Annotated in this window: 89 protein-coding genes and 4 tRNA genes (2 of these 93 only partly in view); 38 read left to right on the top strand and 55 right to left on the bottom strand. The window is 73.3% G+C overall.

The features are described 5' to 3' along the window. Positions 1-5,261 carry the 5' portion of a hypothetical protein gene (locus ACFYW1_RS13410; protein WP_388991058.1) on the bottom strand. Its footprint begins 817 nt before the window's first position, so only the first 5,261 of its 6,078 coding nucleotides appear in the window; it begins with the start codon at positions 5,259-5,261; its stop codon lies beyond the left edge, outside the window. Between the two features lie 158 nt (positions 5,262-5,419). Here ACFYW1_RS13410 and ACFYW1_RS13405 point away from each other — a divergent pair, with 158 nt between their 5' ends. Beyond that, complete coding sequence (locus tag ACFYW1_RS13405; RefSeq protein ID WP_388991056.1) at positions 5,420-7,015, top strand: hypothetical protein; 1,596 nt, start codon at positions 5,420-5,422, stop codon at positions 7,013-7,015. Positions 7,016-7,224: 209 nt separating this feature from the next. After that, a complete protein-coding gene (locus ACFYW1_RS13400; RefSeq protein ID WP_388991054.1) occupies positions 7,225-8,115 on the top strand; it encodes an SCO0930 family lipoprotein in 891 nt (296 codons plus the stop codon). A 169-nt stretch (positions 8,116-8,284) separates the two neighbouring features. Here the strand turns inward: ACFYW1_RS13400 and ACFYW1_RS13395 are convergent, their stop codons facing one another. The 7 genes from ACFYW1_RS13395 to ACFYW1_RS13365 form a co-directional block, all read right to left on the bottom strand. After that, positions 8,285-8,596 carry an SHOCT domain-containing protein gene (locus ACFYW1_RS13395; protein ID WP_388991052.1) on the bottom strand — a complete coding sequence of 104 codons (312 nt, stop codon included), beginning with the start codon at positions 8,594-8,596 and terminating at the stop codon, positions 8,285-8,287. Positions 8,597-8,655: 59 nt separating this feature from the next. After that, positions 8,656-9,117, bottom strand: coding sequence for a DUF6325 family protein (locus ACFYW1_RS13390; protein ID WP_388991050.1), 462 nt, complete (start codon positions 9,115-9,117; stop codon positions 8,656-8,658). Between the two features lie 96 nt (positions 9,118-9,213). After that, complete coding sequence (locus tag ACFYW1_RS13385) at positions 9,214-9,582, bottom strand: amphi-Trp domain-containing protein (protein ID WP_388991048.1); 369 nt, start codon at positions 9,580-9,582, stop codon at positions 9,214-9,216. Positions 9,583-9,623: 41 nt separating this feature from the next. Continuing rightward, the gene (locus ACFYW1_RS13380) at positions 9,624-10,040 is read right to left on the bottom strand and encodes an SHOCT domain-containing protein (protein ID WP_388991046.1); all 417 of its coding nucleotides are present in this window, start codon (positions 10,038-10,040) and stop codon (positions 9,624-9,626) included. A gap of 122 nt (positions 10,041-10,162) precedes the next feature. Beyond that, entirely contained in the window at positions 10,163-10,360 is a 198-nt protein-coding gene (locus tag ACFYW1_RS13375) for a hypothetical protein (RefSeq protein WP_388991044.1), read from the bottom strand. A gap of 74 nt (positions 10,361-10,434) precedes the next feature. Further along, the gene (locus ACFYW1_RS13370; RefSeq protein ID WP_388991425.1) at positions 10,435-12,141 is read right to left on the bottom strand and encodes an MFS transporter; all 1,707 of its coding nucleotides are present in this window, start codon (positions 12,139-12,141) and stop codon (positions 10,435-10,437) included. A gap of 214 nt (positions 12,142-12,355) precedes the next feature. After that, a complete protein-coding gene (locus tag ACFYW1_RS13365; RefSeq protein ID WP_388991042.1) occupies positions 12,356-15,022 on the bottom strand; it encodes a LuxR C-terminal-related transcriptional regulator in 2,667 nt (888 codons plus the stop codon). A gap of 302 nt (positions 15,023-15,324) precedes the next feature. Between ACFYW1_RS13365 and ACFYW1_RS13360 the strand changes: the two genes are divergently transcribed. Genes ACFYW1_RS13360 through ACFYW1_RS13340 form a run of 5 tightly spaced genes read left to right on the top strand, consistent with a single transcriptional unit; the run spans position 15,325 to position 20,423 of the window. After that, positions 15,325-16,209, top strand: a complete 885-nt coding sequence (locus ACFYW1_RS13360; RefSeq protein ID WP_388991040.1) for an ABC transporter substrate-binding protein — start codon at positions 15,325-15,327, stop codon at positions 16,207-16,209. 8 nt (positions 16,210-16,217) lie between these two features. Beyond that, entirely contained in the window at positions 16,218-17,192 is a 975-nt protein-coding gene (locus ACFYW1_RS13355; protein ID WP_388991037.1) for an amino acid ABC transporter permease, read from the top strand. Then, on the top strand, positions 17,189-17,962 hold the full coding sequence (locus ACFYW1_RS13350) for an amino acid ABC transporter ATP-binding protein (RefSeq protein WP_388991035.1): 774 nt from the start codon (positions 17,189-17,191) through the stop codon (positions 17,960-17,962). Before ACFYW1_RS13355 ends, ACFYW1_RS13350 begins: the two co-directional genes overlap by 4 nt. Then, complete coding sequence (locus ACFYW1_RS13345) at positions 17,962-19,581, top strand: amidohydrolase family protein (protein WP_388991032.1); 1,620 nt, start codon at positions 17,962-17,964, stop codon at positions 19,579-19,581. Before ACFYW1_RS13350 ends, ACFYW1_RS13345 begins: the two co-directional genes overlap by 1 nt. Continuing rightward, the gene (locus ACFYW1_RS13340; protein ID WP_388991030.1) at positions 19,578-20,423 is read left to right on the top strand and encodes a serine hydrolase; all 846 of its coding nucleotides are present in this window, start codon (positions 19,578-19,580) and stop codon (positions 20,421-20,423) included. Before ACFYW1_RS13345 ends, ACFYW1_RS13340 begins: the two co-directional genes overlap by 4 nt. 40 nt (positions 20,424-20,463) lie before the next feature. Here the strand turns inward: ACFYW1_RS13340 and ACFYW1_RS13335 are convergent, their stop codons facing one another. Together ACFYW1_RS13335 and lysA are read right to left on the bottom strand one after the other, a co-directional pair. Next, positions 20,464-21,387: a LysR family transcriptional regulator gene (locus ACFYW1_RS13335; RefSeq protein WP_388991028.1), complete on the bottom strand. Its 924-nt coding sequence runs from the start codon at positions 21,385-21,387 to the stop codon at positions 20,464-20,466. A gap of 9 nt (positions 21,388-21,396) precedes the next feature. Further along, the gene (gene lysA / locus ACFYW1_RS13330) at positions 21,397-22,749 is read right to left on the bottom strand and encodes a diaminopimelate decarboxylase (RefSeq protein WP_388991025.1); all 1,353 of its coding nucleotides are present in this window, start codon (positions 22,747-22,749) and stop codon (positions 21,397-21,399) included. Between the two features lie 261 nt (positions 22,750-23,010). On the opposite strand from lysA, the gene ACFYW1_RS13325 reads away from it, so the two are divergent. Then, positions 23,011-23,526 carry a DUF6630 family protein gene (locus tag ACFYW1_RS13325; protein ID WP_388991023.1) on the top strand — a complete coding sequence of 172 codons (516 nt, stop codon included), beginning with the start codon at positions 23,011-23,013 and terminating at the stop codon, positions 23,524-23,526. Positions 23,527-23,584: 58 nt separating this feature from the next. Here the strand turns inward: ACFYW1_RS13325 and ACFYW1_RS13320 are convergent, their stop codons facing one another. After that, a complete protein-coding gene (locus ACFYW1_RS13320) occupies positions 23,585-24,508 on the bottom strand; it encodes a carbohydrate kinase family protein (RefSeq protein WP_388991021.1) in 924 nt (307 codons plus the stop codon). 463 nt (positions 24,509-24,971) lie between these two features. Here ACFYW1_RS13320 and ACFYW1_RS13315 point away from each other — a divergent pair, with 463 nt between their 5' ends. Together ACFYW1_RS13315 and ACFYW1_RS13310 are read left to right on the top strand one after the other, a co-directional pair. Then, positions 24,972-27,242, top strand: a complete 2,271-nt coding sequence (locus tag ACFYW1_RS13315) for a hypothetical protein (RefSeq protein ID WP_388991019.1) — start codon at positions 24,972-24,974, stop codon at positions 27,240-27,242. Further along, positions 27,232-28,563, top strand: coding sequence for a hypothetical protein (locus ACFYW1_RS13310; RefSeq protein WP_388991017.1), 1,332 nt, complete (start codon positions 27,232-27,234; stop codon positions 28,561-28,563). The genes ACFYW1_RS13315 and ACFYW1_RS13310 overlap by 11 nt, the downstream gene beginning before the upstream one ends. Positions 28,564-28,669: 106 nt before the next feature. Here ACFYW1_RS13310 and ACFYW1_RS13305 read toward each other — a convergent pair whose 3' ends face one another. The 8 genes from ACFYW1_RS13305 to ACFYW1_RS13270 form a co-directional block, all read right to left on the bottom strand. Next, positions 28,670-29,494, bottom strand: coding sequence for an urease accessory protein UreD (locus tag ACFYW1_RS13305; RefSeq protein ID WP_388991015.1), 825 nt, complete (start codon positions 29,492-29,494; stop codon positions 28,670-28,672). 74 nt (positions 29,495-29,568) lie between these two features. Then, positions 29,569-30,282 carry an urease accessory protein UreG gene (gene ureG, locus ACFYW1_RS13300; protein ID WP_388991013.1) on the bottom strand — a complete coding sequence of 238 codons (714 nt, stop codon included), beginning with the start codon at positions 30,280-30,282 and terminating at the stop codon, positions 29,569-29,571. Between the two features lie 43 nt (positions 30,283-30,325). Further along, the gene (locus tag ACFYW1_RS13295) at positions 30,326-31,000 is read right to left on the bottom strand and encodes an urease accessory protein UreF (RefSeq protein WP_388991011.1); all 675 of its coding nucleotides are present in this window, start codon (positions 30,998-31,000) and stop codon (positions 30,326-30,328) included. A gap of 81 nt (positions 31,001-31,081) precedes the next feature. Beyond that, entirely contained in the window at positions 31,082-33,091 is a 2,010-nt protein-coding gene (gene ureC, locus ACFYW1_RS13290) for an urease subunit alpha (protein ID WP_388991009.1), read from the bottom strand. After that, a complete protein-coding gene (locus ACFYW1_RS13285; RefSeq protein ID WP_388991007.1) occupies positions 33,084-33,761 on the bottom strand; it encodes an urease subunit gamma in 678 nt (225 codons plus the stop codon). Before ACFYW1_RS13285 ends, ureC begins: the two co-directional genes overlap by 8 nt. Before the next feature lie 460 nt (positions 33,762-34,221). Continuing rightward, positions 34,222-38,130: an AAA family ATPase gene (locus ACFYW1_RS13280; RefSeq protein WP_388991005.1), complete on the bottom strand. Its 3,909-nt coding sequence runs from the start codon at positions 38,128-38,130 to the stop codon at positions 34,222-34,224. Positions 38,131-38,157: 27 nt separating this feature from the next. After that, positions 38,158-38,727, bottom strand: a complete 570-nt coding sequence (locus ACFYW1_RS13275; RefSeq protein WP_388991003.1) for a hypothetical protein — start codon at positions 38,725-38,727, stop codon at positions 38,158-38,160. Positions 38,728-38,871: 144 nt separating this feature from the next. Continuing rightward, positions 38,872-39,507, bottom strand: coding sequence for a GNAT family N-acetyltransferase (locus ACFYW1_RS13270; protein ID WP_388991001.1), 636 nt, complete (start codon positions 39,505-39,507; stop codon positions 38,872-38,874). A gap of 243 nt (positions 39,508-39,750) precedes the next feature. Between ACFYW1_RS13270 and ACFYW1_RS13265 the strand changes: the two genes are divergently transcribed. After that, positions 39,751-40,647 carry an RNA polymerase sigma-70 factor gene (locus ACFYW1_RS13265; protein ID WP_388990999.1) on the top strand — a complete coding sequence of 299 codons (897 nt, stop codon included), beginning with the start codon at positions 39,751-39,753 and terminating at the stop codon, positions 40,645-40,647. Positions 40,648-40,795: 148 nt separating this feature from the next. Further along, positions 40,796-41,542 carry an SDR family oxidoreductase gene (locus ACFYW1_RS13260; protein WP_388990997.1) on the top strand — a complete coding sequence of 249 codons (747 nt, stop codon included), beginning with the start codon at positions 40,796-40,798 and terminating at the stop codon, positions 41,540-41,542. A gap of 240 nt (positions 41,543-41,782) precedes the next feature. Here the strand turns inward: ACFYW1_RS13260 and ACFYW1_RS13255 are convergent, their stop codons facing one another. Together ACFYW1_RS13255 and ACFYW1_RS13250 are read right to left on the bottom strand one after the other, a co-directional pair. Continuing rightward, positions 41,783-42,334: a MarR family winged helix-turn-helix transcriptional regulator gene (locus tag ACFYW1_RS13255; RefSeq protein WP_388990995.1), complete on the bottom strand. Its 552-nt coding sequence runs from the start codon at positions 42,332-42,334 to the stop codon at positions 41,783-41,785. Beyond that, the gene (locus ACFYW1_RS13250; RefSeq protein WP_388991423.1) at positions 42,331-43,422 is read right to left on the bottom strand and encodes a PP2C family protein-serine/threonine phosphatase; all 1,092 of its coding nucleotides are present in this window, start codon (positions 43,420-43,422) and stop codon (positions 42,331-42,333) included. The genes ACFYW1_RS13255 and ACFYW1_RS13250 overlap by 4 nt, the downstream gene beginning before the upstream one ends. 226 nt (positions 43,423-43,648) lie before the next feature. On the opposite strand from ACFYW1_RS13250, the gene ACFYW1_RS13245 reads away from it, so the two are divergent. Further along, the gene (locus tag ACFYW1_RS13245) at positions 43,649-44,149 is read left to right on the top strand and encodes a nitroreductase family deazaflavin-dependent oxidoreductase (protein WP_388990993.1); all 501 of its coding nucleotides are present in this window, start codon (positions 43,649-43,651) and stop codon (positions 44,147-44,149) included. A 33-nt stretch (positions 44,150-44,182) separates the two neighbouring features. On the opposite strand, the gene ACFYW1_RS13240 is transcribed toward ACFYW1_RS13245, so the two are convergent. After that, positions 44,183-44,779, bottom strand: coding sequence for a dienelactone hydrolase family protein (locus tag ACFYW1_RS13240; RefSeq protein ID WP_388990991.1), 597 nt, complete (start codon positions 44,777-44,779; stop codon positions 44,183-44,185). Between the two features lie 378 nt (positions 44,780-45,157). Between ACFYW1_RS13240 and ACFYW1_RS13235 the strand changes: the two genes are divergently transcribed. Together ACFYW1_RS13235 and ACFYW1_RS13230 are read left to right on the top strand one after the other, a co-directional pair. After that, a complete protein-coding gene (locus ACFYW1_RS13235; RefSeq protein ID WP_388990989.1) occupies positions 45,158-46,072 on the top strand; it encodes a diiron oxygenase in 915 nt (304 codons plus the stop codon). A gap of 43 nt (positions 46,073-46,115) precedes the next feature. Beyond that, entirely contained in the window at positions 46,116-47,759 is a 1,644-nt protein-coding gene (locus ACFYW1_RS13230; protein ID WP_388990987.1) for an FAD-dependent oxidoreductase, read from the top strand. Positions 47,760-48,038: 279 nt separating this feature from the next. On the opposite strand, the gene ACFYW1_RS13225 is transcribed toward ACFYW1_RS13230, so the two are convergent. Continuing rightward, positions 48,039-48,566: a DoxX family protein gene (locus ACFYW1_RS13225; RefSeq protein ID WP_388990985.1), complete on the bottom strand. Its 528-nt coding sequence runs from the start codon at positions 48,564-48,566 to the stop codon at positions 48,039-48,041. Between the two features lie 232 nt (positions 48,567-48,798). Between ACFYW1_RS13225 and ACFYW1_RS13220 the strand changes: the two genes are divergently transcribed. Together ACFYW1_RS13220 and ACFYW1_RS13215 are read left to right on the top strand one after the other, a co-directional pair. Continuing rightward, the gene (locus tag ACFYW1_RS13220) at positions 48,799-50,814 is read left to right on the top strand and encodes an FAD-dependent oxidoreductase (RefSeq protein WP_388990983.1); all 2,016 of its coding nucleotides are present in this window, start codon (positions 48,799-48,801) and stop codon (positions 50,812-50,814) included. 97 nt (positions 50,815-50,911) lie between these two features. Then, positions 50,912-51,520 (top strand): PadR family transcriptional regulator, encoded by a 609-nt coding sequence (locus ACFYW1_RS13215; RefSeq protein ID WP_388990981.1) that lies wholly within the window; start codon positions 50,912-50,914, stop codon positions 51,518-51,520. A 72-nt stretch (positions 51,521-51,592) separates the two neighbouring features. Here the strand turns inward: ACFYW1_RS13215 and ACFYW1_RS13210 are convergent, their stop codons facing one another. Beyond that, entirely contained in the window at positions 51,593-52,567 is a 975-nt protein-coding gene (locus ACFYW1_RS13210) for a DMT family transporter (protein WP_388990979.1), read from the bottom strand. 155 nt (positions 52,568-52,722) lie between these two features. Here ACFYW1_RS13210 and ACFYW1_RS13205 point away from each other — a divergent pair, with 155 nt between their 5' ends. After that, positions 52,723-53,055, top strand: a complete 333-nt coding sequence (locus tag ACFYW1_RS13205) for an ArsR/SmtB family transcription factor (RefSeq protein ID WP_388990977.1) — start codon at positions 52,723-52,725, stop codon at positions 53,053-53,055. Positions 53,056-53,262: 207 nt separating this feature from the next. Here ACFYW1_RS13205 and ACFYW1_RS13200 read toward each other — a convergent pair whose 3' ends face one another. After that, on the bottom strand, positions 53,263-54,267 hold the full coding sequence (locus ACFYW1_RS13200) for a hypothetical protein (RefSeq protein WP_388990975.1): 1,005 nt from the start codon (positions 54,265-54,267) through the stop codon (positions 53,263-53,265). After that, entirely contained in the window at positions 54,264-55,253 is a 990-nt protein-coding gene (locus ACFYW1_RS13195; RefSeq protein ID WP_388990973.1) for a phosphatase PAP2 family protein, read from the bottom strand. Before ACFYW1_RS13195 ends, ACFYW1_RS13200 begins: the two co-directional genes overlap by 4 nt. A 162-nt stretch (positions 55,254-55,415) precedes the next feature. On the opposite strand from ACFYW1_RS13195, the gene ACFYW1_RS13190 reads away from it, so the two are divergent. The 5 genes from ACFYW1_RS13190 to ACFYW1_RS13170 all read left to right on the top strand — a co-directional run bounded on the left by ACFYW1_RS13190 (position 55,416) and on the right by ACFYW1_RS13170 (position 59,787). Beyond that, the gene (locus ACFYW1_RS13190; RefSeq protein WP_388990971.1) at positions 55,416-56,051 is read left to right on the top strand and encodes a TetR/AcrR family transcriptional regulator; all 636 of its coding nucleotides are present in this window, start codon (positions 55,416-55,418) and stop codon (positions 56,049-56,051) included. Positions 56,052-56,396: 345 nt separating this feature from the next. Continuing rightward, on the top strand, positions 56,397-57,224 hold the full coding sequence (locus ACFYW1_RS13185; RefSeq protein WP_388990969.1) for an SDR family oxidoreductase: 828 nt from the start codon (positions 56,397-56,399) through the stop codon (positions 57,222-57,224). Positions 57,225-57,278: 54 nt separating this feature from the next. Continuing rightward, positions 57,279-58,292 carry an SPFH domain-containing protein gene (locus ACFYW1_RS13180; RefSeq protein WP_356936391.1) on the top strand — a complete coding sequence of 338 codons (1,014 nt, stop codon included), beginning with the start codon at positions 57,279-57,281 and terminating at the stop codon, positions 58,290-58,292. Continuing rightward, entirely contained in the window at positions 58,289-59,188 is a 900-nt protein-coding gene (locus ACFYW1_RS13175; protein ID WP_388990967.1) for a hypothetical protein, read from the top strand. Before ACFYW1_RS13180 ends, ACFYW1_RS13175 begins: the two co-directional genes overlap by 4 nt. Before the next feature lie 104 nt (positions 59,189-59,292). Then, positions 59,293-59,787 (top strand): FBP domain-containing protein, encoded by a 495-nt coding sequence (locus tag ACFYW1_RS13170; RefSeq protein WP_388990965.1) that lies wholly within the window; start codon positions 59,293-59,295, stop codon positions 59,785-59,787. Between the two features lie 52 nt (positions 59,788-59,839). Here the strand turns inward: ACFYW1_RS13170 and ACFYW1_RS13165 are convergent, their stop codons facing one another. Further along, positions 59,840-61,093 carry a cytochrome P450 gene (locus ACFYW1_RS13165; protein ID WP_388990963.1) on the bottom strand — a complete coding sequence of 418 codons (1,254 nt, stop codon included), beginning with the start codon at positions 61,091-61,093 and terminating at the stop codon, positions 59,840-59,842. Between the two features lie 177 nt (positions 61,094-61,270). Between ACFYW1_RS13165 and ACFYW1_RS13160 the strand changes: the two genes are divergently transcribed. The 4 genes from ACFYW1_RS13160 to ACFYW1_RS13145 all read left to right on the top strand — a co-directional run bounded on the left by ACFYW1_RS13160 (position 61,271) and on the right by ACFYW1_RS13145 (position 64,007). Beyond that, positions 61,271-61,344, top strand: a tRNA-Gly gene (locus ACFYW1_RS13160). A gap of 6 nt (positions 61,345-61,350) precedes the next feature. Beyond that, positions 61,351-61,423 (top strand) — tRNA-Ala (locus tag ACFYW1_RS13155). A gap of 35 nt (positions 61,424-61,458) precedes the next feature. Further along, entirely contained in the window at positions 61,459-62,814 is a 1,356-nt protein-coding gene (locus ACFYW1_RS13150) for an SDR family NAD(P)-dependent oxidoreductase (RefSeq protein WP_388990961.1), read from the top strand. Further along, a complete protein-coding gene (locus ACFYW1_RS13145; RefSeq protein WP_388990959.1) occupies positions 62,808-64,007 on the top strand; it encodes a ribonuclease inhibitor in 1,200 nt (399 codons plus the stop codon). The genes ACFYW1_RS13150 and ACFYW1_RS13145 overlap by 7 nt, the downstream gene beginning before the upstream one ends. Before the next feature lie 18 nt (positions 64,008-64,025). Here ACFYW1_RS13145 and ACFYW1_RS13140 read toward each other — a convergent pair whose 3' ends face one another. Both ACFYW1_RS13140 and ACFYW1_RS13135 read right to left on the bottom strand, forming a co-directional pair. After that, positions 64,026-65,906: an AAA family ATPase gene (locus ACFYW1_RS13140; RefSeq protein WP_388990957.1), complete on the bottom strand. Its 1,881-nt coding sequence runs from the start codon at positions 65,904-65,906 to the stop codon at positions 64,026-64,028. Beyond that, complete coding sequence (locus ACFYW1_RS13135) at positions 65,903-67,309, bottom strand: hypothetical protein (protein WP_388990955.1); 1,407 nt, start codon at positions 67,307-67,309, stop codon at positions 65,903-65,905. The genes ACFYW1_RS13140 and ACFYW1_RS13135 overlap by 4 nt, the downstream gene beginning before the upstream one ends. Positions 67,310-67,412: 103 nt before the next feature. On the opposite strand from ACFYW1_RS13135, the gene ACFYW1_RS13130 reads away from it, so the two are divergent. Then, positions 67,413-67,488, top strand: a tRNA-Trp gene (locus tag ACFYW1_RS13130). Between the two features lie 25 nt (positions 67,489-67,513). Here the strand turns inward: ACFYW1_RS13130 and ACFYW1_RS13125 are convergent. The 5 genes from ACFYW1_RS13125 to ACFYW1_RS13105 all read right to left on the bottom strand — a co-directional run bounded on the left by ACFYW1_RS13125 (position 67,514) and on the right by ACFYW1_RS13105 (position 73,734). After that, positions 67,514-68,359 (bottom strand): hypothetical protein, encoded by an 846-nt coding sequence (locus ACFYW1_RS13125; RefSeq protein ID WP_388990953.1) that lies wholly within the window; start codon positions 68,357-68,359, stop codon positions 67,514-67,516. 127 nt (positions 68,360-68,486) lie between these two features. After that, positions 68,487-69,623 carry a hypothetical protein gene (locus ACFYW1_RS13120; RefSeq protein ID WP_388990951.1) on the bottom strand — a complete coding sequence of 379 codons (1,137 nt, stop codon included), beginning with the start codon at positions 69,621-69,623 and terminating at the stop codon, positions 68,487-68,489. Between the two features lie 125 nt (positions 69,624-69,748). Continuing rightward, entirely contained in the window at positions 69,749-70,756 is a 1,008-nt protein-coding gene (locus ACFYW1_RS13115; protein ID WP_388990949.1) for a hypothetical protein, read from the bottom strand. Between the two features lie 221 nt (positions 70,757-70,977). Continuing rightward, positions 70,978-71,051, bottom strand: a tRNA-Pro gene (locus ACFYW1_RS13110). Between the two features lie 49 nt (positions 71,052-71,100). After that, positions 71,101-73,734 carry an ATP-binding protein gene (locus ACFYW1_RS13105; RefSeq protein WP_388990947.1) on the bottom strand — a complete coding sequence of 878 codons (2,634 nt, stop codon included), beginning with the start codon at positions 73,732-73,734 and terminating at the stop codon, positions 71,101-71,103. A 109-nt stretch (positions 73,735-73,843) separates the two neighbouring features. On the opposite strand from ACFYW1_RS13105, the gene ACFYW1_RS13100 reads away from it, so the two are divergent. Beyond that, positions 73,844-74,347: a DUF309 domain-containing protein gene (locus ACFYW1_RS13100; protein WP_388990945.1), complete on the top strand. Its 504-nt coding sequence runs from the start codon at positions 73,844-73,846 to the stop codon at positions 74,345-74,347. A 139-nt stretch (positions 74,348-74,486) separates the two neighbouring features. Then, positions 74,487-75,125, top strand: coding sequence for a hypothetical protein (locus ACFYW1_RS13095; protein WP_388990943.1), 639 nt, complete (start codon positions 74,487-74,489; stop codon positions 75,123-75,125). Between the two features lie 48 nt (positions 75,126-75,173). Here the strand turns inward: ACFYW1_RS13095 and ACFYW1_RS13090 are convergent, their stop codons facing one another. The 3 genes from ACFYW1_RS13090 to ACFYW1_RS13080 are packed head-to-tail and all read right to left on the bottom strand — an operon-like array spanning position 75,174 to position 79,274. Continuing rightward, positions 75,174-76,412 (bottom strand): FAD-dependent oxidoreductase, encoded by a 1,239-nt coding sequence (locus tag ACFYW1_RS13090; protein WP_388990941.1) that lies wholly within the window; start codon positions 76,410-76,412, stop codon positions 75,174-75,176. Next, positions 76,409-77,821, bottom strand: coding sequence for an NAD(P)/FAD-dependent oxidoreductase (locus ACFYW1_RS13085; RefSeq protein WP_388991420.1), 1,413 nt, complete (start codon positions 77,819-77,821; stop codon positions 76,409-76,411). The genes ACFYW1_RS13090 and ACFYW1_RS13085 overlap by 4 nt, the downstream gene beginning before the upstream one ends. 19 nt (positions 77,822-77,840) lie before the next feature. After that, complete coding sequence (locus ACFYW1_RS13080; protein WP_388990939.1) at positions 77,841-79,274, bottom strand: FGGY family carbohydrate kinase; 1,434 nt, start codon at positions 79,272-79,274, stop codon at positions 77,841-77,843. Positions 79,275-79,715: 441 nt separating this feature from the next. Between ACFYW1_RS13080 and ACFYW1_RS13075 the strand changes: the two genes are divergently transcribed. Together ACFYW1_RS13075 and ACFYW1_RS13070 are read left to right on the top strand one after the other, a co-directional pair. After that, positions 79,716-80,723, top strand: a complete 1,008-nt coding sequence (locus tag ACFYW1_RS13075; protein WP_388990937.1) for a hypothetical protein — start codon at positions 79,716-79,718, stop codon at positions 80,721-80,723. Positions 80,724-80,802: 79 nt separating this feature from the next. Then, entirely contained in the window at positions 80,803-82,332 is a 1,530-nt protein-coding gene (locus ACFYW1_RS13070) for an amino acid permease (protein ID WP_388990935.1), read from the top strand. Positions 82,333-82,440: 108 nt separating this feature from the next. On the opposite strand, the gene ACFYW1_RS13065 is transcribed toward ACFYW1_RS13070, so the two are convergent. From ACFYW1_RS13065 to ACFYW1_RS13050, 4 genes are all read right to left on the bottom strand, one after another. Beyond that, positions 82,441-83,688 (bottom strand): MFS transporter, encoded by a 1,248-nt coding sequence (locus ACFYW1_RS13065; RefSeq protein WP_388990933.1) that lies wholly within the window; start codon positions 83,686-83,688, stop codon positions 82,441-82,443. Positions 83,689-83,692: 4 nt separating this feature from the next. Next, the gene (locus ACFYW1_RS13060; protein WP_388990931.1) at positions 83,693-84,298 is read right to left on the bottom strand and encodes a DUF5825 family protein; all 606 of its coding nucleotides are present in this window, start codon (positions 84,296-84,298) and stop codon (positions 83,693-83,695) included. Beyond that, complete coding sequence (locus tag ACFYW1_RS13055) at positions 84,295-86,199, bottom strand: RiPP maturation radical SAM C-methyltransferase (protein ID WP_388990929.1); 1,905 nt, start codon at positions 86,197-86,199, stop codon at positions 84,295-84,297. The genes ACFYW1_RS13060 and ACFYW1_RS13055 overlap by 4 nt, the downstream gene beginning before the upstream one ends. A gap of 134 nt (positions 86,200-86,333) precedes the next feature. Then, positions 86,334-86,483, bottom strand: coding sequence for a hypothetical protein (locus ACFYW1_RS13050; protein ID WP_187438668.1), 150 nt, complete (start codon positions 86,481-86,483; stop codon positions 86,334-86,336). A gap of 290 nt (positions 86,484-86,773) precedes the next feature. Here ACFYW1_RS13050 and ACFYW1_RS13045 point away from each other — a divergent pair, with 290 nt between their 5' ends. Continuing rightward, on the top strand, positions 86,774-88,675 hold the full coding sequence (locus tag ACFYW1_RS13045; protein WP_388990926.1) for a DUF2264 domain-containing protein: 1,902 nt from the start codon (positions 86,774-86,776) through the stop codon (positions 88,673-88,675). Between the two features lie 40 nt (positions 88,676-88,715). On the opposite strand, the gene ACFYW1_RS13040 is transcribed toward ACFYW1_RS13045, so the two are convergent. The 6 genes from ACFYW1_RS13040 to ACFYW1_RS13015 form a co-directional block, all read right to left on the bottom strand. After that, positions 88,716-89,348, bottom strand: coding sequence for a lactate utilization protein C (locus ACFYW1_RS13040; RefSeq protein ID WP_388990924.1), 633 nt, complete (start codon positions 89,346-89,348; stop codon positions 88,716-88,718). Beyond that, positions 89,345-90,895 (bottom strand): lactate utilization protein B, encoded by a 1,551-nt coding sequence (locus ACFYW1_RS13035; protein ID WP_388990922.1) that lies wholly within the window; start codon positions 90,893-90,895, stop codon positions 89,345-89,347. Before ACFYW1_RS13035 ends, ACFYW1_RS13040 begins: the two co-directional genes overlap by 4 nt. After that, the gene (locus tag ACFYW1_RS13030) at positions 90,892-91,659 is read right to left on the bottom strand and encodes a (Fe-S)-binding protein (RefSeq protein WP_388990920.1); all 768 of its coding nucleotides are present in this window, start codon (positions 91,657-91,659) and stop codon (positions 90,892-90,894) included. The genes ACFYW1_RS13035 and ACFYW1_RS13030 overlap by 4 nt, the downstream gene beginning before the upstream one ends. Positions 91,660-91,835: 176 nt before the next feature. Next, a complete protein-coding gene (locus ACFYW1_RS13025) occupies positions 91,836-92,570 on the bottom strand; it encodes a FadR/GntR family transcriptional regulator (protein WP_388990918.1) in 735 nt (244 codons plus the stop codon). 126 nt (positions 92,571-92,696) lie between these two features. Next, on the bottom strand, positions 92,697-93,743 hold the full coding sequence (locus ACFYW1_RS13020; protein ID WP_388990916.1) for a S66 peptidase family protein: 1,047 nt from the start codon (positions 93,741-93,743) through the stop codon (positions 92,697-92,699). 103 nt (positions 93,744-93,846) lie between these two features. Then, positions 93,847-94,626, bottom strand: a complete 780-nt coding sequence (locus tag ACFYW1_RS13015) for a crotonase/enoyl-CoA hydratase family protein (protein ID WP_388990914.1) — start codon at positions 94,624-94,626, stop codon at positions 93,847-93,849. 113 nt (positions 94,627-94,739) lie between these two features. On the opposite strand from ACFYW1_RS13015, the gene ACFYW1_RS13010 reads away from it, so the two are divergent. Together ACFYW1_RS13010 and ACFYW1_RS13005 are read left to right on the top strand one after the other, a co-directional pair. Next, positions 94,740-95,618, top strand: a complete 879-nt coding sequence (locus ACFYW1_RS13010; protein ID WP_388991418.1) for a DUF2510 domain-containing protein — start codon at positions 94,740-94,742, stop codon at positions 95,616-95,618. A 113-nt stretch (positions 95,619-95,731) separates the two neighbouring features. After that, entirely contained in the window at positions 95,732-96,064 is a 333-nt protein-coding gene (locus tag ACFYW1_RS13005; RefSeq protein ID WP_388990912.1) for a hypothetical protein, read from the top strand. 55 nt (positions 96,065-96,119) lie between these two features. Here ACFYW1_RS13005 and ACFYW1_RS13000 read toward each other — a convergent pair whose 3' ends face one another. Beyond that, positions 96,120-96,752 carry a class I SAM-dependent methyltransferase gene (locus ACFYW1_RS13000; protein WP_388990910.1) on the bottom strand — a complete coding sequence of 211 codons (633 nt, stop codon included), beginning with the start codon at positions 96,750-96,752 and terminating at the stop codon, positions 96,120-96,122. Positions 96,753-97,227: 475 nt separating this feature from the next. Here ACFYW1_RS13000 and fusA point away from each other — a divergent pair, with 475 nt between their 5' ends. Continuing rightward, complete coding sequence (fusA, locus tag ACFYW1_RS12995) at positions 97,228-99,321, top strand: elongation factor G (protein ID WP_388990908.1); 2,094 nt, start codon at positions 97,228-97,230, stop codon at positions 99,319-99,321. A 75-nt stretch (positions 99,322-99,396) separates the two neighbouring features. Here fusA and ACFYW1_RS12990 read toward each other — a convergent pair whose 3' ends face one another. Continuing rightward, positions 99,397-102,099 (bottom strand): ABC transporter substrate-binding protein, encoded by a 2,703-nt coding sequence (locus ACFYW1_RS12990; protein WP_388990906.1) that lies wholly within the window; start codon positions 102,097-102,099, stop codon positions 99,397-99,399. Positions 102,100-102,259: 160 nt separating this feature from the next. Further along, positions 102,260-102,745, bottom strand: coding sequence for a DUF1269 domain-containing protein (locus ACFYW1_RS12985; protein WP_388990904.1), 486 nt, complete (start codon positions 102,743-102,745; stop codon positions 102,260-102,262). A 151-nt stretch (positions 102,746-102,896) separates the two neighbouring features. Between ACFYW1_RS12985 and ACFYW1_RS12980 the strand changes: the two genes are divergently transcribed. Continuing rightward, positions 102,897-104,150, top strand: a complete 1,254-nt coding sequence (locus ACFYW1_RS12980) for a DUF2254 family protein (RefSeq protein WP_388990902.1) — start codon at positions 102,897-102,899, stop codon at positions 104,148-104,150. A 16-nt stretch (positions 104,151-104,166) separates the two neighbouring features. Here ACFYW1_RS12980 and ACFYW1_RS12975 read toward each other — a convergent pair whose 3' ends face one another. From ACFYW1_RS12975 to ACFYW1_RS12965, 3 genes are all read right to left on the bottom strand, one after another. Then, entirely contained in the window at positions 104,167-105,480 is a 1,314-nt protein-coding gene (locus ACFYW1_RS12975; protein WP_388990900.1) for a hypothetical protein, read from the bottom strand. Between the two features lie 136 nt (positions 105,481-105,616). Next, positions 105,617-107,518 carry an alkyl/aryl-sulfatase gene (locus ACFYW1_RS12970; protein ID WP_388990898.1) on the bottom strand — a complete coding sequence of 634 codons (1,902 nt, stop codon included), beginning with the start codon at positions 107,516-107,518 and terminating at the stop codon, positions 105,617-105,619. Positions 107,519-107,883: 365 nt separating this feature from the next. After that, positions 107,884-109,737 (bottom strand): hypothetical protein, encoded by a 1,854-nt coding sequence (locus tag ACFYW1_RS12965; protein WP_388990896.1) that lies wholly within the window; start codon positions 109,735-109,737, stop codon positions 107,884-107,886. Between the two features lie 189 nt (positions 109,738-109,926). Here ACFYW1_RS12965 and ACFYW1_RS12960 point away from each other — a divergent pair, with 189 nt between their 5' ends. Beyond that, positions 109,927-110,940, top strand: a complete 1,014-nt coding sequence (locus ACFYW1_RS12960) for a LuxR family transcriptional regulator (protein ID WP_388990894.1) — start codon at positions 109,927-109,929, stop codon at positions 110,938-110,940. A gap of 62 nt (positions 110,941-111,002) precedes the next feature. On the opposite strand, the gene ACFYW1_RS12955 is transcribed toward ACFYW1_RS12960, so the two are convergent. Next, complete coding sequence (locus ACFYW1_RS12955; RefSeq protein WP_388990892.1) at positions 111,003-112,472, bottom strand: phytoene desaturase family protein; 1,470 nt, start codon at positions 112,470-112,472, stop codon at positions 111,003-111,005. Beyond that, positions 112,469-113,710 carry the 3' portion of an ABC transporter ATP-binding protein gene (locus ACFYW1_RS12950; RefSeq protein ID WP_388990890.1) on the bottom strand. Its footprint extends 660 nt past the window's final position, so the window shows 1,242 of its 1,902 coding nt (coding positions 661-1,902); the start codon falls outside the window, past its right edge; it ends in the stop codon at positions 112,469-112,471. Before ACFYW1_RS12950 ends, ACFYW1_RS12955 begins: the two co-directional genes overlap by 4 nt.

The raw sequence follows: 113,710 nt of genomic DNA, 5'->3' as shown, positions 1-113,710 counted from the left end.
CCGACGGTGACCTTGTCGCCGGGCTGGTTGCTGCCGGGCACGGACACGTCGAAGGTGCCGTCGCCGTTGGCCTTCACGTCGAACGGGCCGCCGTGGACGGTGGAGTCGCCCTTGCCACCGACCGGGATGTCCGCGGAGGGCCCGCCCGTGTTGCCGCCGACCGTGAAGGTCTCGGGGCCCGGTTCCGGGCCGCGGTCGTAGGGGTTGTGCGGGCCGTCCAGGATGTCGGACTTCTGGCCCGGCGTGCCGGCGTTCTCCACGTCGCCGGGGCTCTTGCCGAAGGTGGTGTTGTTGGTGTCGACTCCGGTGCTGCCGCCGTAGAAGCCGTCGTGGTGGACGACGGGGCCGCCGCCGGGGGTGGGCACGGTGATGCCGCTGTTGCCGTCGCCGGTGACCGTGCCGATGGTGGTGTCGCCGGGGTTGTTGCCGATGGGGTTGCCCGCCGTGTCGATCGGGAGGTTGGTGACCGGGTCGACGTGGGTGCCGGAGGGGCCGAGGCCGGTGACGCCGCCGGGGGCGAAGGTGCCGGTGGCCGGTCCGTACGTGACGGAGAACTCGCCGTCGGGCCCGCCCGCGTTCGGGCCGTGCACGACGGTGCTGCCGGGCTCGTGGACGGGGTCGGCACCGTGGGTGGTGATCGTGGGTCCGTTCGGGCCGTTGGACAGGGTGTTCTGGCCGCCGGTCATCTCCGGTGAGCCGAACAGGCCCCAGCCCTCCTGCTGCGGGGTGTTCACCGTCACCTGGGTGTTGGTTCCGGTGATGTCCGCGCCGCTCGGCGAGTTGTTGACCGTGGCCTGGCCGTTGTTGTCGACGGTGTGGCTGACTCCGGAGTCGTGGTGGACGGTGGTGGTGGCCGGGCCGTTTCCGTCGTTGCCGATGGTGGTCGTGAACCCGTCGTTGGTGAATGTGGTGGTCTGTCCGTCCGTCGAGAGGGTGGCACCGTTGGCGCTGGTGATCGTGTTGGGGGCCGGGTTGCCGCCCGCGGGGTTCGGGGGCGGCGGCACCTTCGCCTCGGCCCCGTCGGGGGTCTGTGCGGTGATCGTGCCGTCGGGGCCCGAGTTGACGGTCGTGGCCGGACCGCCGGGGGCCTGGTGGTGGGTGACGGTGACACCGCCGCCGGGGTCGATCGTGGTGCTCACGCCCTGGGTACTGACGCCGTTGGTGCCGACGTCGGCCTGCGCGCCGTCGGCTGAGGTGTCGGTGAAGGTGGCCACGGGGTTGTTGCCGGCGTCGGTGTTGGCGGTGATGGTGACCGGGCCGTCGGTGACGGTGCCGGTGTTGTCAACGCTGAAGTTGCCGTTGTTGTCGGCGGCAGTGGTGCCGTCCGCCCCGGTGGCAACCGTACTGTTGGGGCCTGCCGGGGCGTTGTTGGTGATGGTGCCGTCGTCGTTGATCGTGCTGTTCGCGGTGTTGGTGCCGTTGACGTCCGTCTGGGCACCGTTCCCCGTCAGGGTGGTGGTGCTGCCGCCGGCGGTGGTGACCTGCGTCGGGTTGGCTCCGTCGGCCGGGTTGACGGTGACCGAGGCGGGCCCGCCCTGCGGTCCGACCGTCGTCGGGCCGTCTCCGCCCGTACCCACCGACGTACCGTTCTGACTGACGGTCGTGACGCCGTCCGGACTCTGGCTGACCTGGACCGGGTTGATGGTGCCCACGCTGCCGCCGGTGCCGTTCGGGCCATGACTCGCCTGGATCGGACCGTTGCTGACGCTCGTGGTGCCGTTGTTGTCGACCGTGACCGTGGTGTTGTCCGGGCCGCCCGTGCTGACCGTCTGGGTGCCGGGCCCGCCGGGCGCGGACTTGGTGACGGTGCCGTCCTCGTGGACGCTGGTGGTGCTGCCGTCGGCGGTGGTGACCTGGGCGGGGTTGCCGCCCGAGGGCGGGGCGACGGTGACCGAGGCGGGCCCGCCCTGCGGTCCGACCGTCGTCGGGCCCTTTCCGCCCGTACCCACCGACGTACCGTTCTGACTGACGGTCGTGACACCGTTCGGGCCCTGGCTGACCTGGACCGGGTTGGCGGTGCCCACGCTGCCGCTGATGCCGTTCGGGCCGTGACTCACCAGGATCGGGCCATTGCTGACGCTCGTGGTGCCGTTGTTGTCGACGGTCACCGCGGCACCGTTCGGACCGTGGACGGTGACCGAGTGGCCGCCGCCGCTGTCCACGGAGATGGTGGCGTTGCCCGCGTTCACCGGATTTCCGGGGGTCGCCTGCGGAACGGCCGGCGGGACCGGCTTGCCCTGCGCGTCGTTGGCCGTGATGGTGCCGTCGGGAGCGACGTTGATCTCCTGATCGCCGTGGGCGATGCTCGCCGAGCCGTCGTTGCCGACCGTGGTCGATCCGCTGATGGTGACGCCGTCCGCGCCGTGGCTGATCCCGTCGACGTGGAACTTGCCGTTGGGGTTGATCGTGAACGTCGTACCGTCCGGGGAGCTGAACTTGATGTCGAACGGGGAGAATTCGACCGTGCCGCCGGGGCCCGTGGCCGTGCCGCTGCCGTTGCCGTCCGTGGTGATCCCGTTGACGGAGACGCCGCCGTCCGGGCCGACCGAGACCTGCGGCTGACCGCCGGACGGCGTCACGTCGAGGCCGCCGCCCGGCTTGGTGGTGACGGCGGTCCCGTCGGGGCCGTTGAAGGTGACCGGGGCCGCGCCGGACGGGCCCACGACGATGCTCCCGTTCGGGTCGACCGTGATCGGCGGCTGGGCGCCGGAGGGGCTCAGGTCGAACTGCCCCTGCGGGTCGACAGTGATCGTTCCGCTGTCGGGCGTGCTGAACTTGATGGCGACGGGCGAGAACTCCACCGTGCCCCCACCGCCGGTGGCCGTGCCTCCGCCACCCCCGTCGGTGGTGATGTTGCCGGCGGTGATGCCGCCGTCCGGGCCGACCGAGACCTGCGGCAGGCCGCCGGGCGGGGTCACGTCGAGCGAGTTGCCCGGCCCGTTGAACTGCACCGTGTCGGGGGTGGGGCCGCCGGTGGTGACCGTGAACCCCGTGTTGTCGAGCGTGGTGGTGGGGCCGCCCGGCGTGGTGATGGTGGCGCCGCCGCCCGGCGGGATGCTGGTGTTGACGTTGGTGTCGGTGAAGGTGACCGGGCCGCCCGCATTGGCCGGGGGCAGGTTGACGCTCTGGCCGCCGCCGTCGCCGTTGACGACGCTCACGGCGCCGTTGTTGCCGACGTTGGCCTGTGTGCCGTCCGGCAGGGCGAATCCGCCTCCGGGGTTCCCCGTGTTGCCGTTGAGCGTGGTGTTGCCGAAATTGATGTCGACGTTTCCGTCGGCAGGGTTGTGGGTCACCACCGGCTGGCCCGCCGGGCCTCCGTTGAAGACCGAGTTGACACCGTTCTGGTTGCCCGTGCTGAGCCCACCGCCGTTCACGGTCGTGGAGCCGCCGTTGTCGGTCAGGGTGAGGCCGGTCGGAGTGGAGACCGTGTTGTTTTTGATGGTGAATTCCGGTGTGGTACCGCCGCCGTCGCCGCCGGGCGAGCTGAACGTCGTGGTGCCGTCGGGCCCCTTGGAGACCTCGCCGAACGGTCCCGAGGTCGTGAAGCCGCCGTTCGGGCCGAGCTCCGTGGAGAGCGTGGGTTTCTCGGAGTGCGCGGGCGCGAAGTCGCCGCCGAGCCCGTCGAAGATCTTCTCCTTGGTGGTCGGGCCCTGGATCGGGGTGTCGATCGTCGTCGTGGTGCCGTTCGAGGTGATGACGTCCCCGTCCGGGCTCTTGATGGTGTTCGTACCGTCCGCGGTCGTCGAGGTGAACCCGTCGGGTGTCGTGGTGGTCGTCGACGTCTGGGGTGCCGGAACTCCGAAGGGCAGGCCGTCGGGGGCCTCGACCTGGTCGGCCTTGGGACCGGGCGGGGTGATCTTCGTCTCGGTCTTCGCGCCGTCCGGGGTCGTGACCTTCGTCTTGACCTCGCCCGTGGTGGGGTCCGACTTGGTCGTGCCGTTGATGCCGTGGAAGCCGGTCTTCTGCGCACCCTTGGTGTCGACGAACAGGAGGTCGCCGGGTTTGAACTTGCCATCGGTGAAACCGAAGGTGTTCGCGGAGAAAGCCTTGTCGATGTTGCTCTTGAACTTGCCCTTGGTGGTGAAGGCGTCCTTGATGCTGGTGGCGAACTTCGTCCCGCCGAACAGCGTGAGGGCCCCGGCCGTGGCGGCGCCGAGCGCGGCGCCCGTGGCGGCCGAGGCCGCGTCGAACTTCTTCCTGTCGATCACCGCCGTGATCCCGCTCGCCAGGAAGCCGAGGGAGAACTCGGTGGTCACATCGATCGCGAACTTGGCCCCGAGGGCCAGACCGGGGGACGCCTTGAGACCCACGAGCCCCTTGGCCAGCGGGTCGATCGTCTTGCGGACGAACGTCGAGTTCTTCAGGGCCGCCGAAACCGCTCCGGAAGCCGTCCCGACGCCCTTGCCCACCTTGGCCAGGAACGGCGCGAACTTCGCCAGCTTGCCCGCCGCCCCGACGATCTTCCCGAGCCCGCTGAGCAGAACACCACCGGGGACGAGGGTCAGCAGGCCGATGATGATCTCACCGGCGTCGATCTTGCCCTGCGACACCATCCGGATCACCGAAACCGCGAACAGGATCGCGCCCAGGATGAGACCCACGACCGGAAAGAACACGGCGACGATGCCGATGATGACACCGGCGATGATCTCCACCAGCGGGTTGTCCGCCAGGAAGTCACCGAACGCCTTCACGAAGTCCCGTGCGGGGATGGCCTGTTCGGCGGCGTCATCAAGGACGACCGTGGCCCTGTCGGACCCGTCCTCACGCATCCGCTGCGCCGCGCGTCCGAGTTCCTCGGCAGCGGACAGCGCCTCCTTCGCGGCGCTCACCTCCCCCTGCTGCGTCCGGTGGCTCTCGGCCTGCTCCGGGGTGGCGTCCGCCGCGAGGGCCGGGACCTCCGTCTTCGCGGTGGCGGCGACCTCCTGGCCCTGGTCGATGGCCCGGTCCAGCAGGTCCTGGGCACTGGTCAGGGTGTTGGCGTACTCGTCATAGGCGCCCGCGGCGGTACGGAAGGAGTCCCTGGTCTTCTCCAGGAGCCCCGGCAGGTCCTTGGTGATCCGTGTCTTCAGGGCGTCCATCGCCTGGCCCTTGCCGCGGCGCAGCGCTCCGTCGGCGCGCAGCAGGTCGACCGCCTCGCCCGCTCCGTCGCCCAGCTCCTGATAGGTCCTGGCCAGTGTTCTGATCGCCTCCGGGTTCCCGGGGGTCGGGTCCTCCGCGAACCCGAGCACCTCCCAGCCCGTGGTGTGCCGACGCGCCATTTCCAACTCCTCCCGGCTGTAAGCCCGTTCGGCACCCCCTAACGGGGCGTCCCACGTTTTGGTTCAGCTCGTTGAACCGTCCCGGGGTTCCGCGCGTGTGACGGCCGACGCACCAGTGGTGCGCGTCACCGGGCCCCATACGGAGGAGGACGAGAAAGATGCGCGACGCCCCGAGGACGACGAACGACGAACGGCGGACCACGCCGTGGCACACGGCGGCAAAGGTGACGGCGGTGTGCGGCCTGGCGGCCGTCACCTGGCTGGCGCTGCCCGCACCGGCGCATGCGCTGGGGTCCGTACGGGCTCCGGATTCCGTACGGGCGCTGGACTCCGCACCGGCCCCGGCCGCCGTGCGGATGGGGCCTTCCCGGGCGCTCCGGGCCGACGAGGTGACGAAGTACTACGTGGTCAAGTCCGCACAGGAGAACGGCGGCGAGCAGGAGACGCTGTTCGGGATCGCGGAGCGCACCCTTGGCGACGGCGACCGGTTCGAGGAGATCCTGGTCCTCAACAGCGGGCGCCAACTCCCGGACGGTTCGGCCTTCGTGAGTCCCGACCAGCTGACCCCGGGCTTCCCGCTGATCCTGCCGGAGGACGCGGACGGCCCCGGCGTGGAGTTCGGTGTCCTGCCCGAGGAGAACGCCACCCCGGCGAAACGTCCCCCGCAGAGCGTCTCCCCCACGACGCGCGCCGCGGCCGGCCGGAGCGCCGGACCGTTCGCCGGGCTCGGCGACCGGCTCGGGTCGCCCTGGCTGATCGGGGGTGTCACCGGCGCCACCGTACTGACCGTGGTGATCGTCGCGCGGCGTCCGATCGGCCGGGCTCTGCGCGCCACCGGTTCCGGGGCCGCACGGGCCGCCCGGGTGCTGCGGCCCCGGCTGCCGCACCGCCTGGCGCTCGCGCTTCGGCGGCGTCGGCGAGGCGCGCTCGCGCGGCGGCTCGCGGCGGACACCCGTACGCCGGTGGTGGTGCGGCAGGCCCTGCGCGAACTGATCTCCGCCGAGGAGGCGAAGGCCGAGCGTCCGGTCCGGGTCTACAGCGTTCTCGCCGAACCCACGAAGCTGCTCGCGTCGGTTTCGGGGGCGCACACGGCGCCTGCGCCGTGGACCGCGCTCGAACCGAATCGCTGGGAGCGCACCGGGCTGTCCTCCGTCGTCGAGGGTGATCCGGCGGCCGACGTGGCGCTCGCGCTGCCGTACCTCGCCCGGATCGGAGTGAGCGAGCGGGGCGCGCAGGTCATGGTGGATCTCGGGCAGATCAACGGCGCGCTCAGCATCAGCGGTGACCTCGTCGTCGCCCAGGACACCGTGGCGGCGCTGGTGCGCGGCCTGCTCGAACTGCCGCGGCAGAGCACGGTGGTGGTCTCGGTGGACCCGGGCGCGAGCGCCCTGCCCGGCCTCAACGGGCTGGTCCGGGTCCGCTCCGTGTCGGAGGTGAAGGGCAAGGCCCCCGAGGAGATCCTCAACTCCGCCGAGGAACTGGGTGTCGGCCTGGTGCGTGGCGCCGCCCGTACGGGCGAGGTCACCGGGTTCATCGTCCTCCAGGACGCGCCGACCCCCGAGGAGGCGCGGGCGCTCGCGGACCTCACGGAGTCCGAGGGCGGTGGCTGGATCGTGCTGGCGGTCGGCGACGTGCCGGGGGCGCACTGGAGGTGGTACGCAGAGAACGACGGCAGCGTCGACCTGGGCGTGCTCGGTCTGCGGGTGGTCGTTCCCACGCAGACGTTGGCGGGGGCGGGCACGGGGCGGGTCTGAAGGTCCGCGACCCGCAAAATAATTCCCCGGGAATTGAACCTCCCCACCACAACAGCCGTTTTCACAGTGACAGTGACCGACCGGAAAGAATTCCGGGACCAAAAACTCCGCCCCGGCAGTCGGCCGACTCCTCCCCTGCTGCCGGGGCGGTCCATTACTTCAGCGATACGGCGAAAACACTTCCCCAGCTTCCCGAAAGAGGGATACCCATGCGTAAATTCACCTACGTCCCGGCCGCGTTCACGGTCGCCGCGGTCATGCTGACGGCGGCCTGCGGAAGCTCCGGTGGCACGGCGGCGACCACCACCGCCCCCGCCGGGCGCGCCGCCTCGACGAGCAACGGTACGCAGCCCTCGCAGGCGGGCCGGCTCAGCGTCTGGAAGAGCGAGAAGCTGGGCCCGGTCGTGACGGACGGCGCGGGCTTCACCCTGTACCGCTTCGACAAGGACACGGCGAAGCCACCCGCCTCCAACTGCGCGGGGGACTGCGCCGCGGCCTGGCCGCCGGTGCCCGCCGATGGCGCGAAGGCGGGCCGCGGCCTGGCTCCCGGACTGCTCGGCTCGGTGAAGCGAGCCGACGGCACGAAGCAGCTGACCCTGGCCGGATGGCCGCTGTACCGCTACGCGCAGGAAACGGCGCCCCGGCAGACCCTCGGTCAGGGCGTCGGCGGCACCTGGTTCGCGGCAGCGCCGGACGGCACGAGGGCGAAGACGCAGACCCAGGAGGCCCAGGACGAGCCGAAGGATCTGCCCGCCCTGTCCACGGTCGACGACGAGGAACACGGCACGATCGTCCGCGACGGCAAGGGACGCACGCTCTACCGCTTCACCAAGGACACCGCCTGGCCGATGAAGTCCAACTGCGAGGGCGCCTGCCTGAAGGAATGGAAGCCCGCCGAACTCGTCGACAAGAAGGACATCAAGGGCATCGACCCGAAGCTGATCATCCCGTACACCCGCCCCGACGGCACGAAGCAGCTCACCATCGACTGCTGGCCGCTCTACTGGTACACCGGCGACAAGAAGCCCGGTGACACCAACGGCCAGGGCGTGAACGGCACGTGGTTCACCGTGCGGCCCGACGGCAAGCCGGTCAAGTAGCCGCATTCGTCCCTGGGAGGGAACCGTCCCGCGCCCCGGTCGAGGACGCCGACTTCCAGGGCTCACGCAGGCCATTCGTGCCCGCGCCGTGAGCCGCCCTGCCCGGCTGAAGACGTGGGACCCCGGGTCCGGCCCGGCCGGACCCGTGACGGTTTCCGGGAACGGGTGGTCAGGAGCCGAGGATCCTGCTCTTCTGGGCCGCGAACTCGTCGTCGGTCAGGACGCCCTGTTCCTTCAGCTGTGCGAGTTCCTTGAGTTGGGCGATCCTGCTGTCCATGGCGTCGCCGGAGGCGGCGGGCTCCGGCGACGGCGGCGATGCGGGTGTGTTCTGTTGTGTCGATGTGTTCTGTTGTGTCGGTGTGTTCGCCATGTCCTGCGCGGCCCACCGGCCCGCCTGGCGGCGCGAGACCCTGTTGGAGACCGCTGTCGCCGTGCCGGAGATGACCGCGGTCCGGGCGACTCCTCGAAGAAGTCCTGGCATGACCGTCCTCCTTGACTGCTTTCGAACGGATCGGCTTCCCGGCGCTCCGGCCGGTGGTGTCAGGGAGCGGCCTCGCCGACGGTCTGCGCCTCCGCGGCGTCGAGCGAGGCCAGCAGGGCCTGTACGGGAACGCGTCCGTCGGCCACGAGTTGTGCGCCACCGCGGCGCAGGGCCCGCGCGAGAGGGGCGGCCCAGAGGTTCTCGTAGACCAGGATGCCGGCCGAACTGCCCCGTTCGAGAACCGCCCCCGCCTCGTCGAGGTCGTCCTGCCCGAGGAGTCCGGACGACGAGCCCTCGAACACCGACAGGTCGAACCCGCCGTGGACGTCCAGTTCCCTCAGGTCCAGGGCGACGATGCTCCCGTCGATGTCCTTCCGGACGAACAGCAGGTCGAGAACGCGGATGATTCCTCTGTCGACCAGGTCGAGGAGCAGTGGGAAGCCCTCGCCCGTCATGCGGTTGCCCGGGAACTCGATGACCAGATAGTCGACCGGGCCCATGTCCTCGATATCGTGGTTCATGTCCGCTCCATGTCGCTGGAGGATGACCGTGCCCGCCCCGGCGCGCCCCCACGGACACGACCGGACGCGGATTCGTGTTTCATTGCGGCAGCCGGGTCACGACCGCCTGGTGGCCGAGCGCTTCGGTTTGGCGGACGGCGTGGACTTCCGGCTCCGGGTGGCGGGCGCGGGCTGCTCGGCCGGAGCACCTTCGGGCTGCTCGGCGCGATCGGCCTTCCGTGCGGGCGCGCCGGACGCTCCGTCCGTCCGCCATTTCAGCTCGATCTCCAGCTCGATCTCGCCGTCGCCGACCTCGAACTCCACCTCGCTGCGGAACTCGTCGGGAACCCGCATGCTCAACACACCGGTGCCGAAGTCCAGTTCGGCCTCTCCGCCCTTCCGGAACGCCTCGGCGATTCCCGCCAGTCGCTCTGCGGCCTCACTGCGGGACAGGGAACCCTTCTGCTCGAACTTCAGGTGCTTCACGGCTGCCTCCAGCGGGCTGGTCGGGGATCACGGGACGGCTCTCAGCGGCTGCCGCTCAGGACGAGTTCCTTGGCCCGGCGGAACTCCTCGTCGGTGATGTCGCCGTGCGCACGGAGTTCGGAGAGCTTGGAGAGTTCGTCGGCCCGGCCGGTGCCGCCGCTGCCCGCGGCCTCCCGGATGTACGTGTCGAACTCCGCCTGCTGCTTGCGGGCGTGTGTGATCTCCCGGCGGCCCATGGCCTTGCCGCGTGCGATGAGGTAGACGAACACGCCGAGGAAGGGCAGCAGGACGACGAACGCCAGCCAGCCCGCCTTGCCCCAGCCGCTCAGTGTGTCGTCGCGGATGACATCGCCGATGATCCGGAAGAGCAGGATGAACCACAGGACCCACAGGAAGAACCACAACATGGTCCAGAAAGCGCTCAGCAGCGGATAGTCGTAGGCGAGAGTGGTGTTCATCTCCGTGCTCCGTTCCGGTCGGGTTCCGCGGTGCCGCCCCGGTCCGTTCTCCAGCGTGCGCGGTCCCGTGCGGGGGTGCCTCACCCGGCACGGGTGAGTGCGTCCACCGGCTTCGGGCCCGGTCAGGCCAGGAGCCGCCGCAGTTCCACCACGCGGAGACCGAGCGACTGGAAGCGGGCCAGCAGTCCGTAGAGGTGCGCCTCGTCCACGACGGGGCCGTAGAGCACCGTCTGGTCGGAGATCGTCACGTGCTCCAGTTCGGGGAAGGCGCCGATCAGCGTCTCCGACATGTGTCCATCGACGCGGATCTCGTACTGCATGCTGCGATGGTCCGTCCCGGGCGCCCCGGTCGGCCTCACCCCGTGCGGGTGACCTGCGCGCCCGGTTGCGGACATCATGTCCTCCCCGGCCGTCTCGGCCTCCGCACGCGCCGCGTGCGCTGCTTCGGCGGAGCGGAGGACCGGCTCGGGTTCACCGGTTCTTCCGGTCCTGCGGGGCCTGTCGGCGGGGTCGGCCCGCCCGCTCCGGGGGTTGAACTCGCGGTGGGCAGGGCCCGTGTCACCAGGAAGCTCGCCAGTGTGATGCCCCCTGTCGCGAGGACGGCCGCCTTCAGGCCGTTGAGCTGGGCCGCGGCGTAGGAGTCCGTGAGGGCGTCCACCTCGTGCGGGGGGAGGCCGGCCCGTACGGCCGCCGAGCGGACCTGGTCGGTGGGGACGAAGCCGACTCCGGATTCCAGGGCGACGCTCGTCTCCTGCCGGGCCTTCTCGGAAAGGCGCGGGTCCCGCTCGACCTGTGTGGTGAACGCCTGGACCAGGGCGCCGATCAGGATCGACCCGATCAGGGCCGTACCCAGCGCGGATCCCAGGTTCTGGGCGGTGAACTGCAGGCCGCCGACCTCGCTGCGCTCCTGCTCCTGCGCACTGGACTGGACGACGTTGCCGAGTTGCGAGGCGAGCATCCCCATGCCCAGCCCGAGGAGCGCCATGGCCCCGAAGAACTGGCCGTTGTCGAGGACCGGTTCGATGGTGGCGAGCAGCCAGACGATCGCCGCCACGAGCAGCACCAGGGCCACCCGTACGACCCGGCGCGGTCCCGCCCTGCGCCCGAGCCGGGCCCCGCCCAGGGAGGCCACGAGCATGGTGACGGAGACCGGCAGCAGCCGCAGCCCCGTCTGGAAGGCGTCGAGCCCCTGCACCACCTGCAGGTAGAGCGGGATGGTGAAGAACAGCCCCAGGAGGATCAGGTTCTGGCTCAGCAGGGTCAGCAGTCCCGAGCGCAGCACGGGTCTGCCGAGCAGGGCCAGGTGGACCAGCGGGTCGTCGCCGCGCTCCTCCCGGCGCCGCTCCCAGGTCCGGAAGAGGCAGAGGAGTGCGATTCCCGCCGCGACCACGAACAGGGTGGGGGCGAAGCCGAACACCGTGAAGGGCGGATCGCGCGGCTTCACCCATCCCCAGATGGTGCTCTGCAGCACCCCGAGAACGCCGAGGCCCAGTCCGGCCGCCGACAGCACGGCGCCGACGACGTCCAGCCCGGGGGTCCGGCCCGCCGCGGGCCGCTGCGGGATCGCCCGCCGGAAGAGCAGTACGCCCAGCACCACCACGACCTCGCCGGCGAAGACCAGGCGCCAGGTGAGGTACGTCGTCACCCAGCCGCCCAGCAGCGGCCCCACCGCGATGCCGGCCCCGGCCAGGCCGCCGATGACGCCGTAGGCGACGGCGCGCTCCCGGCCCCGGTAGGACTCGGCGACCAGGGCCGCCATGGAGGGCAGTACGAGGGCGGCGCCCAGCCCTTCGACGACCGACCAGCCCAGCGCCAGGACCCACAGGGTGGGCGAGACAGCGGTCAGGGCCGATCCCACGCCGTAGACGGCCATGCCGGTCAGGAAGACGCGACGGCGCCCCAGGATGTCCCCGATCCGGCCACCGATGATCATGAACGCGGCCATGACCAGGGCGTACAGGGTGATGACGGCCTGGATCGCGGTGACCTCGGTGTCGAAGTCATCGACCAGTCGGCTGATGGAGACGTTCATGACGGCGGTGTCCAGCACCATCAGGAACTGGGCCGCCCCCAAAACGATCAGTGCCCGCCACCGGCTCACCCTGTTCACCCCGCCTCGTCGGGTCGGGCGGCCCGGGGACCGGTCGGCCGCCCGGCGGAGCGCGCCGCCGCTGCGACGGCCTCGCCCCGCCGCTGCCATCGCACCCGAAATGCCCGCAGACCGCCTCACCCGTCACGGGTGGGCGGGTGCCCGCCCTCGCCGGCGTCCCCGACGGCTCGGCGCCCCGGCGTCCGGACGCCTCCGCGCCGGAGGATCACAGCAGGCCGAGGTCACGGGCCCGACGCACCGCGTCGTTGCGCCGGTGCACCGACAGCTTGCGGTAGGCGCTCTTGAGGTGGGTCTTCACCGTGTTGACCGACACGTACAGGTCGGCGGCGATGTCCTCGGTCGACATCGTCCGGGCGAGCCGCCGCAGCACGTCGCGTTCCCGTTCGCTCAACGGTTCCACCGGCGGCCCGGCCCCGGTGCCCGGACCGGTCGCGTCGCCGTCCCGTACGGCTGCGGACCCGGGCCGGTCGGCGGTACGGGTCCACGGGGGCACCGTCGCCAGGAAGGGGGCCAGCCAGGGCCCGGCTTCCAGGAAGGGGCGTCGCAGCTCCTCGGGCTCGGCCTGCCGGAGCGCCCGGTCGAGCAGCCGGTGCACGGCGGGGAGGTCGCCCGCCAGCCTCGCGGCCTGGGCCCGCACCAGGGCGGCGCGTACGGTCACCGCCGGCCCGGTGCGTCCGGGTCCGGGAAGGCCGTCGAGCAGGCGGAGGGCCGTGGCGCGGTCACCGGCCGCGAGATGGGCGCGGGCCGCGCCCACCAGGCACGTCGGCTGGTCCTCGGACACCGCCCGAAGGACCTCGACCGCCGCGTCCGGGCGGCCTTCGGCCAGGCGGACGGCCGAGGCGACCAGGGCGGCGTGGGCCCGGACCCAGGGGGATTCCTCATCGGCGGGAACGGTGCGTTCCGCGACGTCCAGCGCGGCACGGGGGCGGCCCTGTGCCAGGAGCAGGCGGGCTCGGGCGATGTGGCGGCCCGCGGCCGCCACCGGGTCCGGGGCCGCCGGGTCGGGCGCCCGGTCGAGCAGGTCCTGGGCCCGGTCCGTCTCGTCCCGCTCGACCGCGACCGCGGCGAGGACCGCCTGCCCGATCCCGGACCCGGCCGACCGGGGGAGACCGAAGCGCTCGGCCTCGGCCGCCGCCGCCCGGATCCGGTGTTCGGCCCGGCCCGGCCATCCGTCGAGGTAGTCGATGAGCGCCAGGTGTTCCGAGGACTCCCTCCGGGGCAGGGCCGTGGCGGCGGCTTCGGGGCTCCGGGACACCACCTCGTCGAGGGCGGCCCGTGCCTCGTCGAGACGCCCGGCCCACAGCCGGGAGGAGCCCAGCTGGGTCTGCAGCAGGGCCCAGAGCTCGGGGTGCTGGTCGAGCAGTGCGGCGGGCACCGACCGGAGCAGCGCCGAGGCGGCCCGGGCGGCCTTCTCGGCCTGGTGCGCGGAGCCGGTCAGCCGGCCCGCCGTCGCTTCGAGCAGGGCGCAGCCGAGCCGGGCCGCCGCCCCGTCGGAACCGTCGCGGGCCCCGGAGGCCAGCTGCTCCTCGGCGTGCCGGAGGTGGTCCAGACCCCGGTCGAGGTCGTGGCGGGACAGCTCGCACGCGGCGCGGACCAGGTCCGTGGCCGGGCCCGTCCGCTCGGCCTCCGGGCCCGTGAACAGCTTGGTCAGCCCGTCCGGGCGCGGGCCGGTGAGCAGCCGGCCGATCGCCAGGTCGTGCACCAGGGCCTCGGCGACGAACGTCCTGTCCCCCGCGACTGCGCCGTGGGCCAGTGCCTCCGGCAGCGTCCCGGAGCGGCGCAGCCAGTGCGCCGCCCGTCGGTGCAGCTGCCGTTCCAGGCCGGGAGAGCGCCGGCGCAGATGGGCCAGGAGGATCTCCCGGAACAGGGGGTGGAGCCGGTACCCCGTGGGTCCGAAGTCCTCGACGAAAGCGTTGTCCCGGACCAGTGCGGCCAGGATCGGTGCCGCGTCGCACCGTCCGGTCAGCGCGTCCGCGAGGCCGGGCCGGAACCAGTCCAGGACGCTGACCCGGAGCAGCAGGTCCTGGGTCCGGGGCGGCTGCCGCTCCAGCACCTCGGCGAGCAGGAAATCGGCGATCGTGCTGCGGCCCGCCTCGAACTCCTTCAGGTAGACCTCCGGGTCGTCGGGGCTCAGCAGCGCGGCCAGGGCGCACAGCCGGACGCCCGCCGCCCATCCCCGGGTGCGCTCCACCAGCGCGCCGACCGCGCGGACGGGCAGGTCGAGCCCGTGCAGCCGGAGCAGTGCGGCCGCCTCCTCCACGGTGAGGGCCAGTTCGGCGTCCCGGATCTCGGTCATCTCCCCGGCCACCCGGTAGCGGTGCAGCGGGAGGAGCGGTTCGGTACGGGTGATCAGGACCAGGTGGAGTCCCGGGCCGCCGTGGCGCAGGACGAAGGCGAGCTGCCGCGCGATCTCCGGGGTGTTCGCCCGGTCGAACTCGTCGACGACCACGGTCACGGGCCGGTCGTGGCCGTCGAGCCCTGCGGCGAGCCGGGAGAGCAGTGCGTGGGCGGGCGGGCCGGTCGCGGAGGGCACCGGTACGCCTCCGGCGCGCAGTGCCCGGAGGAAGTGCGCCCAGAACAGGTCGGGCGTCCGGATCGCCGGGTCGAGGGTGAGCCAGGCGGCCGGCGGGTCGAGGCACCCGGCCCAGTCGGCCACCAGCAGGGTCTTGCCCGCGCCGGCACAGCCCTCGACCACCGTCAGCGGGGTCCGCGGCACCGGTCCGAGGCGCGCGGTCAGCCGCTCCCGCCGCAGGAACGTGGCGGGCCTGGCCGGCGCGGCGAACCGGGTCCGCAGGAAAGGGTTCCCGACGGGATCGACGTCGGTGCCGTCGGCTCCCTGCGCGAAGTCTTCACGGGGTGCGTCCACGCTCACCACCCTCCGAGGTGTTCAGGGGCAGGTCTCCCAGGAACCAGTCTCTTCCCCTCCCGGGCATCCGGCCCGGGAAGCGGCTGGGCCCTTCCGGACGGCCGCGGATCCCCGACCCGCTCCGCCGCCGGGCCCGGCCCCGTACCCGGCCATGGCCCGGCCCGTACCCGGGTCCGCGGCCGGGCCCGTGCCCGGATCCGTACCCGTACAGATTTCGATGGTCAGGCATGAATGGCTTCATCATCTTCCGTTCACCGGGGCACGGCTGCCAGCATCGGCGCACCGCCACCCCGTGAGGGAGAAATCCGATGAATCGTCCCCGTTCTTTGCGCTGTCTGGCCGCCCTGGCCGTGGTGGCCCTCGCCGCCACCGCATGTGGGCGCTCCGGTCAGGGCGACGCCCCGGCCGGAGCCGAGTCCCGGGCCGCCGCCGGCCGGACCGCCGCCGAGCTGCTGCCCGCCCAGGACCGGCAGAAGGGGGTGCTCCGGGTGGCCACCGCGGTCGGCTACCCGCCGATGGAGATGTACGCGCCCGGCACCACCCGGCTCACCGGTGTCGACCCCGATCTGGCCGGGGCCATCGCCGAGCGGCTCGGGCTGAAGCTGGAACTCACCAACGCCGCCTTCGACGGACTGATCCCCGGCCTGGAGTCCGGACGGTTCGACCTCGTCATGTCGTCCATGACCGACAACGCGCAGCGGCGGCAGGCGGTCGACTTCGTCGACTACTTCCGCACCGGCGGCGTCATCATGACGAAGCGGGGCAACCCGCAGGGCATCAAGTCCCTCGCGGACCTCTGCGGGAAGACCGTCGTCCTCGCCAAGGGCAGCTCCAACCTCCACATCGGCGAGGAGCAGAACGCCAAGTGCGGGGAGAAGATGCGGATCTCGCAGAGCGAGGACGCGCCGACCGGGCTGCTCCAGCTGGACAGCGGACGCGCGGTCGCGACCATCGTCGACTACCCCGTCGCCAAGACGTTCACCAAGAAGAGCAGCGCGTACGAGGTCCTGCCGGAGCAGTACGGCACCGCACCCTGGGGCATCGCGTCCGCGAAGAGCCGGAGCGGGCTGCGCGACGCCGTCCGCAAGGCACTGCAGGAACTCATCGACAACGGCGACTACAAGAAGATCCTCGACACCTGGGGCGTCGGCGGCAGCGCCGTGCCCGAGGCCACCGTCAACGACGGGCAGTGAGAACAGTCATGAAACACCAGAAGACGCCCGGCGCGGCCCTCGGCACGGCGCCGGATGCCGCCCCCTCCGACCCGACGCGGCCGGAGGACGACCTCTCCCTCCAGGTGACCGGACGCCCGCGTCCCGGCCGCTGGCTCGCGGTCCTGGCCGCCGTGCTGTTCGTGGTGTGGCTGGCCTACACCATCATCGTCAACCCCAATCTGCACTGGGACATCGTCGCCAAGTACCAGTTCGACGGGGTGATCCTCAAGGGCCTCTGGGTGACCGTTCAGCTCACCCTCGTCTCGATGGCCCTCGGCATCGCCATCGGCATGGTCGTCGCGGTGATGCAGCTGTCCGACAGCCCTGTCCTGCGGCTCACCGCCGGTGCCTACACCTGGTTCTTCCGGGGCACCCCGCTGCTGGTCCAGCTCATCTTCTGGTTCAACCTGGCCCTGCTGTTCCCCGTGATCAGCATCGGGATCCCGTTCGACGGCCCCAAACTCGTCAGCTGGCAGTCCAACCAGGTGATCACCGGGTTCGTGGCCGCGCTGCTCGGTCTCTCGATCAACGAGGGCGCCTACATGGCCGAGATCGTGCGGGCCGGCATCCAGAGCGTGGATCCCGGCCAGCGCGAGGCGGGAGCCTCCATCGGGATGTCGAACCGTCAGATCCTGTCCCGGATCATCCTCCCGCAGGCGATGCGGGTCATCATTCCGCCGTTCGGCAACCAGTTCATCTCCATGCTGAAGACGACCTCGCTGGTCTCGGTCATCGCCGGCGCCGATCTGATGACCGTCTCCCAGCACCTCTACCTCGCCAACTTCGAGGTGGTCGCGCTGCTCATGGTGGCCTCGATCTGGTACCTCGTGCTCACCACGGTCGCCAGCATCGGCCAGCACGCCGTCGAGCGGCGCTACAGCCCCGGTACCGCTCCCGTGCTGCGGAGCAGGATCCTGGCCAATCTCCGGCCCGGACGCGCCAAGAAGGGAGCGACGGCATGAACGACGTGATCCTCAGGGCCCGCGGGGTCCGCAAACGGTTCGGTGACACCGAGGTGCTGAAAGGCATCGACCTCGACGTCCGCAGCGGTGAGGTGCTCTGCGTCATCGGCCCCTCCGGCTCCGGGAAGTCCACCCTGCTGCGCTGCTTCAACCACCTCGAACGGATCGACGCGGGGCGGGTGTGGATGGACGGCGAACTGGTCGGCTACGAGCAGCACGGCCCGTCCGGCCGGATGCTGCGCGAGCGGCGCCCCCGGGACGTGCGGCGCCAGCGCGAACGGATCGGCATGGTGTTCCAGCGGTTCCACCTGTTCCCGCACCGCACGGCGGTGCAGAACGTGATGGAGGGTCCGGTCGCCGTCAAGGGACGGTCCCGTGCGCAGGCCGAGGAGCAGGCCCGCGGGCTGCTGGCCGACGTCGGTCTCGCGGACCGGGCGGACCACTACCCGGGGCAGCTGTCCGGCGGGCAGCAGCAGCGCGTGGCGATCGCCCGCGCGCTGGCCATGGAACCCGCCGTCATGCTCTTCGACGAGCCCACCTCCGCACTCGACCCCGAACTCGTCGGCGAGGTGCTGGGCGTCATGCGCGACCTGGCCCGCAGCGGCATGACGATGGTCGTGGTCACCCACGAGATGGGCTTCGCCCGCGAGGTCGCCGACCGGGTCCTGTTCATGGACCGGGGTGCCGTCGTCGAGGCCGGGAGCCCCGACCTGCTGTTCACCGACCCGCGGCACGAGCGCACGCGGGCCTTCCTGTCGACGGTGCTGTGATGGGCCGCTCTCCCGATCTGCTGCTGCGCGGCGGCACGCTCGTGGACGGAACCGGCGCACCCGCCCGGGAGGCGGACGTCGCGGTGGTGGACGGGCGGATCGCCGTGCTCCCCGCCGGTGCCGGCGTCACGGCCGCCGAGACCCTGGACGTGACCGGGCGGGTCGTCGCGCCCGGCTTCATCGACGTGCACACGCACTCCGACGCCCTCGCGGCGCCGCACGGGACCGGCGGGGCCGCGGAGCCGCTCGACGACCTCCGCCTCGCCCCGCTGCTCCAGGGCGTCACCACGGAGATCTGCGGCAACTGCGGGACCAGCCTGTTCCCGTCGCTCCCCGAGCGGCTGCCGGAACTCGCCGAGCACCTCCGGGTGACGTTCGGGCTCGGACCGGTCCGGCCCGCCGTGGACTTCGACGCGTTCGCCGCCGGTCAGGACCCCGCCCTGCGCCACACCCACATCGCCTCGCTGGTCGGCCACGGCACGCTGCGCGCCGGAGTGATGGGCTTCGCGGCGCGGCCTCCCCGGCCCGCCGAGCTGGACGCCATGTGCGCACTGCTGGACCGGGCGCTGGCCCAGGGGGCGGCCGGTCTGTCCACCGGGCTCATCTACCCTCCCGGCACCTATGCCGACACCGAGGAGATCGTCGCGCTGGCCGGGGTCGCCGCCCGGCACGGCAAGCCCTACGTCACCCATCTGCGCGACGAGATGTCGCAGGTGGAGTCCGCCCTGGAGGAGGCCCTGGAGATCGCGGTGCGCTCCGGCGCCCCCTTGCAGGTCTCGCACCACAAGACCGCGGGCCGGCACGCCTGGGGCGCCACGCTGCGCACCCTGCCCCGGCTGGAACGGGCCCGTGCCGAGGGCGTGGACGTGCTGTGCGACGTCTATCCGTACACGGCGGGGAGCACCGTCCTGCACGCCATGTTGCCGCCCTGGGCGAGCGAGGGCGGCATCGGTGCCCTGCTGGAACGGCTGCGCGGGCCCGGGACCCGCGACCGGATCAGGGCGGACATCGCCCGGGGCGTCGAGGGGTGGGAGAACACCGTGGGAAACGGCGGCTGGGACCTCATCTCGGTGGCCGCCGCGCCGACCTCTACCTGGGCCGAGGGGCGCACCGTCGCCGACCTCGCGGCCGAGCGCGGCGTCGATCCGGTGGACCAGGCGTGCGACCTCCTGCTGGCCGAGCGGGGCGAGGTGACCATCATCAGCCATTCGATGCGCGAGGACGACGTCCGCCGGGTGCTCGCCAGCCCGCTGTCGATGATCGGCTCGGACGGCGTCCCCAAACCGGGCCGGCCGCATCCGCGCTGGGCGGGAAGTTTCGCCCGGGTGCTCGGCCACTACGCCCGCGACGAGCGGCTGTTCCCGCTGGAGGCCGCGGTGCACAAGATGACCGGGCTGCCCGCCGGGCGGTTCGGCCTCACCGGCCGCGGCACGGTCCGCGACGGCGCCGTCGCGGACCTGGTCGTGCTCGACCCGGCGTCGGTGCGCGACACCGCCGGCTTCGACCGCCCCCTGCTGATACCCGAAGGCATCGATACCGTCGTGGTGTCGGGGCGGATCGCGGCACGGGACGGCCGCCCGACCTCGGCACGGGCGGGAGAAGTGGTGAGAGTCCGATGAGTCTGGCCCAAGTGGCCGCGGCGGCGCGGCGTTCGGCCGCGCTGCCGCTCACCCTGGCCGTCGCCGCCGTGGACATCGACGGCGGCGGCGCGGTGGGGGTGGACGAGCGCACCGTACTGCCGGTGGCGTCCGCCTCGAAGCTGCTGCTGCTCGCCGAGGTCGCGCACCGGCTGGACGGCGGGGAGCTGGCCGCCGACCGGGTGGTGGAGGTCCTCGACGAGGACGTGGTGGCGGGCACCGGTCTGCTGCGCCGGCTGAGCGGGCGCGGCTGGACCGTGGAGGACCTGGCCTGGCTGACGGCCTCGGTGAGCGACAACACCGCGACCAACGCGCTGTTGCGCCTGGTGGGGCGCGAGTCCACGGCCCGGCGCGCGCGGGAGCTCGGGCTCGACCACCTCGCGCTGCACGACAAGGTCCGTGACGTCCGGGGCCCGGACGTGCCGCCGGTCTTCGCCACCGGCACCGCACGGGACCTGGCCCGGCTGGTGGCGCACGCGGTGCGCGGCACCATGAGCGGCCCGGCGGCCTCCGCCCGACTGCTGCGCTGGATGCGCGCCAACACCGACCACGGCCTGGTCCCCGCGCTGATCGACCACGATCCGTACGCCCCGGGCTTCCCCGAGCGGCCGGGCGACGGGCTCCTGGTGGCCAACAAGACCGGCACGGACACCGGTGTCCGTGCCGATGCCGGTGTCATCGTCGGCAGGCGCCGGCTGGCCTACGCGGTGGTGGCGCACTGGGACACCGCGCTGGGCCCGAGCACCGAGCGGGCCGCGGTGCATGCCATCCGGGACGTGGGGCGGACCCTCGCGGCCTGTGCCGGGCGCCCGACCACCGTCTGAGAGGCCCCACGGAGCGCGGTGGGCGTGACCGGCGGCCCGGTCACGCCCACTGCACCTCCAGCAGCGACCGGATCTCCTCGGCGGCCGACCGCAGGTCGTCGAGGAAGATCCGCAGCAGCGGGTTGCGGTTGGTGGGCCGGGTGGCGACGCCGATGCGCCGGTGCAGCCGGGGGTGGTCCAGCCGGCAGACGTGCACCCCGGTGGTGTCGCCGATCCCGAGCGCCGGGACGAGGGCGATGCCCATGCCCGCACGGGCCAGGTTGATCGTGACCTGGTAGTGGTCGCTGCGGCAGCGGACCCGGGGGCGGAAGCCCTCCGCCGCGCACGCGCGTTCCAGCACCGGTTCACCGGTGTGGCCGCCGTGCGTGCCGATCCAGCTCTCCCCCTCCAGGGCGGCGAGCCGGACCTCGGCGTGCCGGCCGAGGCGGTGTCGCAGCGGGAGGACCACCAGCTGCGGTTCGTCGAAGAACATCTCCACGTCCACGGTCGCCTGCCGGCACCAGGGGTCGAGCGGATGCTCGAAGACGACCGCGGCGTCGAGCCGGCCCGCCTCCAGGTCGGGCACCAGCTCGTGCGGCTGGCCGAGGATCAGTTCCAGCTCGACCTGGGGCCGGTTCGCCGCGAACGCCGACAGGGCCCGGGGCAGCAGCTCCAGGCCCGAGGAGGCGAAGAAACCCAGCCGCAGGACCCCGGCCTCGCCCTCGGAGTGCGCCCGCAGGTCGTCCTGGGCCACGGCCATCAGGTCGGCGACCGCCTGCGCGTGCTCGGCCAGGCGCACCCCGGCCTCGGTCAGCCGCAGGCTCTGCGGCTGACGCTCCACCAACGCCACCCCCAGCTCCTGCTCCAGCCGGGCGAGCTGGTGCGAGATCGCGGAGGGGCTCAGATGCAGCGCCCGGGCCGCGGCCACGATGGTGCCGGTACGGGCGATCTCCAGCAGGACGAGCAGGCGGGCACTGTTCAGCATCGGGTCAGGTTAGGACGTACCGACGCATTGCGCCGCTCCGGCACCGGATCGTCGTGCCAGGGCCGGCCCCGGGAGCCCGGCGGGCTCGTCCACGTCCAGGCGCAGCAGGTCCTCCTCGGTCTCCCGGCGCACCACGAGGCGGGCGCGGCCGTCGCGCACGAAGACGACGGCGGGGCGCGGCAGCTTGTTGTAGTTGGAGGCCATGGCGTACCCGTAGGCGCCGGTGACCGGTGTGGCCAGGAGGTCGCCCACCGCGACGTCGGCGGGCAGGGCCGCGTCGTCGACGATCACGTCACCGCTCTCGCAGTGCTTCCCGACCAGCCGGGCCCGCATGGGCCGGGAGGCGCGCGGGCTGCGCGGCAGGAACACCTCGTAGCGACTGCCGTACAGGGCGGGGCGCAGGTTGTCGCTCATCCCGCCGTCCACGCCGACATACGTCCGCACGCCCTCGATCCGCTTGATCGTGCCCACCCGGTAGAGGGTCAGTCCGGCGCGGGCGGCGATGGACCGGCCCGGCTCCACCGTCACCGAGGAGTTCCAGCCCGCGTCGCGCACCGCGGTCCGCACCCGGGCCGCCCATTCGGCGAAGGACGGCGCGGCCTGTCCCGCCTCGTACGCGACGCCGAGGCCGCCGCCGACCGTGAGCCGGTGCATACGGGTGTCGGCGGCGAACCGGGCGATGGCCGCGGCGCCGGCCGCGAGTTCCGCCGTGTCCAGCACCTGCGAGCCCACGTGCGCGTGGACGCCCTCCAGGACCATCGCCGGGGAACCGGCGGCCCGGCGCACGGCGGCCGCCGCGGTCCCGCCGGCGAGGCCGAAGCCGAACTTCGAGTCGTTGCCACCGGTCCGGATCGCCTCGTGCGCGCCGGCGGCCACTCCGGGCGCCACCCGCAGCTGGATCCGGGCGGGTGGCAGGTGTTCCTCGGCGTGCAGCCGTTCGATGCGGTCCATCTCGTCGAAGCTGTCGACCACCAGGTGCCGCACCCGGGCGGACATGGCCGTGCGCAGCTCCGCCTCGTCCTTGTTGTTGCCGTGCAGGACGATCCGGTCGGCGGGCACCCCGGCGTGCAGCGCGACCCGCAGCTCGCCCCCGGAGGCGACGTCGAGCAACAACCCCTCCTCGTGGGCCAGTCGGGCCATGGCCGTGCACAGGAACGCCTTGGAGGCGTAGGCGACGTTGTCCCGGCCGAAGGCGGCGACCGCCTCCCGGCAGCGCCGGCGCAGATGCTCCTCGTCGTAGACGAAGAGGGGCGTTCCGAAACGGTGTGCCAGTTCGGTGAGCGGGACGCCGCCGACGGCCAGCCCTTCCGGACGGATTTCGGATGTGCCGGGCAGCAGGCCCGATTCGATGGCTGACGTCACGCGTTCCTCCCCAAAAGCCGGATCGCAGCCATCCTGCGGCCTGTACGGGAGGCGTAAAAGCGCATTCTTCTATGGCTGAGCCTCACGCTTTTCGATGCTCGTGCCGTACCTGCGGGTCCGGCCCGCGTCCGTTGTCACACCCCTGTGCCAGGCTTCTTCGTGAACGCCCGGGAAGGCACCGCTCCTCGGTGACGACTCCGGCCGCACGGCCCCACGGCCGCCCGACCATCCGACTGCCCGACCGTCCAAGGAGCTCACGTCATGTCCGACCCCGACACGGTCCGTACCTCGCTGGAAGCCATGGCGGCGCTTCTCGCGCCGGCCCATCCGGACGTCGTCGAGCAGGTGTTGCACGCCCACGACGATCCCGAGGGCTATGTGCGGGCGCATGCGGACCGGCTGGACGAGCGCGGCATCGACGAGCCCGTCGCGGACCTCGCGTGGATAGCGCTCGTGGACGCGCTCGACGCCCACCGGCTGCTCGTGGAATTCGACTGGAAGGAGGACCCGGAGGAGATCCTGGCCCAGTTGGGGATGCTCGCCTCCCGGCCGTCGGTGGATCCCTGGGTGCTCTTCGAGGCCGGCGAGACGTCCCTGCCGACCCACGAGTTCCTGACCGCCTGCGGTCGGCACTATCGCGAGGTCGGCGCGGCGCTCGCCGTCCTCGACATCGAGTCGGACTGCTACCCGGTGGTGTGCCTGCGTGCGGCGCGGGCCGAGGAGTTGACGGCGCTCGCCGCCCGGGCGGGGTTCACCGCCCGGGCCCTGGGGAGCTGAGGACGCCGCCCCGGTCCGCGGCGTGCGGAGGACCGGCGTCCCGGATCGGCACGGACCGTCAGCTCCCGTTCCGGACAGGGTCCGAGGCCAGCAGGACGTCCTGCGGGACGAGGGCGGTGGAACCCGGGGCGGTACAGGCGTACGCCCCCGCCACGGCGCCCAGGCGGGCGCATTCCAGCGGGTCCCGGCCGGCGAGCCTCCCGTACAGGAAGCCGCAGACGTACGCGTCCCCCGCACCGTTGGAGTCCACCACCGGCGCGGGCGGGACGGTCGCCGGGATGTGGTGCGGGGTGGATCCGCCGTCCCGGGTGAGTACGTGGGAGCCGTCCGCGCCCGCCGTGGCGATCACGGTGTCGGCGCGGCCCTCGCGGAGGATCTCCCGCATCAGGGCGAAGGTGTTCTCGCCCGCACCCGCCGCGCTGAGGAAGACGAGGTCGGAGCGGAGCGCGAACTCCCGGTGGTGGTCCGCCAGTCCGTCCCAGTCGTGCAGGTCCGTGGAGACGGGGACGCCGAGCTCCTCGATGTCGTCGTAGAGGAAGCGGGTGAAATTCATGATGGACAGGTGGACGTGGCGGGTGCGCCGCAGTCTCGGCAGGTAGAAGTCCCGGGGCATCCTCAGGTCGGCCGGGTCGCGGGCGTCGTAGAACGACATCCGGCGTCCGGTCGCGTCCACCAGGTTCACGGCGCGGCGGGTGCCCGCCGCGGAGATCAGCGGGTCGAACTCCACGTCCCCGGCGGCCATGCGCTCGCGCACCTGGGCGCCGATCCGGTCGTCGCCGATGCAGTCGAGGAGGGCGACCTCCAGGCCGAGCGCCCGGGTGCCGAGGGCCACGTTCCCCCCGGTGTGGCCCGGCCATTCCTCGATCGGCCCGACGTGGACCGAGTCGGCGAGCGGGACGGGCAGGGCGTCGACCCGCACGATGGTGTCAACCCCGCTGCCTCCGACGACCAGGACGTCGTATCGCGTGTTCTTCTGAGTCATCTCCGAAGCCTTTCTGTTCCCGCCGCGGCCCAGTATGCCGTGGGCCGGAGCGGCCTTCCACGGGCGCATGCCGCCGTGCCGGACCGGCGGGCCCCTCGGTGGGTGCGGAGACGTACCGAGGGGCCCGCGCCGACGTAACTCCCTTTCCTCTCCGCCCTCTTGTCCGTCGTCTCGTCACCGTCCGGAGGGAAACGGGAGGGCGGTACCGGACGTGCGGTGCCCCGGGTCCGGGAATTCGGCCGGGTGCGGCTCGCTCTTGCGCCTCGGGCAATCCCGGAACCGTCGCGGAAATTCAATCCGCACGGGAACCAGAATGACCGGTCCCGCTCCGACGGAAAATCCGGATTCATGGTGAAGGCCGAATATCCGGCGGAAGGTCTCGTGAATGCGTAAGACCTCATGAATGTCGTCACCGAAATCCGGCGCGGGTAAAGTGACCGGCCGAACCACCGGGAGGGCGCCGATGAGGACGTTGGCAGGGATACGGGGACGGGGACGGGCCGGGGCATTCAGGGCCCGGGCGGGCACGGCGCTCGCGGCCCTCGTGCTCCTCGGTGGCGCGGGAACGGCCGTCGCGGCCGGACCGGGCACCGCGCCGAGCGCCACGACGGCGCCCACCACGACCGCCGACGACGGCGCGACCCAGTCCGAGCGCCTGGCCGAGGAGCTCCGCAAGGACCCGGTGTACGTCTCGGCCGACCGTCCCCGCAGGCTGCCGCGCTCGCTCGCCCCGAAGATCGCCGCCCTCGCCGAACGCACCGGCGTGCCCACCTACGTGCTGGCGCTGCCGACGGGGGACGCCGCGCTGCTCGCGCTGGTGCACGACCGGCTCGGCGAGGACGGCCTGTACGTGCTGATCAGCGACAACAGCACCATCACCGCCTCCGCGTTCGGCGTCGACGTACCGGCCGACGAGGCCCGCCGCATCGCCCTGTACGGCACCCCGTACGGGGCCGGGCCGCTCGCCGCGTTCGAGTCCTTCGTCGACGCGATCGCCTCCGGCCACGACCGGGCCGCCGCCGAGGCCGACGAGCTGCACGACCGTTACCACGAGCACGACAAACCCGAGCTGTACATCGGCTCCACCGACCGGCAGAACCAGAACCTGTTGCTCGGTCTGGCCGTGGTGGTGCTCCCCGGCCTGGTGCTGGCCCTCGGCATCCGGCTCTCCTACCGCCGTCCCGGCCGGCCGCTCCCGGCCGGGAGCGGAAAGACCGGGAACGGGGAAGACGGGAACGAGAAGGCCGGGAGCAAGAAGGCCGTCGGCAATCCGAAGCCCCCGTCCGTCGCCCTGGACAAGGGCCCGGCCAGACGCTCGGACACGGGCCCGGGCAAGCGCTCGGGCGGAGCCCCGGCGGAGCCGAAGGCCCGGGCCCGTACCGGTCGGTCCGCCGCCCGCCGACGCGGTGTGCTGCCGGTGACGTTGGTGGCGACGGTGGCCGCCGTGTTCGCCGTGGTGCTGTCCGCGCCCACTCTCTTCCCGCAGACCGTCGACAGCCCGTACCTCGCCGTCACCCGGGCCGACCTGGATGCCCGGGTGACGGAGGTGGCCGCGGGGCTCGCCGCCGGACCGGTCTACCAGGACCCGTCCACCGCGGACGCACTGACCGGGGCCGACCTGCCCGCGCTCCGGAAGCGGATCGCCGAACTCGCGCCCAAGGGCCCGGTGCACGTACTGGTCACACCGTCCGACAGCGACGACGAGAGCGGCGGCAACGACGGCCTCCTGCTCGCCCTGGTCCACCAGCGCACCGGTCAGAACGGCGTCTACGTACTGGTCGACCCCGTATCCGGCCGGATCTCCTTGGACACCTTCGGCACCGACCAGGACGCCTCGTACCGTTTCGGGCGCCTGCCCTACGAGGTCCGTTACCCGGAGTACCGCAGGGACGGCGACCTGCGGGTGATGCCGCGGCTCGACCGGACCCTGGACGCCGTCGCCGACGCCCGGCCGAGGGAGGGCTACGACCCCGTGGCCCGCGACACCGAGCTGCCCCCGCTGCACGACAACCGGCTGCCCGGCCTGTTCAGCAGCGACTTCGGGCCCGGGATCGGACTCGGCGTCCTGCTGCTGGGCTCGCTGCTGCTGATCGTCTGGCTGGGGATCGTCATCGTGCGAGCCGTACTGGAACACCGCCGCACCCGCGCGGCCGCCCCCTCGGCACCGCAGCACGCCGTGTCCCGGCCCGCCGCCGCACTGCCGTCCGTCCGGCAACTGCGTGCCTGGGCGGCGGCCGACGTCCGCGAACTCACCGGGCAGCTGGCCGCCGCCGGGCAGGACGCGCCCGGCCGCGCCCGTGCCTGGGACTGCCTGGACGCCGCCGGGCTGCTGGCCGAAACCGGCGACGAGGCCGCCGGGGCGGGTGACCTGGCCGCCGTCGTGGTGCTCTCCCGGGCCGGGCTCGACGCCCTCCGGGGGCACCCCCACCCCTCCCTCTGCCGGCTCAACCCGTTGCACGGCGGGGCCACCGGCGGCAAGGTCCCGGGAGGGCTCGCCGGCCCCGGTGCCGGCCCCGGACCCGTGCGGCTGTGTCCCGCGTGCCGGGACGCCCTGCGCGCCACCCCGGGCCCGGCCTCCCGCCGGCACGAAGCCACCGAGCGGCTGCTGCGGCTGCCCGGGGCGGGCGGCCACGACCGGATCGCCTGGGACGAGGCCGGGCAGGTCCTGCCGGCCGCCCTCGAAGGCGTCGAAGCACTCGTCCTCAGGGCCAGGGAGTCCGCCAGTGTCCAGTGAACGACTGACCGAAGACCGTCCGTCCGGTGCCTCCCGCGGCCCTGCCGCCGGGCTGCTCGCCGCGCTCCTGCTGGCCTGCGCGGTGCTGCTCGGCACCGGCGCCCCCGCCCGTGCGGAAAGTGCCGGGCCCGGGCCGACCGCCTCGGCGATCGCCGGGGCGCTGGCCACCGACCCCGTCTACGTCGACCCGTTCTACTCGGCCGCCGTCACCCCCACCCAGCAGCGGGCCCTGGCCGATCAGATCGCCGGGACCGGCCTGCCGATCAAGGTGGTGCTGGTGCCGCTGAAGAAGGGCGACGCCTTCGACGGCAGCGCCCGCGCCCTCGCCTCGGTGGTCAAGGAACGGCTCGGTCTGCAGAAGCTGATCCTGATCACCACCGACGACTACGGGAAGTGGCTCAACGGCACCGAGTGGCCCACCGACGCCCATCAGACCCGCGACGCCGCCGCCGCGGTCGGCTTCCTGGACGAACTCGACGACGCCGGGCTGGCCGCCCGGGTCGGCAGGGCCGTGGAACTGATCGAGGACGGCAACGGCACCGAGGTCTACGAGGCCGAGACCGCCGAGCTCGACAAGAAGTACTCGGCCCGGCCCGAGGACGACCGAAGCGCTTCCGGCTCCTCCGGCGGCCCGGGGACCCCGCTCGTGGTCGCCGCGGTGCTGCTCCTCGTCGTCGGTGGCGGGGTCTTCCTGACGCGCCGCCGCCGCTCGCCCCGGCACACCGCCTTCACCTTCCCCGACGCCGTCTTCGCCGCTGACGAGGCCGCCGACGAGGCGGGGCTGCGACGCCGGGCCGCCGACGAACTGCTCGCCCTCGGCGAGGCGGTGGAGGACGCCGACGGCGCCGCCACCCCGGGCCTGGGCCGGGCCCTGGACGCCTACGACGCGGCCGGCCGGGTGCTGGACGCCGCGCAGGGGCTGCCCGACCTGGCCGGAGTACTGGCCCTGGTGGCCGAGGGGCGCTCCGCCCTGGCCCCGGCCCCCGGACTCCCGCTGTGCTTCTTCGACCCCCGGCACGGAACCTCGGTCCGCCGGACCACCTGGCGCCCGCTCGGCCGCCGGGAACGGGTCGACGTCGCGGTCTGCGAGGACTGCGACCGGGCCCTGCGCGCCCGCCGGTCGCCGCAGGTGCTCGCGGTCCGGGACCGGGGCCGCACCGTGCCCTACTTCGAGGTGCCCGCCGGGCGCAGCCTGTGGGCGGCGACCGGGTACGGCTCCCTGCTGTCCGGCCCCGACGACACCCTCGCCGCCCGGGTCGGCTCCGGGGGGTTCAGCCGCGCCCTGCGGCGGTCCGAGAACCACGACGCGGCCGGGGACTGAGCGCGGCGCGCTCCTCGGCCGGGCGCCAGGACCGTACGGGGAAGGCTTCGTGCCGGCCCCGTGCCGACCGGTAAGCGGCGCCCCGGCCCGTCCGTCGGTCGGGCGGTCAGCGTCCCGTGCCGAGTGCTCTTCGCAGGGCCTCGTCGAGGAGGTGGCGCAGCCGGCTGGCCGTGTCGGCCACCGCGGTGGCGAGGAGGGCCGGTCCGGCCAGTGGGGCCAGCACGCCGTGGGCCGGGGTGGCGGGATCGCCGAGGAGGACCGGTGGGAGGGCGGCCGGGGTGAAGGACGGGTCGACCACGAGGAGTTGGCCGCAGGCGCGGTGCGGCCCCACGACGGCCGGGCCGTCCCAGCCGGGGTGCGGGCCGCCGTAGGAGGTGTGCTGGTCGAGGAGGGGGCGGCCGGCGCGGAGCACGGTGAGGCGGGTGGTCAGGTCGCCGCTGTTCTCGCCGGTGCGGCCGAGGACCTGTTCGTCCCTCAGGACGAGGCGGGCGGTGGGGGCGAGAGCGACCGTACAGGTCTGGCGGAGGTTGCTGCCGGCGGTGCTGATCAGGGGCTGCGGCAGCCAGTGCAGTGCGGCGTCGTCGCCGACGGTCAGGCGGATGTCGTAGGTGGCGGCGTCGTCGGTGGGGCCGCGCAGCGCGATGGTGGAGGCCGCCGCGGTGATCTGGAGGCGGGCGCGCGGGCCGATGTCGGCGTGGAAGGCGAGCCGGTCGCCGCCGAGGGGGCCGCTCATGGCGCCGATGACGTCGACCCGGGCCAGGCCGTCCCGGGGGCGGAGCCTCTGGAGGTGGAAGGGGCCGTCGCCGCTGAGCAGCGGAAGAGTGGTGGTGCGGCCGTTGTGGTCGGCCCGGACCCGGGCGGTCGCCACGACGCCGGACGCGTCCGGGAGGGGTTCGGAGGGGGGTGCGATGTCTTCGGTGAACGTGCTCATGTCCTCTGTTCTTCCGGCGGTTTTCTTCCGCTGATGCTCTTCCGGCGGTGTTCTGCCGCCGGTTCGGGGCGGGGTCAGGGCGCGGTGGCCGCGGGTTCGGGCCGTGCGGTACCGCCGCGCCAGGCGCCGAGGCGCTCCAGCACCCAGTCGGCGACGGGCCGGACGCCGTCGTCGCCGGTGAGGGAGGTGAAGACGGTGGGCAGTTCGCCGCGCTGCCGGGCCGCGTCGAGGGCCATGGCGGCGAGGTCGGCACCGACGTACGGGGCGAGGTCGGTCTTGTTGACGACGAGCAGGTCGGCGGTGGTGATGCCGGGGCCGCCCTTGCGGGGGATGTCGTCGCCGCTGGAGACGTCGATGACGAAGACCTGGGCGTCGACGAGTCCCCTGGAGAAGGTGGCGGTGAGGTTGTCGCCGCCGGACTCGACCAGGACCAGGTCCAGGGCGCCGAGGCGGTCCTCGAACTCTTCCACGGCCTCCAGGTTGGCGGAGATGTCGTCGCGGATGGCGGTGTGGGGGCAGGCGCCGGTCTCGACGGCCTGGATGCGCTCGGGCGGCAGGACGGCCTCGCGGAGCAGGAATTCGGCGTCCTCGCGGGTGTAGATGTCGTTGGTGACGACGGCGATGGAGTACCGGTCGCGCAGGGTGCGGCAGAGGGCGGCGACGGTGGCGGTCTTGCCGGAGCCGACCGGCCCGCCGAGGCCGATCCTGAGGGCCCGGCGGGTGCCGTCGGGGCGGGTGGCGTCGGCGCTCACGGCGGCGGGGCCGCGGGACGCGTGGTCGAGGTGCATGGGTGTGGAACTCCTTCGATCGTGTGGCGGGCCGGGTCCGGCGTCAGGAGGCGAAGAGGCGCATCGGCCAGGCGGCGTGCTGTTCGGCGGTGATGTCGAGCAGGGGCGAGGACGCGGCGGGCAGGACGCCGACTCCCTCGTCGGCGACCCGGGCGGCGGCCCGGGCGGCCCGGCGGGTCACGGTGTCGACGTCGTCGCAGAGCCGGGCCAGCACCGCGGTGGCGTCGAACGGGTCGAGACCGAGCAGCCGCACGGCCGCGGTGGCGGGCCCCGCGATGGCGCCGAAGGCCGTGGCGTGCGCGGCGTCCGGCGCGGTGAGTCCGGCCGCGCGGGCGGCGACGCCGAGCACCACGGGCTGGTGGGCGCCGCCCGGCAGGTCGTGTGCCAGTCGCTCCAGCGCCTCGCACGGCCAGGCGGCCCGGGCCGCGCGCAGCATCTGCCGGCCCAGCTTGCGGGCCGTGGCCCGCAGTGCGGGTGCGGGTGTCCGGGCGTCGGCCGCCTCGTCCAGGACGAGCGGGTCGTGTCCGGTCGCGGCCGCGGCCGCCAGTGCGGCGGCGGTGAGGCCCGCGGTGTGCAGACGACCGCGGCAGAACGCGTGAAGGGTGGCGGGGTCGTGGACGGCGCGGGCGCCGACGGCGGCCTCGACGCCGCCCGAATGCGCGTGGTCCCCGGCCGGGAAGCGGCCGTCGGCGAGGACGAGGAGAGCGGTACGGCTCATGGACGGATGGCCCTGCCTTTCGGGGGCGGAGGGGACGGAACGGGCGGCGTCCGGCCGCCCGTCCTGTCGTCCGCCGCACGGTCAGAAGATGAAGTAGCGCTGGGCCATGGGGAGTTCCGACGCGTAGTGGGTGGGGGCGGGCCGCCGGGGGCAGAGCGTCTCGTCGGCCTGTGCCTGTTCCTCCTTCCGCCGGCGCAGTTCGGTGATGCAGACGTCCTCGATGAACACCTCGTAGGTGTTCGGGTCGACCCGGATGTCCGGGGTGGCGTCGTTGAGGACCATGTGCCGCTTGAACACCTTGCGGGTGTCCTTGATCTGGTACAGGGACTTCTTGATGCCGAGGCCCTGTGCGGTGACCGTGGCCTGCGGGCTGACGAAGTTCACCGAGTTGGCGCCCGGTGCCCTTCCCGTCGCGCCCCACATCGGACGGGGCAGGACGGGCTGCGGCGTCGGGATGGACGCGTTGGCGTCGCCGACCTGTGCGTACGCGATCTGGCCGCCCTTGATGACCAGGTGCGGCTTCACGCCGAAGAACTTCGGTTCCCACAGCACCAGGTCCGCCAGCTTGCCGGTCTCGACGGAACCGATCAGGTCGTCCGCGCCGTGGGCGACGGCCGGGTTGATCGTGTACTTGGCGACGTAGCGGCGGGCCCGGAAGTTGTCCGCCTCGTGCCGCTGCCGTTCCTGTTCCGCGGTGGTGCCCTCGCGGAGTTGGCCGTAGCGGGTCTTCATCACGTGGGCGGTCTGCCAGGTCCGCATGACCATCTCGCCGATGCGGCCCATGGCCTGTGCGTCGGACGACATGATCGAGATGGCGCCCATGTCGTGCAGCAGGTCCTCGGCCGCCATCGTGGAGGGGCGCACCCGGGAATCGGCGAAGGCCCGGTCGGCCGCCAGTTCCGGGTTGAGGTGGTGGCAGACCATCAGCATGTCGATGTGCTCCTTGGCGGTGTTGACCGTCAGGGGGCGCGTCGGGTTGGTGGACGCGGGCAGGACGTTCTCCTCCCCGCACAGAGTGATCATGTCCGGGGCGTGGCCGCCGCCCGCGCCCTCGATGTGGAAGATGTGCAGGGGGCGGCCGGCGAACGCGTCCCTGGTGCTCTCCACGAAACCGGCCTCGTTCAACGAGTCGGCGTGCAGGGCGAGTTGGACGCTGTTGCTGATCAGGTCGTCCGTCCGGTCGTCGTCCTGGGGGGTGTTCCTGCCCTCGCACACCTTCAGGCAGGTGTCGATGGCCTCGGGGGTGGCACCCCAGTCCTCGTGGACCTTCAGGCCGATCACACCGGCCCGCACCTGGTCGAGCATCGACTCCCGGGACATGGTGTTGCCCTTGCCCAGCAGTCCGATGTTCACCGGGAATCCGTCGAGTGCCCTGAAGAGCCGTTCGATGTGCCACTTGCCCGGGCTGACCGTGGTCGCGGTGGACCCCTCGGCCGGTCCGGTGCCGCCCCCGATCAGCGTCGTCACCCCGGACGCGAGGGCCTCCTCGACCTGCCCCGGGCAGACGAAGTGGACATGGGTGTCCACCCCGCCCGCCGTCAGGATGCGGCCCTTCCCCGAGATCACCTCGGTCTCCGGGCCGATCACGAAGTCCGTCGGCCCGTCCGTCCGGCCCTCGTGGATCCTGTTCATGGTCTCCGGGTTGTACGCCTTGCCGAGAGCGACGATCATCCCGTCCCGGATCCCGACGTCCGCCTTGACGACGCCCCAGTGGTCCAGGACCACCGCACCGGTGATCACCGTGTCCGGCGGACGGTCTTCCTCGTCCCCGCCGTCGTCCCCGTCCTCGTCGCGGTCGCGCGGCCTCGCCGCCTGGCCCATCGACTCGCGGATCACCTTGCCGCCGCCGAAGACCATCTCGTGCCCGCTCCTGCTCACCAGCGGGCTCACCCTGCTCCCGTCGTCGTCCCCGTCGGGCGCGGGGTCCGGCGGCGGGTCGGCCAGTTCCTTGCCGAGGCCGCCCGACCAGTCGTCGGTGATCCTGATGCTCAGCGCGGTGTCCGCGAGCCGGATCTCGTCCCCGGTCGTCGGACCGAACAGGTCGACGTAGTCCTCGCGCGGGGTGGTCCTGGTGTTCTTCCGCTCAGCCACGGTCGTCGGCTCCCTCGTCGTCGGGGTCCTCCGGGGCCTGGTCCAGCAGTGTCCCGCCGACCAGTCCCCGCAGCCCCAGCACCTTCCGTTCGCCCTCGATGCGCACCAGCTCCACCGTGCGGCGGTCCCCGGGCTCGAACCGTTCGGACGTACCGGCCGCGACGTTGAGCCGCTTGCCGTACGCCTGCTTCCGGTCGAAATCCAACTCCTTGTTGACTTCGTAGAAGTGGTAGTGCGAACCGACCTGCACCGGTCGGTCGCACGGGTTGTGCACCTCGATCTCGGTGATCTCCAGCCCCGGGTTCAACGGCACCGACTCGTCGACGAAGTCGACCTTTCCCGGGTGGAGTCGAATGTCCCCGCGCGGTTCGTCGAAGGGGTCGTGGATCGTCACCAGCTTCGTTCCGTCCGGGAACGTCGTCTCCACCTGGACGTTGTCGATCATCTCCGGGACGCCGTCCATGACCTCGTCCCGGGTCAGGATCCCCCGTCCCGCGTCCATGATCTCGCCGACGCTCCGGCCGAGACGTGCCTGGTCGTAGACGTAGGCCGTGAGCAGGGCCACCGCCTCCGGGTAGTTCAGCCTGATTCCCTGTTCCCTGCGCTGCCGCGCCACGCCGGCCGCCACATGGACGAGCAGGCGCTCCTGTTCATGGGGAGTGAAGTGCATGGTGCCCTCTCGGCTCCGGGGACCGATGTCCCGTCGACGGCGCGAGCGCGCCGGGCCCGGCGGGGCCGGAGGTTCCGGCCGGGCCGTGCCACAGCAGATCGTGCTGACCCGGACCGGCACGTTCATGCGGAATCCCTGCTTTCACCCCGAACGGACGGCGGGGCGAACACTCCGGCGAGGGCGGGGACGTCCGAGCCCCGGCTGCCGAAACGTCGTTTCCCGGCCGACCGGGTCCGTGTCCGCCGGGGAGCGCGGCTCGTGAACGTTTCTGCACCGGCGCGGCAAGTCATCGGCCAGGGGGCGCACTTGGGGCCGAGCGGGAGCCGCCCCCTCCCGGCGGTCGCGTACCGATCCCTCTCCGTCGGTGTCCGGTCAGGAACCGGCACGCCGCACGGCCCTCCGGCGCCGGCGGTGGCCGGTCGACGAGGGCCGTCGGCGGGAGGATCACCCGTGGTGGCGGCTACCGGCCCGTGGGGGCGTGGAGGTCCAGCCGCTCCCGCACCTCGCGGTGGACGACGTCGGCGGCTTCCGGAGCGGCGTCCAGGAGCGTGGCGCACAGGGCGAGGGTCGCGTCGACGTCGCCCGCGCAGTACGGGGCCAGGGCCGTGACGACCTTGCGCAGGTTGCCCCGCACCCGCCCGTACGGCGTCTCGGGCGCGCGCGAGGCGATGGCCCCCGCCACGGCCGGGCCGTCGGCGGAAAGTTCGTCCAGGCTGTCGGTCATCAGGTCGAGGAATCCGCAGGCGGCCGCCGTCCGGGCCCGGGCCCTCGGGGCGAGCGGGCCCCCGGCCGGCAACAGGAAGTCGAAACGCCCGTGTTCCGAGGTCCTGATGCCCTCGACGAGTTCCCGGGCCCGGTCGACGTGCCCGCCCTCGAACACCGCCTCGGCGAATCTTCCCTCGAAGGCGAGGGCCGTCTCGTTCAGGCCGCCCCGTTGCCCGTCGTAGGCGGAATCGTCCCGCTCCCCCGGCGCGTAGAGGTCGCCGCCGATCCGAAGGTTCATGGCCAGCCAGTCATCGGCCTCGTGGGAGAAGAGGGCACGGGCCCGCCGGAAACCGGCGAGGGCCTCGTCGTACCTGCCCAGACGCGCGTGGAGTTCGGCGAAGAGGAACCCCCTGCGGCACTCCTCGAAACCGATCGCGGGGCCGTGCTTCCTCAGCTCCGCCAGGCGCTCCAGCATCAGTTCGGCCAGCGTGCGCGCCCGTTCGGTGTCGCCGTGCTCCAGCAGCGTTCTCCTCAGTCCCAGGTGCACCCCGATGGGTACGTCCGGGGACATCGCCTGCCGGAGCGCCTCCTCGGGCCGGCCCTGCTCGGCCAGGACGAGGATCCGGGCGCCGTCGTTCCTGAGGCCGAACGAATCGAGGAGGTCCAGGGCGCCGCGCGGGTCGCCGCGCCCGACCAGCCGACCGGCCGCTGCTGTCACGCGTTCGGCGCGCCGCCCGTTCACCCGTCGCGCGGCCGTCCTCGTGGCGGCTCCGTCCCGGACTCCCGAGAAGTGGACGGCCAGGGACTCGTACCCCGCGTCGGGTCCATCGGCGGACGGCTCGTCGGAGTCCGGGGGGTCCGCCCAGAACAGGGCTCGCGCGACACAGTGCGCGACACGTCCGTCCTCCCCGCTCCCACTGTCCTCGCGTTCCTGATGGGCGGCCGCCAGCCGGGCGTACAGGACCGCCATTCCGGAAGGGTCGAAGCGGAGGTCCGCGCGTCGGTCGCTCAGCAGCTCGCGCACGAGCCGTCCGGCCTCCGCGTCCAGTTCCGCGGTCCGTCGTTCCGGCAGGACCCCCGACAGTTCGTGGGAGATCCGCAGCAGACACGTCGCCAGGTACCGGTGGGACGTCGTCCGCTCGCGGAGCAGGGCCACGCAGTCGTCCAGGAACGCGTCCGCGCGAAGTCCCTCGCCGTGCTCGTGGAACCGGCGGACGAGATCGACGGCGATGGTCACACCGTCGTGGTCGTGGAAGGAGAGCATCTCACGGGCCAGTTCCTCCGCGTCCGTGACGCGTCCGGCGCGCACGCACTCCCGGGCGATCTCCAGGACGAGCCCCTGCCGGCACGGGCCGTGGACGAAGTCGTCGTGCGGCGGGCTCACCGGCTGGAGCAGGCCCTGCCTGTCGAACAGGTCGGGCCGGTGCTCCAGCAACCGGCGCATGGTGCCGTCGGCCAGGTCGTCGGCACCGGAACGTCTCGCCAGCCGGGCCGCGTTCAGGTCCACCCACAGCCATTCGTACGGCGTCATGTCGCGCGGGCGCAGCAGGCCCATCGCCCGCGCCGCCCCTTCGGCCTCCTGCCGGGCGGCCTCGTCGACGGGCGGGCGCACCGATGCCAGCGCCGAGGAGTACTCGATCGGGAAACGCGACAGCCTGGCGAGCATGGCCGGTCGTTCCCCGGACCGCTCCCGCGGCACCCAGGACAGGGCCATCGCGTGCACCGCCTCGACCGTGGCGTTCCTGCCGTACGACTGCCGCTCCAGTTCGGCGGCGATCCGCTCGGCGACGCGGTGGGGCGGAACGGGCCCCGTCCGTTCGGCCGCCGACCACAGCACGTAGCCGTGGAGCTTGGCGCGTGCCTCGACGGACTCGATCCGGCGCGCCACGTTCATCCCCCGCTCGACGGCCCCCCGGTCGAGCAGATGCCGTACCAGCATCCCCGTGTGGAACTCATCGAGCAGATCGGCCCCATGGACCGTCGCCGGTTCGTCGCCCTCCTCGGGCTGCAGGCCCGCCAGGAGAACGGCCGCCAACCCCTGTGAGCGTTCGGGCAGTTCGTCGCGGTGGGTGGCGTCGAACCACCGGAGGTGCTCGGCGCACTCGCCGAACCGGCCGTCCTTCCGGAGCCGGTGGGCGATCATCAGCTGCCACAGGGCACCGTGTTCGTACGGGTGGGCGCCCGCCAGTTCGCGGGCCGCCTCCGGGCCCGTGTCGGCGAGCACCGCCAACGGGTCCTCGGCCAGGAAGCGGGTGGCCCCGGCCCGGCGCAGCAGCAGCGGGGCCACGGCGGTGAGGTCGTCGGTCCGGACGGCGGAGGCGAGTGCGTGTCCGAGGTGTTCCAGGTCCGCGCCGGAGAAGGCGGCGGTGCTCGCACCCGGGCCGCCCACGACGGCCAGCACATGGGCGCAGAGCTCCTCGTGCATGCCCGCCCGGTGAAGGTGGTGGCTGTAGTGCCTGGCCAGATAGGGGTCGTCGGTCTGCCCGGCGAGGAACGCCGTGCCCACGGCCCGGTGCGCCTCGACCGGGTGGACGCGGTGCCGGGTGCCGGACAGGAGGTGGGTGCGGAAGGACTCGTGGTAGATCCGCACCACGTCGCCCTCGCGGTGGGTGAACTCGCCGATGTCGGCGAGGACGTCCTCGACGTCCGAGAGGTTCCGTGCGGTCACGGCTGCGAGGAGTCCGGCGGTCATGCCGGGGGCGCGGGCGACCGCCAGCAGGGTCAGGACCGGCCGGACGGGGCGCCAGGCGAGGGATTCGAAGGTCCGGTCGAGGAAGTCGTCGTACACCTCGCCCAGGTCGCCGGGCAGTTCGACGGCGTCGATGTCCCCGTCGTGCCGGTCGGTGTCCAGGGACGAGATGACGTGGCGGGCGTAGAGGTAGTTGCCCGCCGCCCTGGCCGCGATCCTCGACGCGAGGGCACGTCCGGACCGTGTCCGGGCCCCGGGGTGGTGTTCCCCGTTGCGGGTCAGACGGGCCAGGCAGTAGTCGTGGACGTCGTCGGTCCCGGCGGGCGCGTCGTGTGTGAGGTGCACGCGCCGGGCCTCGATGCGCCGGAGCACCGGGTCCTCGACCTCGCGGCTGGTCAGCAGGATGCGGAAGTCCAGTCCGGTACGGCGCAGGCCCGAGGCCATGTGGGCGAGCAGTGTGATGACGTTCTCGTGGGAGCCGATCGACCGTGCCTCGTCGAGCGCGTCGACGACGAGGACGACGGTCGGTGGATCCGGCGTGCGCTCCAGTGGCTTGCGCACGAGGCGGTTGAAGGCCGAGCGCGCCGATTCCGCCCCCAGTCGCAGGGATTCGATGTTGATGCCGCGCACGTGCGCGCCGGGTTCGGCGGAACCGACCGTCACGGTGGCGCTGAGGGTCGGCCCGGGTTCCGCGCGCGCCAGCTCGGCGAAGTGGCCGTCCCGGCGGACCAGGGCGTCGATCAGTGCCACGACGAGGCCGTGCCCCAGGAGCGTGTCGTCGTCGTCCGCGCGGCACCGGTGCCCGACCACGACCGTGGAGGCGTCGCCCGGTCCGATCCTGTTCAGCAGTTCGAGCGCCAGGGCGGTCTTGCCGGAACCCGGCTGACCCACGATCAGCAGCGGTTCGTCCTCGCGCCGGGCCAGGTGGTCGAGTGCGCGCTCCACGATCCAGGAGCGTCCGACGAACTCACCCATCCCCGCACTCCCCCGGTTCCGGTGGCATCAGCCGATGTCGCCCTGGATCTCGACTCCGGACACGGTGCCGTCGCGCGTCACCGTCCCGGCCACGACGCTGCCCTCCACCCGGCCGGAGTTGACGCCGCGGGCGCGCACCCCGGCCACGTCACCGGCGATCTCCTCGGCCCGCACCCGGCCCGACACCGCGAGCTCCCGCTCCGTGCGGGTCTCGCCCGCGAAGGTGAGGCGCCTGCCGTAGACCGCTTCGAGGATGTTCCGTACCGCGTCGGCCGTCTCCAGCAGGGTCCGGTCCGCGGGGTCGATGTCGGTGATGCCGTTCGCGTACGGTGCCAGTACCTGCCAGAACGCGGTCAGGTCGGCCCGGAACCGCTGGACGACCTCGGTGTCCGCACGGGCCGGTTCCACGGTTGCGGGGAAGAGCCCGGGGTCGGTCACGTCCAGTGTCACGGGATCGCTCCCGCCCGCGCCTTCGGTGTCGTCCGCCCCGTCGCGGTCCCTGCGTCGCTGGAGCAGTTCCCCGGCCTGTTCGTAGAGGAACCTGACGCCTTCCGTGAGGACGACGGAACTGAGGACAGCGAGCGTGATCGGTTCCATGAATGCCTCCTCGGACCATCTGAGCCAGATCGTATTACCGCCCGTTCGAGGATGTGGCGGAACCCCGGGCATTCCCCGGCTTCCCCGGTGGCACGCGGGGCGCCGCCCGGCCGGGGCGGCACCGCGGGCCGGGGTCTGCCGGTCTCAGGGCCGGTAGACGCACTCCGCCAGCGTCGCGTGCTTCTTCCAGCCCAGCGTCTCGTACAGCGCGCGTCCGGCGTCGGTCGCGCCGAGAATGCCGAGGACCGCACCCGTCTCCAGGGCCCGGTCGGCGAGCGTACGCATCACGAGGCCGCCCAGCCCGCGCCGCCGATGGGCCTCGTCGGTCACCACCCGGTCCACGACCACCTCCTCGCCGAGGAACGCCATCTGTCCCCGGGCCGCCGTCGCCCCCGTCGCGTCCAGCACCCTGGCGCAGGTCACGGCCCCGGCGGTCTCCAAAGTCACGGTGTACCCCTCGGGCGCGACCGGGTCCGTGGCCATCAGGTCCATCACCATCAGATGCCCGGTGTCCTCCCAGGCCACCACCCAGTCCCGGGGCAGCCAGGGTTCGATCCGCTCCGGTTCCGCGGGCATCTTCATCCACGTCCGCGGCGCGGTCACCGAGGCGGCGGCGCTGCGGACCAACAACTCCTCGGCCTCGGGCAGGACATGGCGTCCCACCTCGACGGGGCTGTCGGCCACTTCGATGTGGACCCCCCAGGGCTTCTCGACCGGCGGAGGCGTCCGCCGGGAGACGGCCCAGCCCGCCGCCCAGGTCCTGACCGTGTTCGCAACCATCGAGCCCTCCCGGACCGGCGACCGAAACCACCGATCAAGTAATGGTCATTTCATCGAAGCAAACATTACTTCGCCGAGTGGTGCGCCGCAGCCGTTTTCCTCGCCCGGCGGGAGGGACGCGACGTGGGCCGCGGCGAACTCCCCGGTACGAAAAGCCGGTTCGGCACTCCCGGCCCGCCTCGGACGCGGTCGCTCCGGCCGCTTGTAACATGGCGGGCGACGAGGCCGGAAGGGAACCAAACCATGCACGCTGGTGTCGACGCCGACTCCCTCGACCGGGCCACGCAGGACTTCCTCGCGGCGCGCCCCCGGCTCTTCGGCATCGCGTACCGCATGCTCGGCAGCGCCGCCGAGGCCGAGGACATCGTGCAGGACGCGTGGCTGCGGTGGCAGCGGGCGGACCGTACGAACCTCCTCGAACCCACTGCCTACCTGACCACGATCACCACGCGTCTGGCGATCAACCTGGCCCGGTCCGCGCGGGTGCGGCGGGAATCGTACGTCGGCCCGTGGCTTCCCGAACCGGTCGACACCGCCTCGGACCCGCAGCTGGGGGCGGAGCGGGCCGAGGCGCTGGAACTGGCGGTCCTCCTCGTCCTGGAGAAGCTCAACCCCGTGGAGCGCGCCGCCTACGTCCTGCGGGAGGCCTTCGACTACCCGTACGGGCGGGTCGCCGAGATCCTGGAGACGAGCGAGGTGAACGCCCGTCAGCTGGTGAGCCGTGCGCGCAAGCACCTGACCGCCGAGCGCAGACAACGTGTCAGCCCGACCGCCCACCGGCGCCTGTTGGAGGTGTTCCTCTCCGCGGCGCGGACGGGTGACCTGGCGGTGCTGGAGGACGTGCTCGCCTCGGACGTCGTCAGCTACTCCGACGGCGGCGGGATACGCGGGGCCTCGAAGATCCCGGTCGTCGGCCGCCCGCACGTCTCCAAGTACCTCGCGGCCTTCGCACCGCGCTTCTGGCCGCAGGCGGACGTCCGGTGGGTGGAGGCCAACGGGCGGGCGGCCGTGCTGGTCTCGTCCGGCGGGAACGCCATGGCCCTGCTGTGCGTCGACGTGTCCGCGGAGGGCATCGACCGGATCATGTGGGTGATGAACCCGGCCAAGCTGTCGCCCTACGTGGAGTCCCTGAACGGCTGATCGCCCGCCCCGCACCGGTCGGCCGGCCCGCCCTCCTGTCGGCCGACCGGTGGAAGGTGTCCGGGATTCTCCGGGCTCCTGTCACGGACGCCGTCGCCTTCCGGTCATCCCCGGTGAGTGCAGAAACCACCCCGAGAGGATTCCCTTCATGAAGGTCGTAGTGATCGGCGGCACCGGACTCATCGGTTCGAAGCTGGTGGCCCGGCTCGACGAGCAGGGCCACCGGGCCGTGCCCGCCTCCCCCCGCAGCGGCGTCGACACGCTGACGGGCAAGGGGCTGGCCGAGGCCCTGGAGGGGGCCTCGGTCGTGGTCGACGTCTCCAACTCCCCCTCGTTCGAGGACGACGCCGTCATGGAGTTCTTCCGGACCTCGACCGCCCATCTCCTCCGGGCGGAGGCGGAGGCCGGTACGACCCACCATGTGGCGCTCTCCGTGGTCGGCACGGACCGGCTCCGGGAGAGCGGCTACTTCCGCGCCAAGCAGGCCCAGGAAGAACTGATCAGGAACTCCGGAATGCCGTACTCCATCGTCCGCGCCACACAGTTCTTCGAGTTCGTGCGGGGGATCGCGGACGCGGCGACCGACGGTGACACCGTCCGTCTGGCGCCCGTCATGATCCGGCCCGTCCACTCCGACGACGTGGCCGCCGCCGTGGGCCGCACGGCCGTCGGCGCCCCCGTCCAGGGGGTGGTGGAGGTGGCCGGTCCCGAGGCGTTCCGGCTGGACGAGCTCCTCCGCGAGGACTTCGCCGCCCGGAACGATCCCCGCGAGGTCGTCACCGACGCCCGCGCTCCTTATTTCGGTGCCCGGTTGCAGGAGTCCACGCTGCTGCCCGGCCCGGACGCGCACATCGCCGAGAACCGGTTCGCCGACTGGCTCGCCCGGCAGCGGTAACCGTGGGGCGGCCCGCCGGTGCCGACCGGGCGCCGGGCGGGCCCCTCGTACGAGCGCCGGGCTGGTGTCCGGCCGGGGCCGTCGGCGTCGTTCCTCCCGTTCCGGACCCGGCGGGGGCAGGTCCATGGGCCGGCTGCCGCCGCCCTGGCCCCCCTGCCCTGCAGCCCGGTCCCGCCGGCTCGGTGGGCCCGTAGCCGTCGCGCGAGCCCGCGGCCATCCGGCCGGACGGACGTGCCCGGGTCAGCGGTCCGGGCCCTGCCCGGTGCGGTGCTCCGCCGTCACGTCCGTCCAGCCGAGCGGGTACAGGTCGTCGGCCCGGCCCTCCGGTGCGGGTGGTTCGCCACCCGCCTCGTTGAAGGCGGTCAGCGCCTCGACGAGGGCCGTCTGCTGCCCCGGGGCGAGCCGGGCGACGATCGCGTCGATCTCCCGGCGTCGGCTCGCGGTGACGTCCTCGACCGTGCGCCGCCCCTCCTCGGTGAGGCGGAGAAGGGTTTCACGACGGTTGCCTGGGTTGGTCCGCCGGTCGACGAGACCGGAGGAGATCAACCGGTCAACCATGCGCATCGCGGTCGAGGGGGCCACCCGCAGCAGCTCCGCGAGCGTCACGAGTTTGGCCTCGCCGCGCGTCGAGAGCACCACCAGCATCCGGAACTGCGCCAGGGTCACCCGGTCCTCGACCTCGGCGAGCGAGTTCGCGGCGACCGCGACGAGTACCCGTGACGCCGTGAGGACGGCACGGGTCACCGCGTCGACACCGTCGGCGCTCCCGGCCCGGTCCTTCTCCTCGGTCATGCACCCTTTCTACCGCGCTTCGGCGCAGGAGTGTTCACCCGCCCGTCGGCGCCCTCCGCCGCCGCCGTCCGCCGCCCCGCGTCCCGGGCCCCGCGGCGGCGCAGGAGCAGCATCGCCGCGTCGTCGTGCAACGGCCCGGCCACGTGCCGGACCACGTCCGCGCGCAGCGCTTCGAGGGCGGCCTGCGCGTCGGGGTCGCCGAGGAGCGCGGAGCGTTCGCCGAGCGGGTAGAAGGTGCCCGCGTCGTCGCGCGCCTCGGTCACCCCGTCCGTGTAGAGCAGCAGTTGCTCCCCCGGCGCGAAGCCCACCCGGTAGGGCCGGGGCGGTTTCCCGCCGTGCAGTCCCAGCCCCAGCGGGAGAGCGTGGGCGGGCGGCAGCGGGAAGTCGACCGTGCCGTCGCGCCGGACGAGCATCGGGGCCGGGTGTCCGTAGTTGAGGAGGACGGCCTCCTCGTCGCGGCCCCGCACCTCCGCGAGGACGGCGGTCACGAACCTCTCGCCGTTCGCCTCCCTGGCCACGCTCCGCTCCAGGCGGGCGCCGAGGGCCGTCAGGTCCCGCGCGTCGTGCGCGGCCTCGCGGAACGCGCCGAGGACCACGGCGGCGGTCTCCACCGCGCCCAGCCCCTTGCCCTGCACATCACCGATGATCACCCGGGTTCCGTACGGGGACGCAACCACCTCGTACAGGTCGCCGCCGATCCGTGCCTCGGCCATCGCCGAGGTGTAGGAGACCGCGATCCGCAACGAGCCCGTGCTGCGCGGCACCGGCCGCAGCAGCACCCGCTGGGCCACTTCCGCGATGGAGCGGACACTGGCCAGTTCCGCCTCCCGCCGGCCGCGCATCACGGCCCCGGCGACGCCCGCCGCGGTGACACCCACCACGGAACCCATCGCCGTGGAGCCGCGCCGGGTCTGGAAGAGCCCGTCGTACATGCCGAGGCCCACGCAGAGCAGGAGTGCCACGGCGCCCGTCAGTACCGTGCGCCGCCACGTCCCGATCAGCCCGGCGAAGGCGGGGCCGAGCGACACCAGGGGAAGGAATCCCGCCCCGGGCCCCGCCATGACGTCCACGACGGCCACGACCGCCATCACCACGGCCGGCAGGCAGTACAGCACCACGGGGCCGCGCGGTCGCCCGGTACGGGACACGGCGCTCTCCACTCGTATCGCACTCGCCCGGCCCGGCAGACCGGACCTCTCCACCGTTTTAGACTATGCAATAGTTGCATCGACTAAGGGTCTTCGGCGGGTTCTCGTTACGCAATCGAGGCCGTCGGCCCGGCCGCTCCGAGCCCGGGAAAGGTACGTGTCGACGATGACTCCGCGACGTACGGCAGAGGGCCGTCCCCCGCTTCCGTCCGGCTGGCGGCGCCGGCTGGCCCGGCTCCCGATCGGCCTGTACCGGGTGGGCCTGGGACCGCTGTTCGGCAAGCGCCTCCTGCTGCTCCACCACAAGGGACGCACCAGCGGCCTCGACCGGAAGGTGGTCCTGGAGGTCGTCGCCCGCGAACGCGGCAGCTGGACCCTGGCCGCGGGCTTCGGCCCGAAGTCCGCCTGGTACCAGAATCTCCGCCACACCCCTCGGACGACGATCCAGTCCGGGCGCCGCTACTACGCGGTCACCGCCCACTTCCTCACCCCGGAGGAGGGCGGCGAGATCATGGCCCGCTACGCCCCCGCCCACCCCCGCGTCGCCCGCCGCCTCTGCGCCTTCATGGGCCTCGACGTCGACGGCAGCGAGGACTCCTTCCGCCGGGCCGGACGACAGATCCCGTTCGTACGCCTCGACGCCGCGGCGGGGCAACGCCTGCCCTGAACCCGGAGCCTGCGCCCCGCGCGGTCCCGGGGTTCAGGCCCCGCGGGTCCCGGCGGCGTCCAGGGCATGGAGGAACGTCAGCGTGCGGTCGAGGAACCGTGCGGTGGCGTCGGCGTCGTAGGACGGCAGGGAGTTGTCGGCGAACAGGTGCCGGTCGCCGGGATACAGGTGCAGTTCGCCGTCGGGGACCTCGGCGACGAGGGCGCGGGCGGCGTCCGCGTCGCCGTCCTCGGTGAACAGGCGGTCCGCCTCCATGGCGTGGACGCGGACCGGGAGTCGCGACGGCCACGACCCGAAGAAGGAGGCCGGCACGCACGAGTGGACGAGTACGGCGCCGAGGGCGCCCGGCCGGGTCTGGGCCAGTTTCTGCGCGGGGAGCACACCGAGGGAGAAACCGATGTACACCTGCTCGGCGGGCGAGCCGTCCACCGAGCGGACGCCGCGTTCGAGCAGTTCGCCGCTGCCGGTCCCGGTCATGTACTCGATCCCCTCGTCCAGGGTGCCGAAGGTGCGGCCCTCGTACAGGTCGGGCGTGTGCACGCGGTGCCCCCGGGCGCGCAGTTCGTCGGCGAAGGACTTCACTCCGGGGGTGAGGCCCTGGGCGTGATGGAAAACGGTCACTTCGGCCATCGTGGACCTCCAGCGGTATCGGGACGGTTTCCGGCCCCGGATCGTGATGCGGCACGACGGGCACCGGCGCCGTCACACGATAGCGAGGGCGCCCGGCCCGGAGATCGCCGCCGCCGTACCCGCACGCACAACCCCCCGCCGCCCGGCCCGCGAACCGTGGGTGGCGCGGGGGCGGAAGGGGGAGAGATGGAGCGGATTCCTCACGAGGGGTAGGCCGACACGGCACTCTTGCTATACGTTCCGTCTAACAGCTTGCTAGACGCGATGTCTAACAAGCCGCGAGGGAGGCACCGGGAGACCACGGACCCCCGCCGGGCGGACACGGGGCGGGACGGTGGGCCGGCGCCGGGGCGATCTGTCGATTCAAGGAGCCGCATCATGGCAAGCAGCACCGTTCGGCCGGAGGACCGGGACCGGCTCGACGAGCACGACGTCGCGCGACGTCTGCTCGAATCGTCGGCGAAGCTTTCGTACGACCCGGCCACCGAGGTGGACTGGGACACCCCGCTGGACAAGGACTTCCACGGCGCCAGCCCCGAGTGGAGCACGCTCTACGGCACGGCGTACTGGAACGAGCTGACCGACGCTCAGCGCAAGGAGCTGACGCGGCAGGAGGCCGCCTCGGTGGCCAGTACCGGCATCTGGTTCGAGATGATCCTGCAGCAGATGGTGCTGCGCGACATCTACACGACGGACGCGACGGACCCTCGGTTCCAGTGGGCCCTCACCGAGATAGCCGACGAGTGCCGGCACTCCATCATGTTCGCCCGCGGCGCCGCGAAGCTGGGCGCCCCCGCGTACCGGCCGCGCCGCGCGGTGGTCGAACTGGGCCGGGCGTTCAAGACCCTGGCGTTCGGCGAGGCCGCGTACGCCGCGATCCTGGTCGCCGAGGAAGTGCTCGACGTCATGCAGCGCGACTGGATGCGGGACGAGCGGGTCGCGCCGTTCGTACGCACCATCAACAACATCCACGTCGTGGAGGAGTCCCGGCACATGAAGTTCGCGCGCGACGAGACCCGCAGGCGCCTGCGGAGCGCGGGCCCCGTGCGCCGGCAGCTCAACGCGTTCGTGATCGCGGTCGCGTCCTACTTCATCGTCACCAGCATGGTGAACCGGGAGGTCTACGCGAACGCCGGGCTCGACACCCGGCGCGCGCTCGCCGAGGCCGGGGCCAACGAGCACCACAAGTCCCTCATGCGGTCCAGCTGTTCGGGCCTGATGGAGTTCCTGGCCTCGGCCCGCCTCCTCACCCGGCCCGCGCTGGCCCTGTACAAGCGCGCCCACCTGATCTGAGCCGCCCCCATCCGAGACGAGCCGAGCGACCCGAGCTGACGAGATGACCTACGCCATCACCCAGACCTGTTGCAGCGACGCCACCTGCGTCGCCGTGTGCCCCGTCAACTGCATCCATCCGACGCCGCAGGAAAGGGCGTTCGGGAGCACGGAGATGCTGTACGTCGACCCCAGGGCCTGCATCGACTGCGGCGCCTGCGCCGACGCCTGCCCGGTCGACGCGATCTTCCCGGTGGACGGTCTGCCCGAGGGGCAGGAGGAGTACGCCGCGATCAACGCGGCGTACTTCGCCGGCCGGGAACCCGCGTCGGGTGACACCGGACCCAACTTCCACCACTGGGACGCGCCTTCGTTCGAGCGCAGCCTGCCGGCCGACTTCGCCCCGATCCGGGTCGCGGTCGTCGGCACGGGGCCCGCGGGCATGTACGCCGCGGAGGACCTGCTGCTGCACACCAACGCCGAGGTGACCCTGGTCGACCGGCTGCCGGTGGCCGGCGGGCTCGTCCGGTACGGCGTGGCGCCCGACCACCCCGCGACCAAGAAGGTGGGCGACACCTTCGCGCGCTTCCACGCCCATCCCCGGGTGCGGATGCATCTGGGGGTCGAGGTCGGCAAGGACGTCACCGCGGAGGAGCTCGCGGCCCACCACGACGCGGTGATCTACGCCGTCGGCGCCTCCACCGACCGCCGTATCGGCATCCCGGGCGAGGAGTTGCCCGGCAGCATCTCGGCGACCTCGTTCGTGGCCTGGTACAACTCCCATCCCGAGGTCGCGCCGGACGCCGTCGACCTGTCCTCGGAACGGGTGGTCGTGGCCGGCAACGGCAATGTCGCGCTCGACGTGGCCCGCATCCTCGTCACGGACCCGTCGGCGCTGGCCGGCACGGACATCGCCGATCACGCCCTCGCCGCCCTGCGCGCCTCGAAGGTGCGCGAGGTGGTGCTGCTGGGGCGGCGCGGCCCCGAGCACGCGGCGTACAGCTCCTCCGAGTTGCTCGCGCTGAAGCACCTGCCGGGCGTGGAGCTGGTCGTGGACGACCACGACCCGCGTATCGGCGCGGCCGTCGACGGCGCGGCGGCGGACGGGAAGGCCGCGTTGCTGCGGGACGTCTCGCGCGGGACGGTGGACTGGTCGCGGGCCCCGGCGCCGGGGCGGCGCATCGTGTTCCGGTTCCGCTCCGCGCCCGTCCGGGTACTGGGGGACGACGCCGTGCGGGGTGTGCGTGTGACGGGGGAAACGGGCGAACTGGACGTCCCGGCCGGGGTGTTGCTGCGGGCGGTCGGCTACCGCGGCGTCCCGGTGGCGGGGCTGCCCTTCGACGAGACGACCGGCACGGTGCCGCACGAGGGCGGGCGTGTGACGGGGCGGCCCGGGACGTACGTCGTCGGCTGGATCAAGCGCGGTCCCTCGGGCGGGATCGGCGCCAATCGCGCCTGCGCCGCGGAGACGGTCGGCACGCTCCTGGCCGATGCCGTCGCGGGCGCCCTGCCCGCTCCGGCGCCCGCCCCCAAGGCGTTCGCGCGCCTGGCCCGGAGCCGCAGCCGCCATGTCGTCGACGCCAAGGGGCTGGCCGCCATCGAACGGGCCGAACTCGCGCGGGGCCGCGAGGGCGGGCGCCCGCGGGTCAAGTTCGGCACGGTGCCGGAGCTGGTGGCGGCGGCGCGGGGCGGTCGCCGGAAGCCGTAGCGCCGGGGACGAGTTCGTCCCGTCCCCGGCCGCGTCGTCGGTCCTGGACGCACGGCGCGCGTCCGGGGCCGGGCGGCTCCCTCCCTTCGGTGCCGCCCGGTCCCTGAGCATCCCCGGGCCCCGTCCCGCCGCCCGGCGGTCCCGGCGGGCCGCTGCCAAAATTCCGTACGTCAAGACGCAGGGGATCGCCAGAACGCAGCGGATCGCCGGAACGCAGGAGATCACCGTCCGGGCCGCACCGGTCCTGTCGGGCTGCCGGACCGTCGGGCCGTGAGGTCGTCAGGTGGTGTCGGGGTCGACCTCGACGCGGCCCCTGGCTCGCTTTCCGACCACGGCCGCCGCCGCGACCGCGCTGCCCGCGAAGGCCAGCGCGACCGTCCACGGCCGGTCGAAGACATGCCGGGTCGCGTGGTCGACGGAGTACCGGCCCGGCCCGGTCAGGCCGATCGCCGCGGCGGTGAAGCCGAGGAACGCCGGGTACTCGTAGCCCCCGCCCTGCGCGAAGAACCCGGCGGGCGCGTGGACGGCCACGGCGCCCGCCATCGCCCCGGCCGCGGCCGCTCCGGCCGCCGGGGTGGCGAGGCCGAGGGCCAGCAGCACCCCGCCGCCCGCCTCGCCGAGCCCGGCGGCGACCGCGCTGTGCTTCGGCGGGTGGAAGCCCATCGCCTCCATCGCGGCGGTGGTTCCTTCGATCCCTCCGCCGCCGAACCAGCCGGCCAGTTTCTGGGTGCCGTGCGCGGCCAGTACCGCGCCGGTGCCGACGCGCAGGACGAGCAGGCCGAGGTCACGCCTGTTGAGGCAGGCCATGGGGGTCTCCACAGGAATCCGGGGCGGGTGGTGGTGCGCCATCGGCCCCGTACCGAGCCGGTGCCGCTGTTCCACTTTCCTGCGCGCAGGGCGCCGACGTGCCCCGCTGTTACGCCGTCCGGGGGACGGTCCGGTCCGCGGCACTGCGACGCATCTCATTATGCAACTTGTTGCACATCGGCATTTCGCTGGTCTACAACTGGCGGAACGACACTGCGCGAGGAGTCACCGCATGAGCCCGTACCCGAATCTGCTGAGCCCGCTCGACCTCGGGTTCACCACCCTCCCCAACCGGGTGCTGATGGGGTCGATGCACATCGGTCTGGAGGAGGTCGAGCACGGCTTCGAGCGGATGGCCGCCTTCTACGCGGAACGTGCCCGGGGCGGCGTCGGCCTGATGGTCACCGGCGGCATCGCCCCGAACGCCCGCGCCTGCTCGCTGCCCGGCGGGGCGAAGATGACCACCGAGGCGGAGGCCGAGCAGCACGCCCTCGTCACCCGGGCCGTCCACGAAGCGGGCGGCCGGATCGCCATGCAGATCCTGCACTTCGGCAGGTACGCGCACCACCCGGACCTGGTCGCGCCGAGCGCGGTCCAGGCGCCGATCAGCGCCTTCACCCCGCACGCCCTGGACGACGACGAGGTCGAGGAGACCATCGAGGACTTCGTCCGGGCGGCGGGGCTCGCGCAGCGCGCCGGATACGACGGCGTCGAGATCATGGGCTCCGAGGGCTACCTGATCAACGAGTTCATCGCCGCCGCCACCAACCACCGCACCGACCGCTGGGGCGGCTCGTACGAGAACCGCATCCGGTTCCCCGTCGAGATCGTGCGCCGGGTCCGCGAACGGGTCGGCGCCGACTTCATCCTGATCTACCGGCTGTCGATGCTGGACCTGGTGCCCGGCGGTTCCTCGCTGGAGGAGGTCGTGCACCTGGCCCGCGAGATCGAGGCGGCCGGTGCGACGATCATCAACACCGGGATCGGCTGGCACGAGGCCCGCATCCCCACCATCGCCACCTCGGTGCCGCGCGGCGCCTACACCTGGGTCACGGAGAAGGTGCGCGACGCCGTCTCCGTCCCCCTGGTGACGAGCAACCGCATCAACACGCCCGAGGTCGCCGAGGAGGTACTCGCCTCGGGCCGGGCGGACATGGTCTCGATGGCCCGGCCGTTCCTCGCCGATCCCGACTTCGTCGCCAAGGCCGCCGAGGGCCGCGCCGACGCGATCAACACCTGCATCGGCTGCAACCAGGCCTGCCTGGACCACATCTTCAGCGGCAAGGTCACCTCCTGCCTGGTCAACCCGCGCGCCTGCCACGAGACCGAGCTGGTCCTGTCGCCCACCCGCACCGTGAAGCGGGTGGCGGTCGTGGGCGCCGGGCCCGCCGGTCTCGCGTGTGCCGTCTCGGCGGCCGAACGCGGGCACCGGGTGACGCTCTTCGACGCGGCCGGGGAGATCGGCGGCCAACTGAACGTGGCGCGCAAGGTCCCCGGCAAGGAGGAGTTCGACGAGACGCTGCGCCACTTCCGCACCCGGCTGCGGGAGGAGCGGGTCGAGCTGAGGCTCGGTACGCGGGTCACGGCCGACGCGCTCGACGGCTTCGACGAGATCGTCCTCGCCACCGGCGTCACGCCCCGCTCCCCCGCGATACCGGGCCTGGACCACCCCAGTGTGGTCGGTTACCTCGACGTCCTGCGCGACGGGGCACCGGTCGGCGAGCGGGTCGCGATCATCGGGGCGGGCGGCATCGGCTTCGACGTCGCCGAGTTCCTGACCGACCCGGGCGAATCGGCGAGCCTCGACCCCGAGGCGTTCTTCCGGCAGTGGGGCGTCGACACCGACTACCGCGAGCGGGGCGGGCTCCGCGCCCCGGAGCGGGCGAAGGCGCCCCGCAGCGTCCATCTGCTCCAGCGCGGGACCGGCAAGGTCGGCGCGGGGCTGGGGAAGACGACCGGCTGGATCCACCGCACCGAGCTGCGGCACCGCGGGGTCACGACGGTCGCGGGCGCCACGTACGACCGGATCGACGACGACGGGCTGCACCTCACGGTCGACGGCGAGCAGCACCTCCTGCCGGTCGACACGGTCGTGATCTGCGCGGGCCAGGAGCCGAACCGCGAGCTGTACGAGGAACTGCTCGCCGCGGGCCGGCCGGCGCATCTGATCGGCGGCGCCGACCTGGCGGCCGAGCTCGACGCCAAGCGGGCGATCCGCCAGGGCACGGAGCTGGCGGCCTCCCTCTGACGGGGACGGGACCGGGTGGTTTTGGCGGGGCGGGCGGTTTTGGCGGGGCCGGGAGCATCGGCCCCGGCCCCGCCCGGCCGTCCCTAGGATGCACCCCATGTCACTCCCGCACGCGATCCTCACCGCCCTGCTCGAAAAGCCGTCGTCGGGACTGGAGCTGACCCGCAGGTTCGACCGGTCGATCGGCTACTTCTGGTCCGCCACGCACCAGCAGATCTACCGGGAGCTGGGGAAGCTGGAGCGGAGCGGCCGCATCCGGGCACTGCCGTCGCAGCAGCCCGCCCGCGGCCGGAAGAAGGAGTACGAGGTGCTGCCCGCGGGCCGCGAGGAGCTCTCCGCGTGGGTGGCCCGTCCCGAGGACCCCCGGCAGATCCGCGATCCGCTCCTGCTGCGGATGCGGGCGGCGGCGGTCGTGGGGGCGCCCGGTCTGGACGCGGAACTCCGCCGCCACCTCGAACTGCACCGCCGGCAGCTGGCGGAGTACCTGGAGATCGAGGAGCGGGACTTCCCGCCCGGACGGAGCTCCGAGGAGGACCGGCTGCGCCACCTGGTGCTGCGCGGCGGCATCGACCTGGAGAACTTCTGGATCGGCTGGCTCACCCGGGCCCTGGACACCGCACCCGATGCCGCGTCCGCATCCGACGCACCGGAGAGCGCGGGACGGTTCCCGGGCGAGGAGCCGGAGCCGGGTCGGTCGGCCGGCTGACGCGGGCGTCGCCCCACCGCCCGTCACGCTCCGCCGACCGGCCTCCGGCCATGTGCTGAAGGTTTCCGGTGGTCAGGCGACGGTGGTCAGGGGCTTCCCGGTTTCGCCGGCCGGGGCCGGGGCGGCGGGGGCGACGCGCTTGGTGATGCGGCGGCCGTAGAGGTTGCCGGCGATGACGGCGGCAAGGGTGAGGGCGACGCCGGCGAGTTCGGCGGTGGTGGGCCGGTGGCCTCGGACGGCCTCGATGGCGAAGGAGGTGATGGGGACGAGGTTGATGAACAGGACGCCGTTGGCGGGGCCGAGGGTGCGGGTGGCGTGGTTGAAGGCGAGGATCGCGATGACAGTGGCGGGGACGGCCATGTAGAGGATCTGCCACCAGCTGGCCGCGTAGTCGGCGGCGCCGGGGGTGGGGATGGCGCCGAGGGCGCCGAGGGCGAGGGTGACGATCGCGATCGTGGCGGTGCCCAGGACACTGGTGACGGTGGTGTAGCGCAGGACGGAGAAGGCCGGGAAGCCGGCTGCGCCGGTGGTGTAGATGACCCAGCCGATGACCCCGGCCAGGATGCAGAGGCCGCCGAAACCGATGCCGCCGGTGAGGACGACGAGCGGGTTGCCGTTGCCCAGGACCATGGCGACACCGGTCAGGGCCGGCAGGAGCAGGCCGAGGGTCACGCCGGCCGGCCGCTGCCCGGTGCGGGCCCACATGACGATGACGGTGATGGCGGGCATCGCGGCCATGATCAGCGAGGCGGTGGGGGCCGGGGTGGACTGGAGCCCGGCATAGGTGAGCAGGTTGAAGGCGGCGAAGCCGAGCGAGCCGAGGCCCCAGAGCTTGAGGAACTTGCCGTCGGTGCGCAGCGCCCTGCGGCCCTCGACGACCAGCAGGGCGATGACGAAGATCGCGGAGCCGAGGGCGAAGCGGGCCAGGGTGAGGTGAAAGGGGTCGACGCGGCCGAAGGCGGACTTGGCGATGGTGAACATGCCGCCGAAGGCGAGGGCGGTGGCCAGGCCCCCGGCGGCTGCGGCGGCGGTCTTCATTTCGGCCATGCGGATCTCCCGGTGGTGCGCTCAGCACAGGCTCAGCAGTCCAAGTATTCGCCGGTTGGCGAACACCTGGGTTAACGTATACACGTGACCGAGGGTCGGTCAACTAGTGTTCGCCAACTAGCGAACACTAGGCTTTGATCAGGGAGAACAGTGCCGTGAAGCCGCTCAGCCACCCCCGCGCCGAGGACATCAACATCTACGCCGTGCTCCACGCGCTGGCCGAACCGGCCCGGATGCAGATCGTGCGGACCCTGAGCAGGGCCGACGGCAAGCCGTGCGGGACCTTCGGCATCAACCTGAGCAAGTCGACCCTGTCCGCGCACTTCAAGGTGTTGCGCGAGGCCGGGATCATCCGCCAGGAGGCCGCCCCGGGCAACTCCCGCGTCAACACCCTGCGCCGCGAGGAACTCGACGCCCGCTTCCCGGGCCTGCTCGGCTCCGTCCTCGACGCGGCCGAGCGGACCGAGCCGCCCCTTCCGTCCGTCTGAGCCCTTCGGATCGCGGGGCGGCCCCCGAGGGGGGTCGCCCGGCGGCGTCCGCCCCGGCGAGCCCGTTCACCGGCTCGGAGATGGCGTGCCGGACCATCGGGCCCGCCTCGGCGATCGCCGCCCCGATCCCGATCGGCGAAACGCACGGCGGGAACGGCCGAACGGCCCGCACCACCGATTACGCCGGCACCGGCATGCCGCACACCATCAGGCGGACTGGTACCCCAGCTCATTGCCCAGACGACGGCTGCCGCCCTCACTGCCCGAGCGCTCCCCCGAGAAGCTGTCGAGAGCAGTCGGCGGGTCCAGCGGGCCCCGGCTTGCGACGACGACGCGCGAGGGTGTTGCCACCCGGGCCGCCACGGCGTCCCGGTCGCCGACGGCCGGGGCCCGTGCCTGGGCGCGGCTGAGCAGGAACACCCCGCGCACCGCCGCCGCCGTCCCGAGCAGCGCCGGGAGCAGGCCGATCGTCCCGCCCCGGAGGTGCTCCCCCAGCAGGGCCAGTCCGATGACCGCGGCGGCCATCGGGTTGGCGAGCGTGACGACCGCCAGCGGGGCGCCCAGGCCGTCCCGGTAGGCGGTCTGGGAGAGCAGCAGTCCGACCGCCGCGAACGCGGAGACGAGCAGGGCGACGACCACCACGCGCCCGCTGAGCAGCGGGCCCGTGCGATCGGTGACGGAGACGGTCAGCGTCTGGGTGAGCGCGGAGGCGACCCCGGAGGTGATGCCGGAGGCTGCGGCGTGCCGCAGGCCGGGGCGGGCCCCCGGGCGGCCGAGTCCGGCGACGACGGCCACGGTCCCGGCCGCGACGGCCAGGGCCTCGGGGAGGCCGAGCGTCTCGTGCGGGGCGGCGCCGCCCGTGGTCGCGAGCAGGGCGCCGAGGCCGAGCAGGGTGAGCACCGTGCCGCGCCACTCGGTCGTGGTGACCCGGCGTCCCGCGGCCCTGGCGCCCATCGGCACGGCGGCGACCAGGGTGAGGGCGCCGAGCGGCTGCACCAGGGTGAGCGGACCGTACTTGAGCGCCGCGACGTGCAGCAGCGCGCCGCCGGCGTTCAGTCCGACCGACGCCCACCAGGCGCCCCGCCCGAGCAGCCGCAGCACCCCGGCGTCCGGGTCGGCCCGTCCGGCGAGGCGGGCCTGTGCCACCGCGGCCGCGGCGTAGGCGACGGCCGAGACCAGGGACAGCGCGACGGCCGCCGCGGTGGCGTTCACCGCCGGGCCCCGGCGGTCATGGAAGCTCCTGAGGCTCCTGGGGGCCCCGGGATCTCGGTGGTCATGAAGGTCCCGGCAGTCCCGGCGGTTCCCGAGATCTCAGCGGCCCCGGTGCCCTCGGCGGCTCCTGGCGGAACGTACGAGGAGACCGGACGTGGCCGGGGGCCGGGGAGGATGCCCGGTCCGGCGGTCCCGCCCACGGCCGCCGCCACCGGCATGCCCGTCGCGGACGGCCACGGGCGGTGGGCGCGCACCGGCTCCGCGCGCGGCAGCCGCAGCGCCGCGAGGGCCACCGCGAGCAGCGCGGAGACCACGATCGAGTCGAGCCAGTAGTGGTTGGCCGTGCCGACTATCACCAGCAGGGTGACGGCCGGGTGCAGCAGCCACAGCCGGCGCCACCGGCTCCGGGTCGCGACGATCAGCCCGACGGCGACCATCACCGCCCAGCCGAAGTGCAGCGACGGCATGGCGGCGAACTGGTTGGCCATCGAGTCGGTCGACGGCGTCGCCCCGTACACCGTCGGTCCGTACACCTGGCCGGTGTCGATCAGTCCGGTGGCGGCCAGCAGTCGCGGCGGGGCGAGCGGGAAGAGCAGGTGGAGCACGAGGGCCGCGCCGGTGAGCGCGGCGAGAACCCGGCGCGACCAGACGTAGTGGCGCGGGCGGCGCCAGTAGAGCCACCCGAGGAAGAGCGCCGTGGCCGGGAAGTGCACGGTCGCGTAGTAGGTGTTCGCGAGGTGGATCAGGGTCTCGTCGCGCAACAGCAGGTCCTGCACCGCACCCTCGGCGGGCAGGCGCACGGCACGTTCGAGGTCCCAGACGTGCCCGGCGTTGGCGTACGCCTCGTCGACGTGGCCGTTGGCGGCCTGTCGGCCGAGTTTGTAGACCACGAAGAGTCCCACGACGAGAAGCAGCTCGCGGATGAGGGGCGGTCGGGCAGAACCGTCCGGCTCCCGGTCCGCTGGCTCGCTACCGGCGTACATCACCCGGTGCCCCTTTGCTGACGAAGCGGTGTTGCGGTGGCATGGTCCGGACCATGCCCTATCGATACGCCAGTGTACCGATACGGTCGCGTATCGGTACACTGGCGTATCGGTACACTGGCGTATCGGATGACCTCGTCGCAGATTCGCCGAGAGGGAACACGCATGCCGCCGCAGGAAACCGCCCCGGAACCGACCCACACCACGCGCCGCTCGAAGATCACGCCGGAGCGGGCACAGGAGTTCTACGCGGCCGTGCTCGACATGCTGCGGGAGTCCGGTTACGAGGCGCTGACCATGGAGGGGGTCGCCGCGCGGACCCGCTGCGGCAAGTCCACGCTCTACCGGCAGTGGGGCTCCAAGCCCGAACTGGTGGTGGCCGCGCTGCACGGCACCCGGCAGACCCTGCTCCCGCACATCGACACCGGCACGCTCGCCGGTGATCTGCGCGAGGCGGCACGGGCGATCGGCGCGGGCTCGGGGCAGGACACCCCGCTGATGCACGCGCTGAGCCACGCGGCACTGCAGAGCCCCGAGCTGCTCCGCGCGCTGCGCGAGTCGCTGATCGCACCCGCCGTCTCGGCGGTCGACGCCATGGTCCGGCGGGGCGCGGAACGCGGCGAGATCCCGGCGGACGCCCCAGCGGCGGAGTTCGTCTCCGCGCAGCTGCTGGGCATGCTGCGCGCCCGGCCGCTGCTGGAGGGGAAGTACGCCGACGAGAGGTACCTCACCCACTTCGTGGAGAGCGCGATCCTTCCCGCGCTCGGGCTGGGCGCGTCCGCGCCCCGGGGTCTTTCGTAACGGAAGACCCCAGCCCCTCAACCGTGGGCCGTCCGTCCGAGCGGATGACGACGGCCCGCAGGCGCCGCACCGTGGGGACGGGGGCGGCGCACCGTCCGGGGGGGGGGGGGGGGGGGGGGGGGGGGGGGGGGGGGGGGGGGGGGGGGGGGGCGCGGCCCCGCCCCCCCCGCCCCCGCCCCCCCCCCCCCCCCCGCCCCCCCCCCCCCCCCCCCCCCCCCCCCCCCCGCGGTTCCGCACCCCCTCGCCGCCCGGCACCTGTTGCACCAAACAAACGCTCGGTAGATTGTCCGGACCGGCCGGCGCGGCCCCGGCCGCACGCACACGTCGAGGACAGCGGGGCGGACGATGGACATCGGCAATCCGATCGACTTCACCGGGCGGGCGGTGCTCGTCACCGGTGGCACGAAGGGCATCGGCGCCGCGATCGCCGGGGCCTTCCTGGCCGCCGGAGCGGACGTACTGGTCTGCGGACGGAGCAAGCCGCCGGAGCCGCCCGGAAGCGGGCCGCGCCGGGCGCACTTCCGGGCGGCCGACGTCCGCGACCCGGCGGCCGCCGCCGCCCTGGTCGACGCGGCGGTGGAACGGTTCGGACGGCTGGACGTGCTCGTCAACAACGCGGGCGGCTCCCCGGACGCCGACGCGGCCACCATGTCGCCGCGCTTCGTCGAGAAGGTCGTCGCCCTGAACCTGCTGGCCCCGTTCCATCTGGCACAGGCCGCCAACCGGGTCATGCGGGAGCAGCCCGGGGGCGGCTCGATCATCAACATCGGCAGCGTCTCCGCGCACACCCCCCAGCCGGGCACGGCCGCCTACACGGCGGCGAAGGCCGGTCTGCTGGCGCTGACCCGGGCGCTGGCCCTGGAATGGGCGCCGCGGGTGCGCGTCAACCACATCACGGCCGGTCCGGTCCGCACCGGGAGCGCGGCGTCGGTGTACGGCGAGGGCGGCGCCGACGCGGTGGCCGGGGTCATTCCGATGCGACGGATGGCGGAGCCGGACGACGTGGCGCGCGCCTGCCTGTACCTGGCGGGCGGACTGGCCCCGTACGTGAACGGCGCCGACCTGGCCGTGCACGGCGGGGGCGAGGCGCCGGCCAGGTTCCTCGCCGTGCGGGACCTGCGGGACGGGTCGCCGGGGGCGGAGCCCGACGACCGATCACTTTCGTCCCCTTGACGATAATGAGCCATTCCCCTTATCGTCTTCATGACGAGAAACAGGGGGACCGACATGGCCGACATCACCAGGCGCTTCGGCTTGCGCCATCTGCGCTCCGCGCCCACCGCGCACATCCGCCACCACAAGCGGGGCCGGCTCGCCCACGACGGCCCCGGGCTGAGTTTCTGGTACCGCTCGCTGACCGCGGCACTCTCGGAGGTCCCGGTCAACGACCGCGAGCTGGCGATGGCCTTCCACGCCCGCACGTCCGACTTCCAGGACGTGACCGTGCAGGCCACCGTGACGTACCGGATCGACGACCCGGCCGAGGCCGCCGCCCGGCTGGACTTCTCGATCGACCCGGACACCGGGGCCTGGCGCGGCGCGCCGCTGGAGCAGATCGCCACGCTGCTGACCGAGACCGCCCAGCAGCACACCCTGGACGTACTGGCCAGGACGGCGCTGGCCGAGGCCCTGGTGGACGGGGTCGCGGCGGTGCGCGACCGGGTCGCGGCGGGGCTCGCCGCCGAGCCGCGGCTGCCCGCCACGGGCATCGACGTGGTGGCCGTGCGGGTGGTGGCCATCCGTCCCGAGGCCGAGGTGGAGCGCGCCCTGCGCACCCCGGCCCGCGAGCAGATCCAGCAGGAGGCCGACCGGGCCACCTACGAGCGCCGCGCCGTGGCCGTCGAACGGGAACGGGCCATCGCCGAGAACGAGCTCGCCAGCCAGATCGAACTGGCGCGCCGCGAGGAGCAGTTGGTCGAGCAGCGCGGTACCAACACCCGCCGCGAGGCCGAGGAGAACGCGGCGGCCGACGGGGTGCGCGCCGAGGCGGAGGCGGCCCGCAAGGTGCGCCTGGCGCGGGCCGAGGCCGAGGCGGCGCGCGAGGTCGGCGCCGCACGGGCCGAGGCCCAGGCCGCCTGGCTGCGGGTGCACGGCGAGGTGGACGACGCGACCCTGCACGCCCTGGCCGCGACCCGGCTCGCCGAGAACCTGCCGCGCATCGACAGCCTCACCCTCTCCCCCGACGTGCTCACCGGCCTGCTCAGCAAGCTCGGCCGGCCCGGCCCGGAGACCCGGGCATGAGCCTCGCGCCGCGCGCGGTACTGGTCCACCGCACCACCGAGTACGAGGAACTGCTCGCCCGCCACGGCACGCACGGCCAGGCCGCGTTCTTCCTCTCCAGCCGCGGCCGGTCCATCGACGAGGTGGCCCGGCGGCACCGGCAGACCCAGCAGGCGCTCGCCGACGTGGCGGCGGCCGTGCCGCTCCAGTGGCGCCGGTCGCGGGTGGAGCGCGCGGACCTGGACCGCTTCCTGTTCGGGCCCGAGGACGTGGTGGTCGTCGTCGGGCAGGACGGGCTCGTGGCCAACGCCGCCAAGTACCTCAGCGGCCAGCCGGTCGTGGGCATCGACACCGACCCCGGGCGCAATCCGGGGGTGCTCGTCCGGCACCGGCCCTCCGACGCGGCCGCCCTGCTCGGGGCGGCCGTGGCCCCCGGCGGCGCGGCGGACGAACTGACCATGGTCGAGGCCGTGGCCGACGACACCCAGCGACTGGTCGCCCTCAACGAGATCTACCTGGGGCCGCCCGGGCACCAGACCGCCCGCTACCGGCTCGGCCCGGACGCCCCCGACGCCCCGGCCGAACCGCAGGCGTCCTCCGGGGTCCTGGTCGGCACGGGCACCGGCGCCACGGGGTGGCTCCGCTCGCTGTGGCAGGAACGGCACAGCGAGCTCCGCCTCCCGGCGCCCACCGACCCGCGCCTCCTCTGGTTCGTGCGCGAGGCATGGCCCTCCCCGGCGACCGGCACCTCGCTGGTCGCGGGCGAGCTGGAGCGCGGGCAGGGGCTGCGGCTCACCGTCGAGTCCGACCGGGTGGTGGCCTTCGGCGACGGGATGGAGGCGGACGCGCTGGAACTGACCTGGGGGCAGACGGTACGGCTCGGCATCTCGGCGACCTCGCTGCGCCTGACGATCTGACCGCCCGGCCGGACGGCCGGGTGGGCACCGCTCCGGAACCGGCCTTCTTCCTTGCCTCATTAACCGTTTGCCTAGTGGTCGTAGGCAGAGTTAGCGTCCCCGGCATGAAGCCCATGAGTGAACAGGACATCCGCACGTCGTTCATCAACTGCTCCAAGGGGGAGGCCAAGCGCCTGCCGCTCCCCCGCGACCTGGACGAGCAGCCCTGGGACGACCTGGACTTCCTGGGGTGGCGCGACCTCTCCGCCCCCGGACGCAGCTATCTCGTCACCGAGTACGCCGGAAGGCTCACCGGCGTGGCGCTCCGGTTCCCCTCGCGGCAGCGCGGTTTCCTGCACCGGAGCATGTGCTCGCTCTGTCTGACCACGCACCCGGGCGACGGGGTCTCCCTGATGACCGCCCGGCGGACCGGGGCCGCGGGCCGGGAGGGGAACTCGGTCGGCCTGTACGTCTGCACCGATCTCGCCTGTTCGCTGTACGTGCGGGGCAAGAAGGCCGCGACGCCGGGCGCCCGCTTCAAGGAGACCCTGACGACGGAGGAACAGGTGGAGCGGACCGTGGCCAACCTCGACGCGTTCCTGGTCAAGCTCATCGACTGAGTCCGGGACGGGGCCGGTGACCGCGCGGGCGTCCCGGGCCCTCGTCGGGTCCTCACCTGGCGGCGCCCGGTGCGCCGCCGGGGACCGGGGCGTCGGCGGTGAAGGTGACGGGCAGGTGCTCGGGGCCGCGCAGACCTCCCGGCCGCCACCGCAGCTCTCCGGGCGGCACGGCCAGGGCGAGGCCGGGCAGACGGCGCAGCGCGGTGCCGATGGCGACCTGGCCCTCCAGCCGGGCCAGCGGGGCCCCCAGGCAGTAGTGGATGCCGTGCCCGAACGCGAGGTGGGCGTTGTCCTGCCGGAAGATGTCCAGGCGGTCGGGGTCGGGGAAGCGTTCCGGGTCGCGGTCGGCGATGGCGGACGCGATCAGCACCGTCGCGCCGCGCGGCACGCTCACGCCCGCGATGGTGACGTCCTCGCGCGCGAACCGGGCGATGCCCGGGTTGACCGGGCCGTCGTACCGCAGGAACTCCTCGATCGCGCCCGGCAGCAGCGCCGGGTCGTCCCGCAGCGCCCGCAGCTGGTCGGGGTGGGCGAGCAGGGCCGCGATGCCGCCGCCGATCAGGTTGACGGTGGTGATGTAGCCGGCCACCAGCAGCAGGAAGGCCATGGCGATCAGCTCGTCCTCGTCGAGCCGCCCCTCCTCGTCCCGGGCCGTGATCAGTGCGCTGAGCAGATCGTCCTCGGGACGGGCCCGTTTCTGGGCGAGGAGCCCGGTCAGACAGCCGCGCATCCGCCGCCACGCCCGGTCCGTCCGCACCGGGTCCGGCCGCTCGGCGCCCCGCAGGATCATCTCGTCGGTCCACCGCCGGAAGTCGTCCCGGTCGGCGGCGGGCACGCCGAGCAGTTCGCCTATCACGGTGACCGGCAGCGGCAGGGCGAAACTCTCGACGAGGTCGGCGCGGCCGTCCGGCCCGATCGCGTCGAGCAGCCGGTCGGCGATCTCCTGGACGCGGGGCCGCAGCCCGGCCACCCGGTGCGCGGTGAACGCCCTGGAGACCAGGCGGCGCAGCCGGGTGTGGTCGGGAGGGTCGGAGCGGAGCATGTTGCGCAGCGCCGACTCGCGGTCCGTGGCGGGCAGCAGTTCGACGAGCCGGGGGTCCGACGCGTCGCGGAGGTCGCTGCTCAGGCGCGGGTCGGACAGGGCCGCCAGGCCGTCCTCGTACCGGGTGACCAGCCATGCCTCCAGGCCGCCCGCGATGACGGCGCGCCGTACCGGTCCGTCGTCGCGCAACTGCCGGTAGAGCGGGAAGGGGTCCACCACGAAGGCCGGGTCGGTGTAGGGCAGGAGCACCGGCTGCTGGCTCATCATGCCTCCCGGGGGCACACGGGCCTTCGCCCGGAAGCGAAGGGCTCCGTACCGCGTCGAGCTGCCGTGTCCAGTCCAGCGTAATGCGCCCGGAACGCCGCCGAACGGCCGGACGGTACGGCCGGGAACCCGCCCGGACGGTGCCCGGGACACCGTCGGTATGATCATCGGCACTGTCCGGACGTAGCGCAGAGGCAGTCGCGCCGACTTGCCAAGTCGTGAACACGTCGGTTCGAATCCGACCGTCCGGGCAGCCCGGTCCCGTAGCGCAGAGGCAGTCGCATCCTCTTCGCATGAGGGAACACGCCGGTTCGAATCCGGCCGGGACCACCGGGGCGGGCGACGACGGGCACGGAGGCGGGGGCATGGCGCTGACCAGTGACGAAGAGCGGATCGGCGACGAGGAACTGGCGGCCTTCGACCGTACGGTCGCGAAGCTGCGCGCCCTGCCCGTCGACGACCCGGTGCGCCTGCGCGCCGAGCAGGTCGCCGCGTCCTTCACCCGCGACGGCCGCACGCGCCGCCGCAAGGCCCGCGGCGACGCCTGTGCCGAGGCCGACGCGGCGGTCGTCGCCGCCACCGCGACCGGTGCGCCCGCACGGCGCGAGGACGCGCCGCTGTCCGGCGGGAGCGGGACGGGCGACGGGGTCTTCCACCGGCCCCGGCGCTGTTACGTCTGCAAGTCGTTCTACCGGCGGGTCGACGCGTTCTACCACGCGCTCTGCCCGGACTGCGCCGCCGACAACACCTCCCGCCGCGCCCTGTCCACCGATCTCACCGGGCGCCGGGCGCTGCTCACCGGCGGGCGGGTCAAGATCGGCTTCCAGCTGGCGCTGATGATGCTCCGCGACGGCGTCGAACTCCTCGTCACCTCCCGCTTCCCGCAGGACACCCTGCGCCGGTTCCGCGCGGAGCCCGGCAGCGGGGCGTGGCTCGACCGGCTCACCGTCGTCGCCGTCGACCTGCGCGACCCGCGCCAGGTCCTGGGACTGTGCGAGCGGCTCCACCGGGACGGCGAGCCGTTGGACATCCTCGTCAACAACGCCGCCCAGACCGTGCGCCGCCCGCCCGAGTCGTACGCGCTGCTCGCCGCCGGTGAGACCGCCGCGCTCCCCGGGGGCGCCTGGGCCGCCCCCGGCTACGAGCCGATGCGGGCCCTGGCGGCCCCCGCCGCCTCGGGGGCGCTCGCGCTGGTCCTCGCGGAGGCGGACGAGGCGGGGCTGCTGCCCGACCACGCCCCGGTGAACTCCTGGTCCGCCCGGATCGGCGAGCTGGACCCGGCCGAGCTGCTGGAGACCCAGCTCGTCAACGCCCTCGCGCCCGCCCTGCTGGTGGACCGGCTGCTGCCGCTGCTGCTCGCCTCGCCCCGGCCGAACCGGTACGTCGTCAACGTCACGGCCGTGGAGGGCCGTTTCGCCGTGCGGCGCAAGACCGCCGGGCATCCGCACACCAACATGGCGAAGGCGGCGCTCAACATGCTCACCCGTACCAGCGGGCCCGAACTCGCCGCGCGGGGCGTCCACATGTGCAGCGTCGACACCGGCTGGATCACCGACGAGAACCCGCTGCCGAAGAAGAACCGGATCGCCGCCGAGGGCTTCCGCACCCCGCTGGACATCGTGGACGGGGCCGCGCGGGTGTACGACCCGATCGTGCGGGGCGAGGCGGGTTCGCCCGTGTCGGGCGTCTTCCTCAAGGACTACCGGGAGGCGGCGTGGTGACCGGTCCCGCCGAGGAGGCGCCCTTCGCGGGTGTTCCCCGCGTCCTGCCCCGCTCGATCGCCGACCTCGGCCCGCTGATCGACTGGCTGCGCGGCGGTGCGGCCACCGACCGGCGGCTCGACTTCCCGGCCGGGACCGCGATGCCCGACGGCCGGCTCGACCTGTGCAAGCAGGCCCTCGGCCCCGAAGGAGCCGCCCTGATCGCCGAGGCCCTCGGTGACGCCGCGGCCCCGGCCCGGGTCCGGCACCTGCTCCTGGGCACCGACGGGCTCGGCGACGACGGGGCCACGGACGTCGCCGAGCGGACCGTCGGGGCGGGCGTCGAGACCCTCTACCTGGGCTGCAACGGCATCACCGCGGGCGGCGCGTGCCGGATCGCGGACAGTCTGCGCGCCTCCGAACACGTCGTCGGCGGGGTGTGGCTCAAGCGCAATCCGCTGGGCACGGGCGGTGGCCGGGCCGCGGCGGACCTCGTCGCCGCGGCGTCCGGGCTGCGCACCCTCGACCTGGTGCAGACCGGCCTGGACCCGGCGGGCCTCGCGGTGCTCGCCGAGGCACTGCTCGGGGCCGCCGCCTCCGGGCGCCGGGTGGAACGGCTCTTCGTCGGCGGGAACCCGCTCGGCCGTACCGGGGCGGCCCCGCTCGCCGCACTGCTCGCCGCCGGAGCGGTCGGCGAACTGTACGCGTCCGCGGCCCGGTTGGGCGACGACGGGGCGCTGCTCCTGGCCGACGCCCTGGAGCGCGCGCCGTACGGCCGTACCGCCCGGCTCTCCGTCGCCAGCAACGGTGTCGGGCCGCGGGCCGCCGCCCGGCTCGTCGCCGCGGCGGCCGGCGCCGGCGTCGAGCTCCTGGACCTCGGCAGGGTCCGGGCCGCCGGGAACCTCGGCGCGGCGGACAACCGGCTCGACCTCGCCGCCGCGACCGCGATCGGCGAGAGCCTGGCGGCCCGTGAGCACCGCCTCACCCATCTCGTCCTCTCCCACACCGGGCTGCGCAGCCGCGAGGCGCACCGGCTCCTGGACGCCGCGCCCCGGGCCTCCACCCCGACCCGCTTCGTCCTCGGCAAGGGCATCGCGACCAGTGTCCGGCACCGGCTGGACGCGTTCAGCGCGCATCTGCCGAGGCCCGCGGTCTCCGCGGACGTCGAGGCGGTCCGCAGCGTCCACCGGACGGCCCCGCCCCGGGACCGGTAGTTCCGGGGCCGTGCCCCGTCACGCCCCCGCGGGTCCGCCGGGAGCCCCGGCCGGTCCTCGGCGGGGCATCGCGGCGAACACCTCGATCCAGAACCGCTGGTACGGCTCCGGGGCGCCGACCAGGTAGGTCGAGCGCAGCTTCGGCGGCAGCAGCGCCACCAGCCTGGTCACCGCCCTGCGGTGCTTCTTCAGCTGCGACAGCTCGGCGTTGGCGATGATCTGGTGCACCACGTCGCTGTCGTCGCCGCCCTCCGACGACCGGTCCGCGGCCCGCCGCAGCCGCCGCTCCCAGGCGTCCACCTGCCGGGCCAGCTCCCGCAGCCCCGTCACCGGCCGGTCGTTCAGCCGCTCGACGAGGCCGGCCAACCGCACCGGGGCGTACTCGCCGTCCCCGAGGTACACCGTGCCCATCTCCAGCGGAAGTCCCCGCTGGTGGAGCTTGATCAGCCGCTCGATGGTCCGCTTGGTGATCCAGGCCCGGCCGTCCTCGTCGATGTCGTGCTTCCACCAGTCGAGCACGGTCTCGGCCACCGCACCGTACTTCTCGATCAGCCACTCGTTGGCCGGGATGTCGCCGGGGTCCACCATCAGCGAGGCCGTGAACCGGGTCGCCTGGGCGATGTTGTTCCGCGCCACGAGCAGTTTGCGGCCCAGGTGGTACGGCGGGTTCTGCACCGCGATCTGGGCCCGCAGCCCGTCGATCGGCCGGCCCGCCAGCGACCACTCCTGCGTGATCTCCATCAGTTTGGCGAACGCCGCCCGGTCCTTGGGGCGGTTGTACTCGTCCCAGACGATCGCCTTCGGCCCCGGATCCGTGAACACGGCCGCCAGCAGGTTCTCCAGGGACCCGTCGGGGGTCGGGATCGGTGCGCAGAGGTCCTCGACGTTGGTCACCGGCAGCGAGAAGTACAGCGGTTCCCGCCCGTCCAGGCCCTCCCGGACCGTCTGCCGGACGAGTTCGGTCTTGCCGCATCCCGGCGGCCCCTGGAGCAGCACGGTCCACCGGTTGCGCAGCGCCGCCCGCACCACCCGGCGCACGGGGTCGGCGATCCGGGCCGGGTTCGGCACGTCCAGCTCGCGGGCGATCCGGTCCAGGATCTCCTGGGTGCGGTTGGGTCCCGGGCGGCCGTCGGGCAGGGGTTCGGAGAGCCTCAGCCGCTCCCCGTTGACCAGGGGCAGTCCCCAGCTCAGCGGGAAACCCTCCTGGGCGTTGGCGATGATGTGGTCCAGGGTGCGCGGCGACAGCAGCTCGCGCAGCGCGGAACTCAGCGACGCCCACAGCGAGAACACACCGCCGAGGTCCCGGTCGCGGTACTTCGCGGCCAGTTTCAGCCGCCAGGCCGTGTCGTTCGCGGTGATCCTGATGGTGACCATCCGGTCCAGGATCGCCAGGTCGCCGCGGCGGGCGGCGGTCTCGCTCAGCGATTCGTTGTCGGTGAGGAAGACGCCGATGCAGCCCAGGGCCCGCAGGTCGTATCCGCCGAGCGTCCAGTTGCAGGCGATCTGCATCAGCTGCGACTGGATCGACTCACCGGCCTGCAACGAGTCGTCGATGAGCAGGACGAACGGCTTCCCCGGCCGGAGCCGGTCCATCACCAGCTGCCGCAGCACGAGCTCCCCCGTCCGCCCGTCCCGTACCGGGGCGTTGACCAGCAGGTCGTCCGGGGTGAGGTTGGCGGCCGGGACGAAGACCAGTTCGGCGTCCGGGTACGCCTCGGCGATGTGCGAGAAGAACGTCGCCGTCTTGCCGACCCCGTGCTCGCCGAAGACCTGGCCCGTCTGTCCCATGTCGATCATCGCGTCGATGAAGGACGCCAGCCGGGACACCCCCGTCCAGCCCTCGGGCGGTCGCGGGTAGGTGGCGTTGGGCCGCCACGGAACGGTGCGGGGCGTGGTCATCTCGATCCTGTCGTGACGCGATGGCAGGCCATCGGGGGGTGGTGGAAGTCGGGCCAGTCGTCGCCGCCCTCGGTGATCAGCCAGATCCACTTGTCGGGTTCGGCCGGGGTGATGGGGGGCGCGTGGCCGTCGGTGAGCACCACGACGGCGTCCGGGGTCTCCTCGAAGGGCCGGCCGTCGACGGGTGTCCGCCCCTCCACGTAGTCGGCGACGGCCCGAAAGCTCGTGCCCCCGCCGCCGTAGACCCGCTCGCCGGGGCGGAACGGCATCACCACGGCGTCGAAGGAGAGCCAGTGCGCCTCCACCCCGTCGATCCCGCCGACCAGTTCGGTCAGCCAGTCGACCACGTGGTCCGGCATCGACCCCGAGGTGTCGTACGCGATGACGAGCACCTTGTCCCGCACCGGGCCGCGCCGCGAGAGGAGCGGGTCGTGCCCGAGCGCGGCGAGCAGCGCGCCCCGCTTCTTCGGGTACACCAGCCGCTCGCCGTCCCGCAGTTTCGAGGCGACGACGTCCACCAGCCACCGCTGCCACCAGTCGACCCGCCCGGTGCCCGGGGTCCGGCCGCGCAGCAGGCCCGCGCCGAGCCTGCCCCATATCCGGCTCACCCGGTCCGACGCCCCGTCCGTGCGGTCCACCAGCTCGCCGATTTCCGCCTCCGCCACCGCGTGACCGCGGCGGGCCGCGAGCAGCGAGTTGAGCAGTACGGAGGACACCATGGTGTCGACGGTCTCCTGGTCGGCGGGTACGCGGGTGTGCGAGAGCCGGACGCACAGCGCGGGTGCCGGCACCGGCGGGTGCGCCATCCGCTTCAGTTCGCCGTACACCGACATGTCCGTGGCGACGAAGACCGCATGGTCCACCGGGTCCAGACCGTGCGCCAGGAGGTCCTCCCGGTAGGCCGCGTAGATCTCGCGCGGGTCGATGCCCACCGGTGCGCCGTCCCGGAGCGGGAGCGCCTCCGTGCCGAGGCGGACCATCGCCACGTGGTTGATGGAGACCTCCGCCGCCAGGGTGAACACCGGATCGTCCCGCAGTTCCTCCTCCACGAACAGGTGCCGGTGGACCAGGTGCCGCGCCTCGTGGAACAGGACGAACTTCACCCCGTCGAGGCCGATGCCGACGAAGAACTCCGGGTTGTACACGAGCAGACAGGTTCCGTCGCCGCTCGCCACCACCGCGGCGGTCTCCACCGCCGTGGTCGGTATCTGGTGGCGGCACTTGGCGTGGATCCAGGAGGCCACCACCGAGCCGGACAGTCCGAGGTCCAGCAGCGCGGCCTCCTTGAGCCGCCGCGCCTCCGCGATCACCGCCCCGTCGGCCGGCCGCCACCGCTCCAGCGCGCGCCGGTCCGTCAGGTCGATCACGTGGCGCGGCCGTTCCCCGCGCTCCCCGTACGCCATTGCGGATGCCCCCTTCGTGCCCCGTCGCCCTTGCTCATCAGGAGTGCCTGCGCACGGGCGACGGTGTTCTCGCCCCCGCGGTTCGCCTAGGATCGGCGGCAGGGCGGGGTCGTAGCGCAGGGGCAGTCGCACCGGTCTCCAGAACCGGAACACGCTGGTTCGACTCCAGCCGCCCCGCCTCCCTCTCCTCCCCGCCGCCCTGTCTCAGGCGATGGCGCCCGCGGTCACGATCAGCTCCGGGACGGTTCCCGTGAACGTCGGCAGCAGTTGTGCCAGGACGGCCCACGCCTCGACGTTCGCCCCCAACGAGTCGCGCACCAGGGGCCGCAGTACCTCTTCGGCCTCCCGCTCCCGGGTGGGGAACGCCCAGCGGCCGGTGTCGAGGGCACACAGCACCGTGCGGGCCGAACGCCACTGGCGTACGTAGCTCTCCGGGCCGTCGACGATGCCCGCGAGCCGCATCCGGTGGGCGTATCCCGGGTGGGCGGAGAAGCGTTCCCGCAGGACCGGGGGGCAGTCGGGCCGCAGCGCGAGCGCCCATCGGGTGTACCCGGGCAGCGGCTGCTCGGTGTCGGCCTCGATGACGCGCGGCCAGTCCCCGCGGCCCGTCGAGCGGGCGGCCCGGCGGCCCTGGCGCATGGTCCTCGCGGCCCGCAGCACGGGGATCAGTTCCGCTGCGGGAAGCTGCCCGGCGCTTTCCGCGAGGAGCCGGTCCCGCAACGTCCCGATCAGCGGGACGGGTTCCTCCCTGCCGGGCCCGAAGGGTTCGCCGTGGAGGACCGCCGAGCCCAGCCCCCGGGGCAACCCGTCGGCCAGGACGAGGAGTTCGTTCAGGTCCGCCCGGTCCTCCTCCAGGACCCACAGCCGGGCGGAGACCGGCAGCGTGTCGGCCGAGAGCTGCGAAAGGCTGTCCCAGCGGCTCTCGGGAACGACCGTGCTCGGCCGCTCCGCGACCCCGATCCGCTCCCTCACCGCCTGCCGCACGTCGTCCGGCCCGGCCAGACGGACCAGTACGTCGAGTGCCCTGTCCGTGCCGCGGTCGTGCCGCATGAATCCGCCCCCTCGCGTTCCCCGGGCCACGCCCGCCCCGATCGGACCGGCCCCGGGAAAGGGTACGGGACCCCGCCCCACCAGGCAGAACCCCCCTCGTGCCCGTGGGGACGGGCCGCAGCAGCCGTTACGGGGACTGCGGGCCGGCGGCGGGGCCACTGCTCCGGCAGGCCGCCCGCAGTGTCACGGCTGCCACGATTCCCGCCAGAAGCCCGCAGGTCAGGGCCGCCGGGACGCCGCCGCCGAGGGTGGCGAACAGCTGCGGCCACCCGCCGGGCGCGCCCGTGCCGTCCGTCGCCACCCGCAGCAACTGGCTCGCCAGCAGGCCGAGGACCGTCGCGCAGACCGCACCGGCCGCCATCGCCGGGACCGTGGCCCGGGTGAGCAGTCCGGGCAGCAACCGCAGCGCCCACCACACCACGACGAGCAGCAGCACATCGGCGGCGCGGTACAGGAGCCAGGCATCGATGCCGGAGCCCCCGGGCTCCGACCAGGCGCCGAGCAGCAGCCACTGGCGCAGCAGGTCGCCCGGCTCGGCGAGCAGTCCGCCGCCGGGGAAGGCCGTCTGGATGGCCGCGGCGACCTGCTGGTACGAGAGGACCACCAGGGACAGTGCGGTCACCGCGGTCCCGGCGGTGGCGGCCGACCGGGCGGCGCGTGCCGGAACGGCCTCCCTCGGCAGCGGACCGGCGCCCCTGGCGGTGATCCGTGCCGCGAGCACCGCCACCGCCGCGGCGGCCGGGGCGGTCACCACCAGGATCTGCCGGCCTGCGGAGATCACGCTCGCCAGCTGGGGCAGGAAGCGGTAACTGCCGTGGCCGTACGAGGCGATCAGCCATGGTGCGGAGACGGTCACCGCCAGCGTCCCCGCCACGATTCCCCAGGCCCACACCGCGAGCAGGGTGGCCGGCATCCGGCCGTGCACCGGCGGCAGCCTGCGGATCAGGAGCAGTGCCCCGGGCACGAAGAAGGCGAACACCGCGGCGAACCTGATCTGCAACGCGGTCCCGTGCAGCGCGAGGTAGCGGGCGCCGTCGCCCCCTGCCGGCCCCCCGGGCACGTCGCCGCCCGCCCACGTACCGGCCAAGGGCTGGTACGACCAGGGGACGAGCCAGCGTTCGAGTTCGGCGGCGGCCCGGCCCCCGATCGTGCCCGTGGCGCCCTGCAGGCGCAGCGCCTGTGCGCTCTCCCCCGCCCACCACAGGAGCGCCGTGAGCAGTACTCCTCCGAGCAGTGCCGGTATCACCGCACGCCGGTACGTCATGTGCTGTCCCCCGCCTCGACCGTCTCCGCCCGGACCCCCTGGCCGGGTGAAGGCTACGGCGCGTGGATCACACGGGGATCACGGTCACGTCAACGTCCCTGCGGAGCAGGCTGCCTGACAGCCCGTCATGTCGTGGGGCAGCCGTGGCGCGCTGCGGAGCTCGCGGCGAAGGCCGTGAGGAGCTCGTCGAAGACCTCGGCCGTCGGGGCATCGACCGGGGCGGGCCTGCCGTCGCCGCGCTTCGGAGGGGTGAGTTTGAAGTACGCGGTGCCCAGTGCGCCCCGGCAGGTGTACGACCGGGTGCGGGAGCCGGTGACGCTGCCGGGGTAGCGGTCGTCGAGGTACTTCTCCTGCAGGGCGGAGGGGCCGTAGTAGGCGTTGAGGCGCACGTGATCGCGCTCGCCCCGGTTCACCCTGCATTCCTCGGTCAGGGCACGGCCGGCCGGGTATTCGTCGACGGTGGTGACGCGTGCGAGCCGGGCGTTGCGCGGACTGACGACGTCCCGGCAGGTGGCGGCGGCCCCGGCGGCCGGGCGGGTCGCGACGCCGGTGCGGTCGACCGTTCCGGGGCGCTTGCCCAGGGCCCCTTCGCAGTCGAAGCGTTCGGCCGCGCGGCGGCCGGTCTCCGTGGCGAGGCGGACGACATCGCGTACCTGATCGGACGTCAGCTCGTCGGCTTCCCTGGTCGCTTCGGTGAGGACGAGCAGCCCCTTGCCCGCGAGCGGGGCGCAGTCCACGAGCACGGCGGCCCTGGGACGGTCGCGGACGGAGACCGAGCCGTTCCAGCCGTGTCCGATCGGCGCCGCGCCGGGCTCCTCGGCCGCTCCGGAGCTCCGGTGCGCGGCTGCGGGCCGTATCTGCAGCCGGAGCGTGGCGCTCCGGTCGTCGTCCTCGGCCCGGACCGAGCACCAGTCGGTCTCGTGGCCGACCCACTCCCCCGTGTGCCCCTCGCCTTCCAACTCGGCGCCGTCGAAGAAGTTCCGGGCCTCCTCGACGGCGACGGACCCGTGGCAGGCGCCGTCGAGGCCGTTGCCGGACCCGTCGCGGTTGCCGATGCCCCAGATGAGCGCCCCGCCCGCGACGGCCAGGGCGGCCACCGCGGCAACGACGACGTGCTTTCGGCGCGGGCTCATGTACTCCTCGTTCCTGTCGGCTCCGTGGTGCCGGAGCGGTACCACGGGGCCTGCGGCGGCCGGGAGGTCCGTGTCCGGGACTGTCGGGTCCGGGCGGAGGAGGCCGGCTCCGCCCGCCCACCGGTACCGCCCGGACATGTCGGTACCGACCGTCCCCGGGAACGACCGAGGGGCCGGTCCGGATTTCTCCGGCCCGGCCCCTGATCTACGACTCTCACGAGTCGGGACGACAGGATTTGAACCTGCGACCCCTTGACCCCCAGTCAAGTGCGCTACCAAGCTGCGCCACGTCCCGATGCGAATCCCCCGGTGTTCCCGGGTGACCGCGCAGGACAAACATTACCTCACTCCGAGGACCGGATCGACGCCCGTGCCTGGTGGGCACGGTTCGCCAGGGACTCGGCGCCGCATGCGGTGGCCAGTTTCTGGGCCCTGGCGAGTTCGCGCGGCGAGCGGATCGCGATGCCGTAGTCGACGAGGGCGAGCGCGTGCTCGTACGCCGACGGGGACGCCTCCAGGTGCCGAACGGATTCGGCGAGCAGATGGGCGGCGTCCTCGGGCTCCGCGAAGAGGGCGACACAGCGCAGAGCCTCGCCGATGGCGGTATCCGTGCCGAAGCGCTCGGCGTGCGTCCGGGCCGTCGTGGCGAGCCGGGCGGCGCGCTCCGGGTCCTCCTCGGCCAGTGCGCGGGCGAGGTCACCGGCCCAGGGCGCCCACACCCCGTTGAACCTGCCCCGGGGTTCGAGCGCCTGGCCCGCCGCCTCCAGTTCGGAGACCGCCTCCTTCGTACGGCCTTCGGCCAGCAGCAGCCGACCGCGCACGCACGGGCCGTCGGGGAGCACCATCGCGCTGGGGTAGGGCGAGCCGAAGGCGTAGCGGTCGGCGATCTCGCGGGCCTCCTTGACGCGACCACGGGCCAGGAGCGTGTCGATGAGCAGACAGGCCGCGTCCCAGTGGACGGGCAGTCCGCTGCCGACGCGGTCGGCCAGACGCAGCCCCTCGCGCAGGAAGCCCTCGGCCTCGGCCAGTCGGCCGCGACGCCGGTGGACGAGTCCGAGCAGGGTGTGGGCGAAGGCGAGGTGCGCACCGCTCCAGCCGGAGATCTCGAAGGCGCGGACGGCCTCGCCGAAGAGCTGCTCGGCCCGGTCGAGCTGGTCGGTGAAGGCGTAGGTGATGCCGACGAGGGTCGGCAGCTCGAAGCCCCATTCCGCGTCGGTCCAGCCCAGTCCCCGGGCGGGATGGCCGTCGACCAGGGCGCGTTCGCAGAGGTCGACGACGAGCTGGGCGTTCTCGCCGCGCATCATGGCGTCGAAGGCGCGGATGGTGAGCAGGGCGCGCTCGGCGTTGTCACGGCCGTGCAGGTGGTCGGCGTTGCGGGCGAGCCGGGCGGAGCGGCCGGGTCCGTCGTCCTCGGTGGCCTGCATGCCCTCCCAGAGGAAGGCTCCGGCCTGAAGCCGCATCAGGCCGGGGCCGGGGGCGGTGCGTGCGGCCTCCGCCGCGAGGGCGAGGGCCGCTTCCTTCAGCTGGTTGTTGTGGGAGTGCGCGGCCGCGAGGCGGTAGGTGGCGTCGACCCGCCGTTCCTCGTCGAGGCCGGGCATGTCGAGGGCCGCGCGCAGGTGCTGGACGGTGGTGGCCGGGGAGCTGAGCAGGGTGGCACAGCCGAGCTCGTACAGCAGGGTGGCCTTCACCTGCGGGCTCGGCGGTTCCTGCAGGGCGCGTTCGAGGCAGCGGCGGGCGGCGTCCGGGGCGCCGACCGCCAGGTGCTGTTGGGCCGCTTCGCGGAGTTGGCCGACCAGTTCCTGGTCGTCGTCCGGGTGCACTTCGAGCAGGTGCCGGGAGGCCGCGGCGGCGCCGAGTCCGGCCCGGGTGATCGCCCACGCGGCCCGGCCGTGCATGGCGGTGCGGGTGGCCGGCGGGATGGAGCGGTACACCGCGCTCGCGATCAGCGGGTGGACGAACTCCAGCGGGTCGAAGCCGGTGACGATGCGGGCCTCGCGCAGCCGCTCCGTGCAGTCGGCGGCCTCGGCCGGGCTCATGCCGGCGAGGCCGGCCGCGAGGCTCTGCGAGATCTCCGTGCCGAGTACGGCGGCGGCCCAGGCGAAGCGGTTGGCGTTGGTCCCGAGCCGTTCGAGCCGGGCGACGAGGCCGCTGCCTCGGGCGGAGGCGCCGAGTTCGCGCAGCAGTCCGGCGGATTCCTCCAGCGGCGCCAGTTCGCGGTCCTGCACCTTGGCGACGAGTTCGACCGCCTCGTAGGGGTTGCCGCCGGTGACGGCCCACACCTCGCGGCAGAACGGGTCGTCGGCGTGTTCGCCGAGGGCCGCACGGACCAGTTCGGCGGTGGCGTCCGGGGTGAGGGCGCGCAGCGCGACCCGCACCTGGGACGGGTGGCCGCTGCCCGGCCCGCTCTCCTTCAGCCGCGCCGCCAGCTCCTCCGGGCGGTGGGCCTGGACGACCAGTACGGGCAGTTCGCCGAGGCGGGCGGTGAACGAGGCGAGCCAGGCGAGGGATTCGCCGTCCGCCCAGTGCGCGTCGTCGACGATGAGCAGCAGCGGGCGGTGGCTGACCCGGGACGCGAGCCGGGAGACGACGAAGTCAAGGCCGTCGCGCACGCCCTGCGGGTCCGGCTGCGGGCCGCTCGGCTCGGCGAGTCCGAGCGCGGGCGCGGCGATCTCGTACCAGGTCCCGAACAGGGCGCGCACCTCGTCGGGCGGCAGTTGGTCGAGCGCCGGCTGCAGCAGTTGGCGCACGACGTGGAACGGCACGGACGTGACCGTTTCTCCGCCACGGGCGGACCAGATCGTGCACCGGTCGGCGGCCATGGTCTGGATCTCGCCGAGCAGTGCTGTCTTGCCGATGCCGGCCTCGCCGCTGAAGATCAGCAGCCCGCCGACGGCCTGGGCCCCGCATAGGGCGTCCACGGCCTGTGCGGCAGCGGCAAGTTCCGGTTCACGCTCGTACAGCGGCCGGGACGGCTTCATGCCTACCCTCCCCTAGGGTGGTACGGATTGGTTTCGACACTAGTCGTGAACAAGGGTCAACGGACAGTGGTTCCGACAGTTCACCGCAGGTGCGGGGCACAATCGTGGGGTGGACGAGACTCGCAGGGACCGGGACGCCGAGGGCCGGGCGCGCAACGCGCGTCCCCGTGACGGGCTGGGGCGCCCCCTCCCCCGCGGGGCGGCGGGCGTCGAACGGCAGCCCGAGGGCGTGGTCCGTACGCCCGAGGAGACGGTGCGGGAGGCCCAGCGGCTGCTGGACGCGGGCATGCCCTTCCACGCGCACGAGGTGTTCGAGGACGCCTGGAAGTCGGGTCCGGAGGCGGAACGGGAGCTGTGGCGGGGTCTGGCGCAGCTGGCCGTGGGGCTGACGCACGCGGCCCGGGGCAACGCGACGGGCGGGGCCCGGTTGTTGCGGCGCGGGGCGGCGGCGCTCGCCCCGTTCGTGCCGGACCATCCGTACGGGCTCGACGTCGGCGGGCTGGCCGGCTGGGCCGGGGAACTGGCCGGCCGGGTGGCGGCCGGGGAAGCGGCGGGCGCCGGGCCCGTCGACGCCGCCGCCGAGGCACCACGTCTGCGGGAACCGGGCCGGTAGGCCGGTCGCGGGGCCTGCCGTCGGGGGCGGGGACGCGGCCGGCACGCGTCGTGTGCGTGCCGTATGCCGGCCGGGCCGTCCGCCGTGCGTCGCCGGGAGCGGTGAACAGGGCGGCCCGCAGCCATTACGATCGCGCGTCATGAGCACTTCTGACCAGGAGCGGGCCGTGGACGCCCCGATACCCGACACCAAGGACGGATCCGGGGACGGACCGGGGGCCGCCACGAAGCCCGCCGACGGGCCGCCTTCGGCGAAGACCGACGGGGCGGCTTCCGCGAAGGCCCCCCGGGCAGTCGGTGAAGCGGCTCCCGCCGAGGGCCCGGGGGCGGCCGCCCCCGGGAAGACGGCCGGAAAGGCCACCGGAAGGACCGCCGGCGAGGCCGGGGAAAGAACCGCGGAAGAGGCCGGGGACGGGGCTCCCGCGACAGGCCCCGGGCCGGTCGGCGGACCGGTTCCCGCGGCGGCCCCGGAGGAGGGCACCGGCGAGGACGGGGACGTCGACGAGGAGGACGACGCCGACCGGAGGCTGACTCCGCGCCAGGCACGGCGGCTGCGGATGGTGCTGTCGGCGGTGGGCATGGCCGCGATGGCGGTGGTCCTCGTGCTGCGGATCGCCAGCCGGTCCTCCGTGCTGGTGGTGGGGGTGTACGGGCTCGCGCTGATCCTGTGCGGAATCGTGATCGAGCTCAGCAGGAACGGCCGCACCCGGCTCGGCAGTTGGCTGCTGGCCGTCGGCCTGGTCGCGGCGATCGGTTCGGACTGGCTGCTGATTCCCTGACTCCCCGGTCTCCCGGCCCTCCGGCGTCCCGAAATTACTGACCCCCTGTCAGTTCGCTTCGATCCGTACGGTTCCGCCGCCCGGATCGACCCGGTCGAGCCAGTCGGCGCGCAGGTGGAACGGGAGGCCCGGTACGGCAGGTCGCAGCAGCCGCTGCCGGTGGAGCACCCGGCCGTCCTGCCGGGCGACGAGCAGCGGCGCGGACAGCCGCCGGGTGGTGCGCAGGCTGAAGCGGTCGTGCGGTGGTGCGTCGCCGTCGGGCCCGACGAGGTTCGGCGCGATCCAGCTCAGCGGGGCCGCGACCGTGACGGGCGGGCGCCCTTCGGGCCAGGCGCCGGTCGCCAGGTGGCGCAGCAGGGGCGCGGCGACGGCCCGGCCCTCGGCCGCGGCGAAGGCGGCGCTCTCCACGCCGTGCAGCAGGTTGCCGACGGCGAAGACCCCGTTCCTCGTCGTGCGGTGGGCGGCGTCGTAGGCCGGGCCGCGGGTGCCGGGGTCCAGGGTGATCGCGCCGCGGCGGGCCAGTTCGTGGTCGGGGATCCAGTCGCCGGTGAAGACGACGGTGTCGCAGCGCAGGGTGGTGGTCCGGCCGTCGCGGTGCCGCACCTCCACTCCGGTGAGGCGTTCCCGGCCGGTCAGCCCGGTGACGGTGGTGTCGTCGAGGACCGGGGGGCGGTCCCCGCTCCGGGTGAGGGCGGCGAGCCGGGAGTGCGGCCGGTCGGTGACCACGGCGACGACGTCCGCGCCGGCGACGCGCAGGGTGTCGACCGCGGCGCGGCCGACGGGCTCGTCGCCGATGACGACCGCCCGGGTCCCGATCCGTTGCCGGTACAGGTGGACGGCCTGTTGGAGTTCGCCGGTGGTGTAGACGCCGGGCGGGCGGCTGCCGGGGACGAGGCGGGCGCTGCGGGGGCGTTCACGGGCGCCGGTGGCGAGGACGACGGCGCGGGCGGTGATCCGTTCGAGGCCGGTGGGGGCGGTGGTGTCGACGGTCAGCGGTCCGGCCCAGCCGGTGACGGTGACTCCGGTGCGCAGGACGGCCCCGGACCGCACGGCGGCGGCCACGCAGTCCCGTGCGTACGCGGGTCCGGTCGTTCCCCCGCCGAGTACGGGGATCCGGTCGCCGAATCCGCCGTGGGCGCAGTGGCGAGGGACGCCGCCCGCGGTCTGTTCGCGTTCCAGGATCTCGACCCGGCCCGCGCCGGACGCGGCGAGTTCGGCGCCCGCGCCGAGGCCGGCCGGGCCGCCGCCGACGACCAGTACGTCGACGGTCCGTTCGTGCCGGGTCATGACCGTTCCTCCTCCAGCAGTGCGCGGACCGCGGCCCCGCAATAAAAGCCCTGGCAGCGCCCGTTGCCCGCCCTGGTCCTGCGGCGCAGGCCGTCCGGTGAGCGGGGCGGCACCGAACTGGCGAGGGCGTCCCTGATCTCGCCCGCGGAGACCCGTTCGCAGTGGCAGACGAGGGTGCCGTAGGCCGGGTCCGAGGCGATGAGTGCGGCGTCCTGGTAGGGGCGCGGGAACGCCTCGCCGAGGTTGGGCATGGTGACGGGCGGCAATTCGGCGGGGGCGGAGAGGTCGAGTCCCGAGTCGCCGAGCAGTCCGGTGACGTACCTGGCGATGGCCATGGAGGCGGTGAGTCCGGTGGAACGGATGCCGCCGACGGCGATGTACCGCTGGTCCGGGTGGGAGCGGATGCGGTAGTCCTCCTGACCGGTGGCGGCGCGCAGTCCGGCGTAGACGGCCGTGACCTCCTCGTCGAGCAGCTCGGGCAGGATGCGGTGGCCCTTCTCCCGCAGCAGGGCGATCCCGTCGGCGGTCGATCCGGTGGCGGTCTTGTCGTCGAGTTCCTCGGCGGTGGGGCCGAGCAGGACATTGCCGAAGACGGTGGGTGCGACCAGGACGCCCTTGCCCGCGGCGGTGGGCACGGGCAGCAGGATGTGGTCGACGAGGCCCCGGGCGAGCTTGTCGAAGACGAGGAGCTGGCCGCGGCGCGGGGTGACGGTGAAGACGTCGTGGCCGAGTTCCCGGTCGATCTCGTCGGCGTGCAGTCCGGCGGCGTTGATCAGGTGGCGGGTGCGCAGGGGTCCCCGGTCGGTGGTGAGGGTGTGCAGGTCGTCGTCGCTGTCGATGTGCCGCACCCGGCAGTCGAGGTGCAGGTGGACTCCGGCGCGCACGGCCTGGGTGGCGTAGGCGAGCGGGGTCGTCCAGGGGCAGATGATGCTCTCGTCGGGCACTTCGAGCGCGCCGAGGGCGCCGGGCCCGAGGTGGGGTTCGCGGGCGTACAGTTCCGCCGCGTCCAGGAGGCGGGCCGCGTGGTAGTCGTTGCGCACGGCCTTGGCCAACAGGGCGGGGAGCGCGTCGAGTTGTTCCTCGTCCCAGGCGACGAGGAGGGCTCCGACGCGTTCGACGGGAATGCCCGCGCCGGCCGCGTACGCGCGCAGCAGGTGCGCTCCCTCGCGTACGAGCCGGGCCTCCAGCGATCCGGGGACGGCGTCGAAGCCGGTGTGCAGGATGGCGGTGTTGGCCTTGGACGTGGCGTTGCCGATGTCGTCCGAGGCGTCGAGGAGCGCGATGCGCAGGCGGTGGCGGGCGAGTTCGCGGGCGATGGCGGTGCCGACGACGCCCGCGCCGACGACGGTCACGTCGTAGGGCGGGCCGTCGGTCGGCAGGGGGCCGGTCGTCGTGGTCGTGAGGGGCATCGCGTGGTTCCCGTACGTGTCAGGCATGGTCCAGGAGGGTCTGTACGGCCGCCCGGAACCGGGCGAGCCGTTCGGCCGCCTCGTCGGCGCCGATCCGGGGTTCGTACACGGCGGCGGGTTTCCACTCGGGCACGGCCTGCCGGAGCGGCAGTCGCGGGTCGAGGCCGAGCCGGGCGACGGCCCCGACGCCGAGGGCGGTGACGTCGGGCAGGGCGGACACCTCGACGGGGCGTTGCAGCAGGTCGGCCTGGGTCTGCATGAGCAGCGCGGAGCGGGTCAGGCCGCCGTCGACGCGGAGCGAGGTCAGCGGGGAGCCCAGGTCGGTCGCGACCGCATCGGCGAGTTCGACCACCTGCGCCGCGATGCCCTCGCACAGGGCGCGGGCCAGGTGTCCGGCGGTGGTGTCGAGGCCGAGGCCGGTCATCGATCCGCGCAGGTCGCCGCGCCACCAGGGGGCGGCGAGGCCGGCCAGTGCCGGTACGAAGGTGACGCCGCCGGAGTCGGGGACGCCGGTGCCGACCCGGTCCAGGTCGGCCGCGCCGGAGATCACTCCGAGGCCGGTGAGCCAGTCGACGGCGGAGGCGGCGGTGTAGACCTGCCCGTCGAGGCAGTAGTTCGTGGTGCCGCCGAGTCGCCAGGCGACGCAGCTGACCAGTCCGGTGGAGCCGCGGCGCGGGGCGGTTCCGGTCTGGGCGAGCAGGAACGCGCCCGTTCCGTAGGTGCACTTGGCGTTGCCCGGGTCCAGTGCGTTCTGGGCGAGGAGGGCGGCCTGCTGGTCGACGACGAGGCCGGTCAGCGGGAGTTCGGCGCCGAAGGCGGTCGTCGTGCCGACCGTGTGGTCGCAGTCGACGACGGCGGGGAGGCGTTCGTCGGCCAGGCCGAAGGCGTCCAGGGCCTCGGGCGACCAGGCGGCCCGGTCCAGGTCGAGCAGCTGGGTGCGGCCCGCGGTCGCCGCGTCCGTGACGAACGCGCCGGTCAGCTGGTGGACCAGCCAGGAGTCGCTGGTGGTGACGACGCCCTCGCGAGTCAGTTCCCGGCGGATCCAGGCCATCTTGGGGGCGGCGAAGTACGGGTCGAGGGGCAGGCCGGTGAGGTGGGTCAATTCCTCGTCGCGGGAGGAGAGTTCCTCGCAGATCGGGGCGGACCTCCGGTCCTGCCAGACGATCGCGTCGGTGAGCGGGCGCCCGGTGTCCGGGTCCCAGGCGAGCACCGTCTCACCCTGGTTGGCGAGGCCGACGGCGACCACCGGTTCGGCAGCTTCCTGCAAGGCCCGGCGTCCCGCCTCGACGACCGAGCCGAGGAGTTCGCCGGGATCCGCCTCCACCGCTCCCCCTCCGCCGTGACGGGTCGCCACCGGCACCGAAGCGGAACCGATCACACCGCGCTCGGGGCAGATCACCAGCGCCTTCGTCCCCGATGTCCCCTGGTCCACAGCGAGTACCGGGCCTGTCATCGACACTCCAGCTGTGCGGAAGCTCTGCGGCTTGAACGGAATCGTGATCTTTGAACTGCGCCGCCCAGAGTGGTGCAGACCACCGCGTACGTCAAGGGCCGAACGGCCCCCCGTCCGGAACATCCAGGGTGTCGGTCAACGTCCGTGGGATTCGGACCACTTGAGTAAGATCCGCGAATCGGTCCGAAGAACGGAGCAACTGCCTCTACACTCACCGCCGAGCAACAACCGGACGCTTTCGAGCAGTTCGTTTTTCAACAGCTGCTTCACCCCCCACGTCCTTGAGGATTGATGAGACCGACACCTTTCGCCGAGAACCGGGGCGCCGACTCCCGGTTCTCCCGCTTCCGCACAAGTGCCATGCCACCGGGTTGCGTGACGTGCTGAGAAGAACTTCCATCCGTCACATGACGTCCCGTCGTACGGGGACAGGGCGAGTCCATGGCCAACAGTGATTTCCGGCCGGTTTACCATCCAGCCGGCCATGACAACGATTTACGTGTCGCCTTACAGGATTTGCGTACCGGGCGCTGGATGTCCATGCGGAGTCTGCTGGAGAGCACCCCGGACTGGACGCTGTGGACCCAGCGCACCCAGGTGCTCGGCGCGGTTGCCGCCGGTTCGGACGCGGTGCAGGCCTGGCTGGCCGAGGACCCCCGGAGCATCGCCGCCGCGGTGATGCACGCCCGCGTCGTCGTCGAGCGTGCCGTACGGGCCCACCGCGAGGGCCACCACCGTGCCCGGGAGTTGTGGCAGGACGCCTGGACGGCCTGCCGGTCGGCCGCGAACGCCTCCCCCACCGACCCGGTGCCGTGGGTGTGCCTGCTGGCCCTGTCCCAGCTCGACGAGCGGCAGCAGCTGGAGGAACACCGGCTGCACCCGCCGGGACCGATGCTGTTCCCCGGTCCGTGGGGGCTGCTGGCGGAGGCCGACAGGCGCGACCCGTACAACCGCGAGGCCTACCACCGGATGCTCCAGTTCGTGTACGCGCGAAAGGCCGGCGGGAGTCTCTCCGAGGCGGTCAACTTCGTCCAGTGGGCGGCCTCCTCGGCCCCCGAGGGTTCCGCGCTGCACGTGCTTCCCCTGTACGTGCGGGTCGAGCGCTACCGTCGCGAGCAGGGCCACGAGAAGGCACTCGACCTGCACTGGGTCACCGAGGACGCCGAGCGGGACGCCGTCCGCGCCCTGGAGCTCTGGTTCCGGCGCACGCCTCCGATCTCCCACTCCCTGCTCGACCTCAACCACCTGGCCCACGCCCTGTGGGGTGCCCTCCAGTTCGCCGACGCCGCTGCGGTGTTCGAGGAGCTCGGCCCCTACTTCACCTCGGTTCCCTGGGCGTACCGCACCCGCGGCGGCAAGTCGCCGGGAGACGCGGAGGACGTCTTCCTGCGCGCCCGCAGCCGCTGCCTCGCCGCTTCCCGCACCCCGGGCCGGAGGTCGCGCGGCTGATCCGTCGCGCCGCGACGCCGCCCCTGCCGGAACCGTCCCTTTTCCGTCCCTGCCCATCCCGCTCATGGAGGTTTTCCCGATGTCCATACCCACCCCGGCCAAGTCGGGTGCGGAGGTTTCCCATCCGGTGGACGAGGAGGAACGGCTGCGCGAACTCGGCTACCAGCCGGTGCTCGCCCGTCGCATGGGAGGCTTCGGCAACTTCGCCATCAGCTTCTCCGTCATCTCGATCCTGTCCGGCTGCATGACCCTGTACGGCTTCGGCATGTCCACGGGTGGCCCGGCGGTGATGCTCTGGGGCTGGGCCGGTGTCGGTCTCTTCGTCCTCTGCGTCGGCATGGCGCTCGCCGAGGTCACCAGCGCCTACCCGACCTCGGGGGCGCTGTACTACATGGCCGACCGGCTCGGCGGCCGCAAGTGGGGCTGGTACACCGGCTGGCTGAATCTGCTGGGTCTGCTGGGCGCCATCGCGGGCATCGACTACGGTGCCGCCCTGTTCACCGGCGCGCTGATGAACCTGCAGTGGGGATTCACCCCCACCCCGGGCAAGACGATGATCATCTTCGTCTGCATCCTGCTGCTGCACGCGGTGCTGAACCTCTTCGGCGTCCGCCTCGTCAGCGTGCTCAACTCCATCAGCGTGTGGTGGCACCTCATCGGTGTCGGTGTGATCGTCGCCGTGCTCGCGATCGTGCCCTCGAACCACCAGTCGCCGTCGTTCGTCTTCACCGAGTTCGTCAACGACACGGGCTGGGAGAACCCGTTGTACGTCGCGGCGATCGGGTTGTTGCTCGCGCAATACACCTTCTGCGGCTACGACGCCTCGGCCCACCTGTCGGAGGAGACCTCGAACGCCTCGGTGACGGCCGCCAAGGGCATCGTCCGGGCGATCTGGGTCTCCTGGATCGCCGGTTTCGTCCTGCTCGCCGGGCTGACCTTCGCGATCCAGGACTACGTCGGCACCCAGGAGAGCGCCACCGGCGTCCCGCCCGCCCAGATCATGATCGACGCGCTGGGCACCTCCGGGGCCACCGCCCTGCTCCTGATCGTGATCGCGGCGCAGCTGTTCTGCGGCAACGCCGAGGTCGCCGCCGCCAGCCGGATGGTGTTCGCGTTCAGCCGTGACAACGCCCTGCCGGGCTCGGCGCTGTGGCACAAGGTGAGCGCGCGCACCCAGACCCCCGTCAACGCGGTGTGGCTGTCGGTCGTCGTCGCCGGTGTGCTCGCCCTGCCGTCGCTGTACTCCGCCACCGCGTACGGCGCGGTGACCGCGATCAACGTCATCGGCATCACGCCCGCCTACGCGATCCCGATCTTCCTGAAGCTGCGCTCCGGCAACCGCTTCGAGCGCGGCCCCTGGCACCTGGGCCGCTGGAGCAAGCCGATCGGCTGGATCGCCGTCGTGTGGGTGGCCATCGTGACCGTGCTGTTCCTGCTGCCGCAGTCGTCCCCGGTGACGGTCGACTCGATGAACTACGCGTCGATCGCGCTGATCGCGGTGCTGGTCCTGGCCACCGTGTGGTGGTTCGTCGCCCGCCGTTCGTACAGCACGCCGTCGGCGTACGGCAGCGCCCGCGAGCAGGCGGAGATCGAAGAAGGCATCGTCTGACCTTCCCCCCTCCTCCGGCCCTCCCGGGTCACGGCACGCGGCGTACGACAGACCGCGGACGGCGACCGGGGAGGGCCGAGGCGTGTGCGGGGCGCGGCGGGGCTCCTCTCACCGCGCCCAGAGGCGGGCGGCGGCCAGCAGCGCCACCGTCGCCCCGCCCGTGAGCACCGGTACGTTGCCCAGCCAGGAGGCCAGCGCCCCGCCGCCGAGCGCGCCGACCGGCACCGTGACGGTGAGGGCGGCCTGGACGACCCCGGCGACCCTGCCCTGGAGTTCGGGCGGTGTGATCAGTTGCTGGGTGGTGGTCATGGAGATGGCCCAGACCGTGGCCGCGAGGCCGAAGACGAACTGGTACCCGAGCAGCGCCGGGAAGGCCGGCAGCAGTGAGGCGGCCGGGATCAGGAAGATCGCGAGGGCGGCGACCACCGCGCAGATCCGGGTCGCCGCGGCCAGTCCCGTCGTGGTGGCGAACCGCCTCGCCAGCAGCACCCCGAGGACGGTGGCGACGCTGAACGCGGCGTAGACCGTGCCCAACTGCCACGGGGGCAGCCCCAGATCGCGGGTGGCGTACAGCACGAAGAGCGCGTCGGCCGCCCCGCTGCCGAGGTTGAACCCGGCTCCGGCGATCACCTGCCGGCGCAGCAGCCGTTCGCCGCGCACCACCGCCAGTCCGCCGCGCAGCGCGGCCGTCCGGGAGCCCGGTCGCGGACGGCGGCGTTCGGCGGGGGTGTCGAGCGCGGCGGGGAGCGCGAGGAGCAGCAGGGCCTCGATGCCGTACGCCGCGCAGGCGGCCAGCAACGCCGTCGACGCACCGGTCAGGCCCACCAGCACTCCGCCCAGGGCGGGGCCGCCGATCTGTCCGGTGGTACGGGCGCCGGTCAGCGCGGAGTTGGCGGACAGCAGTTGTCCGGGGTGCACGACCCGGGGCAGGGCCGCCTGGAGGGCGACGGCGAGCACGGAGGTCAGCGCGCCGGACAGGGTGGCCACGACGTAGAGCTGGGGCAGGCCGAGCCGGTCCAGGGCGGCCGCCAGGGGCACCGAGCCGACCACGAGCGTCTGGAGGACGGTGAGCAGGACCGTCAGGGCGCGCAGCCGTGCCCGGTCGACCAGCAGACCGGCGAACGGGCTGAGGAGCGCCCCGGGGAGGTAGCTCAGCGCCATCAGTGCGGAGACCCCGAACGGTCCCGCGTCCAGCCGGGTCACGGCGATCAGCGCGAGCGCCAGGGTGGTGACCTGGCGTCCCACGGAGCTGGCGATCTGTTCCCCGCACAGCAGCAGGAAGGGGCGGTGGCGCGGCAGGGGGCGCGCCGGTTCCTCGGTACGGGCGGGGGAAGGGAGTCGGGGCGACTGCTCCATCCGCTCAGATGTCGGTGCAGGGGACGGGCCACCGCCGGATGCGCGGCGGCAGCGCCACCACCCAGCCGTCGGTCACCCGCGCGAGGCGTTCCCCCGCCAGCAGGTCCACCGCCTCGCGGCCGGTCGCGTCCAGACCGGCCACCGCGGTGGCGTCCTGGAGGGTGCGGAACGCGGCCAGCAGGTCGGGGTCCTCGATCGTGAAGCGGGCCGCGGCCGAGGGGTCCCTGCGGTCCATGACGGTCACGAAGTCCGGTCCGTTGCGGTGGTAGAGCTGTCCGTAGGCGTGGCGTTCGCGCCATTCGGCGAGGGCCGGCGGTTCTCCGGGCAGCGGGGCGGGGGCGGGCAGGTGGCGCAGCAGGCCGGCCGTCGCGGAGACCTCCCGCGCGGGCCCGGTGAACAGGGGGTCGTCGGTGGCCGGGAACCAGCGCACGACGAGGTCGTGGCTCTGGCACTCGCGCAGGAACCGGACCTGTGCCGCGGCCCGTCGGCCGCCCGAGCCCAGCCGGAGGGGTTCGTCCACCGTCACCAGCCGTCCCCGGACGCGGTGCGGCACCTGCTCGGTGGGCAGCGCGGGGGCGGGGCGGGCCGGGGGTGCGGGCAGGGGACTCATCCGGTGGTTCTCTCTTCCTGGGTGGGGGTGTCGTCCGGGGCCGGGGCGCGGTCGACGGAGCGGACCGGGACGTGCCAGGTGGGCAGTGCCACGTGGGTCCGCCCGTCGTCGAAGAGGAGTCCCAGGGCGACCGCTTCGCCGAGCCATGCGTCGAGTTCCCCGGCGGTCGGGGGGTTCCCGTCCGCGGTGAGCAGCCGGTGCAGGGCGGCCGGGGTGCGGCCCGCCTCCAGGTGGCGGAGGGCGGCGGCCCGCCAGCCGGTCAGCCGGTGCGTGCGCCGCGGCCAGCCGTGCCGTCGGTCGTGGACGAGGAGCACCTCCTCGCCGTCCGCCGCCCCGGGCTGTTCCATGACCAGGGTGGAGGCGGGGTGGCCGGTGTACCAGTCGCGCGCCGCGGCCTTGAGCCGGGCCTCGGCATCGCCGCCGATGCCGGCGGGCGGGGTGTCGAAGAGGTAGACCAGGTCGGCCAGTTCGCTCTCGGGCAGGTCGTAGACGTGGTGGTACATCTCGGCGGGCGTCCGCCGGTGGAATCCCAGCGCGGGGTCGGCGAAGTTGGGGCTGAACCGCTCCAGTTGGATGCGGTGGGCGCCGCCGGGCGGCTGGAGGTGGACGAGGGCCGGCATCTGGGCGATGACGGAGGCGTAGTCCTCGGCGGTCTCGCCGGGGAAGCCGTACAGGTAGTTCCAGGAGCAGGTGAGCGAGTGGTTCTCGCACTCGCGGAGGGTACGGACGTTGCGGGCGCCGCTGACCCCCTTGTCCATGAGGTCCAGGGCCTTGTTGTTGAGGCTCTCGATGCCGGGCTGGATGTGGACCGAGCCCGCCCGGCCGAGCAGTTCCAGCTGCTCGGCGGTGAGGTTGGACTTGACCTCGTAGTGCATGCGCAGGTCCCAGCCACTGTCGGCGGCGAGCGGGAGGAAGTCCTTGAAGTACGCCATGTCGATGATGTTGTCGACGGTGACGACGTCCAGGATGCGGTGCCGCCGGACCAGGTGGTCGACCTCGGCCCAGAGGCGGTCGCCGGTCTTGGAACGGAAGGTCATGGCCGATCCGTTGAGGCCGCAGAAGGTGCAGTGGTGCTTCTCGCCCCACCAGCAGCCGCGGGCCCCTTCCACGACCAGTTTCGGGTGGACGTACTCCGCGAGCGGGGAGGTGTCCACGGCCTCCTGCCAGAGGTCGTAGTCGGGCGAGGGGATGTCGCCGGGTGCGACGGTGCGCCGGGATTCCTCGTTGGCCCGGGACGTCTCGCCGTCCCACCAGCACAGTCCGGGCACGTCGCAGGGTGCGGTGCCCGCGTCGAGGTGGGCGAGCAGGGCGGGCAGGGCGTACTCCCCCTCGCCGCGCACCACGTGGTCGACGAAGCGGTGGTTGCGGTGCAGGGCGTGGCCCATCGGGCCGTCGCAGTTGCTGCCGCCGAACACGACGGTCAGCGAGGGGCTGCGGCGTTTGAGTTCCGCGGCGAGCGCCAGCGAGGAGACGTTCTGCATGAACGTGGAGGTGAACCCCACGACGTCGGGGGCGTCGTCGAGGATCGCGCTCGCGCTCGCGTCGATGAAGTCCGCGGCGTGCACCCGCATCGCGGTCGCCGCGCCGATGTCGGTGCCGCGCCGCGCGGCGTACTCCTTCAGCCGCGCCACGCCCCATTCGGGATCGCCGTACAGGACGCCGGAGAACACCCAGTCCCCCAGCCCGTCGAAGATCGATTCGCTTCCCACCGCGACGTGGTCGCCGGGACGCAGTTCCCCCCGCGAGCGTTCGAGCAGGAATTCCGCCCAGCGCAGGGAGCCGTGGAACTCGCGCACCTCGTCGTCCGGCCGGACGCGGTTCAGCAGCGCGTGCAGCAGTCCCACCTGGAGCGAGGGAAGTTCCAGCGGCTGCCACGGCATCGTCACGAGATGTATTCGCACATGCGCCTCCCACGGCACGGGGGCGGACGCCGGGACCTGCCCCGCGTCCGCCCTTGTCGTCACTGTCCGGCCCCGGCGGTGCCGGCCCCCGCTGCCGGTCGCATCAGGGGCCCGCCGCGCCGGAGCGCGCCGGTTCAGCGCGTCGGGCGCTTCTCGATCGTCTGCCGTTCGCGGTTCTTCGCCTCTTCCTCGCGGACCACGACCTTCTTGATCTCCATGTGCCCCTCCCTTCCGCGTTCGCTCTCAAGTCCGTTGACGTTAGGGACCGTTACGCGGGACCGCAAGAGTGCCTCCCGGGGGTGGCGGGACGCACGGGACGGCTGGTGAACGCGGACGCGGGCGGTCCGGTTCGCCGGGTCCGCCGCCCGTGCACGGCATGTGAGGCCCGACACCTCCAGAGTGATCGTTTGACCGTTTTTATTTGCATTCGATCAATCTCTTGACCCTTATCGATCAGTCGATCAGGATTCCCAGTGATCCGATTCAGGGCCCGGGACGGCACGCACCCGGTCCGCGCGACGACGGGCGACGGGCCCGCCCGTCCCGTACGACGCGAAAGGCTGGCATCTCCCGCATGACCGCTCCCCACCCGGGCTCCCCGCTCGAACTCCCCGCCGACGACCGGACCGCCAGCCCGTACACCGGCTACACCCGTGCGCACTGGGAGGCCGCGGCGGACGGGCTGCTCCGGGCCGCCTGGCGGTGGGCCACCCCGGGCGGCGCGCTGCTGGACCTGCCGGGCCGGCCGTCCGTGTCCGGGGTGCGCTCCGACGGCCTGGAGGGCTACGCCCGCACGTTCCTCGCCGCCGCCTTCCGGGTGGCGGGCGCAAACGGCGCGGACCCGCACGGCTGGCTCGACCGGTACGCCGACGGGCTCGCGGCCGGCACCCGGGCCCCGGGCCGGGACGACGCCGAGTCCTGGCCGCTGATCCGCGACCACGCCGTCTTCGGCCAGCCGATGGTCGAGTCCGCCTCGGTCGCCATCGGGCTGCGGCTGACCCGCCCGTGGCTGTGGGACCGGCTGGACCCCGGGGTGCAGGACCGGGCCGCGCGGTGGCTGCGCGACGCGCTGCTCCACACCCCCGCCCCCAACAACTGGTACCTGTTCCCCTACTCCGTGGCCGGGTTCCTGGAGTCCGTGGGCCGGGGCGACGCGGCGACCGCGCGGGCGAAGCGGCGCGCCCTCGACCTGCTGGAGGGCTGGTACCGGGGGAACGGCTGGTACGCGGACGGCGACGGGCGGGCCTTCGACCACTACAACGGCTGGGCGCTGCACCTCTACCCCGTGCTGGACGCGCACCTGTCGGGCGACGCGGAGCTGTCCGCGCACTACGGGGCCCGGCTGCGCGAGCACCTGGAGGGCTTCTCGCTGCTGTTCGGCGGCGACGGCGCGCCGATCCACTTCGGCCGCTCGCTGCCGTACCGCTTCGCCGCCGCCTCGTCGGTCGCGCTCGGCGCCGTCACCGGGCACACGCCGCTGACGCCGGGCACCTCGCGGCGGGTGGTCAACGGGGCGCTGCGCTACTTCCTGGACCGGGGCGCGGCCGGCCCGGACGGACTGCTGAGCCTGGGCTGGCACGGCCCGCACGAGGCGTCGTTGCAGAACTACTCGGGCCCCGCCTCGCCGTACTGGGCGTCCAAGGCGTTCATCGCGCTGCTCGCCCCCGGGGACCATCCGCTGTGGACCGCGACCGAGGAGCCCGCGCCGAGCGAGGGCCCCGACCGGGTGCTCGCCCTGCCCGCCCCCGGGCTGCTCGTCCAGTCCACCGGCGCGGACGGGATCGTCCGGCTGCACAACCACGGCAGCGACCACGTGCGCCCGCACGAGGGCGAGGCGGAGGTCCAGGACGACCCGCTGTACAGCCGGCAGTCGTACTCCACGGTGACCGGGCCCACGGCGCGGGGGAACGTCGCGGACAACCATCTGGCCGTGGTCGTCGGCGGGGCGCGCAGCGGCCGCCGGGTCGTCCGCGCGCTGGGCGCCGGCGCGGGTGACGGCTGGGGGTGGGCCGCCTCCTGGCACCGGCCGGTGTTCCCGTCCGCCCCGGTGATGGTGCCGGGGATGCGCGTGGAGAGCGTCACCGTGGCCCGCGGCCGGTACGAGCTGCGGGTGCACCGGGTGCTCGGCGCCCCGCCCGGAGCGCGGGTGGAGCAGACCGGCTGGGCGACCGGCCGCGACGACACGGTCGTCTCCGCGCTGCACGGCCTGTACGGCTGGGAGGACCGGGACGAGGTGCGGGCGCCGCAGGGCACCGCGTACACCCCCTGGGCGGTGGTGCCCCGGCTGTCCGCGGCGGTGGAGGGCACGGTGCTGCTGGTGGCGCTCGGCTCGCTGACCGCGGAGCCCGGGGCGACGCCGCTGGACGCGGTGGTGAGCGGGGTGGACGTGGACGGGGACACGGTGGAGGTCCGCTGGGCCGGGGACGCGGGGACGACCCGTGTCGTCCTCGACCCGCTGTCGGTCACGCACGGCTGAGGTCCGGGGCGCGCGGTCGGGCGACCGCGCGCCCGTGCGCTCACACGTCCGTCCGGATCACCACCGCCAGCGTGCGCGGACCGTGCACGCCCTCCACCCGTTCCAGTTCGATGTCGGACGTGGCCGAGGGGCCGCTGATCAGTGTGGTCGGCCGGCCGGGCACCAGTCGCGCCACCGCCTCCACCACGCCGACCTCGACCTTCGACAGGTCGACGACGCACACGTGCAGGTCGGGCACGAGGGACAGCGCCCGGCGTCCCTGGTCGGGCGAGCCGTCGAGGAAGATCGTGCCCGTCTCGGCGCAGCCGACGGCCGAGGCCGTGACGACCCCGTCCAGCTCGCCGAGCCGGGGCGCCGGGATGGTGGCGGAGTCCTGCTGGACCTCGCCGTCGTACCCGCCGAGCCACTGTTCGTCCAGTCCGGCCGGCGCGCCGATCCGCCGGGCCCCGCGTTCCCGCAGTACCTCGGCGAGGACCTGGGCGGTGCGGTCGGCGGTGCAGGTGTGCACCGTCGCCCGGTAGTCGACGAGCCGGTCGGTGAAGAGGGCCAGGCGTTCCTCGTCGGGAAGGGTGCGGCCGGTGCGGTAGGCGCGCGGGACGGTGACGTCCCGGGCGGGGGCGAGGGCCAGGGCGTCCTTGATCCGGCCCAGTACCGTGTCGCGGGCGGTCGTCACGCGTCCTCCTCCTTCTTCCGGTCCTTCCCGTTCCTCCGGTGCTCGTCGGCGGCGGCCCGCATCGTCGCGGCGCCCTCGGCCGATGCCAGCCAGGAGCGGAAGGTCTGCTTCGGCGGGGCGGCGGTGTCCCGGCTGTCGCTCCAGCCGTCGAACGGCGGCGGCAGGTGCGAGATCTTCCCGTCGCGGCCGCCCAGCACCCGGCCGAGTCCCGCGCCCTTCTGCGCCGCCGTGAAGAGCTTCGGGTGCTTCATGACGGTGGCCGCGGCCCTCATCGCGAGCTTCTCGGCGGTGACACCGGCCTGTTCGGTGTTCTGGTGGCGCAGTTCGACCAGCAGCGACGGGATGTCGATCTTGACCGGGCAGGCGTCGAAACAGGCGCCGCAGAGGCTGGAGGCGTACGGCAGCGAACTGTTGGGGTCGTCCTTGGCCGCGTGCATCCCGGCGAGCTGCGGTGTCAGGACGGCCCCGATCGGCCCGGGGTACGTCGAGCCGTACGCGTGGCCGCCGGTCCGTTCGTACACCGGGCAGACGTTGAGACAGGCCGAGCAGCGGATGCAGTTGAGCGCCTCGCGGCCGATCCGGTCGGCGAGCGCGGCGGTGCGTCCGTTGTCGAGCAGGACCAGGTGGAAGTCCTGCGGCCCGTCGCCCGGCGTCACGCCGGTCCACAGCGAGGTGTACGGGTTCATCCGCTCGCCGGTGGAGGAGCGGGGCAGCAGCTGGAGGAAGACCTCCAGGTCCTGATGGCGCGGCAGCACCTTCTCGATGCCCATGACGGTGATCAGGGTGTCGGGCATCGTCAGGCACATGCGGCCGTTGCCCTCGGACTCCACGACGGACAGGGTTCCGGTCTCCGCGATGCCGAAGTTGGCGCCGGAGACCGCGACCTTGGTGGTCATGAACTTCTCGCGCAGATAGGCGCGGGCGGCGGCGGCGAGGTGCGCGGGCACGTTGTCCAGGTCCGGGTCGACGCCCGGGATCTCCTCGAGGAAGATCTGCCGGATCTCGTCGCGGTTGCGATGGATCGCGGGCACCAGGATGTGCGACGGCTTGTCGTGCGCGAGCTGGACGATCAGTTCGGCGAGGTCCGTCTCGTACGGGGTGATGCCGACGGATTCGAGGTGCTCGTTGAGGCCGATCTCCTGGGTGGCCATCGACTTGACCTTGATGACGTCGCCGCTGCCCGTTTCCTCGACCAGCCGGGCGACGATCTCGTTGGCCTCGGCGCCGTCGCGCGCCCAGTGGACGGTGCCGCCGTGCTCGGTGACCTTCCGCTCCAGTTGTTCCAGGAGTTCGGGGAGCCGGTTCATGGTGTCGGTCTTGATGGCCGAACCGGCGTCGCGCAGCGCCTCCCAGTCGGGCAGCTCGCCGGTGACGTCGAGGCGTTTGGCGCGGATGGTGCGGGTGGCGCGGCCGAGGTTGCGGCGCAGTTGTTCGTTGCGCAGCTCGTCGCGCGCGGCGCGGGGGAACTTCCGGTCGCCGCGCAGATTGCCCGTCCCGTACGGGGAACGGGGCGGGGGCGCGGGCATGCCGAGGAAGGTACTGCTCATCGGACGGCCTCCGTCGGGACGTACGGCGAGGTGCGGGTGGCGGAGAGGATCTGGGCGAGGTGCAGGGTGCGGGTGCCCGAGCTGATCCGGGAGAGCCCGCCGCCGATGTGCATCAGGCAGGACGAGTCGCCCGCCGTGCAGACGCCGGCACCGGTCGCGGCGATGTTGCGCATCTTGTCCTGGAGCATCGCGGTGGACGTCTCGGCGTTCTTGACGGCGAAGGTGCCGCCGAATCCGCAGCAGGAGTCGGCCTCCGGCAGCTCGACGAGGTCGATGGCGTCGACGGCGCGCAGCAGCTTCAGCGGCTTGTCGCCGACGCGGAGCATGCGCAGGGAGTGGCAGGTGGGGTGGTACGTCACCCGGTGCGGGAAGTACGCGCCGACGTCCTCGACGCCCAGGACGTCGACGAGGAGCTCCGACAGTTCGTACGTCTTGGCCTTGACGGTGGCCACACCCGACCGGAGTGCCGCGTCCCCGTACCGCTCGGCGACGATCTCGTGCTGGTGGCGGACCGAGCCCGCGCAGGAACCGGACGGCATGACGACGGCCTCGATCGAGGCGTCGCCGAACTGGTCCGCGAAGTTCCGCACGAGGGGCAGGGGTTCGCGCTGGTAGCCGGTGTTGACGTGCATCTGGCCGCAGCAGGTCTGCCCCGGCGGGAAGACCACGTCGTGGCCCAGGCGGGCGAGCAGGACCGCGGTCGATTTCACCGCCTCGGGGAAGAGGGTGTCTCCCAGACAGGTGGCGAAGAGTCCGATGCGCATGGGTCTCTCCGATCGTTTCTCCAGTTTTATGGTCCGACCATACTAGCCTCGGTCCGAATCGTGAAGGCGGCGACGCGCACACACCGGTCGGGGCACCGCCTTCTATGCCATGCACCTGACAAGCAGGCAGGGCCGGGACTCCACGCGCCGGGGCCACCGGGGCCCCGGGCGCCGCCTCACTCCCGGCCGGTTTTCCCGTCGACCAGGGTGCCGTGCAGGCTGCGGATGTGCCGCTCGACCAGGTCCGCGGCCTTCGCCCCCTGTCCCGCCCGCACCAGGCCGAGCAGCTCGGCGTGTTCCGCGTCGAGCGCGGCGGCCGTGGCCGGCCAGTCCTCCGCCTCCTCCAGCGCCCGCAGGATCAGCGGTCGCACCGACTCGCGGACGGCGGAGGTGAGCGTGGAGGTCAGTTCGTTGCCGGAGCTGCGGGCGATGTGCACGTGGAAGCGGGTGTCCAGGTCGTTGAACTCGGCCACCCCGACACCCGGTTCACCCATCCGTGCGACCAGTGCCTCCGCCTCGTCGAGGTCCTCCGCCGAGGCGTGTCGCGCGGCCGCCTCGAAACTGGACCGCTCCAGCACGACCCGCGCCTCCAGGACGTCCTCCAGGCTGTAGCTGCCCAGGGCGAAGTGCAGTCGCAGCAGCCGCCCGAGCGCGTCGTCGGGGTGGCGCACGATCCGCGCCCCGGCGTCCGGCCCCCGGCCCGGCTGCGCGACCAGTACGCCGATGGTCTCCAGCACCCTCAGCGCCTCGCGCAGCGCGGACCGGCTGACCCCGAGCACGGGGGCGAGCTCGCGCTCGGGCGGCAGCCGGTCGCCCGCCCGGAGCTCGCCGGAGAACACCCGCTCCTCGATGCTCTGGAGCACGAGCTCATGCGTACGGGACTGCCGTACGGGTTGCCATTCGACGGGCATCCGTCACCCCCTGCCTCGGCCGGAATCGTCCGGTTGCCGTCGCTTCTGTGGCCCGACCCTTCACTATGTCACACACCGCGTATGGTCGGACCAAAGCTCCGGAGCCGTCCGTTCCTCCGTTCCGGTTCAGTAGGTGACGACGATGCGGCGTCCCACTCCGTCCACCTCGATCTGCCCGCCGTACGGAATGATCAGCTGCGGGTCGGTGTGGCCGAGGTCGACGTCGAGGACGGCCATGGTCCCGGGGGCGTACTCGTCCAACGCCCTCAGGACCGCCTGCCGTTGCTCCTCGCGGTACCGCTCCCCCTCCTCGATGCCGAGCGGCTGGCCGAACGACCAGTTCTTGGCCCGCCCCATGAGGAGGGCCGGGAACCGGGCGAGCAGCCCCCGCTCCCCCATGCTCCGCAGGATCCAGTAGACCTCGTCGGCCGACGGCATCTCCTCGGACGTTTCGAGGAACAGCACCCGTCCCGCGTAGCCGTCCACCGGTCCGATCTCGCGGTCGGCCATCAGCAGCCAGGAAAGGATCTCCACGTTTCCGCCCCAGCCGGCACCCTTCACGGTCCGGCCGTCGGCGTTGTGCCAGATCCAGCCGTCGCAGGGGCACATCTCGGGTTCGGAGTCGAAGGTCCCCGGGTCCTCCCACCGGCCGTTCGCACCGTTGGTCTCCTTGGGCGGGGTGAGTTCGAAGGCGCCGTGGGTGAAGAGCGCGGCCCGCATGGATTCGGCGGTCAGCGGGTGCATCGCACCGGGTCGCCCGAGCTCGCACATCACCGTGCCGCCGTGGTAGCCGACGATGCCCAGGTTGTCGAGGAACACCAGCAGGTTGGTGTTGTCGCTGTACCCGAAGAAGGGCTTGGGGTTGGCGCGCAGCAGGTCGCGGTCCAGGTACGGCAGCACGGTGATCTGGTCGTCGCCGCCGATGCTGGTGATCACGGCCTTGATGTCGGGGTCGGCGAACGCCGCGTGGATGTCGGCGGCCCGTTCCTGCGGGGTGGAGCCCATCTTCCGCGTCGTCGGGTACTCCACGGGTTCCAGTCCGAACTCCTCGCGGATCCTGCGCAGCCCCAACTCGTGGGGCAGGGGCAGGAGACCGGGAAGGCCGGAGGAGGGGGACAGCACGGCGACCCGGTCACCTGGCACGGGCTTGGCGGGGTACTGGTTGCTCGACATCCGCTGAGCGTAGGCGGATACCCGGACGGCGTCGTCATGATTTCGGCCCGCCCGGCCGCCCCGTCCCTCCGCCCACCGTCCTTCCCCGGTCGCCTCGGTCGCCTCAGTCGTCGAAGGTTCCGTGGCGGCCCGCGCCGCTCCCGAACCGTTCGGCACCGGCCTGCGTCTCCCCCGCGGTCAGCGGCACCAGGCCGTGCCGGTACTCCGCGGCCAGCGCCTCCGGCTCGCCCAGGCCGTGTTGTTCGAGCACCGACAACCGGTCGTGGCGCAGGCACAGTTGCGGGAAGGCGGCGATCTCCCGGGCCAGCCGCTCCGCCGCCCCGCGCGCCCCGCCGGGCGGCACGATCCGGTTGGCGAGCCCCATGGCGTACGCCTCGGCGGCCGGGACGGGCCGCCCGGTGAGGATCATGTCCATGGCCCGGCTCTCACCGATCAGGCGCGGCAGCCGTACCGTTCCGCCGTCCACCAGCGGTACGCCCCAGCGGCGGCAGAACACCCCGAACACCGCGTCCTCCTCGGCCACCCGGAGGTCGCACCAGAGGGCCAGTTCCAGGCCACCGGCCACCGCGTGACCGGCGACCGCCGCGATGACGGGCTTGCCCAGGCGCATCCGGGTCGGCCCCATCGGCCCGTCGCCGTCGGCCAGGACCTGGTTGCCCCGTTCCGTACCGATGCTCTTCAGATCGGCGCCCGCGCAGAACGTACCGCCCTCGCCCCACAGCACGGCGACGGACGCGTCCGGGTCCTCGTCGAACTCGCGGAAGGCGTCGGCCAGTCGGCTCGCGGTCGGCCCGTCCACGGCGTTGCGGACCTCGGGCCGGCTCAGGATCACCGTGAACACGGCGCCGTCGCGCTCGATCCGCACCGCAGGTCGTTCACCCATCGTTCGGCCTCCCACAGAGGATCAGGCGGGGACGGCGGAGCACCCCGCCCCCGTCGGCACAGCTGATTCATACGATTCTCACGCAACCGTTCTACGGTGGGCCCGTGACCCAGATGAGTCCGCCCGGCTGGCACCCAGACCCCGGGCACACAGGAACAGGCCCCGTTCACGAGCGCTGGTGGGACGGCACGCGGTGGACCGATCACCTCCGGCTGCCTCCCGACGGGGCCCGGCGCCGCCGGACGCGCGTCGGCATCGGCCTCACCGCCGGTGTGGTGGCCCTCGCCGTCGTCGGGGGCGGTGTCCTCCTGTGGTCGGACCGCTCCGACAACTCCGGGAAGCACGCGTCCGCGACACCGTCCGCCCCGCCCTCCGACGACACCCGGCGCGGACCGGGCGCACCGGGGGGCGAGGACCGGGACGGGGCCCCCGGGCAGCGGTCCCCGCGGACCGAGGACGGCTACGCCACGGACCTGACCAGCGGCATCAGTCTCCCGGTGCTGGACGGCTGGAAGGGCACCTCGGGGATCGCGGGCGCGGGAGTGACCACGGGCGAGTACGCCTGCCCCGGCGACGCGTCCCAGCAGTGCGTGCGCGGCGGGGTGTTCTCCATGCCCGCGAAGGCACTGAAGCTCGACACCACGACGCCCAGGGCCACGGCGTTGAAGGACATCTCCGCCAACGCCTCCGAGTCGTACGGCGAGAAGATCTACGGCGGCATCACCTCGCACGAGGAGCTCCGGTCGGAGGCGGTCACCGTGGCCGGCGAGAAGGGGTACCTGGTGCGCTGGAAGGTCGTGACGAAGAACGGCGACGACGGGTACGTCCAGTCGCTGGCCTTCCCGTCCCCCCGTGCCGAGAACATGATGATCGTCGTCCGTTCCGGGTTCGACGTCGGTTCCAAGGCCCCGGAGCTCTCCGTGATGGACGACATCACCAAGGGCATCAAGGCCGCCTCGGGAACGGGCGGGGGCCCCGGCACCACGGTGTAGGGGCGCTCGCGGGCGCCGGGTATCGGACACACATGCGCATGAGTACGACGGGCTCACCGGGCTGAGTACGTCGGCCCATCCGCCGGACGGGCCGTCTGGGGTCCAATGGCGGCATGCTTCCCGACACCCCGCACCGCCCCCGCCTCCAGCACGTGGCCGCCGCCGGTACGACCCTGGCCGTGACCCTGGCCCCGCTGGTGATCGGGGTGCTGCTCGCCAAGGCCGCGGCGGCGGACCCGATGGCTCCGGTGAACGCGCTGGTGACGCGGGGCGGGCAGCCCGTTCCCCTCTCGCCCGCGCAGTGGCGCAGGTGCGGCAGGCAGGCACTGCGCCGCTGGAAGGACCCGCTGCACGCCTGCGGGCGCCCCGGCACCCTCGTCGTCCGGCGGCGCCCCGGGGTGCGGGAGCCGCGCCGTACGGCGCGATCGCTGCCGGTCGAGCGCTGATCCGGCGACGGGTCCGGCGTCCGGGTCGCCCCGGGGGGCCGGACCCGTCGGCGTGTCAGACCCGTCGGCAGTGCAGGAACAGCTGCGGTTCGGTCGCCGCGGCCTCGTGGGCCGGGGTGAACAGGGTGCTCTGCTCCCACACGACCGAGAAACCGGCCCCGGTGACCAGTTCGGTGAACTCCTCCGGGCCGAAGCTGGTCGCCCGCACCGGCTGCCCCATGAAGACGGTCCCGACGTCCTCCACGTCCAGGGGCACCGTCGCGACGACCAGCTGGCCTCCGGGGACCAGCAGCCGCCGCGCCTTGTGCAGCAGCCGGGACTGCTCGTCGCGGGACATCTGCAGCAGCGAGAAGTAGATGCAGACGGCGTCGAAGCTCCCTTCCTCCAGGGGGAGTTCGAGGATGTCCGCACATTCGAAGTCCGCCTCCGGCACCTGCCGGGCCGCCAGTTCGACCATGACGGGCGAGACGTCGACCCCCAGCACCCGGTGGCCCGCTTCGACCAGGGCCCGCGCAGTCGGCCGCCCCGTTCCGCTGCCGACGTCCAGGACCCGGCTGTGCGGTGCGAGCCGGTCCAGCAATCGGCTCAACGAGGCGTGATGGGCGGCGGATTCACCGAACGCCCGCTCGTAGTCCGCGCCCAGGGCGTCGAACACCGTGGCGGCGGTGAGACCGTGCTCCTCGTCCATCGTTGTGGTTCCTTCCCCTTTGCCCCGTGCCATGTGCCGGGATCGTTTCATCAATCGAAGCGGCCTTCAACGCCCGTCCCCGTCACGGGACATGAGGTCGAGGAGGAAGACGGGACGGACGAATATCCGGTTTACCGACCGGTCCGGGGTTCACTACAGTCGCCACGAATCGCGCACCACGAGGGCCTCGTGGCGCGCACCGTGACGAGTGGGGGGAGACCGGTCGTGCGCCACCGCGCCGCTGTCGTCGTCCCCCGTTCACGGTACGAGGTGATCCTGGTGTCCTCGTGCGCCCGGTGCCGGCTGCGCGGCCCGCACCGGACACCCGCGACGAACGCCTGACCCCGAGGAACCACCGGCGCCGAAGCGCCCGCGCCATCGCGCCGCGTCGGGGCTTCGCCCGGCCCGGTCACGGGCCGGTTCGTCCGGGAAATCGCGCCGACCCGTTCTGGATCACTCCGAAAGGCCATGGGCCGTGCGTACCGACATCCACCCTCTTCCCACCGGCACCCCGGCCGGCGTCCGCAACCTGGGCATCCTCGCCCACGTCGACGCCGGCAAGACCACCGTCACCGAACGGATCCTCTATCTGACCGGCGCCGTCCACAAACGCGGCGAGGTCCACGAGGGCACCACCGTCACCGACTTCGACCCCCAGGAACGCGACCGCGGGATCACCATCTTCGCCGCCGCGGTGAGCTGTGTCTGGGAGGGTCACCGGATCAACCTCATCGACACCCCGGGCCACGTCGACTTCTCCGACGAGGTGGAGCGCTCGCTGCGGGTGCTCGACGGCGCGGTCGCGGTGTTCGACGCCGTCGCGGGCGTCGAGCCGCAGAGCGAGTCGGTGTGGCGGCAGGCGGACCGGCACGGGGTGCCGCGGATCGCCTTCGTGAACAAGCTGGACCGGGCCGGTGCCGACCTCGACACCGCGGTCGCGTCGATCAGGGACCGGCTGCACACGGTTCCCCTGGTGGTCCAGCTGCCGATCGGCAGCGAGGACGGCTTCACCGGCGTGGTGGACCTGGTGCGCATGCGGGCGCTGGTGTGGCCCGACGGCGGCGGCGTCGAGGAGCGGCCGGTGCCGGACGCCCTGCGCGAGGAGGCGCACCGGCGCAGGCGGCTCCTGGAGGAGGCCGTGGCGGAGCTCCATCCGGCCGCGCTGGAGGAGTTCTGCGAACGGTCGGCGCTCCGGGAACGGACCCTGGGCACCGCGCTGCGCGACCTCACCCGCACCGGGGAGGGCGTGGTGGTGCTGTGCGGCTCCGCCTACCGCAACCGCGGTGTCGAACCGTTGTTGGAGGCCGTCGTGTCCTATCTGCCCTCGCCGCTGGACGTTCCGGCGGTGCGCGGCACCTCGGACGGCGCGGTGCGGGAGCGCCCGGCCGATCCGGCGGCGCCGTTCGCCGCGCTGGTGTTCAAGGTGAACTCGACGGCCACCGGCCGCCTGAACTACCTGCGGGTGTACTCGGGAACGCTGCGGAAGGGGGACACGGTGCTGGACGCGGGCGCCAAGCGCACCGAGCGGGTGGGCCGCATCCTGCGGGTGCGGGCCGGCCGGCACACCGATGTGGACACGGCGGTGGCCGGGGACATCGTCGCGGTGATCGGGCTCAGGAGCGGCCGGGCGGGTACCACCCTGTGCGATCCGGCGGCGCCCCTGGTCCTCGAACCGCCGTCCGCGGCCGAGCCGGTCGTCTCCGTGGCGGTGGAGGCCCGCCGGAGCACCGACACCGAACGCCTGGTGACGGCGCTGGCCCGGCTGGTCGAGGAGGATCCCTCGCTGCGGGTGCGGACCGATCCCGAGACCGGGCAGACGGTGCTGTCGGGCATGGGGGAACTGCATCTGGAGGTCGCGGTGGAGAAGATCCGTCGTGCCCACGGGCTGGAGATCGGCGTCGGACGGCCCCGGGTGGCCTGCCGGGAGACGGTCGTGCGCGGGGTGTCCGGGCTGGTGTACCGGCACGTGAAGCAGGACGGCGGCGCCGGGCAGTTCGCCCAGGTCGTCCTCGACGTGGAACCGTCGGACCCCACCGGCGACCGCGCCGGTGAGGACGGCGGCTTCGTGTTCGCGTCGACCGTCGTCGGCGGGCGGGTGCCGCAGGAGTACGTCCGGGCGGTGGAGGCGGGCTGCCGGGACGCCCTGGCCGAGGGACCGCTCGGCGGGCATCCCGTGACCGGGCTGCGGGTCGTGCTGACCGACGGGGCCACCCACTCCAAGGACTCCTCGGAGATGGCGTTCCGCACGGCCGGCCGGTTCGCGCTGCGCGAGGCGTTGCGCGCCTGCGCGATGGTGGTGCTGGAGCCGGTGGCGGAGGTCACCGTCACGGTCCCGGACGAGGCCGTGGGCGGGGTGCTCGGCGATCTGGCGGCGCGGCGCGGCCGGGTCTCGGCTTCGACCGGCCGGGCGGGCACCTCGGTGATCACCGCGACCGTGCCGCTGGCGGAGCTGTTCGGCTACGCGACCCGGCTGCGCAGCCGGACGCAGGGCCGGGGCACCTTCACCACCCGTCCCGCGGGCCACGCCCCGGCGCCGGCTGCGGTGTCCTCCGGCACACCGGTCCGGTAGCGGGGGGCCGTCCGGTTCCCGTCCCCGTCGGGGGCGGGAACCGGGCCCGGCCCTTCCGGATCCGGGCCCCGGCCGCTACGGATGTGCCGGGATCACGCAGTCGTCCTCCTGCGCGGGGGCGCGCCCGGTCGGCCAGGCCACCCCCTCGAACGTCAGCTTCTTCGAGCCGGGTTCGAGGTGGACCACGGACAGGGCCTTGTTGTACGGGTTGCCCGCGTTGGTGAGGCAGATCCAGCCGCCGGCGCCCCGGACCCGCAGATCGGCGTTCAGCTTGCCGAGGTCCTTGCGGATCCGGTCGGCCGTCGGCACTTCCTGCCCACTGGTGTGGACCGCCCGCGCCAGCGCCCTGGACGCGGTCAGCACGACGTCGTACGTGACGATGGTGCGTCCGTCGTCGAGGTAGACGTCCCCGATGGCCCCGCCCTGCGCCGTGATGTCGCGCCGCAGGGCGGCCATGGCGTCCTGGGCCTCCCGGAGGTACAGCGGCGGGCGCCGCGTTCTCCGGCCCGGGTCCTTCTGCCACTTCGCGAGTTCGACGGACCACGCGTCGGGGTGTGCCGGGGCCGCGTAGCGGATGGTGACGGACGGTTTGCCGGAGCCCGGATCGCCCTGGAGCAGGACCCGGTGGCCGTCGTCGAGCCGCCGGTCGAGCGTCGTGGCGTCGGAACCGGTGATCACGGTGTACGACTTCTTCTCGCGGCAGTAGGTGGTGGCCAGCTTGTTCACGAAGAGTTTCAGGTGCAGGGCCCGGCCCGCGAAGTAGACGACGCGGGCGTTGGAGCGGCAGATGTTGCCCGCGAAGTCCTCGAACTCGTTGGGGGTGACGCCCGCTTCCTCGACGCCGGGGGACTCGAAGCGCATGTCCTGGACGCCGCCCCGCCCCTTGGCCGCCCTGGCCTCGGTGAAGGCGTCCCGCAACGAGCGGTTGTAGTCGTCGCCCGGCCGGTCGTCGGTGACGAGGGCCGTCTCCGTCCCCGCCAGGCCGGGGTCGAAGGCGAGGAGCGCGCGGGCCTGGTCCTTGGTGGTGGACACCACCCGGGCGAGGCCGGGGAACGGGACCTTCTCCCGGCCCTCCGGGTTGGAGAAGTCGTCTGCCGTCACCACGCTCGCGACGGCGGGCAGCTTCAGCGTGTTGGTCACGTACGTGAGGGCTTCCTTGGTCTTCGTCAGGCTGAGGTTGAAGCCGACGACCGCCCTCAGGTCCGGTTCCTGCCGGGCGAGTTGATCGACCGTCACCTCCCACTGCCCGTACGCCCTGCCGGGGTTCGCGAGGACGAGACGGATGGGCGGCTTCGCGGCGTCGGCGCCGTTCGCCCCGGCCTGGGCCAGGTAGGCGCCCTGCACCTCGCTGAGGATCTGCCGCCGCACCGCCGGGTCGTCCGACTCCATCGGGATGAGCAGGGCGACCGTGGCGTGCTTCTTGTCGGCGACCGCCCTGTTCTGTTCCGCGATCTGCGCGAAGACCTCGGGCATGCCCTTGACCCCGGGCATGAACACACCGCTGCCGTCGGAGACGCCCAGGCACTCCGCGCCGTGGACCTGAAGCCCCCTGCCACAGCTCTCCGGCTCGCGGAAGAAGCCGTAGTAGACGCCGAGGCCGGACGCGACGAGTGCCAGGGTCGTGACCACGGCGGTCACCGGCCCCAGGATCCGGCGCCCCGGCCGGCCGGCGGGCAGCGGTTCGGGCGTCTCCTCCAGCGTGACCTGGACCAGCCTGCTGGGCAGCGGGGTGTGGTCGCCCAGGCTCCGCATCTCCCCGACCCGTACCCGTTCGGCGAAGCGCTCGCGGAGCGCCGCGGCGAGCCCGTCCGGCGGAACCGGCGGCCCGGCGCCCTCCTCGGGAGTGGCCCCGCCGGGTTTCGAGGTGGTGACGACCACCGGGTACACGCGCAGGCCGCGGGACTCCCCGTCGTACGCCGCGATGAGCCGGTCCCGGATGATCCGCCGGGCGGGGACGGTGTCCACGTCCGGCAGGAGGAGGACGGGACGGCGCGCCCGGTTGAGCCGGCGGACGATCCCGTAGTGCGCGTCGATGTCGGCGAGCAGCGCCTCGACGAGCAGCAGTTGCTTCACCTTTGCCGGTTCCTCGCGCAGGCGCTCCAGTTGCTCGCAGACCGCCTCGAAGGTGCGTTGCCGGGGAAAGCGCTCGGTGCCGTACCAGCGGACCGTCCGGTGGTGGGGGAACCGGAAGGCGTTGACCACCTTCAGCAGCAGGCCGACCAGTCCGCCCATGCCCTCGCTGACGTACGGGTCCTCCAGGAGGGGGTCGATCCGGGGGCGCAGCTCGGGCAGTGTCTGCCGGCGCTCCTCGGTGATCGCCTCCCTGATCTGCCTCTTCAGGTCCCCGATCTGTCGCGGCCGGGACTGGGTGGGGACCGGCTGCCACTCGTAGAGCGCCGTACGGGCGGCGGCGAAGCGCGGGAAGACGATCGGCAGGCCGTGGGCCACCCGGCCCCCGTACCCGCAGCCCTCGGTCATCGCCTGCAACTGCTCGACGACCAGGGCCTCCTGGTCTTCCCGGCCGCCCTCGGACCGCCCGGCTCCGCCGCCCCGGCCCTCTTCGGCCGCTTCGGCCTCCTCGGCCCGGACATCGCTCGGGTTGTTGACCGGCACGATGCCCCGATAGCTCTCGACCAGAGCCTCGAACCACTGCCGGACGGGGTCGGGCGCGCCCTCGACCTGGATGACGAGCGCACCGGATCCGCGCTCGAAGCGCACTCTCCTGCGGGTGAATCTTTCCCTGAAGGTCAAATGTGCCAGGACATCGTCCAGCGCCATCCGTCACTCCCCGTTCCCGAACGGCGAATCGGTGAGCACTATAGTGTCAAGTGACCTTCAGGGAACGGAAGTTGGACATCAAGACGCTTCCCGCGCAATGACACCGGGCGGAGGTTCCCGGCCGGTGTCGTCGCATGGCGCCCCGTCCGGGGCCGCGGGCTCAGTGCGCGAAGACCTCGCGGAGCCTGGCCTCCTTCTCGCTGTCCAGGTTGGAGTGGATCAGCTCGGTGTGGCCGCCGGGGAAGGCGTCCCGAACCCGGTCGACCACGGCGTCCCGGGAGAGCAGGAAGAGCGCCGAAGTACCCGGCGTCACCTGCGACTTGACCGAGTCGATGAAGTCGTCGTCGATGCCGATGTCGGCCATCTTGCCGCCCAGCGCACCGGCCGCGGCACCGACCGCCGCGCCGAGCAGCGGCATGAAGAAGAGCAGGCCGAAGAGCATCCCCCAGAAGGTGCCGGAGAGCGCGCCCACACCCGCGAGGTTGTGCAGCTGCTTCGTCCTCGGCTTCCCCGCCTCCGCGGGCCAGCTGACCGTGGCCGCGTCCAGTACCTTGATCAGCTCCTGCTTCTGCAGGTTCAGAAGCGTGTCCTCGACGCCGCCGGCCCCCTCCGGCGTATCGAACTTCCATACGGTCAACGTGGCCATGGGACTCCTCCGGGCGCGACTGCGCGTGATCGACAGAACCCCAAAGTAAGCGAATTGAGCATAGGGTGCATTTCGCCCAATCCGATTGACGAGGATCGGGAAACCGCACCGCGGGCGGAGGCCCTCGCGGACCCGGTCAAGGGAGAGCGCCGTGCGCGAACCGCCGATGACACTGCTCGGCCTGGGCCGTTCGGCCGAACGCGTCGTACGCCCCCGGCGGGCGCTGCGCGCCGGGAGCGCCCACGCGGTGGCCGTGGCCGTGGCGGTCGCGCTGGGCATCCTCCTGTCGAGGATCGACGGCGGTGCCCGGGTCGCGTCCGACCGGGTCGTGGACGTGCTCAAGGTGGTCGGGCTGGGGGTGCTGAGCATCACCACCCTGATCTTCTCCCTGCTGTTCCTGGTCGTGCAGTGGGCGGCCGGCAACTTCAGCCACCGCCTCGCCCTCTTCCGTTCGGATCCCGTGGTCTGGCGGGTCTTCGCGTTCACGATCGGCGTGCTCGCCTTCACCGTGGCCTCGATCCTGGCCATCGGCTCCCGCCCGAGCGTCTCCCTGGCCGTCCCCGTCACGACCCTGGTCCTCGCCGCGCTCACCCTGCTGTTCGTGCGCAGGCTGCAGCTCGACGCCCTGCGCTCCATCCAGCTCTCCCACGTCCTGGGCGACCTGCGCGGCCGCGGCCTGGGCGCGCTCGCCGTGTACTACCCGCCCGTCGGCGACGGGGAGCCGTGGCGGGCCCTCCCCGACGGGCCGGAAACGTCCGGGCCGGTCTCCTCCGTGCGCTGGCGGGGTGACGCCGCACTCGTCGAACAGCTCGACCTCGCCCGGCCGGCGAGGGCCGCCGCGCGCACGGACGCGGTCGTCGTCCTGCGCGCCCGGGTGGGAGACACCCTGTACCGGGGCGACGTGGTGGCCGAGGTCCACGGCGGCCCGGTGCCCGAGGAGGACGTCCTGGGGGCGGTGGTCGTGGGGCGGGAGCGCACGTTCCACCAGGACCCGGCGCTCGCCTTCCGGCTGCTCGCCGACATCGGGCTGCGGGCGCTCTCCCCGGCGATCAACGACCCCGCCACCGCCGTGCAGGTCCTGGACGCCCTGGAGGACCTGCTGCGCCGCCTCGTCGCCGGGGACACCGTACGGGCCACCCGGGCGATCGCCGACCGGACGGGCACCGTGCGCCTGGTGATGTCCGTGCCCACCTGGGAGGAACTGCTGCGGACCGGTCTGGACGACATCCTCGACGCCGCCGCGAACGCCCCCATGGTGCTCTCCCGCTGCCGTGTCCTGCTGTCCGGCGTCCTGGCGGCGGCGCCCGCCGGCTGCCGCCCCGTACTGGAACGGCGGCTCCGGTGGACCGAGCGGCGGCTCGCGGACCGGCGCCCCTCCTTCGCCTCGGACGAGCCCGCCGGCTGAGCCGCGTCCGCGGACTTCAGCCCGTACGCCCCACCGCCTCGGCCTCGGCATCGGCTCCGCCTGCCAGGAAGTCCGTCAGCGCGAGCGCGAACAGCAGGGCCAGGGCCAGACCGACCACCACCCAGCCGGTGGGATGGGACCACAGGAGGTACGTCACGAGCCCGGCCGCCACGAGGATCCAGACGATCCAGGTCCGGTACCGGCGCACGAACGGGCCGACCGGGCCGGTCCGCAGCCCTGCCCGGTCGGCGGTGGTCCGCACGGCCCCGATGCCCGCGGCCCACAGGTTCCTGACGAGAAGGGCCCGGCGGCCGGTGCCGGTGAGCCAGGCGGACAGGGCGACGACGACGCCGAGGGCCGCGGTCATCCGGACCATGGTGTGCAGGAAGTGGGTGAGCGCGTCGTAGACCGATCCGGCGGCCGCCCGGGAGACGTCCGGGGGCAGGGCGTCCAGATAGAACGCCCTGAAGACGCGCAGGCCGACGCCGAGCAGCACGGTGGTGACCGCGACCCCGAGCGCGCCGACGACCAGGGCCCTGCGCCGCCGGACCGAGAGCAGGACGCCGCCGCCGACCAGCAGGACGACCAGGACCGGGAGCCAGGCACCCGCCAGCTGGAGCAGGCGCGTCCAGGTCCTGACCCGTCCGACGTCCTGCGACTTCACCAGCGTGAAGTCGGTGTGCACCTCGGGGATCCGTCCGGCGGCCTTCATCCCCTCGTCGACCAGGCGCTGCTTCACCCGGTCGACGACCGGCCCCAGGTCCAGCGTGACGGCGTCCCCGTCGAGCTTCACCGCGCCGCCGCCGCTGCCGGTCAGCGCCTTGTCCACGGAGGCGTGGGCCGCCCGGTTCGCCTCGGTCCAGAGCCTCTCGAAGGCGTCGGAGGCCGCGACCTCCCGGGCCTTGTCGTGCACGAAGCTGCGCACGGCCCCCTCCAGCGCGTCTCCGAGCCGCCCCAGGGCCTTCTCCAGCCGGGGCCGGTCCCGGGGGGAGACGTCGGAGAGCAGGGTCGGCAGATCGATGCGGGTCATGAGCGCGTCGGTCACCCGGTCGGCGACGGCGTCCTGCACATCGGGGTCGGAGGCGAGCGGCGCCACGGTCGCGACGTAGCGGTCGGTGTCGCCGACCTCGTCCGCCGCCCACGCGGCGACGATCCCCAGCGGGGCGAGCAGGCACCCGATCAGGACGAGCACCACCGCGAGGGACGACCGCGCCCGGTGCCGCCCGCGGGGCGTGGCCGCCCCGGCCTCCAGCGCGGCCACGCGTCCGCGCAGCTCCCGCAGTTCCCGCTCCGCTCCCCCGGGCGTCCCGGCTTCCCCGTCCTCGGCCACGGGTTCCTCCTCCGGTCGTGGTGCGCCTCTTTTCTTTCCTCTGTGGTTTCGGAGGCGCCTGGAGTTCAGCGGACCCCGGTTCTGCGCACGCGTCGAGGGGAACCGGTCGTTCAGGTGAGCCCGGACCACCGGCCGCTCACGGCACGACGACGGCGAAATCGGGATCCGGCTCGTCGAGGTGGCCGAGCAGCTCGGCCACCCTCCCCGGGTCGCCCGCCACCTCCGCACCACCCCGTTCCACCAGGTCGGGGAGGGCCGTCGCGCCCAGCAGCACCGCCCTCAGGTCGTCCTCGCCCAGTGTCACCTCGACGTCCGGTTCGCAGGCGGCCGGACCCTCGCCCGTGACATGGGTGAGGACGCCGTTGCGCAGGCGCAGGGTGACCGGGTCGCCGCCCTTCGGCAGCCAGCGCACGCAGATGTCCGCGTCCCAGGAGCCCGGCCCGTCGACCCGGACGGCGAGGGCGTCGAAGAGCTGGTCCAGGGTCAGCGCGCCCAGCAGGTCGGTGGAGGCCGTGGTCGTCGGGGTGCCCACGGAGCCGTGCCGCAGCTCCAGCGCCCCGGTGAGGTAGAAGTTGCGCCAGGTCCCGTTCTCACTGCCGTACCCCAGCTGCTCCAGCGCGTCGGCCTGCAGCGCCCGGGCCTCCGCGTTGCCGGGATCGGCGAACACCACGTGATTGACCACCTGGACCACCCAGCGGTAGTCGCCCTCGGCGAACGACCGGCGCGCGCGGCGCAGCACCTCGTCGGCGCCTCCCATGAACTCGACGTACCTCGTGGCGCTCTCGACCGGGGGGTGTTCCCACAGGTGGGCCGGGTTGCCGTCGAACCAGCCCAGGTACCGCTGGTAGACGGCCTTCACGTTGTGGCTGACCGAACCGTAGTAGCCGTGGGTGTGCCAGGCCCGCTCCAGGGCCGGGGGCATCGTCATCTCCTCGGCGATCTCCAGCGGCGTGTACCCCTGGTTGAGCCTGCGGAGGGTCTGGTCGTGCAGATAGGCGTAGACGTCGCGCTGCTCGGAGAGGAACTCGACGACGCGTTCGCGGCCCCGGACCGGCCAGTGGTGCGAGGCGAAGGCCACGTCGGTGTCGTCGCCGAAGAGGTCGACGGCCTCGGTGAGGTAGCGGGCCCACTGCCGCGGGTCGCGCACCTCGGCTCCGCGCAGGGTGAGCAGATTGTGCAGGTTGTGGGTGGCGTTCTCGGCCATGCACAGGGCGGCGTGGTCGGGGAAGTGGATGTTCAGCTCGGCGGGGGCCTCGGTGCCGGGGGTCATCTGGAAGACCATGCGGATGCCGTCCACGGTCTCCGTCTGCCCGGTGCGGGTGACGTCCAGCGTCGGGGTGATCAGACCGACCGAGCCCGTCGAAGTGGTCTGGCCCAGGCCCGCGCCGATCTGGCCCCGTTCCCCCTTCGGCAGCGCGGCCCCGTACATGTAGGCGGCGCGGCGGGCCATGGCCGTGCCCGCGTAGACGTTCTCCTTGACCGCGTGTTCCAGGAACCCCCGGGGAGCGATGACCGGGACACCGCCCGCGACCTCGCCGTCGGTCACGACGCCCCGCACACCGCCGAAGTGGTCGACGTGGCTGTGCGTGTAGAGGACCCCGGTGACCGGCCGGTCGCCCCGGTGGGCGCGGTACAGGGCGAGGGCCGCCGCGGCGGTCTCCGAGGAGATCAGGGGGTCGATCACCAGGACGCCCCGCTCGCCCTCGACCACCGTCATGTTGGACAGGTCGAAGCCCCGTACCTGGTAGATGCCCTCGACCACTTCGAAGAGGCCGTGCTCGGCGCAGAGCCCGCTCTGGCGCCACAGGCTCGGATTGGCCGTCGCGGGGCATTCCCCCCGCAGGAACCCGTAGGCGTCGAGGTCCCAGACCGGCCGGCCGGCCGCGTCGCGCACCACCGTCTCCCCGGCGGCGCCCAGAAAACCGTGCCGCGCGTCGTCGAGGTCGCGGGTGTCGTCGAAGGGGAACCGCCGGAGGACCGCCGCGTTGCCCTCCGCGATCCACCGCTCGGCCGGCCGGGGGCCGTCGTTCCGGTTCATCCGTCGCTCCCTGGTTCGCCCTCGCCCCGGTCGTCGGCCGACGCGTCACGACCACCCTCCACCGGCATCGGCCCGGGACACGATCGGGACTGCTCCATACGGGAAGCACAAAAAGGTTCAAGGGTCGTGCCGGATCCCTCCGACACGGCCCCTGAACCACGCCTCCCACGAGTCGGGACGACAGGATTTGAACCTGCGACCCCTTGACCCCCAGGAATATGGGTCAGGGCATTTTCTGGATACAGCAGACTTGACGGCCACACCTTCGTGACGGTGCCGCAGCTCCTGGCCCCCCGCAGGGACGAGCCGGGCGAGGTCCACCGCCGAGGCACCCGGGCCCGCCGCTGCCGTCCTCCCGGCGCCCCTCATGGGACGCCCCGTTCCGCCGCGAGTCCGCCGCCCACCAGGTCCAGGCCGTGCCGGAGCCTTCGGAAGTAGGTGGCCCGGCTGATGTGGAGCTGCTGGGCGAGCCACTGATGGGTCCGCGGCCGTCCGAGGTAGTAGTGCTGGAGAATCCACCCGGCCTCGGCCTCCTCCCGCACCTCGCTGTCCGCCAGCCGCCGCACCGCCTCCCACAGGTCCGCGCGCAGCTCCGCCACCGTCCGGGGGCGCGGCGAGGAGAGCAGCGGGCTCTCGGCCAGCCGGGCCGGGTCGGCGATGTCGGCGAGGGCGCGGGCCACCTCCTGGCCGGTCGGACGCGGGCCGCCGCGCGCCCCCGAGGCGCGGGCGAGCCGCTCCGTCCACTCGGGCAGCGCGGCGGAGCCGAAGTCCTGGCTGAAGATCTCGGGCTTGCGCCCGCAGCGGTAGACGTCGTCGGTGGTGGTGCCGTGATGCTGGAAGCGCAGCCCGCGCAGCAGTCGCTGGTAGGCCGGGTTCGGGGTGGACACCGTCAGCAGCAGGCCGCCCGTGATGACCTGGCGCAGCAGGCCGCGCAGCAGGTGCGCGTGGGCGCCCCGGTCGGGGCAGTAGGCCGCGCCGAGCAGCCATCCCCCGGTGCCGCGCGGGCGGCCGAGCAGCCGGTCCGTGTGCTGCTGGAGCAGCGGTTCCACACAGTTCATGGTGCGTTCGGTGACCTGCTGGGTGTTCGTCAGGCCGATGATCCGGTCGCCGCCGTCCCGGACCAACTGGAAGCTGGTGGGGTCGTCGACGAGCCAGCGTTCCACCAGGCGGTCGGTCCAGCGCACGTCCAGCCCGCCCTGCCGGGCCCATTGGCGCATCAGGGTGCCGATGGCGTCGGCGTCGTCCGGGGCAGCGGTGTGGATCACGTCCCGGGTCACGCTGATGGGGAAGATGGTCTCGCGGACGGCTTCGTCGTCGGCCAGGGCCATGATCCCCTCGATGAGACGGCTGCGGCGGTCGGCGGCGGGTTCGTCGGCCAGCAGCTTCTTGCGGTGGGCCAGCGCGCGGGCCCACGCGCCGCGGTGGGCGGCGGGCCGACGCCAGCGATGGGCCAGTTCGATCACCCCGCGGAAGGGCTCGGCGAGGGCCAGCCCGAGTTCGGTGGGGACGACCGGGCTGAGCCCGGCCAGGGTGTCGAACAGGTCCGGGTCGGCGTCGAGCAGTTCCTCGTCCGCCGACCACACCGTGGCCAGCCGGACCAGGGCGTGCTGCCACGGCCCGGCGGGCCGCTCCCGGGAGAGCCGCTCCACGATCTCCCGGGCGGCGCCGTCGGCCACCGCCCCGGCCGCGGTCGGCGGCGCACCCGCGTGGACGGCCCGGCAGGCCGCGTCGGCGATCAGCGGGTTCCCCGCTGCGAGCCGGACGATCAGTTCCCGGCACCGCGCGTCGGTCACCCGCGCCTCCGTCGCCAGACGCTCGATCCGCGCGTCCGGCCACGGGCCGGTCTCCAGGACCGCGACCCCCGTGCCGGCCCATCCCGGCCGGGCCAGCAGGGAGCGCCTGCTGACCACGAGGACGGGCCGGCCGCTTCCCGGCGGGCGCAGCCGCAGCGGCTCCAGCGCGGCCAGGGCGTGGTCGTCGTCGGCGCTGTCCACGACCAGCGGACCCGGGGTGTCCTCGGCGAGCGCGGCCGGCAGCCGTTCCAGGGCGCCGGGCCGGTCGAGGTCAAGGAGGGAGACGGGCCCGAGTCCGGCGGCTAACCGGGACTTCCCGCTGCCGAGCGGGCCGGTGAGATTGGCCAGATCGCGGCTTGCCACCACCTCCCGCAGGGAGTTCGGCGTGGCTCGTACCGGCGGTGCGGCTGCAGGTGCCTCAGCCATCGGACCTCCAGGATCACTTCGGTGCACGGCCTCCTGTCATAGCGATCAGAACTCGATCATTCAAGTGGTCACGCATCCGGAACTTCCCTGGTACCAGCGGGGCGTGAGACTTCGCTGAGACCTCACGCCCCGTCTCCCCGGGCAGACTTGTGCTCCGTCGTCCCGCCGGACATGTTCAAGGGGAGGGCCATGGGGACCCACACGATGTCGCCACTCGGTCTGAGCAGCACCGAGGAAGCGGTGTACCGGTTTTTCCTGCGAAATCCGGGTGCTGCCGTCCGTGACGCGCGCACCGTCGCGCCGATGGACGGGGAGGGCGTGGACCGGGCCGCGGAGCGGCTGCGCGACCGGGGGCTGCTGCACGGGAGCGAGGCGCGGACCTGGGCCACGGACCCGGGGGTCGTGGTGGCGCGGCTGGCGGAGGAGCAGTTGGACGCCGCCTACCGGACGCTGCGCCGCCTCGCCGACCCGCGGCCGATCCTGCGCTCCCTGTGGCGGGACGCGCCCGCCCCTTCCTTCGCGGGCGGCGGGGGCGCCTACGCGGGGTCCGCGATCGCCCTGGACCGCCTGGAGGACCTGGGGCAGGCCCTCGCCCGGATCGATCGGGCGGCCTTCCACGCCGACGCCGAGATCCTGGCGGCGGTGCCCAACCGGGCCCTGGTCCCGCTGGGCACGGCCCACACGCTCTCACTCGGCCTGCGCTGCCTGCGGCGCGGCGTCCGGGTGCGGACCCTGGTGGGGAGCGAGGCTCCGACGTCCCGGACCGGCGCGGACCACCTCCGGCAGCTGCGCTCCCACGGCGCGGAGGTCAGGGTCGCGGAGGGGCTCTCGGAACTGGTGCTGGTCTACGACCGGCGCACCGCGCTGGTCCCCGTCGACGCGCACGACATCGACCGGGGCGTGCTGTGCATCGAGGAGAGCGGCCCGGTGAACAGTCTCGTCACCCTCTTCGAGAGGTTGTGGGCGGCGGCGACGGACCTCGCCGACCGTCCCGCGCCGACGCCGGGCCCCGACAGCCTCACCGGGACCCAGCGCACGGTGCTGCTCCTCATGTGCACCGCCGCCAAGGACGAGACGGGCGCCCGGGCGGCGGGCATATCGCTGCGCACCTACCGGCGCCACGTCTCCGATCTGCTGGCCCTGCTGGGCGCGTGCAGCAGGGCCCAGGCGGCGCTGCTGGCCCGCGAACGCGGCTGGGTGTGACCCCGGGCCCGCGGCCCGCGCACCGGGGCCGGGGCCGGGGCGGCACCGGCCGGGCCGGGTCGTCATGCGGCCGGGGTTCCCGCATCGACCGGGCCGAGCACGGGCAGCGGCCGGCCGAACTCGCGGCGCAGCGCCGACCGGGCCGCGAGCAGGCCGCACATGCCGTGCACGCCGGGTCCGGGCGGGGTGGCCGCCGAGCAGAGGTAGACGCCGGGCAGCGGGGTCCGGTAGGGGTCCCACCGGGGGACGGGCCGGAACACGGTCTGCCGCAGGCCGATCGCCCCGGTCGCGATGTCGCCGCCCACGTAGTTGGGGTTGTAGGCGGCGTAGTCCCGTCCGGACAGCCCGCGTTGGGCGACGACGGAGTCGGTGAAGCCCGGCGCGTACCGCTCGATGGCCGCGCGGATCACGGGCAGCGGGTCGCGCGCGCTGCCGTGCGGCAGATGGGCGTACGCCCACACCGGGCGGCGCCCGGCCACCTCGCGCCCCGGGTCGGTCACGGCCGGGTCGACGACCAGGACGAACGGCGAACCCCCCTCCTTGCCGCGGGCGTTGGCGGTCTCCTGGCGGAAGACCTCGGCCGCCGTGCCGCCCAGGTGCACGGTGCCCGCGCGACCGGTCTCCGGGGCCGACCAGGGGATCGGGCCGGAGACCAGGAAGTCCGCCTTGCCCGCGGCCGGGCCGTACCGGTACCGGGACAGCCACCGGGTGTAGCCGGGCGGCAGGGCGCCCCCGGCGAGGTCGGGCAGCGCGGTCGGCGCGATGTCCAGCAGGACGGCCCGCGCCCCCGCCAGTTCCCGCAGGTCGGTGATCTCCCGCCCGGTATGCAGTTCCCCTCCGTGCGCCCGGATGTCGTCGGCCATGGCCTCGGCGATGCGGTGGCTGCCGCCGCGCGGCAGCGGCCAGCCGGGGCCATGGGCCAACTGGGCCAGCAGCAGCCCGACCCCGGCGCCGGGCAGCGAGGGCAGCGGGCCGACGACGTGCGCGGCGGCCCCGGCGAGCAGCGCGGGGGCCGCCTCGCCGCGGAAAGTGCGGGGGCCGAGCCGGGTCCCGTGGAGCAGGACCCGGCTCAGTACGGCGGGTGCGGCGCGCAGCCCGCGCGGGCTCCGCAGATCGGACAGCAGCAGGTCGACCATGGCGTCGCTGTGTGTCAGCAGCGGTTCCATCAGCCGCCGCCAGCGCGGCCCGTCCGGGCCGAGGCCCGCGCAGGTGGCGTCCAGGTCGTGGTGGGCGAGGGCCACCCGGTCGCCGCCCAGCGGATGGGCGTAGCTGACGTCGGGCCGCAGCATCCGCACGCCCCGTCCGGCGAGGCCGAACTCCCGGAAGAACGGCGAGGCCACCGCCATGGGGTGGACGGCCGCGCAGATGTCGTGCACCACCTCGGAGTCGAACAGCGCGGCGCCGCGCAGTCCCCCGCCGATCGTGTCGGCGGCCTCGTACACGGCCACCCGCAGTCCGGCGCGGGCCAGGGTGACCGCGGCGGCCAGCCCGTTCGGCCCGCTGCCCACGACCGCCGCCTCCACCGTGCTCACCGGACGGCTCCCGCGCCCGGCAGGGCGGCCGGGACCGGCTCGGGCACCGGACCGGAGCCCGGCACCGCGCCCTGGGCCCCGTCCGGTACGGGGTCCGGCGCGGGGCGTCCGCCGAGGGGGCCGTCGGCGAGCTGGGTGGCGGCCAGCCGCCGGTAGAGGGCGTCGTTGCCGAGGAGTTCGGTGTGCGTGCCCACGGCGCGCACCCGGCCCTCGTCCAGGACCACGATCCGGTCGGCCTCGGCCACCGTGGAGATCCGGTGGGCGATGGCGACGACGGCGCACCGCCCGGCGATGCCGCGCAGGCTGTCGCGCAGCGCCGCCTCGGCGTCGGAGTCCAGGTGCGCGGTGGCCTCGTCGAGCAGCATCACGTCGGGCTTCTGGAGCAACGCCCTTGCCACGCAGAGCCGTTGCCGCTGTCCGCCGGAGAGTCCGGTGCCCTGGTCGCCGAGGAGGGTGTCGAGGCCGTCCGGCAGCTCCGCCACCACCTCGGTGAGACCGGCGAGTTCGACGGCCTCGGCGATCTCCGCCTCGGTGGCGTCGGGCGCGGCGTACACGATGTTCTCGCGGAGGGTTCCGCGCATCGCGGCGTTGTCCTGCTGGACGTAGCCGACCCGGCCGCGGATCTCGGCGGACGGGAGGTGGGCGATGTCCCTGCCGGCGAGGAGGATCGCGCCGCCCCGGGGCCGGTAGAACCGCTCGATGAGCTGGAAGACGGTGGTCTTGCCCGCGCCGGAGGCGCCCACCACGGCGGTGAGCCCGTGGGCGGGGACGGTGAACGACACGCCTTCCAGCACCGGCCGGTCGCCGTAGCCGAAGGAGACGTCGCGGAACTCCACCGCGGGGTGGCCGCCCTGCGGGGCCGGACGGGCGGCCGGGTCGCCGGCGGGGGCGCCGGTCCGGCTGCCGGCCGGCTCCGCGGTGCCGGCCGGGTGCTCGTCCTCCTGCGGCAGGGTGTCGAGTTCGTCCACGCGCTGGACGGCCGCCCGGCCCTGGAGGTAGGTGCCGATCGAGAGGAAGACCAGGACCAGCGGCGACACCAGGTAGAACAGGTACATCGTGAACGCCGAGAAGTCGGCCAGGCTGATGGAGCCGGTGACGACGCGGGCCATGCCGATGCCCATCACGGCGGCGAGCGACGCCTGGAGACCGACATTCAGCGCGGGCGTGAACATGGCGTTCAGCACGGTGACCCGGTTGCCGGAGACGCGGGCGCGGTCGGCGGACTCCGCCAGGCGGCG

Source organism: Streptomyces sp. NPDC002669 (assembly GCF_042889165.1).
GTDB lineage: Bacteria > Actinomycetota > Actinomycetes > Streptomycetales > Streptomycetaceae > Streptomyces.
The sequence above is the reverse complement of the archived record's forward strand: the minus strand, read 5'-3'. Positions and strand labels throughout refer to the sequence as shown.

What these genes read in the sequence shown, in the direction of transcription:
- ACFYW1_RS13405 (WP_388991056.1), top strand. Translation starts at nt 5,420, where the DNA reads ATGCGCGACGCCCCGAGGACGACGAACGACGAACGGCGGACCACGCCG.
- ACFYW1_RS13400 (WP_388991054.1), top strand. Translation starts at nt 7,225, where the DNA reads ATGCGTAAATTCACCTACGTCCCGGCCGCGTTCACGGTCGCCGCGGTC.
- ACFYW1_RS13395 (WP_388991052.1), bottom strand. Translation starts at nt 8,596, where the DNA reads ATGCCAGGACTTCTTCGAGGAGTCGCCCGGACCGCGGTCATCTCCGGC.
- ACFYW1_RS13390 (WP_388991050.1), bottom strand. Translation starts at nt 9,117, where the DNA reads ATGAACCACGATATCGAGGACATGGGCCCGGTCGACTATCTGGTCATC.
- ACFYW1_RS13380 (WP_388991046.1), bottom strand. Translation starts at nt 10,040, where the DNA reads ATGAACACCACTCTCGCCTACGACTATCCGCTGCTGAGCGCTTTCTGG.
- ACFYW1_RS13375 (WP_388991044.1), bottom strand. Translation starts at nt 10,360, where the DNA reads ATGCAGTACGAGATCCGCGTCGATGGACACATGTCGGAGACGCTGATC.
- ACFYW1_RS13360 (WP_388991040.1), top strand. Translation starts at nt 15,325, where the DNA reads ATGAATCGTCCCCGTTCTTTGCGCTGTCTGGCCGCCCTGGCCGTGGTG.
- ACFYW1_RS13355 (WP_388991037.1), top strand. Translation starts at nt 16,218, where the DNA reads ATGAAACACCAGAAGACGCCCGGCGCGGCCCTCGGCACGGCGCCGGAT.
- ACFYW1_RS13350 (WP_388991035.1), top strand. Translation starts at nt 17,189, where the DNA reads ATGAACGACGTGATCCTCAGGGCCCGCGGGGTCCGCAAACGGTTCGGT.
- ACFYW1_RS13345 (WP_388991032.1), top strand. Translation starts at nt 17,962, where the DNA reads ATGGGCCGCTCTCCCGATCTGCTGCTGCGCGGCGGCACGCTCGTGGAC.
- ACFYW1_RS13340 (WP_388991030.1), top strand. Translation starts at nt 19,578, where the DNA reads ATGAGTCTGGCCCAAGTGGCCGCGGCGGCGCGGCGTTCGGCCGCGCTG.
- ACFYW1_RS13335 (WP_388991028.1), bottom strand. Translation starts at nt 21,387, where the DNA reads ATGCTGAACAGTGCCCGCCTGCTCGTCCTGCTGGAGATCGCCCGTACC.
- ACFYW1_RS13325 (WP_388991023.1), top strand. Translation starts at nt 23,011, where the DNA reads ATGTCCGACCCCGACACGGTCCGTACCTCGCTGGAAGCCATGGCGGCG.
- ACFYW1_RS13320 (WP_388991021.1), bottom strand. Translation starts at nt 24,508, where the DNA reads ATGACTCAGAAGAACACGCGATACGACGTCCTGGTCGTCGGAGGCAGC.
- ACFYW1_RS13315 (WP_388991019.1), top strand. Translation starts at nt 24,972, where the DNA reads ATGAGGACGTTGGCAGGGATACGGGGACGGGGACGGGCCGGGGCATTC.
- ACFYW1_RS13305 (WP_388991015.1), bottom strand. Translation starts at nt 29,494, where the DNA reads ATGAGCACGTTCACCGAAGACATCGCACCCCCCTCCGAACCCCTCCCG.
- ureG (WP_388991013.1), bottom strand. Translation starts at nt 30,282, where the DNA reads ATGCACCTCGACCACGCGTCCCGCGGCCCCGCCGCCGTGAGCGCCGAC.
- ACFYW1_RS13295 (WP_388991011.1), bottom strand. Translation starts at nt 31,000, where the DNA reads ATGAGCCGTACCGCTCTCCTCGTCCTCGCCGACGGCCGCTTCCCGGCC.
- ACFYW1_RS13285 (WP_388991007.1), bottom strand. Translation starts at nt 33,761, where the DNA reads ATGCACTTCACTCCCCATGAACAGGAGCGCCTGCTCGTCCATGTGGCG.
- ACFYW1_RS13280 (WP_388991005.1), bottom strand. Translation starts at nt 38,130, where the DNA reads ATGGGTGAGTTCGTCGGACGCTCCTGGATCGTGGAGCGCGCACTCGAC.
- ACFYW1_RS13275 (WP_388991003.1), bottom strand. Translation starts at nt 38,727, where the DNA reads ATGGAACCGATCACGCTCGCTGTCCTCAGTTCCGTCGTCCTCACGGAA.
- ACFYW1_RS13270 (WP_388991001.1), bottom strand. Translation starts at nt 39,507, where the DNA reads ATGGTTGCGAACACGGTCAGGACCTGGGCGGCGGGCTGGGCCGTCTCC.
- ACFYW1_RS13265 (WP_388990999.1), top strand. Translation starts at nt 39,751, where the DNA reads ATGCACGCTGGTGTCGACGCCGACTCCCTCGACCGGGCCACGCAGGAC.
- ACFYW1_RS13260 (WP_388990997.1), top strand. Translation starts at nt 40,796, where the DNA reads ATGAAGGTCGTAGTGATCGGCGGCACCGGACTCATCGGTTCGAAGCTG.
- ACFYW1_RS13255 (WP_388990995.1), bottom strand. Translation starts at nt 42,334, where the DNA reads ATGACCGAGGAGAAGGACCGGGCCGGGAGCGCCGACGGTGTCGACGCG.
- ACFYW1_RS13250 (WP_388991423.1), bottom strand. Translation starts at nt 43,422, where the DNA reads ATGGCGGTCGTGGCCGTCGTGGACGTCATGGCGGGGCCCGGGGCGGGA.
- ACFYW1_RS13245 (WP_388990993.1), top strand. Translation starts at nt 43,649, where the DNA reads ATGACTCCGCGACGTACGGCAGAGGGCCGTCCCCCGCTTCCGTCCGGC.
- ACFYW1_RS13240 (WP_388990991.1), bottom strand. Translation starts at nt 44,779, where the DNA reads ATGGCCGAAGTGACCGTTTTCCATCACGCCCAGGGCCTCACCCCCGGA.
- ACFYW1_RS13235 (WP_388990989.1), top strand. Translation starts at nt 45,158, where the DNA reads ATGGCAAGCAGCACCGTTCGGCCGGAGGACCGGGACCGGCTCGACGAG.
- ACFYW1_RS13230 (WP_388990987.1), top strand. Translation starts at nt 46,116, where the DNA reads ATGACCTACGCCATCACCCAGACCTGTTGCAGCGACGCCACCTGCGTC.
- ACFYW1_RS13225 (WP_388990985.1), bottom strand. Translation starts at nt 48,566, where the DNA reads ATGGCCTGCCTCAACAGGCGTGACCTCGGCCTGCTCGTCCTGCGCGTC.
- ACFYW1_RS13220 (WP_388990983.1), top strand. Translation starts at nt 48,799, where the DNA reads ATGAGCCCGTACCCGAATCTGCTGAGCCCGCTCGACCTCGGGTTCACC.
- ACFYW1_RS13215 (WP_388990981.1), top strand. Translation starts at nt 50,912, where the DNA reads ATGTCACTCCCGCACGCGATCCTCACCGCCCTGCTCGAAAAGCCGTCG.
- ACFYW1_RS13210 (WP_388990979.1), bottom strand. Translation starts at nt 52,567, where the DNA reads ATGGCCGAAATGAAGACCGCCGCCGCAGCCGCCGGGGGCCTGGCCACC.
- ACFYW1_RS13190 (WP_388990971.1), top strand. Translation starts at nt 55,416, where the DNA reads ATGCCGCCGCAGGAAACCGCCCCGGAACCGACCCACACCACGCGCCGC.
- ACFYW1_RS13185 (WP_388990969.1), top strand. Translation starts at nt 56,397, where the DNA reads ATGGACATCGGCAATCCGATCGACTTCACCGGGCGGGCGGTGCTCGTC.
- ACFYW1_RS13180 (WP_356936391.1), top strand. Translation starts at nt 57,279, where the DNA reads ATGGCCGACATCACCAGGCGCTTCGGCTTGCGCCATCTGCGCTCCGCG.
- ACFYW1_RS13175 (WP_388990967.1), top strand. Translation starts at nt 58,289, where the DNA reads ATGAGCCTCGCGCCGCGCGCGGTACTGGTCCACCGCACCACCGAGTAC.
- ACFYW1_RS13170 (WP_388990965.1), top strand. Translation starts at nt 59,293, where the DNA reads ATGAAGCCCATGAGTGAACAGGACATCCGCACGTCGTTCATCAACTGC.
- ACFYW1_RS13165 (WP_388990963.1), bottom strand. Translation starts at nt 61,093, where the DNA reads ATGAGCCAGCAGCCGGTGCTCCTGCCCTACACCGACCCGGCCTTCGTG.
- ACFYW1_RS13150 (WP_388990961.1), top strand. Translation starts at nt 61,459, where the DNA reads ATGGCGCTGACCAGTGACGAAGAGCGGATCGGCGACGAGGAACTGGCG.
- ACFYW1_RS13140 (WP_388990957.1), bottom strand. Translation starts at nt 65,906, where the DNA reads ATGACCACGCCCCGCACCGTTCCGTGGCGGCCCAACGCCACCTACCCG.
- ACFYW1_RS13135 (WP_388990955.1), bottom strand. Translation starts at nt 67,309, where the DNA reads ATGGCGTACGGGGAGCGCGGGGAACGGCCGCGCCACGTGATCGACCTG.
- ACFYW1_RS13125 (WP_388990953.1), bottom strand. Translation starts at nt 68,359, where the DNA reads ATGCGGCACGACCGCGGCACGGACAGGGCACTCGACGTACTGGTCCGT.
- ACFYW1_RS13120 (WP_388990951.1), bottom strand. Translation starts at nt 69,623, where the DNA reads ATGACGTACCGGCGTGCGGTGATACCGGCACTGCTCGGAGGAGTACTG.
- ACFYW1_RS13115 (WP_388990949.1), bottom strand. Translation starts at nt 70,756, where the DNA reads ATGAGCCCGCGCCGAAAGCACGTCGTCGTTGCCGCGGTGGCCGCCCTG.
- ACFYW1_RS13105 (WP_388990947.1), bottom strand. Translation starts at nt 73,734, where the DNA reads ATGAAGCCGTCCCGGCCGCTGTACGAGCGTGAACCGGAACTTGCCGCT.
- ACFYW1_RS13095 (WP_388990943.1), top strand. Translation starts at nt 74,487, where the DNA reads ATGAGCACTTCTGACCAGGAGCGGGCCGTGGACGCCCCGATACCCGAC.
- ACFYW1_RS13090 (WP_388990941.1), bottom strand. Translation starts at nt 76,412, where the DNA reads ATGACCCGGCACGAACGGACCGTCGACGTACTGGTCGTCGGCGGCGGC.
- ACFYW1_RS13085 (WP_388991420.1), bottom strand. Translation starts at nt 77,821, where the DNA reads ATGCCCCTCACGACCACGACGACCGGCCCCCTGCCGACCGACGGCCCG.
- ACFYW1_RS13080 (WP_388990939.1), bottom strand. Translation starts at nt 79,274, where the DNA reads ATGACAGGCCCGGTACTCGCTGTGGACCAGGGGACATCGGGGACGAAG.
- ACFYW1_RS13075 (WP_388990937.1), top strand. Translation starts at nt 79,716, where the DNA reads ATGGCCAACAGTGATTTCCGGCCGGTTTACCATCCAGCCGGCCATGAC.
- ACFYW1_RS13070 (WP_388990935.1), top strand. Translation starts at nt 80,803, where the DNA reads ATGTCCATACCCACCCCGGCCAAGTCGGGTGCGGAGGTTTCCCATCCG.
- ACFYW1_RS13065 (WP_388990933.1), bottom strand. Translation starts at nt 83,688, where the DNA reads ATGGAGCAGTCGCCCCGACTCCCTTCCCCCGCCCGTACCGAGGAACCG.
- ACFYW1_RS13060 (WP_388990931.1), bottom strand. Translation starts at nt 84,298, where the DNA reads ATGAGTCCCCTGCCCGCACCCCCGGCCCGCCCCGCCCCCGCGCTGCCC.
- ACFYW1_RS13045 (WP_388990926.1), top strand. Translation starts at nt 86,774, where the DNA reads ATGACCGCTCCCCACCCGGGCTCCCCGCTCGAACTCCCCGCCGACGAC.
- ACFYW1_RS13035 (WP_388990922.1), bottom strand. Translation starts at nt 90,895, where the DNA reads ATGAGCAGTACCTTCCTCGGCATGCCCGCGCCCCCGCCCCGTTCCCCG.
- ACFYW1_RS13030 (WP_388990920.1), bottom strand. Translation starts at nt 91,659, where the DNA reads ATGCGCATCGGACTCTTCGCCACCTGTCTGGGAGACACCCTCTTCCCC.
- ACFYW1_RS13025 (WP_388990918.1), bottom strand. Translation starts at nt 92,570, where the DNA reads ATGCCCGTCGAATGGCAACCCGTACGGCAGTCCCGTACGCATGAGCTC.
- ACFYW1_RS13020 (WP_388990916.1), bottom strand. Translation starts at nt 93,743, where the DNA reads ATGTCGAGCAACCAGTACCCCGCCAAGCCCGTGCCAGGTGACCGGGTC.
- ACFYW1_RS13015 (WP_388990914.1), bottom strand. Translation starts at nt 94,626, where the DNA reads ATGGGTGAACGACCTGCGGTGCGGATCGAGCGCGACGGCGCCGTGTTC.
- ACFYW1_RS13010 (WP_388991418.1), top strand. Translation starts at nt 94,740, where the DNA reads ATGAGTCCGCCCGGCTGGCACCCAGACCCCGGGCACACAGGAACAGGC.
- ACFYW1_RS13005 (WP_388990912.1), top strand. Translation starts at nt 95,732, where the DNA reads ATGCTTCCCGACACCCCGCACCGCCCCCGCCTCCAGCACGTGGCCGCC.
- ACFYW1_RS13000 (WP_388990910.1), bottom strand. Translation starts at nt 96,752, where the DNA reads ATGGACGAGGAGCACGGTCTCACCGCCGCCACGGTGTTCGACGCCCTG.
- ACFYW1_RS12990 (WP_388990906.1), bottom strand. Translation starts at nt 102,099, where the DNA reads ATGGCGCTGGACGATGTCCTGGCACATTTGACCTTCAGGGAAAGATTC.
- ACFYW1_RS12985 (WP_388990904.1), bottom strand. Translation starts at nt 102,745, where the DNA reads ATGGCCACGTTGACCGTATGGAAGTTCGATACGCCGGAGGGGGCCGGC.
- ACFYW1_RS12970 (WP_388990898.1), bottom strand. Translation starts at nt 107,518, where the DNA reads ATGAACCGGAACGACGGCCCCCGGCCGGCCGAGCGGTGGATCGCGGAG.
- ACFYW1_RS12965 (WP_388990896.1), bottom strand. Translation starts at nt 109,737, where the DNA reads ATGGCTGAGGCACCTGCAGCCGCACCGCCGGTACGAGCCACGCCGAAC.
- ACFYW1_RS12960 (WP_388990894.1), top strand. Translation starts at nt 109,927, where the DNA reads ATGGGGACCCACACGATGTCGCCACTCGGTCTGAGCAGCACCGAGGAA.